The sequence below is a fragment of the Vibrio sp. 10N.261.51.F12 genome (assembly GCF_041471725.1).
In the GTDB taxonomy this organism is placed as follows: Bacteria; Pseudomonadota; Gammaproteobacteria; order Enterobacterales; family Vibrionaceae; genus Vibrio.
In genome coordinates, this window is the sequence record NZ_JBFROV010000014.1 from 424,789 (window position 1) to 540,131 (window position 115,343).

108 protein-coding genes, 1 riboswitch and 1 other annotated feature (1 of these 110 running past the window's edge) are annotated in these 115,343 nt (G+C 44.5%); of the genes, 32 read left to right on the plus strand and 76 right to left on the minus strand.

The window, feature by feature from the left end; translation table 11 throughout:
• Positions 1-11 precede the first annotated feature (11 nt).
• The 7 genes from hisA to AB4405_RS09225 form a co-directional block, all read right to left on the minus strand.
• The gene (gene hisA, locus AB4405_RS09195) at positions 12-749 is read right to left on the minus strand and encodes a 1-(5-phosphoribosyl)-5-[(5-phosphoribosylamino)methylideneamino]imidazole-4-carboxamide isomerase (protein WP_372060524.1); all 738 of its coding nucleotides are present in this window, start codon (positions 747-749) and stop codon (positions 12-14) included.
• 86 nt (positions 750-835) lie between these two features.
• On the minus strand, positions 836-1,459 hold the full coding sequence (hisH, locus tag AB4405_RS09200; RefSeq protein ID WP_372060525.1) for an imidazole glycerol phosphate synthase subunit HisH: 624 nt from the start codon (positions 1,457-1,459) through the stop codon (positions 836-838).
• On the minus strand, positions 1,459-2,532 hold the full coding sequence (gene hisB / locus AB4405_RS09205) for a bifunctional histidinol-phosphatase/imidazoleglycerol-phosphate dehydratase HisB (protein WP_372060526.1): 1,074 nt from the start codon (positions 2,530-2,532) through the stop codon (positions 1,459-1,461). Before hisB ends, hisH begins: the two co-directional genes overlap by 1 nt.
• A gap of 28 nt (positions 2,533-2,560) precedes the next feature.
• On the minus strand, positions 2,561-3,613 hold the full coding sequence (gene hisC, locus AB4405_RS09210) for a histidinol-phosphate transaminase (protein ID WP_372060527.1): 1,053 nt from the start codon (positions 3,611-3,613) through the stop codon (positions 2,561-2,563).
• Positions 3,613-4,911, minus strand: a complete 1,299-nt coding sequence (gene hisD / locus AB4405_RS09215) for a histidinol dehydrogenase (protein ID WP_372060528.1) — start codon at positions 4,909-4,911, stop codon at positions 3,613-3,615. Before hisD ends, hisC begins: the two co-directional genes overlap by 1 nt.
• Before the next feature lie 5 nt (positions 4,912-4,916).
• Positions 4,917-5,813, minus strand: coding sequence for an ATP phosphoribosyltransferase (hisG, locus tag AB4405_RS09220; protein WP_102471628.1), 897 nt, complete (start codon positions 5,811-5,813; stop codon positions 4,917-4,919).
• Positions 5,814-5,854: 41 nt separating this feature from the next.
• Positions 5,855-5,988 (minus strand) — a sequence feature (His leader region).
• A gap of 244 nt (positions 5,989-6,232) precedes the next feature.
• On the minus strand, positions 6,233-7,834 hold the full coding sequence (locus AB4405_RS09225; RefSeq protein ID WP_372060529.1) for a Na+/H+ antiporter NhaC family protein: 1,602 nt from the start codon (positions 7,832-7,834) through the stop codon (positions 6,233-6,235).
• Positions 7,835-7,948: 114 nt separating this feature from the next.
• Positions 7,949-8,131: riboswitch (Lysine riboswitch) on the minus strand.
• A 683-nt stretch (positions 8,132-8,814) separates the two neighbouring features.
• Between AB4405_RS09225 and AB4405_RS09230 the strand changes: the two genes are divergently transcribed.
• Positions 8,815-9,222: an H-NS family nucleoid-associated regulatory protein gene (locus AB4405_RS09230; RefSeq protein WP_102471911.1), complete on the plus strand. Its 408-nt coding sequence runs from the start codon at positions 8,815-8,817 to the stop codon at positions 9,220-9,222.
• A gap of 60 nt (positions 9,223-9,282) precedes the next feature.
• Here AB4405_RS09230 and AB4405_RS09235 read toward each other — a convergent pair whose 3' ends face one another.
• A complete protein-coding gene (locus AB4405_RS09235) occupies positions 9,283-10,587 on the minus strand; it encodes an inosine/guanosine kinase (protein WP_372060530.1) in 1,305 nt (434 codons plus the stop codon).
• Positions 10,588-10,826: 239 nt separating this feature from the next.
• Here AB4405_RS09235 and mnmA point away from each other — a divergent pair, with 239 nt between their 5' ends.
• The 3 genes from mnmA (at position 10,827) to purB (ending at position 14,082) form a co-directional block, all read left to right on the plus strand.
• Positions 10,827-11,936 carry a tRNA 2-thiouridine(34) synthase MnmA gene (gene mnmA / locus AB4405_RS09240; protein WP_102471631.1) on the plus strand — a complete coding sequence of 370 codons (1,110 nt, stop codon included), beginning with the start codon at positions 10,827-10,829 and terminating at the stop codon, positions 11,934-11,936.
• 17 nt (positions 11,937-11,953) lie between these two features.
• Positions 11,954-12,571 (plus strand): high frequency lysogenization protein HflD, encoded by a 618-nt coding sequence (hflD, locus tag AB4405_RS09245; protein WP_102471632.1) that lies wholly within the window; start codon positions 11,954-11,956, stop codon positions 12,569-12,571.
• A 140-nt stretch (positions 12,572-12,711) separates the two neighbouring features.
• The gene (gene purB / locus AB4405_RS09250; RefSeq protein WP_102471633.1) at positions 12,712-14,082 is read left to right on the plus strand and encodes an adenylosuccinate lyase; all 1,371 of its coding nucleotides are present in this window, start codon (positions 12,712-12,714) and stop codon (positions 14,080-14,082) included.
• A 149-nt stretch (positions 14,083-14,231) separates the two neighbouring features.
• On the opposite strand, the gene AB4405_RS09255 is transcribed toward purB, so the two are convergent.
• From AB4405_RS09255 to htpX, 9 genes are all read right to left on the minus strand, one after another.
• Positions 14,232-14,759: a DUF3833 domain-containing protein gene (locus AB4405_RS09255; RefSeq protein ID WP_372060531.1), complete on the minus strand. Its 528-nt coding sequence runs from the start codon at positions 14,757-14,759 to the stop codon at positions 14,232-14,234.
• Positions 14,759-15,310 carry a chalcone isomerase family protein gene (locus tag AB4405_RS09260; protein ID WP_102471635.1) on the minus strand — a complete coding sequence of 184 codons (552 nt, stop codon included), beginning with the start codon at positions 15,308-15,310 and terminating at the stop codon, positions 14,759-14,761. The genes AB4405_RS09255 and AB4405_RS09260 overlap by 1 nt, the downstream gene beginning before the upstream one ends.
• A complete protein-coding gene (locus AB4405_RS09265; RefSeq protein WP_372060532.1) occupies positions 15,300-15,815 on the minus strand; it encodes a DUF2878 domain-containing protein in 516 nt (171 codons plus the stop codon). Before AB4405_RS09265 ends, AB4405_RS09260 begins: the two co-directional genes overlap by 11 nt.
• A 97-nt stretch (positions 15,816-15,912) precedes the next feature.
• On the minus strand, positions 15,913-17,166 hold the full coding sequence (locus AB4405_RS09270; RefSeq protein ID WP_372060533.1) for a class I SAM-dependent methyltransferase: 1,254 nt from the start codon (positions 17,164-17,166) through the stop codon (positions 15,913-15,915).
• 11 nt (positions 17,167-17,177) lie between these two features.
• Positions 17,178-17,966, minus strand: coding sequence for a DUF1365 domain-containing protein (locus tag AB4405_RS09275; protein ID WP_372060534.1), 789 nt, complete (start codon positions 17,964-17,966; stop codon positions 17,178-17,180).
• On the minus strand, positions 17,963-19,243 hold the full coding sequence (locus AB4405_RS09280) for an NAD(P)/FAD-dependent oxidoreductase (RefSeq protein WP_372060695.1): 1,281 nt from the start codon (positions 19,241-19,243) through the stop codon (positions 17,963-17,965). Before AB4405_RS09280 ends, AB4405_RS09275 begins: the two co-directional genes overlap by 4 nt.
• A gap of 25 nt (positions 19,244-19,268) precedes the next feature.
• Positions 19,269-20,006, minus strand: a complete 738-nt coding sequence (locus tag AB4405_RS09285; RefSeq protein WP_102471640.1) for an SDR family NAD(P)-dependent oxidoreductase — start codon at positions 20,004-20,006, stop codon at positions 19,269-19,271.
• Positions 20,006-20,425: a nuclear transport factor 2 family protein gene (locus AB4405_RS09290; protein ID WP_372060535.1), complete on the minus strand. Its 420-nt coding sequence runs from the start codon at positions 20,423-20,425 to the stop codon at positions 20,006-20,008. Before AB4405_RS09290 ends, AB4405_RS09285 begins: the two co-directional genes overlap by 1 nt.
• 228 nt (positions 20,426-20,653) lie before the next feature.
• Positions 20,654-21,529 carry a protease HtpX gene (gene htpX / locus AB4405_RS09295; RefSeq protein ID WP_102471642.1) on the minus strand — a complete coding sequence of 292 codons (876 nt, stop codon included), beginning with the start codon at positions 21,527-21,529 and terminating at the stop codon, positions 20,654-20,656.
• A 396-nt stretch (positions 21,530-21,925) separates the two neighbouring features.
• Between htpX and AB4405_RS09300 the strand changes: the two genes are divergently transcribed.
• Positions 21,926-22,093: a hypothetical protein gene (locus AB4405_RS09300; protein WP_372060536.1), complete on the plus strand. Its 168-nt coding sequence runs from the start codon at positions 21,926-21,928 to the stop codon at positions 22,091-22,093.
• Positions 22,094-22,163: 70 nt separating this feature from the next.
• Here AB4405_RS09300 and bioD read toward each other — a convergent pair whose 3' ends face one another.
• From bioD to bioB, 4 genes are read right to left on the minus strand one after another with little or no spacing between them, the layout of a single operon-like run.
• Positions 22,164-22,847 carry a dethiobiotin synthase gene (bioD, locus tag AB4405_RS09305; RefSeq protein ID WP_372060537.1) on the minus strand — a complete coding sequence of 228 codons (684 nt, stop codon included), beginning with the start codon at positions 22,845-22,847 and terminating at the stop codon, positions 22,164-22,166.
• Entirely contained in the window at positions 22,844-23,644 is an 801-nt protein-coding gene (gene bioC / locus AB4405_RS09310; protein ID WP_372060538.1) for a malonyl-ACP O-methyltransferase BioC, read from the minus strand. Before bioC ends, bioD begins: the two co-directional genes overlap by 4 nt.
• A gap of 2 nt (positions 23,645-23,646) precedes the next feature.
• The gene (locus AB4405_RS09315; protein ID WP_372060696.1) at positions 23,647-24,795 is read right to left on the minus strand and encodes an 8-amino-7-oxononanoate synthase; all 1,149 of its coding nucleotides are present in this window, start codon (positions 24,793-24,795) and stop codon (positions 23,647-23,649) included.
• Entirely contained in the window at positions 24,782-25,834 is a 1,053-nt protein-coding gene (gene bioB, locus AB4405_RS09320) for a biotin synthase BioB (RefSeq protein ID WP_372060539.1), read from the minus strand. The genes AB4405_RS09315 and bioB overlap by 14 nt, the downstream gene beginning before the upstream one ends.
• A gap of 121 nt (positions 25,835-25,955) precedes the next feature.
• On the opposite strand from bioB, the gene bioA reads away from it, so the two are divergent.
• On the plus strand, positions 25,956-27,245 hold the full coding sequence (gene bioA, locus AB4405_RS09325) for an adenosylmethionine--8-amino-7-oxononanoate transaminase (protein ID WP_372060697.1): 1,290 nt from the start codon (positions 25,956-25,958) through the stop codon (positions 27,243-27,245).
• Positions 27,246-27,442: 197 nt separating this feature from the next.
• Here bioA and serS read toward each other — a convergent pair whose 3' ends face one another.
• From serS to lrp, 5 genes are all read right to left on the minus strand, one after another.
• On the minus strand, positions 27,443-28,750 hold the full coding sequence (gene serS, locus AB4405_RS09330; RefSeq protein WP_102471648.1) for a serine--tRNA ligase: 1,308 nt from the start codon (positions 28,748-28,750) through the stop codon (positions 27,443-27,445).
• A gap of 102 nt (positions 28,751-28,852) precedes the next feature.
• On the minus strand, positions 28,853-30,202 hold the full coding sequence (locus tag AB4405_RS09335) for a replication-associated recombination protein A (protein WP_372060540.1): 1,350 nt from the start codon (positions 30,200-30,202) through the stop codon (positions 28,853-28,855).
• An 8-nt stretch (positions 30,203-30,210) separates the two neighbouring features.
• On the minus strand, positions 30,211-30,822 hold the full coding sequence (gene lolA / locus AB4405_RS09340; RefSeq protein ID WP_102471650.1) for an outer membrane lipoprotein chaperone LolA: 612 nt from the start codon (positions 30,820-30,822) through the stop codon (positions 30,211-30,213).
• Positions 30,823-30,839: 17 nt separating this feature from the next.
• Entirely contained in the window at positions 30,840-34,127 is a 3,288-nt protein-coding gene (locus tag AB4405_RS09345; protein ID WP_372060541.1) for a DNA translocase FtsK 4TM domain-containing protein, read from the minus strand.
• Positions 34,128-34,278: 151 nt separating this feature from the next.
• Entirely contained in the window at positions 34,279-34,773 is a 495-nt protein-coding gene (gene lrp, locus AB4405_RS09350; protein WP_102471652.1) for a leucine-responsive transcriptional regulator Lrp, read from the minus strand.
• 156 nt (positions 34,774-34,929) lie between these two features.
• Between lrp and ald the strand changes: the two genes are divergently transcribed.
• Positions 34,930-36,054: an alanine dehydrogenase gene (gene ald / locus AB4405_RS09355; RefSeq protein WP_372060542.1), complete on the plus strand. Its 1,125-nt coding sequence runs from the start codon at positions 34,930-34,932 to the stop codon at positions 36,052-36,054.
• Between the two features lie 72 nt (positions 36,055-36,126).
• On the opposite strand, the gene AB4405_RS09360 is transcribed toward ald, so the two are convergent.
• Positions 36,127-37,347: a methyltransferase gene (locus tag AB4405_RS09360; RefSeq protein WP_372060543.1), complete on the minus strand. Its 1,221-nt coding sequence runs from the start codon at positions 37,345-37,347 to the stop codon at positions 36,127-36,129.
• 70 nt (positions 37,348-37,417) lie between these two features.
• Positions 37,418-38,392, minus strand: coding sequence for an HTH-type transcriptional regulator CysB (gene cysB / locus AB4405_RS09365; RefSeq protein ID WP_372060544.1), 975 nt, complete (start codon positions 38,390-38,392; stop codon positions 37,418-37,420).
• A 263-nt stretch (positions 38,393-38,655) separates the two neighbouring features.
• Here cysB and AB4405_RS09370 point away from each other — a divergent pair, with 263 nt between their 5' ends.
• Complete coding sequence (locus AB4405_RS09370; RefSeq protein WP_372060545.1) at positions 38,656-39,417, plus strand: DNA repair protein; 762 nt, start codon at positions 38,656-38,658, stop codon at positions 39,415-39,417.
• A gap of 100 nt (positions 39,418-39,517) precedes the next feature.
• On the plus strand, positions 39,518-40,285 hold the full coding sequence (miaE, locus tag AB4405_RS09375) for a tRNA isopentenyl-2-thiomethyl-A-37 hydroxylase MiaE (RefSeq protein WP_372060546.1): 768 nt from the start codon (positions 39,518-39,520) through the stop codon (positions 40,283-40,285).
• A 194-nt stretch (positions 40,286-40,479) separates the two neighbouring features.
• Here the strand turns inward: miaE and pyrF are convergent, their stop codons facing one another.
• The 6 genes from pyrF to cmk all read right to left on the minus strand — a co-directional run bounded on the left by pyrF (position 40,480) and on the right by cmk (position 45,885).
• Complete coding sequence (gene pyrF, locus AB4405_RS09380) at positions 40,480-41,175, minus strand: orotidine-5'-phosphate decarboxylase (RefSeq protein ID WP_102471658.1); 696 nt, start codon at positions 41,173-41,175, stop codon at positions 40,480-40,482.
• An 81-nt stretch (positions 41,176-41,256) separates the two neighbouring features.
• Positions 41,257-42,426 carry a lipopolysaccharide assembly protein LapB gene (lapB, locus tag AB4405_RS09385; protein ID WP_372060547.1) on the minus strand — a complete coding sequence of 390 codons (1,170 nt, stop codon included), beginning with the start codon at positions 42,424-42,426 and terminating at the stop codon, positions 41,257-41,259.
• A 24-nt stretch (positions 42,427-42,450) separates the two neighbouring features.
• Positions 42,451-42,738, minus strand: coding sequence for a LapA family protein (locus AB4405_RS09390; RefSeq protein ID WP_102471660.1), 288 nt, complete (start codon positions 42,736-42,738; stop codon positions 42,451-42,453).
• Between the two features lie 226 nt (positions 42,739-42,964).
• The gene (gene ihfB, locus AB4405_RS09395) at positions 42,965-43,249 is read right to left on the minus strand and encodes an integration host factor subunit beta (protein ID WP_102471661.1); all 285 of its coding nucleotides are present in this window, start codon (positions 43,247-43,249) and stop codon (positions 42,965-42,967) included.
• 164 nt (positions 43,250-43,413) lie between these two features.
• Positions 43,414-45,084: a 30S ribosomal protein S1 gene (gene rpsA / locus AB4405_RS09400; RefSeq protein ID WP_102471662.1), complete on the minus strand. Its 1,671-nt coding sequence runs from the start codon at positions 45,082-45,084 to the stop codon at positions 43,414-43,416.
• Positions 45,085-45,204: 120 nt separating this feature from the next.
• Positions 45,205-45,885, minus strand: coding sequence for a (d)CMP kinase (cmk, locus tag AB4405_RS09405; RefSeq protein WP_102471663.1), 681 nt, complete (start codon positions 45,883-45,885; stop codon positions 45,205-45,207).
• A 228-nt stretch (positions 45,886-46,113) separates the two neighbouring features.
• Here cmk and AB4405_RS09410 point away from each other — a divergent pair, with 228 nt between their 5' ends.
• Positions 46,114-47,157 (plus strand): polysaccharide lyase family 7 protein, encoded by a 1,044-nt coding sequence (locus AB4405_RS09410; RefSeq protein ID WP_372060548.1) that lies wholly within the window; start codon positions 46,114-46,116, stop codon positions 47,155-47,157.
• Between the two features lie 110 nt (positions 47,158-47,267).
• On the opposite strand, the gene sohB is transcribed toward AB4405_RS09410, so the two are convergent.
• Positions 47,268-48,329, minus strand: coding sequence for a protease SohB (gene sohB, locus AB4405_RS09415; RefSeq protein WP_102471665.1), 1,062 nt, complete (start codon positions 48,327-48,329; stop codon positions 47,268-47,270).
• Positions 48,330-48,415: 86 nt separating this feature from the next.
• Between sohB and AB4405_RS09420 the strand changes: the two genes are divergently transcribed.
• Complete coding sequence (locus AB4405_RS09420) at positions 48,416-49,159, plus strand: YciK family oxidoreductase (protein WP_372060549.1); 744 nt, start codon at positions 48,416-48,418, stop codon at positions 49,157-49,159.
• 86 nt (positions 49,160-49,245) lie between these two features.
• Here AB4405_RS09420 and AB4405_RS09425 read toward each other — a convergent pair whose 3' ends face one another.
• Positions 49,246-50,370 carry a patatin-like phospholipase family protein gene (locus AB4405_RS09425; protein WP_372060550.1) on the minus strand — a complete coding sequence of 375 codons (1,125 nt, stop codon included), beginning with the start codon at positions 50,368-50,370 and terminating at the stop codon, positions 49,246-49,248.
• A gap of 215 nt (positions 50,371-50,585) precedes the next feature.
• Between AB4405_RS09425 and imuA the strand changes: the two genes are divergently transcribed.
• From imuA to AB4405_RS09440, 3 genes are read left to right on the plus strand one after another with little or no spacing between them, the layout of a single operon-like run.
• The gene (gene imuA, locus AB4405_RS09430; protein WP_372060551.1) at positions 50,586-51,266 is read left to right on the plus strand and encodes a translesion DNA synthesis-associated protein ImuA; all 681 of its coding nucleotides are present in this window, start codon (positions 50,586-50,588) and stop codon (positions 51,264-51,266) included.
• An 8-nt stretch (positions 51,267-51,274) separates the two neighbouring features.
• Entirely contained in the window at positions 51,275-52,693 is a 1,419-nt protein-coding gene (locus AB4405_RS09435; RefSeq protein WP_372060552.1) for a DNA polymerase Y family protein, read from the plus strand.
• 8 nt (positions 52,694-52,701) lie between these two features.
• Positions 52,702-55,785: an error-prone DNA polymerase gene (locus AB4405_RS09440; RefSeq protein WP_372060553.1), complete on the plus strand. Its 3,084-nt coding sequence runs from the start codon at positions 52,702-52,704 to the stop codon at positions 55,783-55,785.
• A gap of 341 nt (positions 55,786-56,126) precedes the next feature.
• Here the strand turns inward: AB4405_RS09440 and AB4405_RS09445 are convergent, their stop codons facing one another.
• From AB4405_RS09445 to AB4405_RS09460, 4 genes are all read right to left on the minus strand, one after another.
• Positions 56,127-57,065, minus strand: a complete 939-nt coding sequence (locus AB4405_RS09445) for a chemotaxis protein CheV (protein ID WP_102471671.1) — start codon at positions 57,063-57,065, stop codon at positions 56,127-56,129.
• Between the two features lie 118 nt (positions 57,066-57,183).
• Positions 57,184-58,413 (minus strand): ROK family protein, encoded by a 1,230-nt coding sequence (locus tag AB4405_RS09450; RefSeq protein ID WP_372060554.1) that lies wholly within the window; start codon positions 58,411-58,413, stop codon positions 57,184-57,186.
• A gap of 249 nt (positions 58,414-58,662) precedes the next feature.
• The gene (locus AB4405_RS09455) at positions 58,663-59,835 is read right to left on the minus strand and encodes a patatin family protein (protein WP_372060555.1); all 1,173 of its coding nucleotides are present in this window, start codon (positions 59,833-59,835) and stop codon (positions 58,663-58,665) included.
• An 8-nt stretch (positions 59,836-59,843) separates the two neighbouring features.
• Positions 59,844-59,936, minus strand: coding sequence for a YnhF family membrane protein (locus AB4405_RS09460; RefSeq protein ID WP_102471674.1), 93 nt, complete (start codon positions 59,934-59,936; stop codon positions 59,844-59,846).
• 171 nt (positions 59,937-60,107) lie between these two features.
• Between AB4405_RS09460 and AB4405_RS09465 the strand changes: the two genes are divergently transcribed.
• The 3 genes from AB4405_RS09465 to AB4405_RS09475 all read left to right on the plus strand — a co-directional run bounded on the left by AB4405_RS09465 (position 60,108) and on the right by AB4405_RS09475 (position 62,751).
• Complete coding sequence (locus AB4405_RS09465; protein WP_372060556.1) at positions 60,108-60,701, plus strand: outer membrane protein; 594 nt, start codon at positions 60,108-60,110, stop codon at positions 60,699-60,701.
• A gap of 477 nt (positions 60,702-61,178) precedes the next feature.
• Complete coding sequence (locus AB4405_RS09470; RefSeq protein ID WP_372060557.1) at positions 61,179-62,648, plus strand: sodium-dependent transporter; 1,470 nt, start codon at positions 61,179-61,181, stop codon at positions 62,646-62,648.
• Position 62,649: 1 nt separating this feature from the next.
• On the plus strand, positions 62,650-62,751 hold the full coding sequence (locus tag AB4405_RS09475) for a MetS family NSS transporter small subunit (RefSeq protein WP_106427128.1): 102 nt from the start codon (positions 62,650-62,652) through the stop codon (positions 62,749-62,751).
• 78 nt (positions 62,752-62,829) lie between these two features.
• On the opposite strand, the gene AB4405_RS09480 is transcribed toward AB4405_RS09475, so the two are convergent.
• From AB4405_RS09480 to yceD, 15 genes are all read right to left on the minus strand, one after another.
• Positions 62,830-63,411 (minus strand): hypothetical protein, encoded by a 582-nt coding sequence (locus AB4405_RS09480; protein WP_372060558.1) that lies wholly within the window; start codon positions 63,409-63,411, stop codon positions 62,830-62,832.
• Positions 63,412-63,606: 195 nt separating this feature from the next.
• Positions 63,607-65,040: a PTS glucose transporter subunit IIBC gene (gene ptsG / locus AB4405_RS09485; protein ID WP_372060559.1), complete on the minus strand. Its 1,434-nt coding sequence runs from the start codon at positions 65,038-65,040 to the stop codon at positions 63,607-63,609.
• 455 nt (positions 65,041-65,495) lie between these two features.
• Positions 65,496-66,263 (minus strand): TatD family hydrolase, encoded by a 768-nt coding sequence (locus tag AB4405_RS09490; protein WP_372060560.1) that lies wholly within the window; start codon positions 66,261-66,263, stop codon positions 65,496-65,498.
• A gap of 305 nt (positions 66,264-66,568) precedes the next feature.
• Complete coding sequence (locus AB4405_RS09495) at positions 66,569-67,528, minus strand: DNA polymerase III subunit delta' C-terminal domain-containing protein (RefSeq protein ID WP_372060561.1); 960 nt, start codon at positions 67,526-67,528, stop codon at positions 66,569-66,571.
• A 3-nt stretch (positions 67,529-67,531) separates the two neighbouring features.
• Complete coding sequence (gene tmk / locus AB4405_RS09500) at positions 67,532-68,170, minus strand: dTMP kinase (RefSeq protein ID WP_372060562.1); 639 nt, start codon at positions 68,168-68,170, stop codon at positions 67,532-67,534.
• Entirely contained in the window at positions 68,167-69,183 is a 1,017-nt protein-coding gene (mltG, locus tag AB4405_RS09505) for an endolytic transglycosylase MltG (RefSeq protein ID WP_102471681.1), read from the minus strand. Before mltG ends, tmk begins: the two co-directional genes overlap by 4 nt.
• Positions 69,177-69,983, minus strand: coding sequence for an aminodeoxychorismate lyase (gene pabC, locus AB4405_RS09510; protein WP_102471682.1), 807 nt, complete (start codon positions 69,981-69,983; stop codon positions 69,177-69,179). The genes mltG and pabC overlap by 7 nt, the downstream gene beginning before the upstream one ends.
• 79 nt (positions 69,984-70,062) lie before the next feature.
• Entirely contained in the window at positions 70,063-71,304 is a 1,242-nt protein-coding gene (gene fabF / locus AB4405_RS09515) for a beta-ketoacyl-ACP synthase II (protein WP_102471683.1), read from the minus strand.
• A 95-nt stretch (positions 71,305-71,399) separates the two neighbouring features.
• Complete coding sequence (acpP, locus tag AB4405_RS09520) at positions 71,400-71,633, minus strand: acyl carrier protein (protein ID WP_027697107.1); 234 nt, start codon at positions 71,631-71,633, stop codon at positions 71,400-71,402.
• A 162-nt stretch (positions 71,634-71,795) separates the two neighbouring features.
• Positions 71,796-72,530 carry a 3-oxoacyl-ACP reductase FabG gene (gene fabG / locus AB4405_RS09525; RefSeq protein WP_372060698.1) on the minus strand — a complete coding sequence of 245 codons (735 nt, stop codon included), beginning with the start codon at positions 72,528-72,530 and terminating at the stop codon, positions 71,796-71,798.
• Between the two features lie 17 nt (positions 72,531-72,547).
• Complete coding sequence (gene fabD, locus AB4405_RS09530) at positions 72,548-73,471, minus strand: ACP S-malonyltransferase (RefSeq protein ID WP_372060563.1); 924 nt, start codon at positions 73,469-73,471, stop codon at positions 72,548-72,550.
• A gap of 56 nt (positions 73,472-73,527) precedes the next feature.
• Complete coding sequence (locus tag AB4405_RS09535) at positions 73,528-74,478, minus strand: beta-ketoacyl-ACP synthase III (protein ID WP_372060564.1); 951 nt, start codon at positions 74,476-74,478, stop codon at positions 73,528-73,530.
• A gap of 8 nt (positions 74,479-74,486) precedes the next feature.
• Positions 74,487-75,509, minus strand: a complete 1,023-nt coding sequence (plsX, locus tag AB4405_RS09540) for a phosphate acyltransferase PlsX (RefSeq protein ID WP_372060565.1) — start codon at positions 75,507-75,509, stop codon at positions 74,487-74,489.
• A gap of 9 nt (positions 75,510-75,518) precedes the next feature.
• Positions 75,519-75,689, minus strand: coding sequence for a 50S ribosomal protein L32 (gene rpmF / locus AB4405_RS09545; protein WP_017025198.1), 171 nt, complete (start codon positions 75,687-75,689; stop codon positions 75,519-75,521).
• A 30-nt stretch (positions 75,690-75,719) separates the two neighbouring features.
• Positions 75,720-76,247, minus strand: coding sequence for a 23S rRNA accumulation protein YceD (gene yceD, locus AB4405_RS09550; protein ID WP_102471688.1), 528 nt, complete (start codon positions 76,245-76,247; stop codon positions 75,720-75,722).
• Between the two features lie 135 nt (positions 76,248-76,382).
• Here yceD and AB4405_RS09555 point away from each other — a divergent pair, with 135 nt between their 5' ends.
• A complete protein-coding gene (locus AB4405_RS09555; RefSeq protein ID WP_372060566.1) occupies positions 76,383-76,967 on the plus strand; it encodes a nucleoside triphosphate pyrophosphatase in 585 nt (194 codons plus the stop codon).
• A gap of 189 nt (positions 76,968-77,156) precedes the next feature.
• On the opposite strand, the gene rluC is transcribed toward AB4405_RS09555, so the two are convergent.
• Positions 77,157-78,095 carry a 23S rRNA pseudouridine(955/2504/2580) synthase RluC gene (rluC, locus tag AB4405_RS09560; protein WP_102471690.1) on the minus strand — a complete coding sequence of 313 codons (939 nt, stop codon included), beginning with the start codon at positions 78,093-78,095 and terminating at the stop codon, positions 77,157-77,159.
• A 613-nt stretch (positions 78,096-78,708) separates the two neighbouring features.
• Here rluC and rne point away from each other — a divergent pair.
• On the plus strand, positions 78,709-81,825 hold the full coding sequence (gene rne, locus AB4405_RS09565) for a ribonuclease E (protein ID WP_372060567.1): 3,117 nt from the start codon (positions 78,709-78,711) through the stop codon (positions 81,823-81,825).
• A 297-nt stretch (positions 81,826-82,122) separates the two neighbouring features.
• Positions 82,123-83,682, plus strand: coding sequence for a SulP family inorganic anion transporter (locus AB4405_RS09570; RefSeq protein WP_102471692.1), 1,560 nt, complete (start codon positions 82,123-82,125; stop codon positions 83,680-83,682).
• 120 nt (positions 83,683-83,802) lie between these two features.
• Here AB4405_RS09570 and AB4405_RS09575 read toward each other — a convergent pair whose 3' ends face one another.
• Positions 83,803-84,087, minus strand: a complete 285-nt coding sequence (locus tag AB4405_RS09575) for a YeaC family protein (protein WP_372060568.1) — start codon at positions 84,085-84,087, stop codon at positions 83,803-83,805.
• Between the two features lie 141 nt (positions 84,088-84,228).
• Between AB4405_RS09575 and AB4405_RS09580 the strand changes: the two genes are divergently transcribed.
• Entirely contained in the window at positions 84,229-85,053 is an 825-nt protein-coding gene (locus tag AB4405_RS09580; RefSeq protein WP_372060569.1) for a DUF2989 domain-containing protein, read from the plus strand.
• 128 nt (positions 85,054-85,181) lie between these two features.
• Here AB4405_RS09580 and msrB read toward each other — a convergent pair whose 3' ends face one another.
• Positions 85,182-85,592, minus strand: coding sequence for a peptide-methionine (R)-S-oxide reductase MsrB (gene msrB / locus AB4405_RS09585; RefSeq protein WP_102471695.1), 411 nt, complete (start codon positions 85,590-85,592; stop codon positions 85,182-85,184).
• A 335-nt stretch (positions 85,593-85,927) separates the two neighbouring features.
• Between msrB and gap the strand changes: the two genes are divergently transcribed.
• From gap to AB4405_RS09615, 6 genes are all read left to right on the plus strand, one after another.
• Positions 85,928-86,923 carry a type I glyceraldehyde-3-phosphate dehydrogenase gene (gap, locus tag AB4405_RS09590; RefSeq protein ID WP_265673358.1) on the plus strand — a complete coding sequence of 332 codons (996 nt, stop codon included), beginning with the start codon at positions 85,928-85,930 and terminating at the stop codon, positions 86,921-86,923.
• Between the two features lie 95 nt (positions 86,924-87,018).
• Positions 87,019-87,903, plus strand: a complete 885-nt coding sequence (locus AB4405_RS09595; RefSeq protein WP_372060570.1) for a D-hexose-6-phosphate mutarotase — start codon at positions 87,019-87,021, stop codon at positions 87,901-87,903.
• 73 nt (positions 87,904-87,976) lie between these two features.
• Positions 87,977-88,825 (plus strand): 23S rRNA (guanine(745)-N(1))-methyltransferase, encoded by an 849-nt coding sequence (rlmA, locus tag AB4405_RS09600; RefSeq protein WP_372060571.1) that lies wholly within the window; start codon positions 87,977-87,979, stop codon positions 88,823-88,825.
• Between the two features lie 111 nt (positions 88,826-88,936).
• On the plus strand, positions 88,937-89,941 hold the full coding sequence (locus AB4405_RS09605; protein WP_372060572.1) for a ChaN family lipoprotein: 1,005 nt from the start codon (positions 88,937-88,939) through the stop codon (positions 89,939-89,941).
• Positions 89,942-90,103: 162 nt separating this feature from the next.
• The gene (locus AB4405_RS09610; RefSeq protein ID WP_372060573.1) at positions 90,104-90,451 is read left to right on the plus strand and encodes a hypothetical protein; all 348 of its coding nucleotides are present in this window, start codon (positions 90,104-90,106) and stop codon (positions 90,449-90,451) included.
• Between the two features lie 129 nt (positions 90,452-90,580).
• The gene (locus tag AB4405_RS09615) at positions 90,581-92,461 is read left to right on the plus strand and encodes a BCCT family transporter (protein ID WP_372060574.1); all 1,881 of its coding nucleotides are present in this window, start codon (positions 90,581-90,583) and stop codon (positions 92,459-92,461) included.
• Between the two features lie 108 nt (positions 92,462-92,569).
• Here the strand turns inward: AB4405_RS09615 and AB4405_RS09620 are convergent, their stop codons facing one another.
• Positions 92,570-93,007: a YcgN family cysteine cluster protein gene (locus tag AB4405_RS09620; RefSeq protein WP_372060575.1), complete on the minus strand. Its 438-nt coding sequence runs from the start codon at positions 93,005-93,007 to the stop codon at positions 92,570-92,572.
• Positions 93,008-93,154: 147 nt separating this feature from the next.
• Here AB4405_RS09620 and AB4405_RS09625 point away from each other — a divergent pair, with 147 nt between their 5' ends.
• On the plus strand, positions 93,155-93,403 hold the full coding sequence (locus AB4405_RS09625; protein WP_372060576.1) for a YkgJ family cysteine cluster protein: 249 nt from the start codon (positions 93,155-93,157) through the stop codon (positions 93,401-93,403).
• 59 nt (positions 93,404-93,462) lie between these two features.
• Here the strand turns inward: AB4405_RS09625 and AB4405_RS09630 are convergent, their stop codons facing one another.
• The 3 genes from AB4405_RS09630 to AB4405_RS09640 all read right to left on the minus strand — a co-directional run bounded on the left by AB4405_RS09630 (position 93,463) and on the right by AB4405_RS09640 (position 97,019).
• On the minus strand, positions 93,463-94,254 hold the full coding sequence (locus AB4405_RS09630; protein ID WP_372060577.1) for a hypothetical protein: 792 nt from the start codon (positions 94,252-94,254) through the stop codon (positions 93,463-93,465).
• 317 nt (positions 94,255-94,571) lie between these two features.
• Positions 94,572-95,465 carry a LysR family transcriptional regulator gene (locus tag AB4405_RS09635; RefSeq protein ID WP_372060578.1) on the minus strand — a complete coding sequence of 298 codons (894 nt, stop codon included), beginning with the start codon at positions 95,463-95,465 and terminating at the stop codon, positions 94,572-94,574.
• A gap of 183 nt (positions 95,466-95,648) precedes the next feature.
• Positions 95,649-97,019 carry a serine hydrolase domain-containing protein gene (locus AB4405_RS09640; RefSeq protein WP_372060579.1) on the minus strand — a complete coding sequence of 457 codons (1,371 nt, stop codon included), beginning with the start codon at positions 97,017-97,019 and terminating at the stop codon, positions 95,649-95,651.
• A 249-nt stretch (positions 97,020-97,268) separates the two neighbouring features.
• Here AB4405_RS09640 and AB4405_RS09645 point away from each other — a divergent pair, with 249 nt between their 5' ends.
• From AB4405_RS09645 to aqpZ, 3 genes are all read left to right on the plus strand, one after another.
• Positions 97,269-98,276 carry a helix-turn-helix domain-containing protein gene (locus tag AB4405_RS09645; protein ID WP_372060580.1) on the plus strand — a complete coding sequence of 336 codons (1,008 nt, stop codon included), beginning with the start codon at positions 97,269-97,271 and terminating at the stop codon, positions 98,274-98,276.
• 176 nt (positions 98,277-98,452) lie between these two features.
• Positions 98,453-100,474, plus strand: a complete 2,022-nt coding sequence (locus AB4405_RS09650; protein ID WP_372060581.1) for an FAD-dependent oxidoreductase — start codon at positions 98,453-98,455, stop codon at positions 100,472-100,474.
• 341 nt (positions 100,475-100,815) lie between these two features.
• Positions 100,816-101,511 carry an aquaporin Z gene (gene aqpZ, locus AB4405_RS09655; protein ID WP_372060582.1) on the plus strand — a complete coding sequence of 232 codons (696 nt, stop codon included), beginning with the start codon at positions 100,816-100,818 and terminating at the stop codon, positions 101,509-101,511.
• Positions 101,512-101,567: 56 nt separating this feature from the next.
• On the opposite strand, the gene recR is transcribed toward aqpZ, so the two are convergent.
• The 7 genes from recR to AB4405_RS09690 form a co-directional block, all read right to left on the minus strand.
• Entirely contained in the window at positions 101,568-102,167 is a 600-nt protein-coding gene (gene recR / locus AB4405_RS09660) for a recombination mediator RecR (RefSeq protein ID WP_102471710.1), read from the minus strand.
• Between the two features lie 22 nt (positions 102,168-102,189).
• Entirely contained in the window at positions 102,190-102,519 is a 330-nt protein-coding gene (locus AB4405_RS09665; RefSeq protein WP_102471711.1) for a YbaB/EbfC family nucleoid-associated protein, read from the minus strand.
• A gap of 86 nt (positions 102,520-102,605) precedes the next feature.
• Positions 102,606-104,819 (minus strand): DNA polymerase III subunit gamma/tau, encoded by a 2,214-nt coding sequence (gene dnaX / locus AB4405_RS09670; protein WP_372060583.1) that lies wholly within the window; start codon positions 104,817-104,819, stop codon positions 102,606-102,608.
• A gap of 13 nt (positions 104,820-104,832) precedes the next feature.
• Positions 104,833-105,378, minus strand: a complete 546-nt coding sequence (gene apt / locus AB4405_RS09675) for an adenine phosphoribosyltransferase (RefSeq protein ID WP_102471713.1) — start codon at positions 105,376-105,378, stop codon at positions 104,833-104,835.
• A 129-nt stretch (positions 105,379-105,507) separates the two neighbouring features.
• Positions 105,508-105,900 carry a YbaN family protein gene (locus AB4405_RS09680; RefSeq protein ID WP_372060584.1) on the minus strand — a complete coding sequence of 131 codons (393 nt, stop codon included), beginning with the start codon at positions 105,898-105,900 and terminating at the stop codon, positions 105,508-105,510.
• Between the two features lie 13 nt (positions 105,901-105,913).
• Positions 105,914-106,045: a hypothetical protein gene (locus tag AB4405_RS09685; protein ID WP_372060585.1), complete on the minus strand. Its 132-nt coding sequence runs from the start codon at positions 106,043-106,045 to the stop codon at positions 105,914-105,916.
• A 169-nt stretch (positions 106,046-106,214) separates the two neighbouring features.
• Entirely contained in the window at positions 106,215-107,318 is a 1,104-nt protein-coding gene (locus AB4405_RS09690; protein ID WP_372060586.1) for a response regulator, read from the minus strand.
• A gap of 355 nt (positions 107,319-107,673) precedes the next feature.
• Between AB4405_RS09690 and AB4405_RS09695 the strand changes: the two genes are divergently transcribed.
• On the plus strand, positions 107,674-108,549 hold the full coding sequence (locus AB4405_RS09695) for a LysR family transcriptional regulator (protein WP_102471716.1): 876 nt from the start codon (positions 107,674-107,676) through the stop codon (positions 108,547-108,549).
• A 56-nt stretch (positions 108,550-108,605) separates the two neighbouring features.
• On the opposite strand, the gene purF is transcribed toward AB4405_RS09695, so the two are convergent.
• The 7 genes from purF to AB4405_RS09730 form a co-directional block, all read right to left on the minus strand.
• Complete coding sequence (gene purF, locus AB4405_RS09700; protein ID WP_372060587.1) at positions 108,606-110,120, minus strand: amidophosphoribosyltransferase; 1,515 nt, start codon at positions 110,118-110,120, stop codon at positions 108,606-108,608.
• A gap of 36 nt (positions 110,121-110,156) precedes the next feature.
• Entirely contained in the window at positions 110,157-110,645 is a 489-nt protein-coding gene (locus tag AB4405_RS09705) for a CvpA family protein (RefSeq protein ID WP_102471718.1), read from the minus strand.
• Positions 110,646-110,706: 61 nt separating this feature from the next.
• Complete coding sequence (locus AB4405_RS09710; RefSeq protein ID WP_372060588.1) at positions 110,707-111,252, minus strand: SPOR domain-containing protein; 546 nt, start codon at positions 111,250-111,252, stop codon at positions 110,707-110,709.
• A gap of 16 nt (positions 111,253-111,268) precedes the next feature.
• Positions 111,269-112,552, minus strand: a complete 1,284-nt coding sequence (folC, locus tag AB4405_RS09715) for a bifunctional tetrahydrofolate synthase/dihydrofolate synthase (RefSeq protein ID WP_372060589.1) — start codon at positions 112,550-112,552, stop codon at positions 111,269-111,271.
• A gap of 39 nt (positions 112,553-112,591) precedes the next feature.
• The gene (gene accD, locus AB4405_RS09720) at positions 112,592-113,518 is read right to left on the minus strand and encodes an acetyl-CoA carboxylase, carboxyltransferase subunit beta (protein ID WP_102471721.1); all 927 of its coding nucleotides are present in this window, start codon (positions 113,516-113,518) and stop codon (positions 112,592-112,594) included.
• A 167-nt stretch (positions 113,519-113,685) separates the two neighbouring features.
• A complete protein-coding gene (truA, locus tag AB4405_RS09725; protein ID WP_102471722.1) occupies positions 113,686-114,489 on the minus strand; it encodes a tRNA pseudouridine(38-40) synthase TruA in 804 nt (267 codons plus the stop codon).
• Between the two features lie 189 nt (positions 114,490-114,678).
• Positions 114,679-115,343, minus strand: part of the annotated coding region (locus AB4405_RS09730) for a FimV/HubP family polar landmark protein (RefSeq protein WP_372060590.1) (this coding region is incomplete at its 5' end). Its footprint extends 1,838 nt past the window's final position; 665 of its 2,503 annotated nt are in view.

Sequence of the window (115,343 nt, forward strand, 5' to 3'; positions counted from 1 at the left end):
ACCATTAACCATTAACCATTGTTCCACAATTCAAACGCTTGGTCGGCGCTAAATTTACCATCTAACAAAGCTCGTCCTACAATAACGCCTGCAACACCTGAGCCTTTTAGCGCAGCAATGTCCTCTAAACTACCAATGCCACCCGATGATTGAAACTGCACTTGGGGATATTGGCGACATAAATCCACATACAGCTCCACATTACTTCCTTGTAGTGTGCCATCACGAGAAATATCAGTGCATAACACGTGCTTGAGTCCGACCGTTAAATAGTCGTCGATAAGTGCCTCAATCGTGACACCAGAATCCTCTTGCCAACCCGAGATCGCAACCTTTCTGACGCCCTGATCATCAATATTAATATCAAGGGCAAGTACGATTCTTTCAGGACCATACTTTTCCATCCACCCTTTAACTAAAGCTGGCTGTTTGACGGCTGTCGAACCGACCACCACTCGTTGAGCACCCGCTTCTAGCAAATCCACGACGTCTTGTTCCGTGCGTACTCCACCGCCGATCTGTATGCTTGCTGGCGTACTCGCTAGCAATGTTGCAATCAAATCGAGTTGACGAGCGGTAGTATCTTTCGCTCCCGTGAGATCCACAAGGTGCAACCAGTTAGCGCCAGCCTGATGGTATAGGTTAAACTGCTCCGCAGGGTCCACTTTGTATTCTGTAACTTGGCCATAATCTCCTTGGTAGAGTCTTACAACCTGTCCTTCTATTAAATCAAGTGCTGGAATGATCACTTTTCAATCCCTTTTAATATCTCTATTCACGGACTCAAGACAACGCCTTGTGTCTTTATTAAATCATCTGGTTTTGAACACGGCTGCTAAACCATTTCAAGGAAGTTTTGGATCAACTTCGAACCAGCTTTTGATGAGCGTTCAGGGTGAAATTGTACCCCGTAATAGTTTTCACTTTGGATAGCGGCGCTAAACGCTGTTCCATAGTCACATTGTGCAATGGTGTAATCACCAACCTGCATACCGAAACTGTGCACAAAGTAAAAATATTCTGAATCTTCAATACCTGAAAACAGCGGATGCCCAGAATTAGCTTTAACCGTATTCCACCCCATATGAGGCAAAGGAAGCGAGCCTGTTTCAAGCTTTTTCACTTCACCATCACATAAGCCAAGACATTCGACTTGTTGATCCGCTTTCTGACCTTTTTCTTGCGATAGCTTACCGAGAAGTTGCATACCTAAACAAATTCCTAATAAAGGTTGCTCGACCTGTTTCACCAACTCAATAAGGTTTCTCTGCTCAAGGTTTTTCATCGCTTCACTGGCCGTACCAACTCCCGGCAGAAACAGCTTGTCAGCGCCAAGTACAATATCCGCATCTTTTGAAATCGTGACGGCGTAACCAAGACGTTCAATAGCAAACTTCACTGACGAAACGTTAGCGCAACCAGTATCAATAATGACGACTTTTTGTTTTGTACGTTCCATTACAACACCCCTTTACTACTCGGGAGCTCATTACCTTCGACTTTTATCGCCTGACGCAGCGTGCGACCAAAGGCTTTAAACAGGCTTTCAATGATGTGGTGATCGTTGTGGCCTGATGAAGAAAGATGCAATGTACACGCTAGCGTATCCGTTAATGAACGGAAGAAATGCACCACCATTTCTGTCGATAGGTCGCCAACCTGCTCGCGAGAAAACTCTGCTTCAAATTTAAGATAAGGTCGACCGGACAAATCTAGTCCACATTGTGCAAGACACTCATCCATTGGTAGGCTAAAGCCAAAACGACCAATACCACGTTTATCACCCAGCGCTTCTTTTAAAGCTTGTCCGAGTGCAAGTGCCGTGTCTTCAATCGTATGGTGATCATCGATGTGCAAATCACCCTTCACATCGATTTTCATTTGGAAACCGCCATGGGTCGCGATCTGATCAAGCATGTGGTCGAAAAAGCCCATCCCCGTCGAAATCTCATTGCCACCCGCCTCGTCGAGATTGACGAAAACCTTAATATCCGTTTCTTTTGTCGTTCTGATGACCTCTGCTGTTCGAGCATTTACAGTGAGATCTTTTAAAATATCACGCCAACCCATTGTCTCAGGGTGATATTGAATACCACGTATTGCCATATTCTCTGCCAGTTGTAGATCGGTCGCACGGTCACCGATGACGACTGATGTTTTAAAGTCTACTTTTCCACTTTGCAGATACTCTTTCACCATGCCTAGTTTTGGCTTACGGCACGAACAGTTATCTTCGTCAAAGTGTGGGCAGATGAGTACATCATCAAACAGCACGCCTTGAGATTCGAAAATTTCCATCATCATATCTTGGGGCGCATCAAAATCTGCTTGCGGATAGCTGTCTGTACCCAGACCATCTTGATTGGTCACCATGACCAATCGATAACCGGCATTTTGAAGTGCTAACAAGCTTGGAATCACAAAAGGTTCAAGCTTCAGTTTGTCTAGGCGATCGACTTGAAAATCAATTGGTGGTTCAACGATCAGCGTGCCATCACGGTCGATAAATAAGATTTTTTGTTGGTTGCTCACTATAAAATTCCTTGTCTGTATGCGTCGTTTAGGCAGCGCTTTGATTTATTTTATTGCGGATAAATGCGAGCGTTTTTTCGCATTCATCCCGATTACCGACACTGATGCGGACACAGTTCTCTATTGGGGAGTTACGCAAGATAATGCCGTTATCCCACGTGGCTTTAAACAGCTCATCCCCATTAGTAAATTCAACTAATAGATAGTTACCCCACCCTTCATGAACCACAACACCCGGCAACATAGTCAACCCAGCCTGTAGATAAGCACGGTTGGCATTAAGATCGAGCACTTGGTACTTCGTTCGCGCTAAACCATGCTCGGATAACGCTTGAATAGCAATATCTGCTACGGGCACGGGTACTGGATATGGCGCAATCACCTTAAGCAGAACATTAATCAGCGGCTCGTTAGCAAGGGTAAAACCGCAACGTAAGCCAGCCAAAGCAAAGGCTTTGGATAATGTTCTCAGAATCGCGAGATTGTCGTACTCCGCTAATAAATCAACCGTAGAGGCTTCAGGACAAAAGTCGATGTATGCCTCATCCATAACCACAATGGCTTTATCTTTTGTCATTTCCAGCAAAGCAATAATGTCGTCACGATTGACTAAATTACCGGTTGGGTTGTTAGGGCTGCACACAAACACGAGTTTCACTGACTCTAAACTTGCTTCTATTGCAGGAAGATCCAATTGCCAGTCAGATGTCAAAGGCACGACTTTTCTTGCTACGCCAATCGTCTCAGCGCTGATGGCATACATACCGTAGGTAGGCGGGCAAAATAAAATACTGTCTTCACCAGGCTCACAAAAAGCACGAATCAGCAGTTCAATGCCTTCATCAGCGCCTCGAGATGTCAATGTTTGACCAGGTGCTATACCTGCGTAGGCAGCGTACGCTTCTATTAGTGCTTTCGGTTGACATTCGCTATAACGATTTAAACGAGAAAAGTCTGTTTTATATTCATTATCAAATGGGGATTCATTCGCATTCAGCCAAATGTCGCCAGAACCGCCGATACGTCGAGCCGACATATAAGGAGTAAGTGCTTGCACTTGCTTACGCGCTAATTTTTCCATTATTTTTGCTCCTGCGCTAGCTTCTCAACACGGATGGTAACCGCTCGCTTGTGCGCATCTAACCCTTCAGCTTCCGCCATTGTCACCACCGTTGGCGCCAGTAACTTTAAGCCATCTTTTGATAACTCTTGTACCGTCATTCTCTTTGAAAAATCAGCAAGGCCCAAGCTAGAGTGCGTTCTTGTATAACCGTAGGTAGGCAAGACGTGATTCGTGCCTGATGCATAATCCCCCACTGACTCCGGAGACCAATCTCCTAGAAAAATGGAGCCCGCGTTATCGAGCAATGGTAAGAGTTCCCGCGGATTCTTCGTCTGGACAATTAGGTGCTCAGGGCCATAGTAATTAGAAATCGAGACACATTGTGTCAACGACTCGGCAATTATCACAAGGCTCGAACCTAATGCTTTTTGCGCAATATCCGCTCGCGTCAGCACTTGAAGCTGTTTTTTAACCGCTTCTGTTACCTGATCGGCCACCACAGCCGACGGTGTCACCAATACAACCTGAGAGTCAGGACCGTGTTCTGCTTGGCTCAATAAGTCTGCTGCTACAAAATCAGGATCTGCACTGTCGTCGGCAATCACTAGCACTTCTGATGGGCCAGCGGGCATATCGATAGCCGCCCCGCGGAAATCGTTACTCACTTGACGTTTTGCTTCTGTTACGTACGCGTTGCCCGGCCCGAATATTTTATCGACCTTAGAGACGGTCTCGGTACCGTAAGCCATCGCAGCGATGGCTTGACCCCCTCCCACGTTGTATACCTCATCGATGTTACACAACTTTGCTACATACAAGATTTCATCAGCAATCGGTGGTGGTGAACACAAGACAACCTTACGGCACCCTGCGATTTGAGAAGGGACACCAAGCATGAGTACCGTAGACGGTAGCGGAGCGCTTCCCCCCGGTATATACAAACCAACATTATTGATTGGCCTAGTCACTTGTTCACACACGACACCGGGCTGAGTCTCAACTTTTAATGGCTGAGGGCGTTGCGCTTTATGAAACTTCGAAATATTCGCATACGCTTGCTCAAGGGCTTGCTTCATCTTATCCGTCAGGCGGTTAGACGCGGCTTCAATTTCTTCATTCGTCACCCGAATTGAATCCGGGCGCACGTTATCAAACTTTTCAGTCAACGCAAACAAAGCGCTGTCTCCGCCTTGGCGCACTTGTTCAATAACAGAGGACACAGCAGCGGTAATATTCGCACCATCTGCTATCGCTGGTCGTTCCAAGATTGACTCTTGTTGGGGTTGGCTCAGTGAGCGCCAAACAACGGTTCTCATAGTCTCTACCCCATCATTTTTTCAATTGGTAGCACAAGGATGGAACTCGCACCGAGTTCTTTTAAACCTTCCATCGTTTCCCAGAAAAGATTTTCTGTGCTCACCAGGTGAACCGCTACTCGTTCTTTATCTGTTGAAAGTGGCAGTACGGTAGGATCTTCAGCTCCTGGAAGTAGTGCTTTAATCTGTTCTAACTTCGCAATCGGCGCGTGTAACATGATGTACTTAGACTCTTTGGCTTGTTGTACACCTTGCATGCGAGTCAACAATTTCTCAATCAACGCTAACTTATCGGCATCAAATTCACCCTGACGCTGGATTAATGTCGCCTTAGAGCGGAAAATTACTTCGGCTTCTTTTAAACCATTGGCTTCTAAGGTCGCACCCGTTGACACCAAATCAGCAATCGCATCGGCAAGACCAGCACGAGGCGCAACCTCAACCGATCCTGTTAGCATACAAGCACTAAAGTCGACACCTTGCTCGTCCATGTAAGATTTTAACAACTGAGGATAAGTGGTAGCAATACGCTTACCAGCAAGATCTTGAGGTCCGTTGTACGTCACATCTTTATCAATAGCGATAGACAAACGACAGCCACCAAAATCTAAACGGCGCAACGTGTGGAATTCATTTGGCTCGCCCAAAGCAATACGATCTAAACGCACTTCTTCCAGTTCATTTTCACCGATGAACCCAAGGTCAACGACACCATCCATAATCAAACCAGGGATATCGTCATCACGCACGAGTAGTAAATCAATTGGCATGTTGAGTGAGTGAACGACGAGACGCTCACCCATCACATTAAATTTCACTCCACATTTCTTTAGGAGGTCTTGGCTATCTCGGCTGAGGCGGCCTTTCTTTTGGATTGCGATTCTTAGACGTTGTGTTTGCATTGCTGTATCCCTGTGCAAAAGATTAATTTCAAAATTATAAAACGAAAAAACCCTCGAGAGTTTTGGTCTCCCGAGGGTTAATTCTTAAATCTTGCTTCGAACCTCCGAGAGTTTAGTTAGCTCTCGGATATGCGCGCATCTCCCGAAAGACTAGATTGGGTGATGATGGTGATGATGAATGTTCATATCGTTTAAGCGCATAATTATTTGGCGATTCCTTTTAAGCTGTGACTTCACACTAACTAAGCTCAGCTAAATTTTCAACCACTAATTTACAGTTTTTCAAAAATAATCTTGCTGACAGAATAAGAATTCTGCTTTTAACCCCTGCGCGTCGGATTAGTATAAAAAATTCGCACAAAAAAGGAGCCATAAAGGCTCCTAATATTCACATAACGGTGCCAATAGGCACGGCGTGATTACGCTTTGATATCTTGTGACATTCGAGCACGTGATAACGCTGACAGCACGAAGCATACCAATACAAAGGTAACACTCGCAGCTGCGAATGAGATCCAAACTGAATTGGTCATGCCAAGCGCGATAAAGCCAACACAAGATACGACGGCTACCGACAATGCATAAGGCAACTGAGTGGATACGTGATCAATATGATTACAACGTGCTCCGGTTGATGACAGAATCGTTGTGTCGGAAATTGGTGAACAGTGGTCTCCAAATACAGAGCCCGCAAGCACTGCACCTAACATCGGTAGCATCATCGTGATATCCGTCGCACCAGCCATATCACCTGCGATAGGCAGCATAATGCCAAATGTGCCCCATGACGTTCCTGTCGAGAATGCCATCAAGCCAGCCAATAAGAACAAAATGACAGGTAACCAATGAACATCGATACTGCCTTGAACCGTTGATGACAGGTAAGCACCCGTTTTCATATCACCAATGACTGAACCAATGGACCAAGCAAAGAACAAAATGAGAATCGCACCGAACATCGATTTAGCACCGATCCACATGGTTATCGCGATATCTTTAAAGGCTAATTTTTGCTTAACCACAGTAAACACGGCTGTTGCAAGACCGGCACTGCCGCCATAAATCAACGACATGCCTACATCAGTGTTTTCAAACGCACCAAGTAAGTTAAATGGTAAACCATCAGAAGCGAGTGCTTGACTGCCGGTAAATAACATTGCACCTATCATGGCAAAGATTAAAACAAGGATAGGTAGCACAAGATCCGACACCGAACCAAAATCACTCTCTTTGATGTCGAGTTCTTCATTTAATTCATGTGCTTCTTTTGTGTCATTGTCTTTGTCGTGATCAAAGCCAATGCCCTGCTTCGCTCGTAACTCATGCTTACGCATTGGGCCAACGTCCAGTTGGAACCAGGCGACGGCGAATACCATTAACAGCGCAAAGACGGCATAAAAGTTCATCGGTATTAAACGAACATAAGCACCAATTGCGGAATACTCAGTAATACCATGACTAATTAAGATACCACTGACAATCGTCATGATGTATGCACCCCAACTTGAAGCGGGCATCAATACACACATTGGTGCGGCCGTTGAATCAAGAATGTACGCCAACTTAGCACGAGACACATAAAAGCGGTCTGTCACAGGGCGGGAGATAGCTCCCACCGCTAGACTATTAAAATAGTCATCGACAAAAATAAACACACCAAGGCAAGCGGCAAGCAGTTTTGAACCGCGTTTACTTTTAACTCGAGACTGAGCCCATTCGGCAAACGCTTTAGTTCCGCCGGATAAGGTTAATAGTGCAGTCATCATGCCCAACAGCAGCAAGAAACCAACAATACTCATATTCCAGATATTCAGGCTGCCGTCTTCTATTACGACACCAGAAACAGTATCAAAGACATAGCCTGCAGCATTGGCAACAGAGTAATCATTTAGAAGGAAGGCACCTAAAACAATACCTACTCCTAATGAGAGTAAAACACGACGTGTGATGATAGCCAAACTCAAAGCTACGAGCGGCGGTAGCAATGACAATGGTGAGGAAGCAAAATCGATTAAGTTCATGATCTTCAGAAACCAGTTTTAATTATGGTCAGAGATCTACTGCAGACATGCGTGTAACACATAGATTTCAACATAATGTTGAATAAGCGAAAGAAAAGCGATTGCTTTTCCAACCCCCACAGTAGCGCTCCATAGTTTAACAAATAATAGACTATGGCAGTGTTGTTCCTTTCAGAGACAACACCAGCAAGATAGTTTGATCTTCTATTCTCACTTCGGCGACCGCGCCTTTTGTTGTCGTTCATTGGCATCACCCCAACGACAAGTACTTTTCGCAGTCGCACCTCTACATCAAAAGCAAAATCATCGACTAACTTATAAGCTCACAGTTAGAGGAATGTTCTTACTTTTGCATTAGGTGCGCGCCATTGTACTTATCGAACTGTTAATTGCAACATCAATGTTGTGAAGAGGTTGTTACGCCTTATTACCTAGGCTAATTCAGGCATCATTCGCCTAGGTTGGAGGAAAGTTTTTCGCGGAATAAAAGACCGGCAATTGAGCAAAAGATAACAACGTTAATAACGATGTTGATGCCTCTTTATATGTCGATACCACTTTAATAGTGAACTTATAGCATGACTTAATCGCGCGAGCGCAGTTAGTATTGTGCTTTGGGCTATCAATATAATAGGTATTCCATTACATTTTCGATATCTGCGATGGACATTTGCGTTTCAAATAAGTTCCGTTAGCGACTTAGATTTATAAACTAAACTTTATAACTAAAGATTTTTTGCAATTAATATGCAACAAAACCAAACATCAATAACCCATTCTAATGAATGTCATACCGTGAACATCAGTCTCTAAATAAATTCATCTGTAATCATTAGTAACACTTAAAGTAATCTTTCTTAGTTTTATCAATTTTGTGTAAAGATTATTATATTTTCACTTTTGTTACACCTAATTCATTGTCAATATGGCCGATGAAGTTTATTATTAAAGCCGAACGAAACAAAATCATGGGAATTGTCATGTCTGAATTAACAAAAACATTGCTTAATATTCGTAGCCTACGTGCATTTGCTCGTGAACTAACGGTTGAGCAATTAGAAGAAGCACTAGAAAAACTTACTATTGTTGTCACTGAAAGACGAGAGTCTGATGAAGAAGAACGAGCAGAAAGAGAAGCTCGTGAAGCTAAACTGAGCGAATACGCACAGATGATTGCTAAAGATGGTATCGATGTTGAAGACCTAATCGCTGCATTATCTGGTGAATCTAAAGCGAAAAACAAAAGCAAACGTGCACCGCGTCCTGCTAAATACAAATACCTTGATGACAACGGCGCAGAAAAAACATGGACAGGCCAAGGCCGTACTCCATCAATAATCCAAGCCGCGTTAGATGCAGGTAAATCTCTAGAAGAATTTGAGCTTTAATCACGTATTCTATTGTGTTTAAAGACATATAAAAAAAAGCGCCTTTACGGCGCTTTTTTATTATCTTTCCCAGTATGCTTCTTCTAAGCTATCTTCTCTTTCCGGCAAACCTCGTGATAAGCGTGGTGAATGCTGAACCAATACTTCATAGCTTGCTCTATTAGAGTATTTGCATACCTGAGAAAAAGAAGAGTACGTTAAAAATTGATGCTGATGCTTGCTTGAATTAGGCACGTTTTCTTTATGGTGTTTATTTGCTGCCATGTCATGCAGTAGGGCTGAAAGCGCAGCATCACCCGCACCATTGGTATTTTTAATTTTCTCTGGTCCGCCCATATAAGGTGCAATATGAGAGTAAATTTTCGTTGGAGTGATGCATTCTTGCTTGATTGCTGGGCGGCTAAATTCATAGCGATTAAACTCTGCAATACTCCCTGGCAACAGTGGCAGTGACGTTTCGCGTTTCGCACTGTCTTCAGTGTAGCCAGCCATAAATAAACCGATAGGGCCTGCAGTACACAATACCAAATCCACCCAATCAAGCGCGATGTTTGATGCGGCCAAAGGATCACTTTCCCCTGTTAATGCTTCCGCTTCATCTTCATTCATGGCAACCACTGTCACGTGTTGCTGTAAAAAGTCCTGCCAGTATTTCGGATCACCTTGAATAACAAAACGTGTACCCAGGGTTAAAACGACTGGTACATCGTATTTCTTTGCGTATTCTATTGCTTGCATGGTTGCCGCCGGCATTGGATCACCAGGTTTGCAACGAACTAAATAAGCAGTCAGTACCAATGCCGATGCTTTCTTGAATATTTTTTCTGGGATACTTTCTGGCTGTAATTGATTCATTTTACCTTCACTAATAGCAAACGTACGTTCGCCATCTTCGGTAATTAAGGTAAAACAACGCCCAATCGCACCTTCAACACCTTGTAAGTAGTTGAGATCCATTCGACTCGACGTATTACACAGGTAACGGTAGCCGTAACTGCCAATTTTAATATCTGAGCTCATAACCCCCAGTAATACCGATTTATCGTCGGCTAATACCGAGAAGTTGTGCAACGTATTCCCAATCGTTCCACCAGCAAACTCGTTAGTGATGAGTTCTTTTTCCTTTAACTCGGTATATAACGCTTCCGCTGCTTTATCATCAATGACCAGTGAATGTCCCTTACTCAAGCCATATTTTTCAATCAAACTGCTGTCCACTTTCGCTTCAATATCAACCAAGGTTTGATCAATACCAACAATATGAGTTTTCGACATTTTTTTATTGGTTTGTGTTTGGCTCACCAATGGGTCACGAGCATGAACAGGAAAGTAATGCTTAGATTTTCTTTGGCCAGGGAATTTCATAACAGTATCTACGTAAGGAAAAAGACGTCGGCAATTCTAACTCTGTATAGATCATCAGAGCAACATGCGCAATTAAAGCAAACGATACCGTATTCGATTTTTTTATTATTGCCCTTGTAATCCTCCTCAATAGGACACACATAACGTCCTTAAGAAAGTGTGATTTGGTTCGCGGAACTGTATTGCACGTTTTGTTTCTGCTAAAATCTGCGTCCAATTACTATAGGTGGTATTTAAACATGTCTGATAACAGCCAAAAGAAAGTGATCGTCGGTATGTCCGGCGGTGTGGATTCCTCCGTTTCTGCCTATCTTCTCAAACAACAGGGCTATCAAGTAGAAGGCCTGTTTATGAAGAACTGGGAAGAAGATGACAATGAGGAATATTGTACGGCTGCTGAAGATCTTGCAGACGCACAAGCTGTTTGCGACAAGCTTGGTATCCACCTACATACCATAAACTTTGCGGCTGAATATTGGGATAATGTCTTTGAGTACTTCCTAGCCGAGTACAAAGCGGGTCGAACGCCCAACCCGGACATTCTTTGTAACAAAGAAATCAAGTTCAAAGCCTTCTTAGAGTTCGCTGATGAAGTACTAGATGCTGACTTTATTGCTATGGGTCACTATGTTGACCGAACCTTCCCGGAAAACGGCGGTAAACCACAAATGTTACGCGGTTTAGACGGTAATAAAGACCAGAGTTACTTCCTTTATACGCTAAGCCATGAACAAGTTGCTCGAAGCTTATTTCCTGTTGGTGAACTGGAAAAGCCTGAGGTTCGACGCATCGCTGAAGAACAAGACCTCATTACTGCCAAGAAAAAAGACTCAACGGGTATCTGTTTTATAGGCGAGCGCAAATTTACCGATTTCTTGTCTCGCTATTTGCCCGCTCAACCGGGTAAAATTGAAACACCTGAAGGCGATGTCATCGGTGAACATCAAGGGCTTATGTACCATACTCTTGGACAACGTAAAGGTCTTCACATCGGTGGTCAAAAAGGCGGCGGTGGTAACGAAGACCCATGGTATGTCGCAGAAAAAGACCTCAAGCGTAATGTATTGATCGCCGTACAAGGCGCAGACCATCCACTTCTTAAGTCGAATGGTTTACGTGCATCTCAATTGCATTGGGTTGATCGTGAAGTGGTGAAGGCACCATTCACATGCACGGTAAAAACACGTTATCGTCAGCAAGATATACCATGTACAATCATACCGATTGACGACAGCAATATAAAAGTGATCTTTGACGAACCACAAGTTGCTGTTACACCTGGACAATCGGCTGTCTTTTATCAAGACAACGTCTGCCTTGGTGGCGGTATCATTGAAGAGCGCATTTAATTTTTTAGGAGAACTACGTGGCTAATACACTTTATGACCGTACTGTTGCATTTGCTGGACTTTGCCAAGCAGTTGCACTCGTGCAAAACATGGCAAAAGACGGTTACTGTGATTCAGACGCGTTCGAAACTTCACTTAAAGCCATCACAAACACCAGTCCAGCCAACACCATTGGTGTATTTGGTAGCGAAGCCGATCTTAAGGTTGGACTCGAATGCCTAGTAAATGGCATCGATAGCACTCCAGCTGGAAGTGAAATCACGCGATACATTATCAGTTTAATGGCACTTGAGCGTAAACTTAGCAGCCGAAATGATGCGATGTCTCAGCTTGGTGACCGTATTCAAATGGTTGAGCGTCAACTCGAACATTATGAACTGCTCGACGAACAAATGATCAGTAATCTCGCCAGCGTTTACCTTGATGTCGTCAGTCCAATTGGCCCTAGAATTCAAGTCACAGGTACCCCTTCTGTGCTGCAACAAACCGGCACACAACATAAGGTTCGCGCCTTACTTCTATCGGGGATTCGCAGCGCAGTACTTTGGCGTCAAGTAGGCGGTAAGCGCCGTCATCTTGTCTTTGGCCGTAAGAAGATGATTGAACAAGCCAAGATCCTATTGGCAAGAATGTAACCCAATAGCTCGCGATAATACGCGAGCTATTTTTTAAGCAAAATAACTTTCGCGCAAACGTTTGCGCAATATTCGTGACAATTGCTTCGATTATTGGTATAAAGCTCACGAAATTTAGACACTCAATTCAGGAGAACACCATGGAACTGTCAGCACTGACGGCTGTTTCACCAGTAGACGGCCGTTACGGAAGTAAAACAGCGGCATTACGTAGCATCTTTAGTGAGTTTGGTTTACTAAAGTACCGCTCTATCGTTGAAATTCGTTGGTTACAAAAGCTTGCAGCAACGGATGCCATTACAGAAGTTCCAGCATTCAGTGCAGAAGCAAATCAGTTTTTAAATGAATTGGCGGCAAACTTCAGTGAAGCCGATGCACAACGTATTAAAGATATCGAGCGCACGACGAACCACGATGTTAAAGCGGTTGAGTATTTCCTGAAAGAAAAAGTAGCGGACATTCCAGAGCTTCACGCGGTCAACGAGTTTATCCACTTCGCTTGTACTTCTGAAGACATCAACAATACCTCTCACGCGCTAATGCTAAAAGAAGCGCGCGAGACGGTTATTCTTCCTGAACTTCGTAATATCATCGATGCTATCAGCAACCTAGCTGTCGAGTATCGCGATATTCCATTACTTTCTCGTACACACGGTCAACCTGCTTCCCCATCAACGATGGGTAAAGAAATGGCAAACGTGGCGTATCGTATGGAACGTCAATACAAGCAAATCGAAGCGGTTGAAATTCTTGGTAAAGTCAACGGCGCTGTGGGTAACTACAACGCTCACCTTTCTGCTTACCCTGACATCGATTGGCATCAGTTTAGTGAAGAATTTATCACTGAATCACTTGGCGTAACGTGGAACCCGTTCACGACTCAAATTGAACCACACGATTACATTGCAGAATTATTCGATGCGATTGCTCGTTTCAACACTATTCTTATCGACTTCGATCGTGACGTTTGGGGCTACATCGCACTCGGTCACTTCAAGCAAAGAACCATTGCTGGTGAAATCGGTTCCTCGACAATGCCACACAAAGTAAACCCAATTGACTTCGAAAACTCAGAAGGCAACCTTGGTCTTGCTAACGCGGTATTCTCGCACCTTGCACAAAAACTGCCTGTTTCTCGCTGGCAACGTGACCTAACGGACTCAACGGTTCTTCGTAACCTTGGCGTTGGTTGTGGCTACGCCATCATCGCTTACACGTCGACGCTAAAAGGCATCAGCAAGCTAGAAGTCAACCGTGAGGCACTATTGGCAGAGTTAGACAAGAACTGGGAAGTATTGGCGGAACCTGTTCAAACGGTCATGCGTCGTTACGGTATCGAAAAGCCGTACGAAAAGCTAAAAGAACTGACTCGCGGTAAGCGTATCGATGGTGACGCTATGCGTGCCTTCATCGATGGTCTAGAGCTACCAGAAGACGAGAAAGCTCGCCTTAAGCTAATGACACCAGCGAACTATATTGGTCAAGCTATTGAGCTCACAGACAAGCTGTAAGCTTTTCGTCTGATTGATTAATTTGGGCAAACGGCTCAGGTTCTCGACACGTAATAAGAAAGGGCTGCAGTAAATGCAGCCCTTTCTTTATTTACCTTGTTCCACCCTAAATAAGGTTGACACTTTAAGCCGCCCCGCTCACAACCGTCCTACTTTTTTTGGAAAAACAGGGTTATGGTCCCCACTTCTTTACCAAACTTCTGAATGCTCGTCAGGTTAAAAAGGTGCTTATCATCTTGCCGGTATAACCAGTCATCAAAAGCGACGGTGTACGTTGACCCGTCAACTTCTAACTCAAAGTCATACTGCCAACGCAGGGCGTTGCCTTCTGCTTGCCCGATCGCCTTCCCGATGATGTCATCAGCCGTTCCTTCGTAGGTACCATCGGCTAATCGCTTAATGGTCCAAACTCGTTGGTCAATTTCCCCATCGTCAAAGACGAAGTCTTCCGTCAGCGTCAGCGTATCCCCAACCACCACGCCAGCAATCTCCACTTCAAAGCGACGGGTTTGCTTGTCACTGTAATCCTGAACCATTCCCCACGCCGTTGAACGGCCATCAAAGTAGCCAAATAGATCAAATTCTGGAGTCGTTCCTTGATACTCACTTAAATCAGCACTGCACGCCGTGATGAATAATAAAAGAGAAGCAAATAGGGCTCTTACGCATTTCTTCATCAATTCATTCCTATCAGCTGGGCTCTTAATTTAGGGTACTGACTGTTAGAAGCTAGCCAAATCCCCAAGAATCCATCGTTTAACGATTCATCGGTAATTTTCCCAACACTTTGCAGCGGCGCGTCGTTGTTTAGATAATAAAAGGAACCTTGAGACCCATCGGTAACATAGATGAGTTGTTGACCCTCTTTTATGTCTGGGAACACGTCATATAATCTCGCGATCCACTCGCTTCTAGTGCTTTTCTCCACGCCCATTTTTTCCCATTGGTCCAGAGTCGCTTCGAGTAACTGCGATCGGCTGATGTCTCTTTGGTACTGTATTCGTAAAGCGACGGGATGCGGAGACACATCGTCCGACAATTGATACGTGCCTTGTGGCGCAAGCAACTCAGAACGATAGACATCAAAAAATAGCCAAGATAGTTGAGCCTCCCCCACGACTTTCCAATGTTTCCATGCTTCATAGCTAACGGTTTTGTCGCCCGCCGCACTCACAGGCAACGCCAGAGCCATAGACATTAACGCGGTTATTGCAATATTACGAATCATGCTTTAATACTCCTTCAACTAAGCGCTTGTAACGGACAACGAACCAAATGATCGCCCACCACTCAACAAACAAAATGGCTAATGTGAGGGGTATAGGGTAACCAATGTTGACCGCTTCTAGCTTAATACCCGCTAGATAACTCAGCGAACCACCGATACCCCCAATAGTAGATACGAGGAAAATCGGATATTGAATCAACGTTGATCGTAAAAAATTTGCGTACCAAGAAAAAGCTAACCAGAGCGTTACCAGCCAAACTGGTACGACTGGCACTGAAAATATTAAGACTCCACTAGCCACGTTGATGCTATCAATACTCAAACCCGCAAGGGTGATAAAGACAATATCCCTTAAGTTGATGCCTAACGGTTTGAAAGTAGCCAACACTGTCAGCACCGCAAGCGAAATGCCGAGCCACTGGAACGGCGCTTGGCCGACAACAGACAAGAACCAGAGGCATTGAAACCAAGTGCTAACACAAACTACTTTCCATCCATGTGACATCGTCTAGTTCTCGCTGGTGATTAATGGCAAAAATCCAACACTATTCTGTCTTTATCGTTATCGTTATCGTTATCGTTATCGTTATCTTCAACGATGACTAACTACGCTGAAACGTCATGTGCACAGTACTAGTACTTTTGGCCCGAAATCCGCCCTCGCAATAACAAAAATAATACCGCCACATCCGTATAAAGCGCTCGTCATAGCCAAGCTTTCTGACCGTTGGCAACGCTTGTTCAAAGCGCTCTCGCCAGTCGGATAGTGTTTCAGCGTAATCCAAACCGATATCAAATAAGTTTCTCGTTACCAAATCAGTGTGCTTGGTACACGCTGTTGTTAGCGCAGTGACTGAAGGGAGGAAACCACCTGGGAATATGTACTTTTGAATAAAATCGACGTTTTTCGAGTAGCTGTCATAACGTTGATCGGCGATCGTAATCGCTTGAATAGCCATTAACCCATTTGGTTTTAGTAACGACTGGCACTTTTGAAGATAAGACGTCAGAAACTGCTTGCCAACGGCTTCTATCATCTCAATAGATACTAATTTATCGTACTGCCCTTCCAATAATCGATAATCTTCCTTTAGGAGCGTGATCTTCTCGTTAAGCCCAAGTTGATTGATTCTGTTTTGTGCGTAGTCAAATTGCTCATCAGAAATCGTCGTCGTGGTCACCTGACAGCCATATTCCTGCGCCATGTATATGGCCATTGCCCCCCACCCTGTTCCGATCTCCACCACATGATCATCACTGGTCAGTTGAAGCTGTTGGCACAAGCGCTCCATTTTGTTTAGCTGAGCCGTCTCTAACGAGTCTGATGGACTGTTGTAGATGGCGGATGAATAAAGCATGCGTTCGTCTAAAAAGGTTTCATAGAGGGAATTACCCAGATCATAATGGGCATGGATATTCTCACGCGAGTTGTCCAATGTATTTCTTTTACCCCAATGCCCAAGCCAGTACAGGATACGAGTTAATGGTGTAGACTTCGCTTCAATGGTATCAAGAGCAGCCATATTTCGAGCCATTAACTCCATAACACAAGTCAAATCTGGACTTTCCCACCAGCCATCCATATATGCTTCACCTGCTGCTATACTTCCGCCTTTTAATAAACGACGATAAAAGTCTGGGTGTTTTACCTCAATGACTGCGTTTGGTTGGCCTCTCTGTGGGCTGCCGAAACGTTCACCTATCTGTTTAGAACCAAGCCCCTCTTTTTCGAAGCTCTCGATGATGGTCAAGCAACCGATATCAAGTTTGTACAGACAATTAAAAGCAATATTTCTCGCGGTTTTCTGCATGGTTGTTAGTGTCTGAGGACTGACCAGCGTGGTGGTTTCTAACATAATACGGCTCCCTATTTCTTTGATTTTTTTTGTGTTGGTGACGTTTCAAGCGAACGATTGTTTTCTGGATGGTCGTAAATGGGCATCCCTTTACACCAGAGCTTAAATGCATGCCAATAGATGCCAAACACTACCTTTATCGCCATGACTGGGGTTTTAACGAGTAGCCACAAAAGTTCTTGGCTACTGAATGGTTTACCCTGCATGTTGACAGTGGCATCAAACTCCTTGTGACCACGATGACACGCTAGGTGGACAAACAGTCTTTTCCCAAGCGGTTTGAGTTTCCATTTGTAGCGCTGTTCAATAGGGTTGAATGGAGAAACATGAAACGCCTTATCATGCTCCCAATTCTCTCCGTGATCCCCTTTGTTCGCTTTTAATGCATAGTAATGACGTTCATTCCAAGGCGTATTACTGACTTCCGCCAATAGATATCGCCACTCATCATTATCGTCATAAACGTAATAGAAATTGACTGGGCTAAAATACAGCCCCAGATATCGCAAATGGCAAACTGCAACGACCTTGCCTGTCAGCTTTTCATCCGTGAGTTCCAATATTTTGTCTTGCACTGCGGTCTTCAGATCACCGCTTCCGACGTAGTCTTCTCTGCGAAACCTCGCCCAGTGCCACCATCGGTCACCAAACCCCCAGACCTGATTTTTGAGTTGAACGAGTTCATCGAGATCAATCGCTGGCATAAATAATGGGTAGCGCAACTCGTGTTTTTTGGGCGTAAAACGTCGATGATCGACGATGCCAACCATCAATTGGCTATTCAAACACGAGGCACTCATGCTACCCCCTTAACAGGGGCCTTGGTTGCAACGTCCATTGCTTGAATACCCCTAACCACATCAAGCGCACTGCGTACTCCATCTTCATGAAAGCCGTTGTACCAATACGCCCCACAAAACCATGTTTCATTTGCTCCGAAGAGCTCTTCACGACGCTTCTGCGCCTCAATGGATTGGGACGTAAACATGGGATGGGTGTAATGGAAGGTACGCAGTATTTTGTCGCTATCGACTAAATGGGATGAGTTTAATGATACACACACTGTGCTTGATGACTGGAGATGCTGCAAAATGTTCATGTTATAAGTTAGCGTAGGTAACCCGCTTTCTGTGTCTTCGTTGAGCGCATAGTTCCAAGAAGCCCAGGCTTTTCGCTCATTGGGAAGTAAACGGGTGTCAGTATGAAGGACCACCTCATTGGACTGATATTTCATGTCCCCTAAAATCGCCTGTTCCGTATCAGACGGAGCATCAATCATGGCTAAGGCTTGGTCGCTGTGGCAAGCAAAAATAACTTGATCAAACCATGTCGACTCACCGTTAACAATAATTTCGACCGCTTGGTCATAGCGTTTTACTGCTGTCACTTTTGCCTTCAATTGAATCCTGTCTGCAAAACCGCGAGTTAATGGCTCAATGTAGGCCCGAGAACCCCCGTCAATAACGTACCATTGCGGTCGGTTGACAACGTCAAGTAACCCATGGTTGAGAAAGAACCTCAAAAAGAAACCTAGCGGGAATGCACGCATGTCGGCCAAGGTCGAAGACCAAATCGCCGCCCCCATAGGCAGGATGTAGTTGGTGCAGAAATAGTCACTGAACTCATGCTGAGTCAAAAACGAACCTAATGTCGTCTCCGATAAATGGTCTTGGTCAGCAAACTCTTTAGCCAGCTTGTTAAATCTCAAAATTTCGAATACGAAACGGTAAAATTGAGGGCTCAACCAATTACTTTTTTGGGCAAAAAGAGTCGCAATGGTATGGCCATTATATTCGAGCCCACTCGCTTTGTTTTTGACACTAAAGCTCATTTGAGTCGCCGTTCTTGCTACAACAATTTCGTCCATCATTTTGATAAAATTTGGGTAAGTCCGGTCATTGAATACGATAAACCCGGTATCAACGGCAAGCGTCTCTCCGTCAACATCAACATCGACCGTCGCAGTATGGCCACCAATATAATCGTTCGCCTCAAACAGGGTAATATCATGAGACTTGTGAAGATGGTATCCGCATGTTAGCCCTGATATCCCTGTCCCTATAATGGCAATTTTCATCATTGAATTCCTTTTTACTTATTTTTTAGCGGTTAACCATCTTATTCACCAGGTAGCGTTGCCACCGATAAGGTAGCAATGCTATGAGCCGAATAATGGAAACAAACTTAGTTGGGAAATAGATATGTGATTGCTTAGCCTCAATTCCCTTTCTAATGGAATTAGAAGCCTCTTCGACTTCAATCATCATTGGCATATCGAAATCATTTTTATCGGTAAGAGGGGTTCGAACAAAGCCTGGGTATACACATGTCACAAGTGCCCCGTTAGCTTGCCAATCCAACTGAAGTGTGCGGACTAGATAACTCACTGCCGCTTTAGACGCGCCGTAGGCTTCTGCTCTCGGTAATGCCAATTCACTCGCAATAGAACCAACAACAACGATGTGATGCTCTGGGGTAAGGTGCGATTGTATAGACTCTAAGACGTGAACCACGCCAAACACATTGACATCAAACACTCGCTTCAACACGTTAGAATCAAGTTGTCCGTCATCAACGTATTCACAATCCCCTGCGTTGATAATCCACAATGCAGGCATTGTTGGCAGGCTTCGAATCGCCAAATCAACGTCGTCTTTATTCGTCACATCAAATGACAACAAATGAATATTATCCCTACTCGCTTTAAGTTCTTCTAGTTTGAGTATAGAGCGCCCACAAGCGAACACATCATAACCTTGCGTCGCATAGTCTTCGGCTAGCTGCCTACCTATGCCAGACGAGGCACCAGTAATAAATACGGCTTTAGTGTTGGTTTCCATTAGCTTCCCAACCTTTGTTTGATGTGTTTAATCACAGGACCGAGTAAAACGACTTGTTCGTACAGCATCTGCCCCAAATCGAAATAATCTCTATGGTAAATGACAAGATCGTCTCGGAAGATTAGGTGACTGACTCCCTTCACCTCAACAGGCTGACCAGAATTGAGTTTGGGATGCTGTAGGCTCATGGTCCAGGTAATAAAGCCCTTGTCTGCGAGCTGTTGATGATGCTCAATGTTAAAATCACAACGAATGACATTCGCGTACAGCTCGCCAAAGTAAGCCAGCAGTGCGGCATAACCCTCGACCCGATGAGCTGGGTCCTCAAATACCACGTCTTGATGATACACAGCCTCCAAGAGATGGAGATTCTGCTTATCTAACTGCTGATAAACTTCGCTTACGGCTTTGGTATCCACATCCACTCCCTGCATTGTACAAAATCCTTTAATGTACAATTTAGTACACCCTAAAAGTTATACAATATTTTGTTTGTTAAGTTTTTGTATAAGTACTACGAACGCCAGTTAGAAAAGATCAAAAAAAAAAGCTTGGCGAATTCGCCAAGCTTTTTAATGAGTTATTAATCGATTATATGATAGTGAGTGTCGTCAGCGAGCTATGCTATTAACGAACACATTCCGCGCCTAGTAGTTTTCTTGGCGAAGAGCATCAATACGTTTGTCTAGTGGTGGGTGGCTCATTAACAGTTCTGTGATCGAACGCTTACCATTGATTCCAAATGCCATCATAGACCCTTCAAGCTGAGACTCTTGGCTCATTTTAAGGCGCTCTAACGCTGCTATCATCTTGTGTTTACCAACAAGCTTGGCGGCACCAGCATCAGCATAGAATTCGCGATGGCGGCTATACCACATCGTAATAAAGCTCGCCAAGAAACCAAAGACCAGCTCCAGAACCATCGAGACGCCGAAATACACCATCATATTCGAGCCGCCTTCCCCTTCATCGCTGTTATTATTCGATGCAACAATATTGGCAATAAAACGCGACAAGAAAATAACAAAGGTATTCACCACACCTTGCATTAGAGTCATGGTGACCATGTCACCGTTAGAGATATGGCTTACTTCATGAGCCAATACTGCTTCTGCTTCGTCTCGCGTCATATTGTGCAGTAAACCTGACGATACGGCGACCAAAGAGTCATCGCGTTTTGCTCCTGTAGCAAAAGCATTAATGTCTGCTGAATCATAGATAGCAACCGTCGGCATACCTATGCCCGCAGTTTGTGCCTGACGACTTACCGTCTCAAGCAACCAATGTTCGGTTTCATTACGTGGAGTTTCAATCGTCATCCCACCTACCGCACGTAAGGCCATCTTTTTCGACATCATTAATGAAATTAAAGACCCACCGAAACCAAATACGGCCGCCATCACTAACAAGCCAGAAAGACTTCCAGGCTGCATGCCTGTCACAGCGTAAACAATATTAAGTACAACGCTTAAGACTAAAACAACAGCCAAGTTAGTTGCTAAAAAGAGTAAGACACGCTTCATTCAAATTTCTCCAGAGTAAGAAGCTTTTATTATGACCAAAAGTTTTTGGTACTTTTATAATGACTCAAAGGGCTCTTGCCATCATGAGTACTTTGAGAGCAAGGTAACATTTTTCGACTTCACTATATACATAGTGTCTTAGATTTGAAAAACAAGGTTAAGCAGAAAATTGCAACAAACCGTTAATTTATTGATCATAAACAAAGCGATAAGTAATTGAAATACTTGTACACAGCCACAGGCGTGCCAAGGTGTGCAACTGGTTACTCATGATTTTTTTCCCCCATTTGGCACCTCAACTTTCACTTCACTTAGACTTTGGTCGTATTGAGTCTTCGTTTCCATATCGATAAAGTCTGCAGTGTCTAAATAACCCATGCCTAAAAAGGAAATCTCATGGTCGAAAACAACAACTTTCAAATGGCAATTGACTTGCTGTGTTGTCACCTAGGTATCACTGAAGATGAAGCAAGAGATCAATTGGGCATTGGTGAGGCCAGTGAACTTGATGCGCACATTTTAGAAACTCAATCGGCGCTCGTCGGTTTGTCTGGTGAAAAATAATACTTGGTCAGCTACTAATAAAATCGTTAACTAAAAAGAAGGGCCGCTCTCTTTGAGCGGCCCTTCTTTTTTAAATCAAGTTCAGAACATCGAGGTTGATATACTTCCCTATATTCTTCTTTTTACAACTAGGCACATAAGGGATTTCGCCAAGCTTGGGCGCCCCCATTTTTTGCTCCAGCATCTTAATAATATCGGAATAATGTTCAACCCCAGGGTTAATGCGGTTTGCCACCCAACCGACAAGCTCTAAACCATCGGCTTTTATTGCTTCTGCTGTCAGCATTGCATGACTTAAACATCCAAGCTTAATACCAACAACCAATACCACGGGCAACGCCTCTTGTTTGACCCATGTTGAGAGGCAATCACTTTCTGAAATAGGGACTCGCCAACCACCGGCACCTTCCACTAGAACAAAGTCACTATTGTCTTGATGTTGCTGTAACACCGAAGACAACGTTTCATAGTCAACCGTGACACCATCCGCCAAGGCGGCAATATGCGGGGAAGCAGGCAGAGACATTGCGTAAGGGTTAACGAGATCATAATCCACATCAACGGTGGCCGCCTCTTGCAGGTGCAAAGCATCCGAATTACGCCATCCTTCGGCTGTTTTCTCGCAGCCAGCCGCCACCGGTTTGTAACCGATGGTCGAATGCCCTTGCGATCCTACTGCACTTAATATCGCTTTCGATACAACCGTTTTTCCAACCTCGGTATCCGTACCGGCAATAAATAACGCTTTCATCATAATGTCACTGTCCCCAAACAAACTTGATAACTCGCTGGTAATAAACCCACTGGATTTGAGAACTTTCGGTATTCCATTTCTAACGCGTTCAACGTGTGCTTACCCGTAAAACCACGAGAGCGTCCCTTGACATGCGTCGCGCCTATCCCTTTCAAGTCCTTCATCAAATCGAGTGCGGTTTGATACCACATAACTATTTTTGGGCAGTCTAGTTGATACTCAACACAACCAGATTGCGCCAACGCAATTTTTATCTGATTTAGCGATACAAATTGATTTACATGTTGATATTCATCAATTTTACGCCAAGCGGTACTTAACTCTTCAAGCGAACCTTCGACAAGCGTCGAGAATACACATTGACCACGATGCTTTGTCACACGCTTCATCTCTTTCAAAGGCAGCGCTAAATCATCGCACCACTGCAAGGCTAAGCTAGAAACAACATAATCAAAACTTGCATCAGCAAAGGTCAGGGCCTCTGCATCCTCGAGATGATAGGTCACTTTTTTGTTCCCGCACCTCTCTCGGGCCTTATCTAGCATCGCCCTAGAGAGGTCTGCACAGACAAGCGTAGCACCTCTTAGCAACAACGCTTGTGCGCAATAACCTGTACCACATCCAAGATCTAATACTACCTTGCCATCTAAACGCTCAGGCAGAAGAGCTAAGAGTTGGTCAGCAACCTTGCGTTGAAATTCGGCATGGCGATCATAACGCTCTGCTGCTCGCCCAAAGGCAATGGAAATCGCCTCTTTATCATTCACGTTGTCAGATATTGATAATACTGCAGACATAATTATTCCTTTATTGATGCCTTTAAAGCATCCACCAAAGTCAGGACATCGTTGGAACTGTGGGTGGCTGACAAAGTCAGTCGCAATCGGGCGCTGCCTTTCGCAACGGTGGGCGGTCTGATGGCCGTTGTCCAGATACGCTTAGTTTTCAATTGCGAACACAGTGTTAATGTCTTCTGCTCTTCGCCAACAAGCCAAGGTTTTATCGGCGTGTTGGTGGCGACATAAGGTGGTAAATCACCTACATTTTCAGCAAACAGGCCATTCAATTCATTCAGCTTCTCTCGTCGCCAGTGTTGAGTCTGGATCATCGTTAAAGCGGTCAGTAACGCACTGGCGTGTGCGGCTGAAAATGAGGTGGAATAGACATAATGACGAGCAAATTGCGTTAAGTATTCCCCCATGGCTTTGGAGCACAAAACGGCCGCTCCATTCAACCCAAAGGCTTTACCAAACGTCACAACCAAAATATCTGGTTGTAAACGGGTTTCAGACATCGCCCCCTTTCCGTCTTCCCCTAGAACCCCAATCCCATGTGCATCGTCAATCATCGTCAACGCATCAGATTGCTGGCATCGCTGCAAAAACTCATCGAGAGGGGAGACATCGCCATCCATGCTAAACACGCTCTCCGTCACTGCCAATGTTGGTTGTGCAGTCGACAATTGTGCACTCAGGTGTGTCATGTCGGTATGGCGATAGCGCTTCATCGTTGCTGGACTTAATAGACCGGCCTCCATCAATGACGCATGGTTCAGACGATCTTGGAGCAACATGTCTCCTTTTTCCAACAGAGCAAACAACACAGCTTGATTGGCTGAAAACCCCGATGAAAAAAACAACGCGCTCTCAAAGCCTAACCACTGTGTTAACGCAGAGGCCAAGCTGGCATGAGCACTTGAGTACCCCGTCACTAATGGCGATGCACCACTTCCCACACCATGTTTCGCAATCGCTTGTTGGTAAGCAAAACCGAGTTCATCACTGGCGGCTAACCCAAGGTAGTCATTCGAAGAAAAATTAAGATAGCAGGTGCCATCCAACTCAAATCGGCGACGATTTCCCGAGAAGATGGCTTGTGTTTTTCTCAGTAAACCCTGACTGTCTCGCTGCGCAATAGCCTTTTCAATACGAGAATCAAACGCTGGCATCGTAAAAGATATCGTCTTTTTCTGGTCTTGCAGCGACACGCATAGCCACTTGATCCAACAAATCACTTTCTTGGATTTCATCGGGCTTTTGCGAGGTTTCTTGACGATTTATGCCCAGTTTTTGAAATAATTGTAAATCCGTATCTTCATCTGGATTAGGGGTAGTCAATAATTTACACCCATAGAAAATCGAATTCGCGCCAGCCATAAAGCACAGCGCTTGCATTTGTTCGTTCATATCCTCTCGCCCTGCCGACAAACGGACCGCCGACTTTGGCATCATGATTCGGGCAATGGCAATGAGTCGTATAAAATCGAATGGCTCAACATCATCCACTTCTTCAAGTGGCGTGCCTTTCACTTTGACCAGCATATTGATTGGCACACTTTCCGGCTGCACGGGTAGATTCGCCAACTCCATCAATAAACCCGCGCGATCGCTTGCGCTTTCACCCATACCGATAATGCCACCAGAGCAAATTTTCATTCCTGCATCACGGACATGACCCAACGTATCTAACCTATCTTGATAAGTTCGAGTCGTAATAATGTTGCCGTAAAATTCAGGCGAGGTATCCAGATTATGGTTGTAGTAATCAAGTCCAGCATCGGCCAAGTGATCGGCTTGGTCAGGCGTCAACATTCCCAATGTCATGCAAGTTTCTAAGCCCATGTCTTTGACACCTTTAATCATATCGGTCAACAACGGCATATCGCGCTCTTTTGGGTTCTTCCAAGCCGCTCCCATACAAAAACGTGTTGAGCCAGCCGCTTTCGCTTTTTGCGCGGCATCAAGCACTCGGTCAACTTCCATGAGGCGCTCTGCTTCTACATCCGTTCGGTAACGAGCACTCTGTGGGCAGTATTTACAATCTTCTGGACAGGCTCCTGTCTTAATAGACAGCAAGGTGCTCACTTGCACATGGTTCGTTTGCTGATGCTGCCTATGTAACGTTTGCGCATCAAAGAGTAAATCCATAAAAGGTTTATCCATTAAGGCGCTGACTTCGGTTAGAGTCCAGTTGTGTCTTACTTCCACTGAAAATTCCTTTGCTCACATTATTATTAGTCTTGGCTAGTGTACCCACAGCCGTTACACTGTCAACACCGACCACGCAAACATGTTTACATGTGATTAAAATATAACCAGAGAATTTATGATGGATCTCGAATTTGACCGCCAACATATCTGGCACCCTTATACTTCCACGTTAAACCCGCTCACTTGTTACCCTGTTGTTTCTGCATCTGGTGTAGAAATTGAACTGGAAAATGGCAAAAAACTCGTCGATGGTATGTCATCGTGGTGGTCAACGATTCATGGTTACAGCCATCCCGTATTGAACCGAGCACTGACCGAACAAGCCGACAAAATGGCACATGTGATGTTCGGCGGTATCACCCATGAACCGGCGATCAATGTCTGCAAGAAATTAGTGTCGCTGTCGCCTGCAAGTCTTGAGCACGTCTTTCTTGCTGATTCAGGGTCAGTTGCCGTTGAAGTCAGCTTAAAAATGGCACTGCAATACTGGCATGCAAAAGGCGAAAGTCGCCCTAAATTTCTCACATTAAGTCATGGCTACCACGGTGATACTTTTGCTGCGATGTCGGTCACCGACCCTAATAACTCAATGCACAATTTGTATAAGGGTTTTTTACCCGAACATATCTTTGCCCAGTCTCCAACCATCGGTTTTCACCAAGAGTGGAACGAAGACGATATTGAAGACTTCGCGAATAAACTCGACACACACCATAGAGAAGTGGCAGCCGTCATTCTCGAGCCTATTGTGCAAGGTGCGGGAGGAATGCGGATTTATCACCCAACGTTTCTCAAGCGGGTTCGCCAACTCTGTGATAAATATGGGGTGCTCTTAATCATTGATGAAATCGCAACAGGATTTGGCCGTACGGGCAAACTTTTTGCCTCTGAGCACGCCGATATCCAGCCTGACATCATGTGTGTCGGCAAGGCGTTAACAGGTGGCTATATGACGCTCTCTGCCACCTTAACCTCAAAACACGTGGCAGATACGGTTTGTGGAGGGGATGCAGGATGTTTCATGCATGGACCGACCTTTATGGGTAACCCATTGGCGTGTGCGGTCGCCTCAGCAAGCCTATCGTTGATTGAGTCTGGCGAATGGCAACAACAAGTGAGTCAAATTGAAGCGCTTTTTGCACGTACACTTCCTTCGCTACTATCCCATCAACGCGTTAAAGATGTACGTTGGCTAGGCGCCATTGGCGTTGTAGAAGTCGACCGCGCTGTCAATATGGAGGTCATTCAACAGCATTTTGTCGATTGTGGTGTATGGATTCGACCATTTGGACGGCTTATTTATATGATGCCACCATTTATTAGCCAACCAGAGCATATCGAAAAGTTAGTCAATGCGATATCGAGTGCCCTCAACACCGCGGCATGCTTCTTACAGACTGATAGTTAAATAATGACCGACCGCCAATCAGGGAGTCGTCGTTGATTGGGTGGCCGAGAAAATTGTCCGCGCTATCTGCTAGACGGCAATTCAACACGGATAAGACAAAACGACGGGTATAAAAAAGGCCCAGCATCATCATGCTGGGCCTTTATTATTTTTAGCGTACTGTTATTTTAACGTACGACTATTGAGGCATGCCAAGATTAACCAATATGGGTGGTGCCACGCATATATGGTTGCAGCACGGTTGGGATAGCGATTCGGCCATCGGCTTCTTGGTTGTTCTCAAGAATCGCCACCATAGTACGACCAACGGCTAAACCGGAACCATTAAGTGTGTGCACAAGTTCTGGCTTCTTTTCGCCTTTACGACGGAAGCGAGCTTGCATGCGTCGAGCTTGGAAATCCCACATGTTCGAGCAAGAAGAGATCTCACGATATGTTTCTTGAGCCGGAACCCAGACTTCAAGATCATAAGTTTTACGCGCGCCAAAGCCCATATCACCCGTACACAAAACCACTTTACGGTAAGGCAGTTCGAGTAACTGAAGAACTTTCTCAGCGTGACCAGTCAGAGCTTCAAGCGCTTCCATTGAATCTTCTGGTTTAGTGATCTGTACCAACTCGACTTTATCGAACTGGTGCATACGGATCAAACCACGCGTGTCACGACCGTAAGAACCGGCTTCTGAACGGAAACACGGTGTGTGCGCTGTCATTTTAAGCGGTAGATCGGCTTCATCAGTAATCGTGTCACGAACCATGTTCGTAACCGGCACTTCTGCTGTTGGGATAAGTGACAGTTTACGCGGCTCTTCATCGCTGACTTTTTCTACCAGTGGCTCGGTATGGAACAGGTCTTTACCAAACTTTGGTAGCTGACCAGTACCGTAAAGGCTGTCTGCATTAACCAAGTAAGGGACATACATCTCTGTATAACCATGCTCTTCAGTGTGCAGGTCAAGCATAAACTGCGCAATCGCACGATGAAGACGAGCAAATTGGCCTTTCATTACGATAAAACGTGCGCCCGTAATTTTGGTCGCGCTGGCAAAATCTAATCCGCCCGCGATCTCACCTAGATCAACGTGGTCTTTCACTTCAAAATCGTATGATTTAGGCTGACCCCAACGAGAAACCTCGACGTTGTCATCTTCGTCTTTACCATCAGGCACATCATCAGACGGAAGGTTTGGAACAGACAACGTAATGTCGTCAAGTTGGGTCATTAACGCCGCTAACTCAACTTTTTTTGCTTCTAAATCGCTACCTAAGGTACCGATTTGTTTTTTAATCTCTTCAGCGCCTTCTTTATCACCAGCCGCCATTTTCTGACCAATTTGCTTGGAGATGGAATTGCGCGTGGATTGTAAATTTTCTACTTCGACTTGAATCGACTTACGTTGCTCTTCAAGTTTACGAATAGTTTCTACGTCTAGCGTGAAGCCGCGACGTGCCAATTTTGCAGCTGTTTCATCCAGCTCTGTACGAAGTAATTTAGAATCCAGCATTGCCAATCCTATGCTTTAGGTTATGAAAACGTCTATCAGCGATTACTTTCTCACCACTGATAAATCTTGATAATTGAACCGGATAACGATAACGAAAAGCCACTACTTTTCATAGCGCTTTTGTGGGCTTTTTGCGTCTAAATCGGCCAGATAATCTAACTTTTCACCAATTTTGGTTTCAAGACCACGATTTGTTGGCTGGTAGTAGCGCGTGCCACTCATTTCTGGTGGCAAATATCGTTCACCGGCGGCGTACGCACCCGGCTCATCATGAGCATAACGATATTCCTCACCATAGCCCATGTCTTTCATCAAAGATGTTGGGGCGTTACGTAAATGATGGGGCACTTCATATTCCGGTAATTGGTGTGCATCGGTTAATGCCTGCTTCCAAGCGGTATAGACAGCGTTGCTTTTGGGCGCGCAAGCCAGGTACACAACAGCTTGAGCAATTGCTCGTTCCCCTTCTGCAGGACCAATTCGAGTGAAACAATCCCACGCGGACATGGCTACTTGCATTGCGCGAGGGTCAGCATTGCCAATATCTTCCGATGCGATCGCGAGTAACCGCCTAGCAATATACAATGGGTCACAACCTGCTGCGATCATTCGCGCCGACCAATACAGAGCGGCGTCCGGATTCGAACCCCGTATTGATTTATGTACCGCTGAAATTAAGTCGTACCAAATATCGCCCTTGTTATCAAAGCGATTCACTTTCTCGCCTGCAACTTCGGCTAATAATGGCAAGGTAATCTGTTTATTACCGTCCGAATCATCCTCAGCCATGTCATAGAGTAGCTCAAGGTAATTCAACGACATACGAGCGTCGCCATTCACCAGTTCAGCGAGCCTATCCAAGGCATTATCTTGAAACTGCGCCGCAATCTGCCCCAAACCTCGAGCGTCATCGTTTATTGCTTGTTCGAGTACCAATAAAATATCGGCTTTATCGAGAGAGGTGAGTTTGTAGACTCGAGCTCTCGATAGCAAAGCGTTATTGAGTTCGAAGGACGGATTCTCGGTGGTTGCGCCGATAAAGGTTACCGTGCCATCTTCTATGTGAGGCAAGAAGGCATCTTGTTGGCTTTTGTTGAAGCGATGCACCTCATCAACAAATAAAATAGTGCGCTTTCCTGCAAGCTTATTTTCTCGTGCGCGCTCAATGGCCGCACGAATATCTTTCACTCCGGAGGTCACCGCCGATACACGTTCGACCTCGGCGTCCGCGTAGTTTGCCGCCACTTCTGCAAGGGTCGTCTTCCCTGTACCCGGCGGTCCCCATAGTATCATCGAGTGAAGCTGACCCGCTTCTAGGGCACGACGAAGCGGCTTACCAACACCAAGAATATGTTGCTGGCCAATGTATTGCTCCACCGTTTCTGGGCGCATTCTAGCAGCCAGGGGACGAAAATCTTCATCCCCTGAAAAATCAAAACTAAAATTACTCACGTAATCCCCTAGTTTCTTTGATCATCAATTTCAACACCTTCAGGCACAACAAATGTGAATCTGTCCTCTGATGGTTTGCCAACTTTAACCGCATCAAAGACAAATCGACCTTGCTGACCATCTTGTTCAATCACATTGAAACCATGAACGATCCCTTTTGGGTCAATGTTAATTTGGAACTGACCTTGTGTAGAATCCACAGCCGTAGGTGTTAGGGTAAACATGTCACCACTTTGCTCAATACTGTAATGGTCCCAATCGGTGGCTCGATTACGTGTTAACAAAACAAAAGGTGTTTGTTCAGTCGCTTGCTCTTGGTTATAAATACTCACTTGTTCAATAAATGGGCTGTAGTACCAAAGATTGCTGCCGTCGGAAACCAATACGTTTTCATCCGGAAACGTGGTTACCCAACGAAACATGCTAGGGCGGGCGATTTCAACATTGCCCTCCCCTTCCATCACCACTTCACCGTCCGGGCTAGTAACGGTTTGTTTGAAACTTGCACTAAACCCGTCATTGAGTTGTAACCGTTCGCTGAGCTCTTGTTGTGGGGTCGCTAACGCCGAAAAACTCAATGTCGATAGCGTAATAAAAACGAGCGAGAACCATGTTTTCATGTTAATTCCTTACTGCATTATTCTTTAATAGGAGGTGGGGCTAGCACTTCACGATTGCCATTGTGGCCCGGTGCACTAACGATACCTTGAACCTCGAGTTGTTCGACGATACGAGCGGCTCGGTTGTAACCAATTTTAAATCGTCGTTGCACCCCTGAAACGGAACCACGACGAGAGTGCACTACATGCTCTACTACTTGATCAAACAAGGGATCCATTTCCTCGTCCCCTTCCATTTTTTCGCCGGGTAACAAGGTCTCTGGGCTTTGATCGCCATTGGTGATCTCTTCAATGTAATTTGGTTTTCCTCTGGCCTTCCAGTTGTTTACAACCGCATGCACATCATCATCGGAAGCAAACGCACCATGGACTCGCGTCGTATGACTAGAGCCGGGAGGGAGATACAACATATCACCCATGCCAAGTAACGACTCAGCGCCACCTTGGTCCAATATCGTTCTAGAATCCGTTTTAGTTGATACAGTAAATGCCACACGAGTTGGAATATTGGCTTTAATAAGACCGGTAATAACATCAACAGATGGTCGCTGCGTCGCAAGAATCAGATGAACACCGGCGGCACGCGCTTTTTGTGCCAAACGCGCAATCAATTCTTCGACCTTCTTACCCACGACCATGATCAAGTCAGCGAACTCATCAACGACCACAACGATGTACGGTAGGTTCTCAAGCAGTGGAGCTTCTGGCTCCATGCTGTCCCCTTCTTTCCACAAAGGATCATGGATAGGGTGTCCAGCCGCAGCCGCCATCTTCAGCTTGTCATTAAAGCCCTTAATATTACGAACACCCAACGCGGACATAAGTTTATAACGACGCTCCATCTCTCCAACACACCATCGTAGCGCGTTAGAGGCATCCTTCATGTCAGTCACTACTTCCGATAGTAGATGCGGGATCCCTTCGTAAATTGAAAGCTCCAACATTTTAGGGTCAATCATGATAAAGCGGACTTCTTCCGGCGTTGCTTTGTAGAGCATACTCAGAATCATGACGTTAACGCCAACCGATTTACCGGAGCCCGTTGTACCCGCTACCAGTACATGCGGCATTTTAGACAAGTCCGCGACAACCGCTTCACCCGCTATATCTTGACCCAACACGACTGTAGTTGGTGATTTAGACTCAGTAAAGGCAGGGCTGCCAATGACATCTGAAAAGTACACGGTCTGGCGCGTCATATTAGGAAGCTCTAAACCCACATAAGGCTTACCGGGGATCACTTCCACAACACGAACCGCCATTGCCGAAAGCGACCGAGCTAAATCCATCGACAATCCAGAAATCCGGCTGACCTTAACACCGGGTGCAAGGTCGAGTTCAAAGCGAGTAATCACAGGCCCAGGGAAAATATCGACCACTTCAGCCTTAATTTTGTAATCTGCTAACTTAGATTCAACCAATCGAGCAATATTTTCTAACGCTTCCTTATCAATAAAGTTTTCACGTTTTTCTGGATGATACAGGAGTTCTAATGTTGGCATCGGCTCTGTCGGTTTTGGCAGATTCGCATCTTTTTGCACCAAGAACGGGTTCATTTGCGCCACAGCGGTTTTCTGAGCTTCCGCAACAAGAGATTGAAAGGCCTCTGAGTCCGCATCTACATACTCGGCATCAGCGTGTTCTACCTTCTCAGGCTGCCCTAACTGCGGCCTATCAGATGGTATTTCTTGTGGCGGTACGCTTGACTCTTGAACCCCAGTAGGCTCCTGAGTCCAAATAGCCTCTTGATTCCAAGCCGCCTCTTCAATGTGTTGGCTCGCCACAGGTGAGTCACTATTGCCTACCACTGATTGGAGAGTAGAGTCAGGTTCACTTAAATGTTCTGGAGTATGAGTGTGACTCCGATCGGTTCCGTCACTACTGCTATCCATCCATGATTCACTTTCTGGCAGTGGTTGAGGTGCGTCTATATTCCATGGAGTATCGTTGAGTTGAGTCGCCTCAGATGGTGCAGATACCGCCGATGCGGCGGTCGTTGCAACGGCAGCCGTCGCTCCTGAAAGGTTGATTGATTCGCTTGCTTGGTATTTTTCAGGCACAGACTCTTGTGGTGACTGGTCAGCAAAATCATCAGACGTTCTGGCTGCCATTTCAAGATCCTCGATCGTCGCGCCTAACTGATGCGTTCGATCATCTGCCGTACTTAGCTGCTCATCTAAGGCATCCATTACATTGAAATGCTCATGAGGCGATGATGCTTCCTGCAATTCAATAAACGATTCACCGATGACAGGCTCAGTACGCGCGGCAGGCTCTGACATGTTCGCAGTAGGTTCTGTTGAGTATGCGCTAGATTCTGACGCGTAGACTGTAGGCTCAGCATTAAACGTTGCTTCTGGTGCAGAGGTCGTCTCTATATCAGGCTGAATCGTCGTTTCATTCAATGTCGGAGAAGGTGCTGCCTTGGCAAACAATGGGTCATACTCTTCTGACTGACGATCCACAGATTCTGCGTTAGCGTCTGGCATATGAATATTGTAATGACGACGCTTTGACGATGTCGGTGAGAGATCGATTGAATCAGTAGACGGCTCGCTAAGTGACAACGGCGCTTGCTTTGCAGAAAAATGCGGCAACCTTTCATCTTCATCCATTCTCTCTGGCTGAGACAGAACCGGTTCGTAAACCTGCTCTTTACTGCCACGAACTTTATTCGTCATTGCCGCCAGCATAGTAAGAACGCCGTTACCAAGCCACTCAACAATACTGAGCCAAGAGACACCAGTTAATAGGGTAAAGCCTGCCCCCCACAAAAACAGCAAGACGATGGTGGTGCCCAGCACATTCAATGTCGGCAATGCTAAGCTCGTTAATACATCACCAATCACGCCGCCTGATGAAAAATACCAAATATCATCAAAGTTAATGTCGGCAAGCCCGCAGCTAGTGAGGATAATAATGGTGAGACCAAGCGTACGAGTCCCCCAGATCATCAAATCTATTTCATCATCTTTGTCTCGGGTTCTGAAGAAGACCCAAGCGCTGAATGCAACAACAAACGGGATGGGGTATGCCAAAGAGCCAAAAACGAAAAATAGTGTATCGGCAAGCCAGGCTCCAACGATGCCACCTGCGTTTTGAATGTCGCCACCCCAAGAAGTTTGCGACCAAGACGGGTCGGCGGGGTTGAACGTAAATAATGCAACGGCCAAGATAATTGACGTCAGCACAGCCAAGATAAAGCAGCACTCCCTCAATCGCTGAAATCCATTGAGGCGAGAAGCTTCTTGCTCTTCGCTCGTCTTAATGATCGTTTCGACTCTTTTTTTGTCCTGTTTGAACATATCCAACATCTAACTTAGTAGAAACAGCCCGAGCGGCATAAGCCGCTCGGAGTATTTATTAATTTAACCACATCAGGGATAAAAACCCAATCGAGGAGATGAATAAAGCATGGATTTTCATGGCATTAGTCAACTCCTTGTTAGAATAGACTTATCTGGTCTTAATCACCAATTGGTTAGATTGCTTAACTTCTTCCATTACAACGTAAGTTCGTGTGTCATTGACACCCGGTAAACGCAGTAAAGTATCCCCAAGCAATTTACGATAAGCACCCATATCCGACACCCTTGTTTTCAAAAGATAGTCGAAATCTCCAGAAACGAGGTGACATTCTTGGATGTCATCCAATCGTTGCACTGCTGAGTTAAATTGCTCAAACACATCTGGTGCACCACGATTTAGCGTAATTTCCACAAATACTAGTAATGACGCATCTAAGTATTGCGGATTAAGTAGAGCTGTATAGCCCGTAATATATCCCTGACGCTCAAGTCGACGAACACGTTCTAAACACGGTGTAGGCGAAAGACCTACGCGTTTTGACAATTCGACATTTGAGATCCTACCGTCTTTCTGCAATTCATTAAGAATGTTGCGATCAATACGGTCTAGTTCCTTGGACGGCTTCTTATAGTTGTCTGCCATTTTTTATTCCACCTTGTTACTTCCTTGCAAAAAAATATACTACAACTCTGTAATATTCAGTATCAAATTTTGTTAATTAGCTTCTATACTAGTCAGTAATTCGACAATAACACCCTACAAACAGTTAATACAACCATATAATAATGAGGAGTCAGGATGATCATTGGCGTACCTAAAGAGATAAAAAACCATGAATACCGTGTTGGTATGATCCCAGCAAGCGTGCGAGAACTAGTCTCACACGGCCATCAAGTTTTCGTTGAAACTAATGCTGGCACTGGTGTTGGTTTTTCAGACGATGATTACATCGCTGTAGGCGCATCCATTCTTCCTACCGCCGCTAACGTTTTTGCGCAAGCAGAGATGATTGTAAAGGTCAAAGAACCCCAAGCTGTCGAGCGTGCTATGTTACGTGAAGGCCAAGTATTATTTACTTATCTTCACCTAGCACCAGATTTTCCACAAACTGAAGAGCTAATTAAAAGCAAAGCTGTCTGCATTGCCTATGAGACTGTAACAGATAATATGGGTCGCTTACCACTATTAGCACCAATGTCAGAAGTTGCTGGGCGAATGTCTATACAAGCTGGTGCTCAAACACTCGAAAAGTCGAACGGCGGACGTGGTCTGCTACTCGGTGGCGTTCCTGGAGTAGAACCTGCTAAAGTTGTCGTCATTGGCGGCGGTGTTGTTGGTTCAAACGCTGCTCGTATGGCGGTGGGTATGCGTGCTGATGTCACAATCTTAGACCGTAGTATTGATACACTACGTGCTTTAGATGAAGAATTCCAGGGCCGCGCAAAAGTGGTTTATTCTACAGAAGATGCGTTAGAGAAGCATATTCTAGATGCTGACCTTGTGATTGGTGCAGTGTTGATCCCAGGCGCGGCAGCACCGAAGCTGGTCACAAAAGAGCACATTGCGAAAATGAAACCTGGCGCGGCTGTTGTTGATGTGGCCATTGACCAAGGTGGCTGCTTCGAAACATCACATGCGACTACACACGCCGATCCAACATACATTGTTGATGATGTGGTCCACTACTGTGTGGCAAACATGCCTGGTGCCGTTGCGCGTACGTCTACCTTCGCGCTCAATAACGCCACTTTGCCGTATATCATCAAGCTCGCAAACAAAGGTTATCAACAAGCACTCACTGAAGATAAAGGCTTTTTGGATGGACTTAATGTTATCCACGGTAAAGTGACATGCAAAGAAGTTGCCGAGAGCTTCGATTTAGAATTCGTTGACCCTATTGCCGCGATGGCAATGTTCAACTAATTTACGCTGTCGTATGACGATAAGTGACGAGTCACATCGTCATTGTAGAAACGGGCGAATTCGCCCGTTTTTTTATGTGTTTTTTATGGATATATCTTCTTTCACCCCATGTATGACAAGATTTCTAGGGGTTGTTGTTACTTCACAAAATGTAAAAACCTCCGCTTGATAGCCATGCTCTTCAAGGTACAACGCTTTATCCAACGCTAACCACAGTTCAAGCGGTCGACGGAAAATACCTTGAATCAAACTCAATGCTTCCATTTTCCAATAACGCTCATGCCCAATTTGTTCAAAATGTTCGTAATTGACACTTGGTAGTTGTAAGGACTTTTGATTTGCAGCCCATAAACAAAACGCTCCAAATCCCTCTGCTAACATGGATTTTTTAATACTAGGGATGGAGATATAGCCTTCGCTGAGTGCAAGCTCTCGACACAGGGCATCAAACCCTAAACGAAACGTCATTTCTTGCTCACGATGGCGTCTCACGCGTTCTCCACCCGTAATGGTTTCTTGAAGTGGGATGCGAAGCTCTTGTTTACTAAGCTGCAACGTATCGTGGCGAGCTTGCTGAGACATAGGTCGATAGTGCTCATCGCGAATAAGGTGATAGCAACACGGTGACAACGTGACAGCAGGAAGGTGATGTCGAACGGCATGTTCAATCAAAGTGACATGTAAATCACCACAGGCATGCAACGCGACGGCATGTTGCTTACCATCAAACACTTTATCTGAGTCTGGATGGAAGGCATCCCCTTGCACAAACGTCATTGGCAATGCCAATTTATTCGCCTCATCTTGGCCCAGTTCACACAGTACACTTTGAAACTCAAAGCTAGTGACCGTTTGGCGAGATTGTGAAGCCAGCAATCGGCCTAAATATCCTTTTCCAGAGCACCATTCTAGCCACTGAGAACCATGATGATCCGCTAAACAGACCTGGCTCAAAGAGGTGATTTGGTCAAGCTTTCTTCCTGGAATCCCAACCTCTAAACCTCTTGGCAAATTGGTACACCGAGCATGGGTCAAACGATGAGGCACGGTCAGTCCGCTCAGCTTATGAGCATCAGGAAGCCATGGAATAAGTGCAGCGGTAAGCCGTAAAGGGTCGCTTTTGTATTCAGCAATTTGTTGATGACTCAGTGACAAAAGCCAAGTAAGAAGATCGGCGTTGTTGTCTTGCCAAGAAACGTGGTCATCGATGACTTGATAGAATGGATCGGTACGCCAATAGCATTGGTGCTGTTTCAGCAGTTGCGTGACCAATTCGAATTGTTGCTGATTCACGATAATATGCTCCCCCTAACTATCTGGTGCGATTGTAGGGGGAAGCGTGAAACAACGGAAGTGTTTTGTGTTAGCGAACCGGCAAATCGATGTCTTTAAACATTTCTTCAATTTCCACGTTGGATTTTAAAGAAATGGCTTGCTCGACCACTGGCTTAGTCAGGTGGGGGGCGAAACGCTCCATGAAATCGTACATGTATGTCCGTAAGAACGTGCCACGACGGAAACCGATGCTGGTTGTACTCGCTTCAAATATATGACTCGCGTCAATCGCGACTAAGTCGGTGTCTTGGCTATTATCCATTGCCATACTGGCAATAACCCCGACGCCAATACCCATGCGTACGTAAGTTTTAATCACATCGGCATCGGTTGCAGTAAAGACGACTTTAGGTGTCAGGCCAACTTTATTAAATGCGGTGTCTAACTCAGAACGGCCAGTAAAGCCAAATACATAAGTCACCAGTGAGTACGCGGCAAGGTCTTCGATCGTCACTCGTGCTTTTTGTGCCAGCGGGTGATCTTTACGTACCACTATCGAGCGATTCCAATGGTAACAAGGCAGCATGATCGCGTCTTGATAAAGATGAAGCGCTTCGGTGGCGATTGCAAAGTTTGCCGTCCCTTTCGCGATGGCTTCCGACATTTGTGACGGCGTACCTTGGTGCATGTGCAGCGAGACTTTGGGATAACGAGTCGTAAAGCCTTTAATCACTTCTGGCAAAGCGTAACGAGCTTGCGTATGTGTCGTTGATATATTTAGCGTGCCCATTTCAGGGTGAGTATGCTCACCGGCTACCGCTTTTATGCTTTCAACACGCGACAGTATCTCTTGCGAAATACGGATGATATCTTTACCCGCTGGTGTCACTTGCGTTAGATGTTTTCCGCTTCGCTCAAATATTTGAATGCCAAGCTCATCTTCCAGTAACCGAACCTGCTTACTAATACCAGGTTGGGATGTGTATAAGCTTTCTGCAGTCGCCGAAACATTTAGATTATGGTTCAATACTTCAACGATATATCTCAACTGCTGTAACTTCATTGCGCCCTCGTCATCCTTGTCATTTGATGCTGTTCATCCGATAAATCCCAACAGCAAAGCATATAATTATTAGTTATAACGAATTACTAGAAAGATTAACAGTATTTTGCACATCTATTGCTCACATTTCTAAAAGTGAGTGAATAATCAACTATTTTGTTCGGTTTATGACCCAAACGACAACTTAGCGGTGTTGATGACTTTCGCTTTGGTGTATTCTGATTTTCTTGTTGTAGGGAAACTCACTGTAGATACAAAACGTTATGAATATTGGTTTGATCATCGCGCTTGTCGCACTCTTGCTTGTCCTCGTTCTCGGTTACAACACCATGTTGCAGTACAAACTGAAAGCTGAGGCGACGCGCAGACAAGAGTCTGCTCGCTATGTCGCGCTTATTGACGCCACTGAAGAGCTTATCGGTGGTGCGAGCTACCTACCGTACAGCAAAGAGCTCATGACTTGCTTACACAATCGAATTTTAGATGCCTTGAAAAATATGCATGAACTCGACCCGAAAAACAAACACCTCGCTCAACGTGTCGAATCGGCGCAGGTTCAGATTCAACAATTAAATGAAAACTACGAGGGCAACGAGGCAACGGCATTTAAGGTTCCTACCAGTGATAAACAAGCCATTGTTATGTTGAAACTTGTCAAGCGCCTTCGTGATACCATTCGAACCGAACACAACAAGGGCCGAATCGATACTCAATCCTATATGGTTGAAAACGGCCGCTTAGAAACCATTCAGATTAGAATCAATATCGAAAACGTGGTTAAACGCGCCCATGAGTCCATAGCAAAAGGACAACCCGGAACGGCAATACAGCTGTTGAAGAAAGGCATCGATGCCTTAAGTTCAAAAAATGATAATTACTCTATTCAGGCAAAGCAAAAACTGACCGATATACTGGATCAGCTGCAAAACTCAAGACAAGCAAAAGCCGATGAGCAACAGCAACAAGCTAGCCGCGAAAGAGATGACGATATTGACGCCCTGTTTGGTGAAAAGAAAAAGTGGTAGCATCATTCTTTAGCTACATTTGTTAGCGTGTCAATAATAGTATTCAAACCAAAGGTCGCTAAGGCGACCTTTTTCAATCGATCAACGAAGTCATACCATAATGAATCCAACTCAAATTGAACAAATTTTAGCGCCTATCAATACGTTTCTTCATTGTGCCACCCCCGACGAGTGGGTAACCGAAGCGAAGAAACCAGAGAACTTATCTGTTATTCTTATCGACCACTTATTATGTGAATTGAAAGCTGGGCAGTCAGCCATGTATTTGCTTCGTAAGTATGCGGTAGACTCTGCGAGTACGGCGTTATTGCAGGAGTGGTTCAAGCCTTATGAAGAGTTTGCCTATCGCAAGCAAGGGGATATGGCTTCATTACGCGGTAAAAGTAATATCTCCAAATCCATTATGGCGAAATCGGTCTCACCCTATAGCCAAGATTTGATCGATAAGATGGTGTTATTGATCAAAGAAGAGTTGCATCATTTTTATCAGGTATTAGAGATCCTGGAAGATAGGAAGATCCCCTACCATCCAATCCCAGCAGGTCGATATGCGAAGGGCTTATTGTCTAACGCAACAACGCATGAGCCAAATACCTTGATCGATAAATTGATCATTGGCGCTTATATCGAAGCCAGATCTTGTGAACGCTTTGCCAAGTTAGTCCCGCATCTAGATGAAGACATTGCTAAGTTTTATGTGTCTTTACTGCGCTCTGAAGCTCGACATTATCAAGATTACCTGACACTTGCTGAGCAAGTCGCTGGCGGTGATATTAGTGAAAGAGTGGAGTTTTTTGGAAAAATAGAAGCGAATTTAATTACCGCACCTGACAGTGACTTCAAGTTTCATAGTGGTGCTCCTGCATAGTACCACGCTGTTATTCAGGCTCTCTTACATCTTTATAACCCGTTTATTTGCCCTCCAACCCTGTTAATTAGGCGCTCAGTGCTCCTTAACTAAATAACGAATAAAAAGGCACTACCTCAATTTGAGACAGTGCCTTGTCAATTCAACTCTTAGCGGGCGATGTAAAGCCCATGTCACGCTAGACCAATGTCGGGTTAGATCAATGTCGCGTTAATCTCAGCTAAAACCTGAGATGGGTTAGAGGCTTGTGTTATGGGACGGCCAATCACCAAGTAATCAGACCCAGCTTGAATAGCCATGTCTGGGGTCATAATGCGTTTTTGATCGCCCACCGCGGCGCCCGCTGGACGAATACCAGGGGTGATGAGCTTAAACTCTTTACCCAATTCCGCCTTAAGCATACTTGACTCTTGAGCAGAGCATACCACGCCATCCAATCCAGAGCGTTTGGTTAGGTTTGCTAAGCGCAAGACCTGCTCTTGAGGCGTGACATCAATGCCAATACCCGCCAAATCAGATTGCTCCATACTTGTCAGTACAGTCACACCAATGAGTAACGGGCGATCCTTTCCGTATGGTTCCAATATTTCACGCGATGCCGTCATCATGCGTTCGCCACCGCCGGCGTGTACATTAACCATCCATACACCCAGTTCCGCGGCTGCACGCACAGCTTTCGAGCATGTATTAGGGATATCATGAAACTTTAAATCTAGAAACACTGAGAAGCCACGTTTATGCAGCTCACGAACAAAGTCAGGACCAAATAGTGTAAACATCTCCTTACCGACTTTCAGGCGGCAAGAGCTTGGGTCAATTCTATCAACAAAAGCTAGCGCATCGGCTTGGTTGTCATAATCCAGTGCAACTATCACTTTTTGGTCAATCATTCTTGCTCCTTACAAATATACTGATTTCTTACTCAAAAAAAGCAGCACCTCAAGTGCTGCATCTAAATATCGAACAACGAATTACTCGCCGTCTAACCCTCGAATTGGTTTGATCGTACCCCATCCTTTACAAGAAGGGCAGTGCCAATATAGTGAGTGGGTTGAAAAACCACATTTTCGGCAGCGATAATGAGGTTTAACTTTTAATTGCTCGCCAACCAAAGATTGCAAAGTCGTTAAACTCTCTTTCGCTCTGCCCTCTTCTGCATTAGCAAGGTGATAATCCATCAATCGATAGAACCCTTTCATTGTTGGGCTCTTGACTAACTGACGAGTCAGCAATGCTTGCGCTGACGCCGTCCCTTCATGATGTGCTACCAATTGAGCAAGCATTAACTCAGCAGAAACACCCGCACCTTTTTCAATACTCGCGCGCAAAAACTCGACTAAATCCTGCTCTTGCCCTAAATGGTGGTAACACTCTGCCAGTGTCGGTAGCACTTCACTGACAAAGTCTTTGTCTTGTTCCAGTACCGCTTCAAGATGCTCTATCGTTTTTAGGTAGTCTTCATTTTCAAGGTACAGGCGACCTAGTGCAATATTGGCACGTGCACACCTAGGATCAACCGCTAACGCTTTACGAAAATGTTGAATCGCTTTTTGTGTGTTGCTGTCTGACTGCTCAACCATTGCAAGTTCACACCAAAAATGAGCGATGTTATTTCTAACTCTCTTTTTACCCATTTTTAATAAGGCTGATGCATACTCAATGGCTTTATGCCACTCTTGAGTTTGCTCATAGATAGAGACTAATTGAACCAGCGCCCCTTCTCGGTGTTCTGGTTCTTCAACAAGTTGGACGAATATTTTTTCCGCACGGTCGAGAAAGCCCGACACCATATAGTCTTTAGCAAGCTGCTGTAAGGCAAGGTTTTTTTGCTCAATGGTGAGGCCAGAGCGAGAGATTAGATTTTGGTGGATGCGTATCGCACGGTCGACTTCGCCCCGGGAACGAAACAAATTACCTAATGCTAGGTGGGTATCTATCGTTTCATCATCGACTTGAAGCAACTCAATAAAATGGTCTACCGCTTTGTCTGACTGTTCGGAAAGCAACAGGTTAAGACCCGTCATATACTGACGAGATATTTGATGTGACTGCTCTTGTCTGTCATGTTTTACACTTCGCTGCCCCATATACCAACCATAGGCAGCAGCGATAGGTAAAAGTAGAAATAGTAGCTCAAGCATGTACTAAATAGGCCCTAGTCGTAATCAGCTGCTAGGACTGGTCGTCGCCACGTCTTTTGACTGGGATGGCGTTTGCTTTGCTAGTTTTTTTCTTAGTTTCCGAACCGTTAATTGGGACTTAAGATGAAGACTTCCGAAGATAATCCATGAAATGACGAAACCAACAACAAAAACCACACCAAGTAGCGTAGATAAATGAAACTCTCCTTGCGCTAGCAAGTAGTTAAATGTCACGACTTCTTGGTTCTGTGAACCAAGTGCCAGAGTAACTAAGAAAAGTACAATTAGTAAAATTATTTTTATAATCTTCATGTGTTTTCACCGCAGTCATTGGATAGCTAAGATTATGCAGCAAATAGCGTTCGCACACCATGTTTGTTCATCATAATCTTAATAATCTTCTTCATAATTAGCCTTGTATAACGCACAACCCACACGTTTCTAGATTGGCGTAAACGAAACGCTTTAATTAAATTCAGGAATGTAAAAACGGCACACTATCTGTATGCCGTTCCGTTGACCGAACTAAAGAGAAGACTTATAGACTTTCGTTTACTCGTTCACGTAATTCTTTGCCTGGCTTAAAGTGAGGGACATACTTGCCTTCTAATTCCACTTTGTCACCTGTTTTAGGGTTACGTCCTACACGTGGCTCACGGAAATGAAGTGAGAAGCTACCAAACCCACGAATTTCAATACGGTCACCGCTTTCAAGCGTGTTCGCCATATGTTCTAAAATGTCTTTTACCGCATCTTCAATTTCTTTTGCTGATAAGTGAGTTTGCTCTGCGCAGAGTCTTTCAATTAATTCAGACTTAGTCATAGGTGGTTATCCTCATTACTCTTCATGTTCAGTTGAAACTGGTTTTTATCATTATATAACATCAGTTCACTAACTGCCTGTATAAACAGATAATAGTCTATAATTCGCAAAGTTAAAAACAAAAAAAAGGAGCCTTTCGGCTCCTTTTCTCTTAGCAGAGTATATTACTCGCCTTTAGCAGCTTTAAATGCGTCTGCCATAGCACTACCGAACCCGCCGTCTTCTTGCTTGTTCAGTGAAGCCATTGCTTCTTGCTCATCAGCTTCATCTTTAGCTTTGATAGATAGGTTGATTACGCGGTTCTTACGGTCTACACCAGTGAACTTCGTTTCAACGCTGTCGCCAACGCTTAGGATTAGAGATGCGTCTTCAATACGGTCACGTGAAACTTCAGATGCGCGGATGTAACCTTCTACGCCTTCTTCAAGTTCAATAGTAGCGCCTTTCGCGTCTACTGCAGTAACAGTACCGTTAACTAGCGTGCCTTTCTTGTTATCAGCAACGTAAGCATTGAATGGGTCATTTTCCATTTGCTTAACGCCTAGAGAGATACGCTCGCGCTCTGCATCTACAGCTAGAACTACAGCTGAGATCTCGTCACCTTTCTTGTATTCACGAACAGCATCTTCGCCAGTTGCGTTCCAAGAAATATCAGATAGGTGTACTAGACCGTCGATGCCGCCTTCTAGACCGATGAAGATACCAAAGTCAGTAATAGACTTGATCTTACCAGTAACTTTGTCGCCCTTAGCTTGCATTTCTGCAAATGACTGCCATGGGTTCGCTTTACACTGTTTCAGACCTAGAGAGATACGACGACGTTCTTCGTCGATATCAAGAACCATAACCTCAACTTCGTCGCCAACATTAACAACTTTAGAAGGGTGGATGTTCTTGTTAGTCCAATCCATTTCTGAAACGTGTACTAGACCTTCAACGCCTTCTTCGATTTCAACGAAGCAGCCGTAGTCAGTTAGGTTAGTAACACGACCAGTTAGCTTGTGACCTTCTGGGTAACGCTTAGCGATTGCTACCCATGGATCTTCGCCTAGTTGCTTAAGACCTAGTGAAACGCGAGTGCGGTCACGATCGAACTTAAGAACTTTAACTAGGATTTCGTCACCAACGTTAACGATCTCAGATGGGTGCTTAACACGCTTCCAAGCCATATCAGTGATGTGTAGAAGACCGTCAACACCGCCAAGATCAACGAATGCACCGTAGTCAGTAAGGTTCTTAACGATACCTTTAACTTCAGTACCTTCTTGTAGAGTTTCAAGAAGTTCGTCACGCTCAACACTGTTTTCAGATTCGATAACAGCACGACGAGAAACAACAACGTTGTTACGCTTCTGGTCTAGCTTGATAACTTTGAACTCTAGCTCTTTGTTTTCTAGGTGAGCAGTGTCACGGATTGGACGTACGTCAACAAGAGAACCAGGAAGGAAAGCACGGATACCGTTAAGTTCAACAGTGAAACCGCCTTTAACTTTACCGTTGATGATACCAACAACAGTTTCAGCTTCTTCGTAAGCTTTCTCAAGAACGATCCAAGCTTCATGACGCTTCGCTTTCTCACGAGAAAGTTGAGTTTCACCGAAACCATCTTCAACAGCGTCTAGAGCAACGTCTACTTCAGCACCAACTTCAACTTCAAGTTCGCCAGCAGCATTCTTGAATTGTTCAGCAGGGATAGCAGACTCAGACTTAAGGCCAGCATCAACAAGAACGAAACCGTTCTCGATAGCTACTACAGTACCTTTAACGATACTACCTTGTTGGAATTCAGTTTCATTCAGAAACTCTTCAAAGAGTTGAGCAAAAGATTCAGTCATTATTTAATCTTCAATTAGTAAACGTCCACGGGTATCCTACCGCATGGGGTTGATAATTTCGCCAGTCATCATCCTTGCGACCAACGTTCGAAACCCACCAAGCCTAGTACTAATGTACTTCTACTTAGTGAGATTAGATTCGATATATTTTAGCGCTTTTTCGACAACCTGCGTAATATTTAACGAGGTAGAATCAAGCACTAGAGCGTCATCAGCTGGACGTAGAGGGGCAACCGCTCGGTTGCGATCTCTGAAGTCTCGCTCTTCGATCTCGCTCAAAAGGTCGTCAAATTTAACATCTAAACCCTTTAGTTGCAACTGCTTAAAGCGGCGATGCGCCCTTTCTTCTGCACTTGCATCTAAGAAAATTTTCACAGGCGCTTGTGGGAAAACAACCGTACCCATGTCACGGCCATCGGCAACTAAGCCTGGTGCGATATTAAAAGCACGTTGACGGCGTAATAATGCTTCTCGCACTCGAGGTAGAGCCGCTATTTTTGATGCCGCATTGCCCGTTTCTTCTTTACGAAGTTCACCAGACACATCTTCACCTTCCAGAATCACCTTAACAAGATCGCCTTCCGCAATGAATTGAACGTCAAGATGGACAGCAATGGGTACCAATACGTCTTCTGATTCGAGGTCAACGCCATGATGAATAGCCGCCAATGCTAATACGCGATAAATAGCACCTGAATCGAGTAAATGAAAGCCTAGTTTATCAGCCAGTAACATACACAGCGTGCCTTTACCTGCGCCACTTGGTCCATCTACGGTAATTACGGGTGTCATTGAGGACATGTTTTACTCCACGTTGTTTAATTTGGCTAAATATCTTTATTATTCTTCATTTTTACGGCGCAAAATTATATACCCAATCCATTCAACATACCATTTTCTTTGGGATTCATTTCTGACGTGCTTTTGTTCTATCTTTACTTCATTTTTTAGAATGGGTCACATTATTGTCATACAATAATATTGTAAGGTAATGTTATCTCCAGAACATCGACACCAAGGAAAATAACAATGAAAAAGGTTCAATTAAGTTTACTTACGCTTAGCATCATTGCAGGGTCAGCCATCGCTGCGTCTTCTGACACTCTAGATATGACATCGTTTAATCTTGACCCTCAAAAAGCACCAGCACAAAACTTTGATTTAACCAATTGGAAAATCACCCTTCCAGAGTTAACAACAGAAGGGTCTCGTAAAGGGAAAGCATTAGAAATTGCTAAAGATGAACTTGGCAATACCACAACACCTTATGTCCACCCAGAGTGGTTCTATACAAACAAAGAAACTGGTGCCCTTGTATTTGTTGCACCAAATGAAGCACCAACCACACCAAACAGCAAAAATACCCGTAGTGAGCTGCGTGGCATGCTAGCGAAAACTTATGGTGAACCAAAGAATAACTTCGTTATAGCCTCACACCCAAATGCATCCGAATATGGCGCTATCGGTGGCACACTGAAAGCAACATTATCAGTGGATCAAGTGAGTGAAAGCGGTAACTACAAAAAAAATGGCGCTTTCGCCGTTGTCATTGGTCAGATCCATGGTTCTAAAAACGAACCATTAAAGATTTCTTATCGTAAACTTCCCGATCATGAACACGGCTCATTGGCTTGGAACTACGAATTGAATCCGACTAAGGATTTACAAAACGCCAAAGATGAAAACGGCAAAAAACTTCGTAAGGATATTCGTCACGACGTCTTTGGTAAGCACAACCTGCGTAAAGGGGCTGCTGATCCGCAAGATGGCATTAAACTCGGAGAGATTTTTTCTTACGAAGTTAACGTCGATGGCGACATCATGCACCTAACGTTTACTAAGAATCCAGGTACGTCTGATGCGATTGTGAAAACATTTGATGTCGACCTAGCAAAAGGAAATTACCAAGGTAACGAGGTCGACCAGGGTTACGGTAGTGACTGGATGTATTACAAAGCCGGCGTATACAACCAGTGCAATACCAAAAAGAGCAGCTCCGATTGTCAATGGCGTGGTATGGAAGCCGGCGACTATACACAAGCGAGCTTCTACCAGTTAGAGCTGGATCAATAACCGTTAGGTGTTAATTGAGCCCAAATTTAAAAGGACCCAACACTTTGTGTTGAGTCCTTTTTTATCAAATGCATTGTCATGATTCGAAGTACTTTAACAATATAAAATACTTACACTATTGGCCGCTGACCACGGCTAATCCATTTCATCAATACGTTATCAGCCGCTTGCCCAGCCGCACCTGAAAATTTATCCGCAAGCTTCTTCTTTTGAACATAGTGAATCGCAAGTACGGTTTTTTCTTTGCAAGCCGCCGTCACCACATCATCTGATGTTTGAATTGCATCAACTAAGCCGAGGGTTTTGGCTTGTGTTCCAAACCAATGTTCACCCGTTGCCACTTTTTCCAGATCAAGTGCAGGACGGTGCTCCCTAATAAAGTCTTTGAACAAGCCGTGGGTCTCTTCCAGCTCTTCTTTGAATTTATCACGTGCTTTATCGGTATTTTCACCAAACATCGTCAGCGTACGTTTGTATTCACCTGCCGTGAGCTGTTCAAATTCGATATCATTCTTTTTCAGCAGCTTATGGAAGTTTGGCAACTGTGCAATAACACCAATAGAACCAACGACAGCAAAAGGTGCCGACACGATCTTATCTGCAATGCATGCCATCATGTAACCACCACTCGCTGCTACCTTGTCAACCGAGATAGTGAGTGGCAGGTTTGCCCCTTTGATTCTGTCGAGTTGTGAAGAAGCAAGGCCGTAAGCATGTACCATACCGCCGCCCGATTCCAAGCGCACTAACACCTCATCGCCAACACGTGCGACAGCTAAAATAGCACTCACTTCTTCTCTTAATGACGCGACTTCTTTAGCGTCAATGCTACCGTTAAAATCTAAAACAAAAAGATGTGGCTCACGCTTACTATCAAGGTCACCATTTTTTGAGGCTTTCTTAATTTCTTTTTCACGTGATTTACTTTTTTCTTTTTCCGCTTTTTTCTCAGCCTTATCTCGTGCTTTTATGAATGACTCATCATGTAAATGGTGCTCTAACTGCTCAACCGTTTGTTTTCTTTGTTCAGTCAAGTTAGTCACTTCAAGCGCACCTTTAGCACCACCTGAACGACCACCTACTGATTTCGCCACCACAATGAGTGCCAAGATGGCCGCCAATACCGTCACGATTTTAGCTAGAAAAAGCCCGTAATCTAATAAAAATTCCAATGTCTTATCCCCAATCCTACGAATTAGTGTATTGTAACCAACTTGTCACGATTACCAAGAATTATTCAAAACTAAGGAAGTGTTCTGTGGAATATTCAACCGCTCCTGAGGCGCTAAAAGGTAAAGTTATCCTCATTACTGGCGCTGGGGCTGGCATCGGCCGTCAAGCGGCACTTAGCTACGCCAAACATGGCGCTACTGTCATTTTACTCGGCCGTAATGTGGCGAACTTAGAGCTAATTTACGATGAAATTGAAAAAGCTGGTTACCCGCAACCTGCTATCATCCCACTCGACCTCAAGGGCGCGACAAAACAGAATTACATTGATATGGCCGAGACTATCGAAGGTCAATTTGGACACCTAGATGGGCTGGTTCATAATGCAGGCGTCTTAGGCACGCTAAGCCCATTCGATCAAATTGATGAAGAAACGTTTGATGATGTTATGCAGATCAATGTCAAAGCTGAGTTTCTTATGACACAAGCCTTATTGCCTATTTTGAAAAAATCACAAGCAGGTCGAATTATTTTTACTTCTTCAACTGTTGGGCATATCGGCCGCACATTCTGGGGAACGTACGCGATCTCCAAGTTTGCGACTGAAGGTATGATGCAAATCTTAGCCGATGAACTCAGTGATTCTGCCATCCGTGTCAATGCGATAAACCCAGGAGCAACGCGTACACGTATGCGTGCAAAAGCTTATCCTGGTGAAGATGCGAATGCCTTGAAAACGCCAAGTGACCTCATGCCTTTATACCTGCACCTAATGGACCCTTCAGTATCTGATATCAACGGGCAATGTATAGACGCTCAACCTAAGCGTTAGCAACGCCTAGTTATTCACAGATCAATGGCTAACCGCTTTAAGCTTTAACGATAAGTGAGTGCCAAAGCACTCACTTATTTAGCCCACTACCCTAAGTGTTGCCTCAAAAACTCCCCAGCCACTGCGCTGCCATGCTGGTAGTCCTCTAAAATCTGATCCTTATGGCTCATTAATCCTTTGGACGTCAACTCATGTTTCGGCTGTATATGCCACAATTTCACCTCTTCCGGAGGGGATAGTAGAAATTGCTCAACCTGACTATGGTTATTGTAATGCGCCACCAGCATGTCTAAATGGCTCGTACCATTTCGGCTAAAAGGCACACGCTTGTTCTGAATATCAATCAAGCGAGATAGCTTTTCATTGTCGTTAATCCAAGTCGACAGCTTACTTTTTTCACTCTGAGGGATTTTGTACAATTCGGCTTGGTTTGCAGTAAATTGCTTATAATCCATTTTGATACTGTGAAGCTTTTCTGAAAATTGCTTATGGAATTCGGTCAACTTTTCTTTCGTACCCGAAACTTTGAGATGATTTAAATGCGTATCTAGCCCCGCTTCCAATTCTTTTTTCCAGCGCTCCAACGACTCCATGGCAGGAGACGGCGTTAGCTCTTTTCGATTGCCTTCTGGGATAGTGCTGATCACCACCATATTGTTAATACCTCGACGACAAGACTCCTGCACAGGGATCGTTGCAGACACCCCTCCATCTACCCATTTTTTGCCATCAAACTCAATATCATGATAATAAAGCATCGGGATCGCACAGGTTGCCCTAAGTACATCAAACCAATTATCCGCAAAAATCGGATAGTAATAATCTTGTAGATCTTCTACATCAGTAATACAGGCCAGCGCCACCTTGTTGTCACCGAGTTGAATCTTTCCTTTAGGGATATTTAGTGGGAACTCGCCTGTATTCACAAACTCAAAAGCCCAGTCTAGATCCATAGGCTGCTGCTTTTGAAGCAGTTTATTGACGTCAAAAAAACGTCCTCGCGTCGTATAATTGAGAATAAAATCTAACCCGAGCCCTTTTTGCTGAGTGACAAAAGAAGACACATTGAGCGCCCCAGCTGAGGTACCAATATATAAGGAAAACGGATCGAATTTAGCATCAATAAATTTATCTAAAACACCCGCGGCAAACGCCCCTTTTTGTCCGCCACCTTGGACGATCAAAGAATATTGTTGATCCTTCGTGAACACACAGCTCTCCTCACATTTTTTTATTCTTTCTTGAGATTAAAATAATTACTCTAGCCTGAACATCATTTTTCAAGATAATGCATCAAAACTGGTGACACCTTCTCACTAACTTCTTGATTATCAGCTTGACCCATAATTTTAGTCCCATTCACATTGAATACCATTTGCAGTCAGTCGATTCTCATTTATACTGTATGAATATACAGGTATTCATTATGCATGATTTAATCACTGAACTACAACATAAGCAATTGATCTGGAAAGGAAGTCACCCCTTAACCGCTTCAAACAACCATCATTCCACTGGTTTTAGCAAACTGGATCAATCACTCAATGGTGGGTTCCCTAGCCACGGGGTCATTGACATTCAATCCGCCACTGGCATTGGTGAACTAAGACTTCTCAGCCCTTACATAGCAACTCACACAGAAGAACGGCTTTTGGTATTAATCAACCCACCTGGTTATGTCTGTGCTGAGTACCTCTTAAACCAAAATATTAGCCCTTCACAGGTGTTGTTGATTTATCCAACATCAACAGCAGACGCCCTATGGGCCGCGGAGCAAAGCTTAAAAAGTGGCGCGAGTAGTTGTGTGTGTTTGTGGCAAAGTGACATTGAGATTCATCATGCAAAGCGTCTTCAAGTCGCGAGTGAAACCGGCCAGTGCCTGCAAGTTTTATTTAGACCAATGCAGTCACATCGCTTCTCTCTCCCTGTGTCATTAGGTTTACTTTTAGCCCCTCATGAGTCAGGGCTTGAAGTGACTATTACTAAACAAAAAGGTGATTTTCCTCGAGCACCTTTTATTATCAATATGGCATCGTATTGGCCTGAGCTAACCATCAAAACACCTCTTGTTATCGTCCCATCAATTCGACAGCAACAGCAAGGGTAAAAAGTATTATGTTATTGTGGTTATATCTGCACTTCCCTACCTTGCAACTGGACACCTTATTCCGTCAAGATGATGACGATGTCGCTTTAGCGATCGTTGATGGGCATCAACACGATATTATCCAACTTAACACCGAGGCACAAAAACAAGGCTTACAGTTAGGGATGGGACTTGGTAGCGCCGCTGCGCTTTGTCAAGACTTACAAGTTCACCCTTATGATGCCAAGTTAGAAAATCAGCGACTCGCGGACATCGCTCAATGGCTTTACCTGATTACGTCAGATATCACCTTGTTCCCGCCTAATGGCATTCTTATTAAGGTCACAAATATGTTGTCCCTATATGACAACATCGAAAACTACTGGCGCGCACTGTCACAGCATCTAGCACATTTGCATATCAACACATATTACTCTACAGGCCAATCTCCTTACGCGGCGATGATCATGGCAAAGCAAAAGTGCAACTGGATAGAAACGAATCCGCAGCAGCTTAAAAAGAGGATGAGTGGTTACTCACTTTCCTTAACTGAGTTGGAGACAAAACAAGTAGAGAAATTGCAGCGAGTAGGAATCCAAAATCTTTCCGATTTATTGGCACTTTCTTTACCTGAAGTCGCCAAACGATTTGATATCGAGTTAGTTAATTACGTCGGTAGGCTCACTGGGCAATTCAAGCATCCTATCAATTTTTATCATCCACCTGAGCAGTTCTCTCATTACCTAGAGCTGTTGTTTGATATTGAGAATGTTGCATGGCTGCACAACCCACTTACGCGCTTATTCCAGCAGCTGGAAGTATTTTTGAGATTACGTGACAAAGTTGCCTACGAGCTTAATCTAACCCTCCACCAGCGAGATCATGATGATAGTCATATCCAACTTCATTCCGCTCAAGGCGATTATCTAGTGGCTAAATGGCAGTCTTTATCAACACTGACACTCGAAAACCTGCAAATAGACGCGGCCATTAATGGGCTCACGCTCTCTGTGATCAGAATGGGAGAGCATCAAATCAATGAATATGACTTATTCGAAGGCATAACGAGTAATCAAACGCCACTAGAACTCGTTTCTATTTTGCAAGCAAAGCTCGGCAAACAGGCCGTGACATCTTTACATTTTACGGATGATCCTAGGCCCGAAATGGCCACCCAGCCTATCGCCTTTTCTCAGACTACACATGGGCCAAAAGCACCTTTTAGCAAGACCTGTCAAAAATTAAGACCCAGCTTGTTATACCCCCACCCCTTCCCGTTAACCGACAAAGTATCCATCACATTAGGCCCAGAACGCGTCATTAGTGGTTGGTGGGATGGTTATCAAGTAAAACGAGACTATTTCATTGCGCGCAACGCTTTTGGTCAATGGTTGTGGATCTTTAGAACCGAGGACTATCACTGGTTCGTACACGGCCAATTCAGTTAAGGAATAATATGAAGTACGCTGAATTATTTTGTCAAAGCAACTTTTCGTTTCTCACTGGGGCTTCGCATGCAGAAGAACTGATGTTACAAGCCGATTTTCTGCAATATGCTGCGCTGGCCATCACCGATGAATGCTCCGTCGCCGGGGTGGTGCGCGCTCACACAGCCATCAAACAGCATAATCTCACGATTCAACAAATCGTTGGCAGCATGTTTTGGCTCAATGCTGAATGTCAATTCATTCTCATTAGCCCAAATCGCGACGCCTATGCAGAACTATGTCGAGTCATTACCAACGCAAGGCGCCGCTGTAAAAAGGGGGATTATCAACTATCAGAATGGGACATTATGTCATTACGCCATTGCTTTATTATTTGGCTACCCACCGGTGACGAACATGATCGGAAATGGGGACAATGGTTATGTAAGCACCATAAGCAAAGGGTTTGGATTGGCCTCCAGCGACATCTGACGTCTCATGAGCATCGTTATTTGCAACATTGCCAGTCACTATCAAAATATCTCGACATCACGATTACGGCTTGTGGCGGGGTACTCATGCACACCGCAACTCGCCTTCCTCTCCAGCACACATTAACGGCCATACGCTTAAACACTTCTATTGATAACGTCTGTGGCCAACTGCTCGTCAATGCTGAGCGTTGCTTACGGTCAAAAACTAAGCTCGAAAAGCTCTACTCTCAAGAGTGGATAGACGAAAGTGTTCATATCGCGCAACGATGTAAGTTTTCCCTCGGAGAGCTTCGCTACGAATACCCAAGTGAATTAGTCCCAAACGGCGAAACGCCAATGACGTATTTACGAAAGTTGGTTGAGCATGGTAAACACACTCGCTTTCCTGAAGGAATATCTAATGAAATTGAAGACATCATAGAGAAGGAATTAAGGTTAATTGATGAACTCAACTACCCCTTTTTCTTTCTCACCATTCATGACGTTGTTATGTTTGCCAAGCGACAAGGCATCCTCTATCAAGGCCGGGGCTCCGCCGCGAATTCCATCGTCTGCTATTGCTTGTATATTACCTCCGTGGATCCTCGACAGATTTCAGTTTTATTTGAACGCTTCATTAGTAAAGAACGTAATGAGCCACCAGATATCGATGTTGACTTTGAGCATGAGAGACGTGAAGAAGTCATTCAATACCTTTACCAAAAATATGGCAGAGAACGTGCTGCACTGGCGGCAACGGTCATTTCTTATCGATTTAAAAGCGCAGTAAGAGACGTAGGAAAGGCGCTTGGCGTCAGGGAGGTTCAGCTTGATTACTTTATCAAAAATATCAATCGTCGCGACCATAGTACAGGATGGCAGGCCCAGATCATCGAACTTGGGCTACAACCTGATTCCTTAAAAGGCCAACACTTTATTGAGCTAGTCAATGATATCATGGGGTTTCCGAGGCACCTCTCTCAACACGTCGGTGGGTTTATTATCTCATCCGGGCCGTTGTATGAACTCGTACCGATTGAAAATGCTGCGATGAATGAACGAACGGTTATTCAATGGGATAAGGATGATTTAGAAAGCTTAGGGTTACTCAAAGTGGATGTACTTGCCCTTGGCATGCTGACCGCCATTCGAAAGTGCTTTCAATTAGTCAAACAACATTATGGCCATGACCTTAGTATTGCCAGCATCACTCGACGAAAAGATGATGCGAATGTCTATCGCATGTTACAACAAGCCGATACTGTCGGCGTATTCCAGATTGAATCGAGAGCACAGATGAGTATGTTGCCGCGCCTAAAACCAGCGACGTATTACGACCTCGTGATCCAAATTGCCATTGTTCGTCCTGGTCCTATCCAGGGGGATATGGTGCACCCTTTTCTAAAGCGTAGAAACGGTGAAGAAGCCATCTCTTATCCCTCAAAGGAAGTCGAAGAGGTATTATCTCGCACACTTGGTGTGCCCATTTTCCAAGAACAAGTCATCAAACTCGCCATGGTTGCCGCAGGCTTTAGCGGCGGGGAAGCCGATAAACTGCGCCGAGCAATGGCGGCTTGGAAAAAAAACGGTAGCATCTTTACGTTTCGTTCCAAGCTCATCAACGGCATGCTAGAAAGAGGCTATGAACGTGATTTTGCGGAACGCTTATTTGAACAGATTTGTGGCTTTGGTGAGTACGGATTCCCTGAAAGCCACTCCGCCTCATTTGCCGTATTAGCGTATTGTTCTGCTTGGCTGAAATACTACTACCCTGAAGTCTTTTATACCTCCTTGCTCAATAGTTTACCGATGGGTTTCTACAGTGCTTCTCAACTACTACAAGACGCCAAGCGTCATGGTGTCAGCATTTTGCCGATATGCATCAACCATTCGCAATACCACCACTATTTAGTCGAAAACGTTCACCATCAAGACACCGTCTTGTCAATCCGCCTTGGCTTCACACAGATTAAGGGATTGAGCCAAGAAAGCGTAAAGAGAATTCTTCAACATCGTCCTAAAGAAGGATTCACTACACCAACACAAATTAAGCAATTGGGACTCAACAAGAAAGAGCTGGAACAATTGGCATCAGCGGACGCTTTACAATCGATTTCAGGCGATCGTTATTCGACACGCTGGGCCATGATGGACAATGCACATGATCTCCCGCTATTTCAATCGCTCCCTTACGAATCCAAAGCGCTTCCCAATACGCCAACAGAAATAGATAACGTTCTTGAAGATTTTTCATCGACAAACGTCTCATTACGACAACACCCAATTACGTTACTTGATAGAGCAGGTACGCTAGGCCGCTTTACACGTATGCAGGAACTGCATCAGCACGCGCATAAATCGATGGTCAATGTCGTTGGACTAGTGACGGGGAAGCAATCGCCTGGCACGGCTGCTGGGGCCACATTCATTACCTTGGAAGATGATACTGGCAATATTAATATTGTGGTTTGGAGCGCTACCGCGAAAGCACAAAAAAAGGCTTACTTAACGGCTAAGATTTTAAAAATAAGTGGGATTTTAGAAAGAGAGGGAGACGTCACACATATCATTGCTGGTAGGCTCACCGACATGACACATGAACTGTCCAAACTCACCATTCAATCGCGGCAGTTTCACTAGCCTTAAACTAGACTGGACGTAAACTAGAAACAATAAAAAAGGGAGCAAATGCTCCCTTTTCAATCCAAGCTATCACTACGCTTCAAGCATTGAATTATCGATCTATTTCAACTGCCGCTTCCGTACGTCTTTTCTTCCATTCCTTGAAGACCAGTAAACTTAAAGTCATGATGACTTTTGAAGTTAGCCAAATCATTCTGATGGAACAACCTTAGTCAGTAGTTTTATAATCTGCGGTACTTATCGTAATAGCACAATTCGCAATAGCACAATAAATACACAAGAATGATAACATGACATTAATTCATCCGTAACAAAGCAAATAGAGCAAAAAGTCTAAATTATAATATTTGACCCATCCGCTGCTGTACAACGTCGACTAACAGATCAGGCTGGAATTTCGAAATAAACCGGTCACAACCAACTTTCTCAACCATTGCGTCATTGAAGCTACCGCTAAGAGAAGTATTGAGCGTAATATACAACTGACTCATTCTCGGGTCGCTTCGAACTTCGTGAGTAAGTTTATATCCGTCCATTTCCGGCATTTCTGCATCCGTGATCATCATTAACAGTTCGGAGCAAACATCAATACCTTCGTCGCACCACTGTTTAAGTAATCTAAGGGCCATCGCGCCATCAAAACACTCGATAATTTCGACACCGAGTTGAGATAAAGTGCCTTTTACTTGGCTCCTAGCAGTTGATGAATCATCAACAATTAATATTTTTTTCCCAGCAAGATGAGGCAAGAGGGCCTTATCCAGTGTCTCTTCTGAGATACTCACATCATAATCAATGATCTCAGCAAGTACTTTCTCGACATCAATAATTTCAACCAATTCGATTAATTGGTCTTGTTCAACTTTGGTAATCGCTGTGAGATAATTGGCACGTCCAACCGTACGAGGCGGTGGTTGAATTTCCGTCCAAGTTGTATTAACAATGTTTCGAACCTCACCGACAAGAAACCCCTGAACCGTACGATTATACTCAGTAATAATAAGATTATGGTCCCCCCCTTCCGCAGGTCTAGGAAAACCCACAGCTCGACGAAGGTCAATAACTGGCACAGAGACACCACGTAGTGATGCCACACCACAGATACTAGGGTGAGAGCCGGGAAGTTGAGTAAGCACAGGAAGCTTAATCACTTCCTTTACCTTGAATACATTTATAGCAAAAGTCTGACGGCTGTTCAGGTTGAACAATAAAAGTTCTAACCTGTTTTCTCCCACCAATTGCGTTCTTTGATCAACTGAACTTAATACGCTCGACATGAGACTTCCTTGGCAAAACACATACGAAGATTCTTATCTCATGTAATTGGCACCATGGACAAGAAGTTTAGCGACGAAAGGTAGAAAACTATGATGCATCGCAAAGACGGTAAAGTGGTTAGCCTTCAATAACTTTCATAAGTAGTACACCGTCATAAAGCGCTTGTTTGACAAGTGCAGCTCCAGGCATGGTAGCTTGTTTATAAAAACGAGATTCCACTATTTTGAGATTCTTAGTGTAAGCAGGAAGGCTTTGCTGCTCAATACAGCGCTGAATCGCAGGATACAAGATGTCTTTAGCCTGGTTAATCACGCCACCAATCAATACTTTTTCAGGGTTAAACAGATTGATCACAATAGCAATCGCCGATCCGAGGTGATCGCCTAATTTTTCAATAACATTAACCGCTAAAGGGTCACCATTTGCGGCCGCTTCACAGATTGCTTCAACACTCACATCTTCATCATCATTTAACGCCTCAACCAAACTCGACGCTTCTCCATTGGCAATTCTTTGTATCACTTCACGGCGAATAGCTTGAGAACTTGCCACCGTTTCCAGGCATCCTTTGTTGCCGCAATGGCATTCCATTCCATTACGATCAACCTGAATATGTCCCAGCTCACCAATATTACCATGTCTTCCTTGCAGCACCCGGCCATCGAGAATAATCCCTGCGCCAACACCATGGTGAATAGAAATGAGTACCGAGTTATCACAATCTTGAGAATGACCGAAGAGATTTTCAGCTAACGCCCAGGCACGCGTATCGTTGGCTACGAAGACAGGCAATCCTGTAGCGTTAAATATCTCAGAGCCAATCGGAAAGTTAGCAACGTTATAATGCGGCATCTGCAAAACAATGCCTTGCTCAGTGTTCACTAATCCCGGGAGCGTCAACGCGATACTGGTGACTCTATCGAGTTGATCGTTATAAGTTTCAAAAAACTCCTCAATTTCATACAGAAGGCGAGCAGCGACATCTTCTTGATCAACTTCATGAATTTCTATTTTGGTATCGATAAGCACATCTCCTCCTAACTCATGAAGAGCAATCGAGAGGTACCCACGTCCGAGACGCATCGATAAAAATTGCCAACCTTGATTATTGGTCTGTAAACCAACAGCAGGGCGACCACGACTGATCGCTTCCTGAACCACGGTTTCATGAATGAGGTGTGCAGCGATAAGTTCTCGCGTAATTTTCGTAATACTTGCCGGCGCTAAACCGCTTAGCTTCGACAAATCGATACGCGAAATAGGCCCATATTGGTCTATTAATTTATACACACGACCAGCATTGACCTGCTTGATATGGTCGATATGCCCAGGTTGAGCCATGTACATTTTGCACTCCAAAAAACAACAACCTAGCAATTTTTTTACTTTGCGAAGTAATTGTGAAGTAGTTTAATGAATCGCCGTGACAAACATCACGCATATAGGGTGAACTTTGGGGTGCAAGTCATGTTACACGCCATCATTGGGACTAGAAACATGAAAGTTTACTACATTTCACAAGGTCAAAACGAGGAGAATTGCAATTGATGAACCACTTTTTTTACTTCGATTAATAAGCGCAATGCACGCTTAGTATTATATTCGATCATCACTGAATAAATCAGAGGCTTTCTTACCTTTAGTCACACCTTGATACTGCTCAATAAATCGAAAACCCGCTTTTAAACCCAGCTGATAATCATGCAAAATATCATCTTTATCACTCATTAGCGACGATGTTTTTAACGGTTGACTTGGTGCAATCTGAACAATAAAGCAGTCATCCGGTGGAAGTGACAAGAACGTGTTGGTAAGTGAATAAGTTTGATAGTGCACCATCAACATATCAGCCAAGCCTGCATCAAATTTTTCACCAAAGAGATGACTTAACCGATAAATATCAGCGCCACCAAACAACCAGCGCCCACCATTGATCATATTTAGATGCTGAGAATGTTTCTGAGCCACTGCTTTACTCAATTGAAGGTCAAAAAAACCATTCCAATCTTTAGACCACTGCTCAAGTTTATCCTGCCATTGAAGTTGCACACTGTTTAAAGACTCGCGAAACCAAGCGGGTGACTCAGTGATGCGCTCTTCGTCAACGATAGTCGGTTCAACGCCACTATCACTTTCCTCTGTTCGAATCACAACGATCATTCGGTTTTCTTGCCGCCATGCCTCTTGCACTGGGATCGATGCCGATACTCCCCCATCAATAAACTCTTGTCCATCAATCGCCACGGTGCCTTCAAAGAGATTAGGGATAGCGCTCGTTGCCATCATGACGGAATACCAGTCTTGCTTCAGCATAGGCAAATAATGGTCTTTAAGCGTAGAGGCATCGGTGACCGCGGCATAAGCACGCCGCTCACCAATGACTCTGCGTCCCATATCAATATCGAGTTTGTAGGGATACTCACATAACTGATCGAGTGCCCACTCCAAATTGAGAGACTGCTTTTTCCGAATGAAACTAAATACATTAAAAAATTTTGGATCCGTAGTCAGATCCAGAAGAAATGATCGGCCTAATCCAGGTTGACGAGACAGGTATGCACACAAGTTTAAGGCACCTGCGGAAGTACCATAAAATTCATCAAAGGGATCAAAATTAGACAATAAAAAAGAGTCGAGCACCCCTGAGGTAAAGATCCCACGCTGTCCACCACCTTGCGCAACCAGCGCTGTTTTTCCTGCTACATATTGGGCAAGACGCGCGACATCGCAAGCAGCATGGGTATCCGTTACCACACCGGTATTCTTCATCGTTATAATTAAGCGGCCAGAATTGCAGTAAAACCAAAGGCAAAAATAATGCCTAATGCGACCGTAACAATCCCCAGCGCCATTTTCATATCAAATTCCATACAACCTCCAGAATGTAACATTACATTTACTATTGTGACACACTATGGCATTGCAGAAATAACAACTTCAAAATTATGATGTTAGTGTCACACTATGTTTAAACGTTAGTACAATTTGATTCATACAGCTAGCCAATCAAGCTCCAATAGCAGCAACGGTAAGGACATGTCATGGTATCGCTCATTCTGCAATCATTTCGGTTTATTTTTGTTTTAATTCTTCCTTATCCTGTATTTGCTAGTGTCATTTTAACTCCGTTTATTGGAACCAGTGTTGGGGGGACCGCTGAGGACGAAAATAACAATAAATATGATATATCAGCTTCAACTCACCTCGCTTTAGCGATCGAATTTCCGGTAAAAAATGGTCGAATGGGACTATTTTATTCTCACCAAAATTCGTCACTTGATACCCTAAATCTTGAGACAACAATACAATACCTTCAATTTCAGAGTAGCGCTGAATACCTTGTTGCAAACAAAACCATCACTTATATCGGCGCTGGGATCGGCGCCTCTCATATATCAGCACAATGGACTCGCTCTCAAACAGGTTTTGCAGCCAGTATTTACGGTGGCGTGGAATATCAACTCACTCAGCGTTTATTTATCAATGGACAAGCACGCTGGCAAGGCACTGTTGTCGACAACGAAACGGTATCCGTATGCAACTTACCGACAACAGAGGCCAGCTGCCTCATCGGTTTCAATACCCAGTGGATGAACCAATTCCAAACAAATATTGGCATTTCAGCAAAATTTTAGTGCCAACCTCTATCCACGACTTCCTCCCGGAATTTATATTGGTGAGTAGCACATTATTTAGTGACTCCATCTAAAAAACCTAAAAGTTGTTTAGACTAACTTTAAACTCTACCTCATCACTTATAATTGCAACACACCTCACATTAAGTTAATTAAACCATAAATTAGATAAAAATGAGTGTTTACCGCCAAACAGCAAGTAAGCCTACCCAGACGTAATCTATTGCTAATCAACTATAAGATGGGTAACCTTATTTTAATGCATAGTCGAAAGTTTCAGTATTGACCACTGGTGGTTTAATAATTCAGGTGGAATCGGCGTGCTTTACAACTTAAAACAGAATTAAAAACCATAAATTTCACATTACACAATCGAACATTATGCTTACCAAGTAAATAGTCATTCAATTATTGGTATAGCACTCTATTCATTGAATAGCATTTTATGTCGCAGACAATGTATAAAAGGAGTTAACTATGAAGCGCGAACAATGGGGATCTCGAGCTGGATTCATTCTAGCCGCAGTAGGATCAGCAATCGGACTTGGTAACATCTGGCGATTCCCTTACATGGCTTATGAGAATGGCGGCGGAGCTTTCTTTATTCCTTATCTATTCGCCATGATTACCGCTGGTATCCCTTTCATGATTCTTGAATTCAGTATGGGACAAAAATATCGCGGCTCAGCGCCTAAAACACTGAGTAAAATAAATTCTAAATTTGAATGGCTTGGTTGGTTTCAGGTAGGGGTAGCGGCCACAATCGCTGTCTATTATGTCGCGGTAATCGGTTGGGCTATCTCTTATTTCGGCATGTCATTCACCCAAAGCTGGGGCACAGACACTAATGCATTTTTCTTCAGCGAATACCTACAACTTGGTGACAATTCACCGACTAGTCTAGGGTCGATTCAGTGGAAAATCGCCGGAGCGATGCTTCTTGCTTGGGGTATCACCTATTCAGCCATTGCCGGTGGTGTAAAAGCAGGTATAGAACGCGCAGCAAAAATCATGATGCCTGTGCTATTTGTCATGGTTTTGCTACTTATCGGACGCATGGTATTCCTTCCAGGTGCTCTTAACGGAATCAACTATCTATTCGAACCTGATTTCTCCAAGATATTAGATATGAAAGTGTGGGCGGCAGCTTACGGTCAGATCTTTTTCACTCTAAGTATTGGTTTCGCTATCATGCTAGCTTACTCGAGCTACCTACCTGAGAAATCGGATATTACCAATAACGCCTTCATGACCGTATTGATTAACTGTGGTTTTTCAATTCTTGCCGGTATTATGATTTTCTCTGTTCTGGGTTACATGGCTCAGGAACAAGGCAAACCCCTTACCGAAGTCGTCACGGCGGGCGTAGGTTTAGCATTTGTAACGCTGCCAGCGGCAATCAACTTGCTGCCAGCGCCTTACATTTTGGGACCACTATTTTTCTTCGCACTTGTGATTGCAGGTCTAAGCTCACACATTTCCATTATGGAAGCAGTGACTTCAGCCGTGATTGATAAGCTGAACTGGACACGTAAGAAAGCCGCGACCATTATTTGCGGATCGGGTCTAGTGATTTCGATGGCGTTCGCAACTAATGGCGGTCTACTCTTGCTTGATCTTGTTGACCACTTCGCCAACAACGTCGGTATCGTTGTCAGTTGCTTCATTGAGATTATTCTGATGGCTTGGTTGCTAAAAATTGCTGATGTGCGCGATTACGTCAATAAAGTGTCTGATTTCACTATCGGCGCTTGGTTCGATATCTGCTTACGCTTTATCACACCGATTATCCTCGCGGTTATCGTCGCCACTAAATTCCAAACACTGATCACCGAAGGCTATGGCGGTTACGCTCAGTTTGATTTGATGCTGCTAGGCTGGGGACTAATGGGTCTACTCGTCGTCGTTGGTGTTGCGATAAATATAACAAGTAAAAAGGACGCTTAATATGACAACAAGTGCGATTATAATGATGGTTTTGGGTTTAGGCATTACATGGGGCGGCGCGTCTTACTGTATCAAAAAAGCCATGGACAAGAACCACAAGTAAAAACAACTAAAATAGAAAAAGCCAGCATTTGATGCTGGCTTTTTTCTTGGGACTAATTCGTCAGAAAAAGTGAGGTGCTTAAAAGCTGTAACGAATACCGATACCCGCGCCGATGCCCAATTTCAGGTCGCTTTTGTGGAACATCATGTTTGGCGTAAGTTGCGCGTACGCATCCCAACCATTCGAGATATCCAATTCCACCCCAAGAGCAATCCTTGGGCCAAAATTATCAGAGCGCTTAATCTGACCACCAACACCAGCAAACCACGTAAACGGAACATCCCCACCAAAACGCCCACGATTAAAAATGTAATCTGCCGCAATACCGTCATTCCCTATTGCAAAGTTAACCGTGTTATTAATCTGGCCAACCACACTCAATCCTTGATCTAAACCCATACCGATTTTAAAACCGCCAGAGCTATTGCCACTACTGCGGCTCGAACTGCGTGGCTTATTCGCCGATTGAGTATTATTCGATGAACGAGTACTCGTTGATGCCTTAGCCGGCGCTGGGGCGGCTGCCGAGCTTGTTGTGCTACCTTCTTCTACAATCTGCCACTCTTCTTCACCACCTGCAGTATTAGCCGCCGCTAGCGTCACTGAAGAAAAGAGCATCAAACTTAAAAAAGTGATGCATTGAATAGTATTTGATTTCATGTATAGGTTCCCTGCATGGTTCATGACTCTTCTATATAACGAGCGCTAATATTGGATACGACAAAATTGCAGAGATTTTAGTGAATGGCGTGGTTGTTATGTCATGGAAAGGAAAGAGACAAGAAAGCTTTCAAGCGAGATCAAAAAAGGGAAGCATCCGCTTCCCTTTTAGATTATGAGTTAACTCATCAGATATTAACCGTGGTTACGAATCCACTCATCCATATCTGTTTTAAGGTTATCAGATTTTGTACCGAAGATAGCTTGTACACCACCAGCAACAACAACAACACCTGCTGCGCCTAGCTTTTTAAGTTTATCTTGGTCTACTTTTTCTACATCTGCTACTGCAACACGTAGACGAGTAATACAAGCGTCTAAACCCGTGATGTTTGCTTTGCCGCCAAATGCTGCAACCAACTCACCCGCCATTTCTGTACCAGACTGAACTGTTACTTCATCTTCTGACTCGTCTTCACGGCCTGGAGTTTTAAGGTCCATCGCTGTGATAACAGTGCGGAATACAAAGTAGTAGATAGCTGCGTAACAAAGACCAACACCTACCATCAGCCCCATCTTCTGAGCATTACCAGAAAGTACTAGGAAGTCGATTAGGCCGTGTGAGAACGATGTACCGTGTACAAAACCAAGCATGTTAGCAACAACGTATGCAGAACCCGCTAGAAGAGCGTGAATTGCGTACAATACTGGAGCAACGAATAGGAAAGAGAATTCGATTGGTTCAGTGATACCCGTCAGGAATGAAGTCAATGCTGCAGAAGCCATGATACCCATTACTTTCGCACGGTTTTCAGGCTTAGCACAATGTGCAATAGCAATCGCCGCTGCTGGTAGACCGAACATCTTGAACATGTAACCGCCAGCTAGCTGACCAAAGCCGTTGCCTGCTGCACGAGAAGCGTCATCCGCAACTAGGTAACAAGTCAGAACACCGTTTTGAGTTTCGCCAGCTGCATTGATACAAGTACCTGCTTCGAAGAAGAATGGTACGTTCCAAACGTGGTGAAGACCGAATGGAATCAGAGAACGCTCAACGATACCGTAGATACCAAATGCTACTGTTGGGTTTTGATGTGCAGCCCAGTCAGAGAATGCGCTGATTGCGCCGCCAATTGGTGGCCAGATGATAGAAAGTACGATACCAAGACCAATGGCTGCAAAACCAGTAATAATTGGCACAGCACGCTTACCAGCGAAGAACCCAAGGTACTCTGGAAGCTGAATTTTGAAGAAACGGTTGAATGCCCAAGCTGCAACACCACCTACAAGGATGCCACCTAGAACACCAGTATCGATGCCTTCAACGCCCATGATTTCAGCCATAACGCTCAGCGTAGCTGTCATGATGCCGTAACCAACGATAGCCGCAAGACCCGCAACACCGTCATTGTTCGTAAAGCCTAGTGCAACACCAACGGCAAATAGCAATGCCATCTGACCGAAGACTGAGCCACCCGCTTGTTCCATTAGGTTTGAAACAACACCTGGAATAAAGCTAAGGTCGGCAGCGCCCACCCCTAATAGAATACCTGCAACTGGTAAAACTGATACTGGTAGCATCAGCGACTTACCAACTTTTTGCAGGTTAGCAAAAAGGTTCTTAAACATGTTTATGCTCCTGATAAAGTTATTAGATTAATGGGTACTAACGGCACACCCCCGCAGCCTTAAATGTTAGCACCCAATGAAAATGTAACCACATTATGATTTGTATTTTCTGCCAACAAATATAGCTCGTTGCCCCTAATAGTTTCTACAGTGTAACGATATTAAGTTGCAAAACTATGAGTAGATCACAGTCAAAAACGTCGTAAATAAAGGTCAAAAACACAAATAACTCATTGAATAAAAAGAGTTAAACAATACTATCAATTAATTTTACTGGGTGAATAAAATAGGCGTGTAAGTTATTTTACGTAACGTAATAACAGTGTGTGTTGCAGATCGGACTTTCATTCAAAACCCATAGTTAACCTTAACTTATTGTTAACCATTAAACTTGCAAAAACAAAAAAAGGTGCGTCGAGCACCTTTTTTAATCAAAATTCGAGCAAACTTGATTATCACCGTAAAAAAAGAGTGGTGTAGTTTTCTGACGTTCTATTCCCTACTTCACTAAGCGAAATGCCTTTTAATTGTGCAATATACGCTGCTACCTCAACCACATACGCAGGTTGGTTCTCTTTTCCTCTATGGGGCACTGGCGCTAAATAAGGCGAATCAGTCTCAATAAGTAACCGCTCTATCGGTAGATGCCTAACAACGTCTTTTAACTCCTTGGCCTGCTTGAACGTAACAATGCCTGAGATTGAAATATAGAACCCTAAATCCATCGCGGCTTCTGCAAAAGGAAGGTCTTCGGTAAAACAGTGAATCACCCCACCACAACGTTCAGCATGACCGTTGCGCAATATCGATAGCGTGTCTTCTCTCGCATCACGAGTATGAATGATCAATGGTTTATCAACCGCGACGGCCACTTCGACTTGTTGTTCAAAGCGTTGCTTTTGTAAATCAGCCGTTTCCGGCATGTAGTGATAATCTAAGCCTGTCTCACCCACGGCTACCACTCTAGGGTGATTGACGTATTCTTTGAAGGTAGCGAGTGAAAAATCACTTTCTACATCAAGAGGATGAACACCACAAGAAGCCATCACCTCCGGATACGGTTCAATTAGCTTCATCATCCCTGGAAATGCCCCCAATGTAACCCCTACGGACAACAGCTTATGAACGTTAGCCGCCTTAGCATTGTTAATGATGTCTTGAAGACCCTGAGGGTGTGCTTCTAAATTGAGTTTATCGAGGTGACAATGAGAATCTACAAACATAGGAATAGTACTTACTGTTGAGAATAGAAATAACGACGAGATGATAACGTCTAATGAACGGCCATTAAAGACAACAACGGATCATACTGTCTAAACAAAAAATCCGATCACCGCGGCAACCAGTTTGTGCCTGACACGGTACCGCTAAACCACTATAGCTTACAAAGGTTGCCGCTGACACAGGTGAAAAATGTCACGTGACAATCGTCAATTGATGACGACCATCAACAGCTGCCCTGCGCTTGACCTCTATCTCGATAAACCACGAGGTAGAGACATACAAAAAATAACATCAGCGAAGAAAGTTACGAATCGAACTGATACAACCAACTTGCGAAAAGAACTTCGCCGTTAAGGCCAGGACTCATGCGTAATTGCTCTCTCAATGCTTGAATTCGACTCCCTTGTTGAAATAAACACTCATAGCTAAATAGTTGACTCAATACTTTTGCTTCTCGAAGCTTCGACACACCATCGACGCCTAGTGATTGTTTTTGAGCTGCACACAATAGATGCCAATACCATCCTAGGACTACCGAAAAGTCTATCTTACTTTTTGCTATCTCACTCCACACAATAGAGGTGTCAAGTCGACTACCCTGCAAAAAAGTAAGGAATGACGCCATGATTTGATCGTAAGACTTATCCTGTTTATCTTTTAAAAAGTTAAGAACCGTTAGAGGTTCATAACTGCATAGATAACCCGCAGACTCAGGCACTGGCTTACCCCATTGTTCACTAACCCAATCCAAGCACGTTTGCGCATTAGGTAAAGCGATATGCCATACTTCGCAACGGCTCCGAATGGTAGGAAGCAATAACCGTGCATTCTCTGCCGACAACAAAAACATGCAGTTCTTGGGAGGCTCTTCCAATGTTTTGAGCAAAGCATTCGAAGAGGCAATATTCATGGTTTCTGCATTTGGAATGATGATGACACGGGTTCGGCCAAACGCAGAAGATTCGTAAGCCCACTTGTTTGCTTGACGAATCTGGTCAACCGATAAGGCCTTTTTATCTTTTTCTGGAAGCAAGTAATGAACATCAGGATGTGATTCGCTTTTTAATAAATCACATGAATGGCAAAAACCACACGCTTCTGAATTATCGTTCTGACACATAACACCAGCAACGTACTTCGCTATTAAAGCATCCGAAGCTAGGCCATTTTGTGCTTGAATCAATAAGGCACCAGGCATTCTCTCATTATCGAGGTTCTGTTTAAGCTGAAGCCATAGACTTTGAAGCCAAGGATAGCTTTCCACTACTTACTCCTTCTGCTCTATTAGCCACGCTTGCACCGCCTCTTTGATACTGCTCTGCACACCGTCAATCGATTGGCTCGCATCGATAATAGCCACACTGTCGTCAGACTCCGCCATCGTAAGATAAGAAGCACGAGTACGTTCAAAAAAACCAATATCCATTTTTTCAATACGGTCCAGTTCGCCACGCCCACGCGCACGCTCAAGCCCCAGCCTTGGGTCAATGTCCAGATACAGCGTAAAGTCTGGTTTGAAATCTCCTAGGGCAATCTTCTTGAGAGACTGCATGGTCCCCTGATCTATCTGACGACCACCACCTTGATAAGCCTGAGATGACATATCATGACGATCACCAATGACCCATGTTCCCTGTGCTAATGCAGGCTTAATTACCGTTTCTACTAGTTGAATTCGAGCAGCGTACATAAGTAGTAGCTCTGAACGGTCTTGCAGCGCTTCATCAGCCTGTTCTTCTTTGACCAATGCCCGCATTTTTTCCGCGAGGGTTGTCCCTCCCGGCTCACGGGTATTAGTAATATGGCTGATACCTGCTTTTTCTAGTTCTGAACGAAGTGTTGCAATCGCAGTACTCTTACCTGCGCCTTCTAATCCTTCGATGACAATAAATTTGGCTTGACTCATTTTTGGCTTCTTATCGTTCTTAAATACTGTTGCACGGCGCGATTGTGATCTCTGAGGTTCTTGGAGAACACGTGCCCTCCTTTACCACTCGCCACAAAATAGAGATAGTTACTTTTCTCTGGATTGAGCGCAGCATGAATAGAGGCTTCTCCAGGCATAGCGATCGGTGTTGGCGGCAAGCCATCGATCACATAGGTATTGTAAGGCGTTTTCTCACGCAGGTCTTTCTTACGAATATTACCGTCATATCTATCACCCATGCCGTAAATAACCGTAGGATCAGTTTGTAAGCGCATTGGTCGATTCAAGCGATTGACAAACACAGACGCCACACGCTCTCGTTCAGAAGCAACTGCCGTCTCTTTCTCAATAATCGACGCCAAGATGAGTGCTTCATATTGATTATTTAGCGGCAGGTTTGCCTGCTTCTCATCCCAGTTTTTATTTAACACTCGATTCAATTTAGTATGAGCGCGACGAAGAATATCAAGGTCAGTATCACCAACAGAATAATGGTAAGTTTCCGCTAGAAATAAGCCTTCAAGTTTATGTTGCGAAATATCAAGCGCTTTCGCAATGTCAGCCTCAGACATTTCGCTGGTAATTTTGTTTAAATGGTCCGCTTCAATGAGCTGCTCACGCCATTCTTTAAACGTAGAGCCTTCAATAAAGGTAATCGCAAGCTGAAATTCCGTACCTTCGTTTAACACGTCAATGGCCTGAGTGAGATCAATACCTGGCTTGAGCTGGAAAGTTCCAACTTTAAGTTGAGAAAGCTCAGGATGAAAACGACGAACTAATTGGGTAAATGGGCTTGCTTCTATCCAACCATTATCCTCAAATTGAGAAAATACTGTATTGAGGTTGTTTCCACGTTTAACCGTGACCAACTGAGGTGATTCAATACGAAGCGTCTGACCGAGAAAAGCATCAACACCTTTCTGAGCGTAAAATAGAGCACCAAGTGCCACTGCACTTAACACAATAATTAACATTAATAGCTTTTTTAACACTGACCTAGATTCTCCTGAATACGTCTTGTAATGCTGCCTATTGGCAACGAAGCTTCCTGAATTCTGTTCACAGGTGCAACCCCTAGAATACAATTCGACACAAATATTTCTTCTGCTGTCATTATCGAAGTCACAGGAAACTCTCCAATGTGCAGCGTGATCCCTAAGACCTCGAGTGCTTTAATTATCTGCTCTCTCATGACACCGGCTACGCCAGAATAAACGAGTGAAGGTGTATAAACCGCACCGCGGTGGACCCAGAATACATTTGCCATGCTCGTTTCTATAACATTGCCATTGAGATCAAGAGCAAGGCCATCATCAAAATTTGTTTTCTCTATTTCCGCTTTGACCAGCACCTGCTCCAATCGATTGTTGTGTTTAATCCCGGCTAACAATGGATTAAGTCCGAGTCGAGTATCACATAACATCAACGATAGTCCGCGTGATTTAAGCAAACCATAATGGGAAGGGTAATCGAATCGACTTATAGTGGTAATCGGTCCATCACCCACCAATGTACTATACCCTCGTCCGCCTTCACCTCGACTCACATGAACTTTCAGTCCAGCAAGTGGTGCCTTGAGTGCAATAGATGACAAATTGTCATGAACAGCAGACCAATCAGGGTGCGGTATTTGTAATGTGTCGAGCGCCGTGTTCATTCTAGCAATATGTTGAGGCCACAATTCTAGATTGCCACATTTTGTCAGTATCGTTGTAAAGCAACCGTCACCGTACTGAAAACTTCTGTCCCGTACTGATACGTTGTCGATGAGCTGTCCATCTCGCCAGAACATGTTTCTTCCTTAAATAAACAAACGGCTTAATGCTAAAGCATCAAGCCGTTTGAATACAAGTGACTTTTTAACGCGGTGATTAGATCTTCTTAAAGATAAGCGATCCGTTTGTACCACCAAAGCCAAAAGAGTTACATAGTGCATATTCCATATCAACTTTACGAGCCGTGTGAGGCACTAAGTCGATATCGATTTCTGGATCTGGGTTGTCTAGGTTGATTGTCGGCGGGACAATTTGATCAACAAGAGACATCACCGTAATAATTGCTTCAGCCGAACCAGCAGCACCTAAAAGGTGACCCGTCATTGACTTAGTAGAAGACACTAAAACTTGCTTAGAACCGGCTTCACCTAGTGCGCGCTTGATACCGTTGATTTCTGCAACGTCACCCGCTGGTGTTGATGTTCCGTGAGCATTAACATAACCGATCTGTTCACCAGTTACGCCCGCATCACGCATCGCCGCTTCCATTGCTAACGCACCACCTGAACCATCTGCGCTTGGCGATGTCATGTGGTAGGCATCGCCACTCATTCCGAAACCAACGATTTCAGCATAAATTTTAGCGCCACGAGCTTTCGCATGTTCGTATTCTTCAACAACCATTACACCTGCGCCGTCTCCTAATACAAAGCCATCGCGATCAACATCCCAAGGACGTGAGGCTTTTTGAGGCTCGTCATTACGAGTCGACAAGGCTTTAGCAGCACCGAAACCCGCCATGCCTAAAGGCGTAGACGCTTTTTCAGAACCACCAGCAACCATCGCATCAGCATCGCCATAAGCGATCATACGAGCGGCGTGGCCGATATTGTGCAAACCAGTGGTACACGCTGTAGAAATAGCTATGTTAGGGCCACGTAAGCCTGCGAAGATAGATAGCTGTCCAGCAACCATGTTAACGATGGTTGATGGTACAAAGAAAGGACTTACACGACGAGGGCCTTTACCTACCAACGCATTATATCCCGCTTCGATTAAGTCTAGACCGCCAATACCAGAGCCGATTGCCACACCGTAACGGTGAGCATTGTCTGGATTAACTTCAAGGCCTGAGTCTTTAATAGCTTGCATGCCTGCCACGATGCCATATTGGATAAATAAATCCATTTTACGTGCATCTTTTTTAGTCAGGTATTCACTGTAATCAAAGTCTTTGACTAAGCCAGCGAAGCGAGTGGAGTATTCAGTTGCATCAAAGTGCTCGATATTAACGATACCACTTTGACCTTCTAATAGGGCTTTCCATGAAGATTCTACGGTGTTGCCTACCGGTGACAACATACCCATGCCAGTGACAACAACACGACGCTTGGACATGATTTTATTCTCCGGGGGATTGAAATGATTCTATTTGAAAGGATAGAAGATGGTTAAAAAAACACAGGCGGCCAGAAGGCCGCCTGGGAGAGATATTACTGAGCGCTATTTACGTAGTCGATAGCCGCTTGAACAGTAGTGATTTTCTCTGCTTCTTCGTCAGGAATCTCAGTATCGAATTCCTCTTCTAGAGCCATTACTAGCTCAACTGTGTCTAGAGAGTCTGCACCTAGATCGTCAACAAATGAAGCTTCGTTTTTAACTTCTGCTTCGTCTACACCTAGCTGTTCTACAATGATTTTTCTTACGCGTTCTTCAATGTTGCTCATTTTTCTTTTCCTTTACAGATTTCGCTCAATGCGATGTTTCCGTAGTTTATTCGAACTGTTGAAAGTTGCAAGGGGGTCCTTGCTGGTCAAACCACAATTTTCGCGAATTTAACCGAAATTCAGTACATTTTTGACTTAAATCATGCACAAAAGTTGCGCAGATCAAACCATATACATGCCGCCGTTCACATGAAGAGTCTCACCCGTGATATAAGCCGCTTCTGGAGATGCAAGAAATACAACTGCTGAAGCAATCTCACGAGGGTCACCTAAACGACCTGCAGGTACGTTCGCTAGTGTAGCAGCTCGTTGCTCATCATTCAGCGCTTTTGTCATATCAGTTTCAATAAAACCTGGTGCAACTGTGTTCACCGTCACACCACGAGAAGCCACTTCACGTGCCAAAGACTTAGTAAACCCAATGACACCCGCCTTCGCAGCTGCATAGTTCGCTTGACCTGCGTTGCCCATCGTGCCAACAACAGAACCTACATTAATGATACGGCCTTGACGTTTTTTCATCATGCCACGCATCACTGCCTTAGAAAGACGGAAGATCGAAGTCAAGTTGGTGTCCATGATATCTGTCCATTCGTCATCTTTCATACGCATTAACAAATTATCGCGAGTAATACCTGCGTTGTTCACCAGAATATCAATAGGACCAAATTCGCTGGTCATTTGCTTTAGCGACGCTTCGATCGATGCAGTATCAGTTACGTTCAACGCAAAGCCTTTACCGTTCTCACCAAGATATTCACTAATAGCAGCAGCGCCATTGTCCGTGGTAGCAGTACCAATAACCGTTGCGCCGCGTTCTACAAGCAGTTCTGCTATAGAACGGCCAATACCACGACTTGCACCCGTTACTAAGGCAATCTTGCCTTCTAGGTTCATCATTTTACTTTTCCTTATTATTTCGCTGCTTCAAGTGATGCAGAGTCATTGACTGCTGCCGCACTTAGCGTTTTAACAATGCGTTTCGTTAAACCTGTTAGTACTTTGCCAGGGCCGAGTTCAAATAACTTCTCAACGCCCTCTTCACTCATTTTTTGCACGCCTTCGGTCCAACGAACCGGGCTATGCAGCTGCGCAACTAACGCGGCTTTAATCTTCTCAGGATCCGTTTCTGCAATCACAGCAACATTGTTGATGACAGGCAATGTTGGAGCACTGAATTCAATGTCTTGTAACGCGACAGCAAGCTTATCGGCTGCAGGCTTCATCAAAGCACAGTGAGATGGTACCGATACCGGTAATGGCAGCGCACGTTTGGCACCCGCTTCTTTACACAGTACACCCGCTCGCTCAACCGCTGCTTTATTACCCGCAATAACGACTTGACCTGGTGAGTTGAAATTGACAGGCGAAACGACTTCACCTTGCGAGGCTTCTTCACAAGCATTGGCAATGGCTGCGTCATCTAAACCGATGATGGCATACATTGCTCCAACGCCTGCAGGGACGGCTTCTTGCATTAATTGTCCACGCAATTGAACCAATTTGATCGCTTCTTTGAAATCAATAACGCCTGCACACACTAGCGCAGAGTATTCACCAAGGCTATGTCCCGCAATCATACTTGGTTGCTCAAGACCTTGTTGCTGCCAAACACGCCAAATAGCGACAGAAGATGCTAGCAATGCCGGTTGAGTTCGGTGCGTTTGATTAAGGTCTTCTGCTGGGCCATTTTGGACAAGTGCCCACAAATCATAACCTAAAGCGTCGGACGCCTCAGCGAAGGTTTCCTTAACAATGTCAAACTGCTCACCAAGTTCAGCAAGCATACCAACTGTTTGTGAACCCTGACCAGGGAACACGATTGCAAAATTACTCATTGATATTTCCTTAAACAACGCAATCAATATAAATAGGGATAACTCAATACTCGGAGTTAGAAACGGACCAAAGCCGCACCCCAAGTAAATCCGCCGCCAAAGGCTTCGAGCAATAAATTCTGTCCACGTTTAATTCGTCCATCACGCACCGCTTCATCAAGGGCAGTCGGTACGGTAGCGGCGGAAGTATTACCGTGACGATCCAGAGTGATAACCACTTGATCCATCGGCATACCTAACTTTTTCGCTGTGGCGGAAATAATACGATAGTTCGCTTGATGCGGTACTAACCAATCAAGATCAGATTTATCCATGTCGTTTGCTGCCAAAGTATCTTTCACTAGCTTAGACAATTGCGTCACCGCGACTTTAAAGACTTCGTTACCTGACATACTGAGCCACTTATCAAGCTCTCCGCCTCGAACTGGCATCTCAAGACTAAGTAGATCGCCAAATCGACCATCCGCATAGGTATGTGTTGATAGAATGCCGGGCTCTTCACTGGCGCTAAGAACAACCGCTCCAGCGGCATCACCAAACAAAATGACCGTTGAACGATCAATTTCTTCAATTGTCTTTGATAAGCAATCAGAGCCAATCACTAGAACGTTTTTACACATACCCGTTTTAATATGTTGATCAGCAACAGATAAAGCGTAGACAAACCCAGTACATGCTGCTGCCATGTCAAAGGCGGGGCAGCCTTGAATACCTAGCTTAGCTTGAATTTGACAGGCCGATGAAGGAAAGGCATGACTGCTGCTCGTGGTGGCAACAATGATCATATCGATATCATTTTTATCGATGCCTGCCATCTCAATAGCATTTACAGAGGCGTGATACCCCATATCAGCAACGGTTTCATCTTCAGCGGCGATACGGCGTTCTTTAATGCCAGTACGCGTCACGATCCACTCATCTGTAGTCTCTACCATTTTCTCTAAGTCTGCGTTTGAACGCACCTGAGACGGCAAGTAGCTGCCTGTACCTAATATTTTGCTATACATGAAGACTATTATTGCCTCTCGAGTAACACTGCTTCTAGACGATCACTTATCTGGTTAGGCACTTGACGTCTAACCTCGTGGACTGCTTCGCCTATAGCATTAACAAGTGCTGGGACATCAGCACTTCCATGGCTTTTAATGACAATGCCGCGCAATCCTAACAAACTTGCCCCGTTATACTGGTCGGGGTTCAGTGTTTTCACCTCACTTATAAGATCGGAGAACAATATTCGCGCTATCCATCCTTTAAGCGTTGAGGCGGACAAGCGAGCTTTCAACTTATCAACAAAAAGTTGAGCTGTTCCCTCACATGCCTTTAGTACTGTATTTCCTACAAAACCATCACACACAACCACATCCGCCGCATCATGAAGTAACTCATTACCTTCAATATAACCAATATAATGGATAGAATGTGTTTGCGACAACATTTCAGAGCAACGTTTTACTAAATCATTGCCTTTAATCTCTTCAGCGCCAATATTGAGTATCGCGACTCTTGGTTTTCTCCCCAAGTGCTGCTCCGCAAGTGCGCTGCCCATCACCGCAAACTGAAACAATGAATCGGCGTCAACAGATGCGTTTGCACCGAGGTCCAGCATCCATGTTTTATTACCCAGTGCAGTAGGAAGAGCAGAAACTAATGCTGGTCTATCAATGCCAGATAGAAGCTTGAGACGAAAACGTGAAAGCGCCATCAATGCGCCCGTATTACCGCTGCTCACACAGGCATCAGCTTGTTCTGATTCAACGAGATCAATCGTGACGCGCATTGACGTATCGTGGCTATGACGAAGGGCTAAAGAAGGTTTTTCTGAATTCGATATGACACGGTCACTGTGCACGACCGTAAGACGGTTGTGACATTGGTAACCGAGTTCGGTAAGTTGGTTTTGTATCGCCACTTGATCGCCGACGATAATAACTTTCAGCTCTGGGAAATGCGACAATGCCTGCACGGCGGCAGGCACTGTTACGGAAGGACCGAAGTCCCCGCCCATTGCATCAAGTGCAACGGTTATATTATGCAAAGGTCAACCTTACTTGTTGATAACCTTTTTGCCACGGTAGTAACCGTCAGCAGTCACATTGTGACGTAGGTGAGTTTCACCTGAAGTTGCGTCTACAGATAGAGCACTAGTAGTTAGCGCATCATGTGAACGACGCATGCCACGCATTGAACGTGACTTTTTGCTTTTTTGTACGGCCATTGACCCTACTCCTATGTAAATGCTTAAAAATTATTTCTTTAAGCTTTTCAAAACATCGAATGGATTCGGTTTCTCTTCCACAATAGCTTCTTCTGGAAGTTCACCAAACACCATATTATTTGAGTTAACGCTACAATCTGCGTCGTCATGCATTGCTATTTGAGGCAGGTTTAAGATGAACTCGTCTTCAACTAGTCGTATCAAATCTACTTCACCGTATTCATTAAGATCTACCAAATCATAATCTTCAGGTGCTTCCTCTTCACTTTTCTCACTAAAATAAGGAGTATAAGTAAATTGGACTTCGCACTCATGTGCGAAAGATTCGTTACAACGTTGACACTCTAAGTCGACTTCGATGTTAGCTTTACCAGAGATAACAACTAATCGCTGTTCATCATGCCCAAAGGACAATGATACGTTCGCATCGCGTTTTACGCTTTCAACTGACTCGTGAAGACGCTTGAATAAACTCACTTGGATGATGCCATCTAAATCGAGTCTTTTCTGTGCTGTCTTGGACGGATCAACCGTTCGCGGTATTTTTACCTTCTGCATAGGGCGCGAATATTATCTTCCAAATCAAATTTAGTCAAAGAAAAAGGCAAAAAAGTTGTACTTTTTTCACCTTACGTTTAAGAATCTCCAGATTACTCTAAAAACCACTTAAATGATAAAAAAATGATAGCAAAAATGGAACCAATTCAATTGATCCTCGCCTCAACATCGCCTTATCGAGCTGAGTTACTTGCCAAGTTAGGGCTGCCGTTTATTGCAAAGTCACCCAACTTTGATGAAACTGCGCACCCTAGTGAGTCACCACACGACTTAGTGAAGCGATTAGCACTAGGAAAAGCCGAAGCCCTATCACATGAACCTAACTCACTCGTCATTGGTAGCGACCAAGTATGTGTGATTGATGGCAGCATAATAGGTAAGCCGTTAACTCGCGAAAATGCGATTAAACAACTCTCAGCACAAAGTGGGAAAACCATCCGTTTCTATACCGGCTTAGCACTCTACGATACCGTTCGTCATCAATCTCAAGTATGCGTCGACACGTTTGATGTCACATTCAGGCAATTGAACCTGCAGCAGATCACCCGATATGTCGATATAGAACAACCACTGCAATGCGCTGGCAGTTTTATGAGTGAAGGTTTAGGCATCAGTTTGTTCGCATCCATGAATGGTAAAGATCCCAACACACTCGTTGGTTTACCAATAATTGAGCTTGTCTCGATGCTAGAAAAACATGGGGTATCGCCATTAAGTTAGGCGTATCGTTCGATTACGCGCAACCATTGATTAGGCAAAACATTGATTAGGCTAGGCATTGACAATAGTCACTGTCAGTTAGACAAGCCGACAGGGTTCGAACTGACAACGCTAAAGCGTGTCAGCAATTGACTGTCTTAACGATGCGAGCAATACCACTAAGGTCATATTGCTCGAATCATCAACGTGTTATTTTAAACGAGAAAGAGCTTGGGTTAGTTTAGGCTCCATCTCTGCATGTATCTCCATACGCTCTTCAGTCGCAGGGTGCACAAATATAATATTTGCGGCATGCAAGAACAGACGATTAAGACCCACCTTTGCGGTGTAAGCATCAAAACGGCGGTCACCGTAACGATCATCCCAAGCAATCGGATGACCCGTATATTGAGCGTGCACACGAATTTGGTGAGTGCGTCCGGTAATCGGACTCGCCTGAACCAGCGTCGCGTCTTCAAATGCTTGAAGCACTTTAAAACGAGTTTCTGACGCTTTGCCATTCGGGTTGACTCGGACAATGCTGTTTACTTCGTTTTTCAACAGCGGCGCTTTCACCACTTTGCAGCTTGGCTTCCAATTTCCCATGACAAGTGCAAAATAATATTTCTGTACGGTTTTCTCTCTAAACTGCGCTTGCAAATGTCTCAATGCAGACCGTTTTTTTGCCACCAAAAGAATACCAGAAGTATCCCGGTCAATACGATGAACTAATTCGAGAAAGCGAGCTTGAGGACGCAACGCCCTAAGCGCCTCAATGGCCCCAAACTTCAAACCACTGCCGCCGTGGACTGCCGTACCGGATGGCTTGTTTAGAATCAATAGATGATCGTCTTCATGGATAATAAACGATTCCAACTCTGCGACTTTATTCAACTTAGTGCTCACTGGCGCCTCGTCGTCTTTTTCCTCAATCGTCACAGGTGGAATTCGAACGATATCCCCCGCTTGAAGCTTGTATTCCGCTTTAACTCTTTTTTTGTTAACGCGAACTTCTCCCTTGCGGACAATTCGATACACCACACTTTTCGGTACACTTTTTAATTGGTTGCGCAAAAAGTTATCAATGCGCTGACCAGCCATATCGTCGTCTATATCGACAAATTGGACTTTAGTTCTTATTTCACTCATTTGGCGATTATAACACCCAAAGCGTCAAGAAAATAACGCTTTCTTCTACCTAACCCCGCCTGATTACCCACGCACCAATTCATCGCAAGCTCGTTTAACGTAGCATGGACAAGCTGTGGATAAATTTCATCCAATTTGCACAAAGAAAAATGAGCATTAGCAAAATAAGACGAAAATTCAGGCAATTAGTCGACTTTGAAACACTTTAAAGCTGTTTTTTTCTGTGGTTTGTCGTAAAGCTGATTGCCGATAAATCCTTGCACTGCTATAGTTCACAGCTGCGTAGGATGATTAGATTTTATTTTACTATTTATCAGCATTATCCATACGTAATCTACACCATGAGTAGAGCCCTTAATATTGAGACGCTGCGTACGGCATAAGACGTTGATAATTAAGGCAGCCTTGTCATCTACTCACGTATTCGTGTTTTGAGTATTACCGCCATATGCGGATCACCCAAGTAGAACTTGTGTGATGACTGTAGTGCCCCAGAGCATCCCCTCCAGCCGGGAGGCTGCATTTATTAGCCATGGGATCAGGCACCACGAGGTACGACCTCTGTGACAAGAGCAACGATGAAAACAAAGAAAATAAAACGAGAATTTCCGTAATGAAAAGAATGTTAATCAACGCAACTCAAAAAGAAGAGTTGCGTGTCGCTCTGGTTGATGGCCAGCGACTATTTGACCTTGATATTGAAAGTCCTGGTCACGAATCAAAAAAAGCAAATATCTATAAAGGTCGTATCACACGAGTTGAGCCTAGCTTAGAGGCCGCATTCGTTGACTATGGCGCTGACCGCCACGGCTTCCTCCCTCTTAAAGAAATTGCACGCGAATACTTCCCAGCTGGTTATACCTACCAGGGTCGCCCAAGCATCAAAGATGTCTTGAAGGAAGGCCAAGAAGTTATCGTGCAAGTTGAAAAAGAAGAGCGTGGTAGCAAAGGCGCGGCACTCACAACCTTTATTTCACTCGCAGGTAGCTACCTAGTATTGATGCCAAATAACCCAAGAGCTGGCGGAATTTCTCGTCGCATCGAAGGTGATGAACGCACAGAACTTAAGGCAGCACTAAGCACGCTTGAACTACCACAAGGTATGGGGTTAATTGTCCGTACTGCAGGTGTAGGCAAAAGTGCCGAAGAGCTAGAGTGGGATTTAAAATTCCTTCTCAATAACTGGGGCAACATTAAAAATGCTTCAGACGCTAACCCTGCACCTTTCCTCATTCACCAAGAAAGTAACGTCATTGTCCGTGCTTTACGTGACTACCTACGTCGCGATATTGGTGAGATCCTAATTGATAGCAACACAATCTACGAACGTGCAAAACAACACATTGAGCACGTCCGTCCAGATTTTGTCAGCCGCGTTAAAAAATACGACGGTGAAGTGCCACTGTTTAGTCATTATCAAATCGAAAGCCAAATCGAGTCTGCGTTCCAGCGTGAAGTTCGACTCCCATCTGGTGGTTCAATTGTTATCGACCCAACAGAAGCATTGACCTCTATCGATATTAACTCAGCTCGTGCAACAAAGGGCAGCGATATCGAAGAAACAGCACTTAACACCAACCTAGAAGCTGCTGACGAAATTGCTCGTCAACTTCGTCTACGTGACCTAGGTGGTTTGGTGGTTATCGACTTTATCGATATGACACCAGTGCGTCACCAAAGAGAAGTAGAGAACCGCCTGCGTGAAGCCGTCCGTATCGATCGTGCTCGCGTTCAAATCGGTCGTATCTCACGCTTTGGTTTACTTGAGATGTCTCGCCAACGTTTAAGCCCATCATTGGCTGAAGCGAGTCACCACATTTGTCCTCGCTGTACGGGTACCGGTGTGGTTCGTGACAACGAATCCCTAGCACTTTCTGTCCTTCGTTTAATCGAAGAAGAAGCGCTAAAAGACAATACGTGCCAAGTCCTAGCGATTGTACCGGTACCAATTGCCTCTTACCTTCTTAATGAAAAACGCCGTTCTGTCAATCACATCGAACGCGTGCAAGAAGTTAAGATTACTATTGTTCCAGACTCTGATATGGAAACGCCTCATTTCGAGGTAATTCGTGTCCGTGATGGCGAAGAGCATGACCTTCTTTCTTACCTACTTCCTAAGAAGATCGACGCGCTTAAAGAAGCCGAGAGCAAAGAAGTTCCTGAAACTGAAATCAAGCCACGTAAGATCGAGCAACCTGCTGTTCAAGGTTTTGCAACGCCGGCACCAACACCAACGGCACCAAAGCCTGCCCCTAAAGCAAAAGCGGAAGTAGCAAAAGACAGCAATGAACCTGGCTTAGTGTCGCGTTTCTTCTCGGCTATCAGTGCTTTCTTCTCTTCGACTGAAGAACCGAAGAAAGAAACCGAAGAACCAGAGAAAAAAGACACTCAACGTAACGACAAGCCACGTCGTAACAACCGTAACGACCAACGCCGTCGTAATAACCGTGATTCTCGCGACAATCGCGATTCTCGTGACAATGACCGCAACAGGAATCGTCGTAAGCCGACTCAAGAAAATGACACTGCGAAAGAGCAAGCGGATACGGCTCAAGAGCCTCGCAAGCCACAAAATCGCCGCAATAAGCCTCAAAATCGTCGCAATAAGCCACAACGCGAAGATGTAGCGAATAAGTCAAAGGTCGAAGAGCAAGGTCAGCAAATCGCAGCCGAGGTTCAAGCTGAAAAAGCCGCCCCTCGCGCGGAAGAGAAAGCACCTCGTACCGAAGAGAAAACTGCGAAGATCAAAGAGCGCCGTCAACGTCGTAAGTTGACCAAGCAAATTCGCACCAAAGATCAAAACGCTCAGCAAGAAGTTGAACCTGCAGTTCAAGCCGTTGAGAGCGCAAAAGCACAAGACGATAAAGTAGTACAGACGACTCAAGCTGTTGAAGCCGTTGTTGACGCTGCTCAAACAGATGCACCTGCAAAAGAAGAAGGCAAACAGCGCCGAAACCGCCGTTCACCTCGTCATTTGCGAGCAAGCGGACAACGTCGTCGTCGTGGTCGTGACCGTCGTCCAAATCCGTTTAGACTAAGAAAAGGTGGCGTTGCCTCTCCTGAGATGGCAATGGGTAAAGTAATGCCAAGCTACGGTATTATCAAACCAGCACCAAAAGCCAAAGCACAAAAAGAGCAAGTGAATGACGTAACCATTCCAATGATCACTTCAGGTGTATCTCGCCCTGAAATGGCAATGGGTAAGGTGATCATCCTAAGCTCTGCAGTTGTCGCTGATGCGAACGTTGCTAAAGCAACAGCGCTACAAGCCGCTGTGGTTGAGCCTAAGGTTACAGAAGCGGCAGTTGCCGAAGTGAAAGCAGTTGAGACAGCTCAGGTTCTCGACACACCAGCTGTCGAAGCGCCGAGTGTTGAAACCGCTATCGTTGAAACCCCAGTAACTGAAGTGCCTGCTGTTGACGTTCCGGTTGTTGAAAAGCACATCGTTGAAGAACCAACTGTTGAAGCGCCAGTTGCTGAAACCGTCACACCAACTGTAGAAGCGAAAGCTGAGCCGGTTAAAAAAGCGGTAGCGAAAGCGAAACCAACAAAGATCACAGCCAAAGGGCACGCAAGTGCAGGAATGGCGAAGGCTCCAGGTCAAGCTGAGCTAGGTCAAATTGAAATTAAAGCTGCTGCACTTAAAACCGAACGCTACACACCAAAAGGTGCAGGTAGCCAAGTTGCAAGAAGTAGTGCTGGTGCAGGAATGACTAAACCTAACTATTAATTAAGTTAAGTCATTAGCAATGTAAGATGGGCTGCCTTTGGGTAGCCCTTTTTTTATGCTAATTTAACTCGACACATTTCGTTTCATTATTGAACTTCTCCTCACATTTCTGTAGCATGCGCAACCTTGTCCTTTTCATTACCAATACGCCATATCTTTGTCACATGATAAGTAGATAATGACAGTAATTAGCTTTGAATTGCCGCAAATTTTGCAGCAACACCCCTTTTTAATAATGTCGTCGCTTGCGCTGTTTGGAATGGATTTTTATCCAACACAACTATTGAATTGAATCCTATGTTTGAGTTTCCACAATTTTCTAAGCACTCCGTTAAAAACGATGTGTTATCAGGGCTAACCGTAGCCTTAGCGTTAGTACCCGAAGCGGTAGCTTTTGCCTTCGTCGCAGGGGTTGACCCGATGGTAGGCCTTTATGCGGCCTTTATCGTGGGCCTAATCACCTCTATTTTTGGTGGTCGCCCGGGTATGATATCTGGTGCAACGGGTGCAATGGCAGTAGTAATGGTGAGCTTAGTGGCCACCCATGGGGTGCAATATCTATTTGCGGCTGTTATGTTCGCTGGCTTTTTGCAGATTACCGCCGGACTATTTAAGCTGGGTAAATTCATTCGCATGGTGCCACACCCCGTCATGATTGGTTTTGTTAACGGCCTAGCGATTGTTATTTTCCTTGCTCAAATGGGACAATTTAAAGCCCCCGATATCAATGGTGTTATGACCTGGTTGCCACAAGGGCAGATGATCATCATGTTAGGCCTAGTCGCTTTAACTATGGCTATCATTCATTTCTTACCAAAACTTACCACTGCCGTCCCTTCATCACTTGTTGCAATAGTCGGTGTTACTGCTCTAGTGCACTTGTTAGGGTTAGAAACCCGTACGGTCGTTGATTTCCTTAGAACGATGTCTGGTGACGTCTCAGCCACGCTAGCAGGCTCGCTGCCGACTTTCTCCATCCCAGCGGTTCCGTTCACGCTTGAAACCTTTAACATCATTCTTCCATACGCCATCATCTTAGCCGCTATCGGTTTGATTGAATCATTACTGACTCTAACGGTACTTGATGAAATGACCAATACTCGTGGACAATCAAACCGTGAGTGTGTTGGTCAAGGTCTTGCGAACGTTACCTGCTCCGTATTCGGTGCTATGGGTGGTTGCGCGATGATTGGACAGTCAATGATTAACGTCAATTCCGGTGGTCGTGGTCGTTTATCTGGAATTGTTGCAGCTGGTGCTCTACTGTTCTTCATTTTATTTGCTTCCGCAATGATTGAAATGATCCCTCTAGCTGCACTGGTTGGTGTCATGTTTATGGTGGTTATCGGTACATTCGAATGGGCGACGTTCAAGCTTGCTCGTCGTGTACCAAAACAAGATTTCTTCGTCATCGTCCTAGTCACGGTTGTTACCGTTCTAACAGACCTTGCTGTTGCCGTTGCGATTGGCGTTGTTGTCTCTGCGCTGATGTTTGCTTGGCAACACGCGAAGCATATCTATGCAAGTAGCCACACCAATGAGGAAGGCTCAAAAGAATATAAGGTGAATGGCCCTATCTTTTTCGGTTCTGCCGCTAACTTCCTAGAGTTGTTTGATGCGCCTAACGACCCGCAAGATGTGATTGTTGATTTCGCTCAATCACGCGTCGCTGACCACTCAGCTATTGAAGCTATTGAGACTTTGGCAGAGCGTTATAATGCGGTAGGTAAAACCTTACACCTAAGGCACCTTAGTCCTGATTGCCGTGCGCTGCTGCAAAAAGCAGGAAGCCTAGTTGAGATTAACGTTAAAGAAGACCCAAGCTACAAAGTGGCTACGGACATTCTTGCAGGTTAATGAACGGCGGTTAGCGAGGATTAAAAATCTCGTGTAATACAAAAATAATAAGGGACCACGAGGTCCCTTATTATTTGATGGCTACATAGTAAGATTCTTTGGAAGCAAACCATCAAGCGCTTAACTATCCGCAACCTTCATTCTTACAATATCAGCTTGATCCGCTGAAAATTGTTTTTTCAATTCTGATTTAGATTTGAAGGATATTTCCCCTCCTGCGGCCACTGACATGTGTTGCGGGTCAACATTATGCTTCGACTGATACAACATCACTGCCTGCATACAGGAATCTTTCTGTTCTTGTGACAAAGCTGCACCCTCTGGCCATCTGCCAGTCTCACATGCATAAATAAGGCGGTCATAGACATCAGGTGTCATTGCGTTTAAGAGTTGCTCTACATCCATTCTGAACCTTCTTTTTCTCAAAATTACAGTGGCGCAAAAACTGAGTTCTGCGAGGTTAATTCCTTACTGGAACCATAACCTGATGATACACTGAGTCAAGTTGAGCTCCATCATTCAGTGTTTCTGATCACAAGTAAATCAATGAAAATACATTACGCCGTACTCTTACTCGCTTCCTCTTCTCTTTTAACAGGTTGCTTTGAATCTAGAAAAAACACCGACCAAGTATGTTCGTCAGAACCTGGGCTTGAATGTTCATCACTTAATGTCAACGATGGACAATGTCGAATCGCGCGCACCGACTTGATCTGGCATCGTTACGAGACATTAGATACTTTTACTGAGCCCTCTCAGATCGAAGAATTTTATTTACTTCGAGAATATCGGAAATGCTTAGAGCTTGCGTCGCAAATACAGCCTATTGAGCAAGCCGCATTAAAAGAAAAGCGCTTTAATGCTCTTGTTTACGCCATAGATGAGCAAATGCGAATACAAACCAAACTGATGTCATCGACTAAGCCCGAGACATTATATTTTTTATGGAGTGAGACGGGCAATACCATGGCAAAGAGGCGCTTTCTTGCAATGGAAGGCGATGCTGCATTGGAAACAGCAGCAATGCAGTACGCATTAGCCACTTACTACATCTCACGAGACAAGTTGAAAACACACGAATTATTAGTCCATTCATTGGAGCTATCTTCCGATGGAAATATCAATACTGATGCACTTAAATCTTTGGCGAGTGTTAATTACACGTTATCACGTTCACGCGAATCCTATCTTTGGACCATGGTCGGCAAGCAATTCAATATCCCTATTGTTTCTGACAATGAATTAAAGCGGTTGTTTGCTCTAAATCATGACGAATATCGTCAACTTGATGAACAAGCTGAGGCGATTGTGTCGTCTCTGGAATCAGGAGCGTTTAATCGCAACCAATCACTCATTACTTTTTCACATTAAATCCATTCACCGTAGGGATCACTACCCTTTATAATCATTAGCCTCTAAAACGAAAAACGCGCGCCTGCGCGTTATCTTAATCAATACTGATTTGTAATAATGATACAATCGGCCGATTAAAATCTGTTTTAACTTTCACTTTTGTTGAAAATTAACGACACAGAGTTAACGCAATAACGTTCCCCTGTTGTTTTTGGACCGTCTTCAAATACATGCCCTAAATGACTATCACATGTGCTACAACGTATTTCTACTCTCACCATACCGTGACTCGTATCATCAATATAACGAATAGCATCGCTGCGTAGCGGCGCATCAAAACTCGGCCAACCACAGCCAGAGTCATACTTGTTGTTTGATTCAAACAGTGCAACACCACAACAAGTGCAGCGATAAAGGCCGCTATCTTTATTGTGTAACAAGGTACCACTGAATGGTGCTTCAGTGCCCTGTTGTCGACAGACTCTATACTGTTCTTCCGTCAGCTCATCACGCCAGTCTGCATCAGTCTTAGTCACCGTTTTTTTTTCATCACTCATGACCTTTACACTCCCTTTTTTATTGACTACATTTTACTCACTCTGAGATTGTTCAAAGAGTAAACTTTGCTGTAGCACGCTGTTTAACTATATGACACCGTCTGTTTCAAATATGTTAACCCAGCTAACCACAAAGGTTAAACACATAATTTTAACATTACAGAAATACAACTAAAGTTCAAAAAACAGTCACTTATTACTAAACGTTAAGAAATCCGACACTTTTTTTTGACTTTAAACAAATTAATTTCGATTATCTATTGAAGTTAGTGACTGGATTCTGTAATTTTACTACCAGTTATCTTAAAACAGAAATTAAGTTGTGGAGCAACATAATGACTATCAAAGTAGGTATTAACGGTTTTGGCCGTATCGGTCGTTTCGTATTTCGTGCAGCGCAAGAGCGCAACGATATCGAAGTAGTAGGTATTAACGATCTAATCGACGTTGAGTACATGGCATACATGCTTAAGTACGATTCAACACACGGCCGTTTCAACGGTACTGTTGAAGTTGAAGGTGGAAACCTTATCGTTAACGGTAAAACTGTACGTGTTACAGCAGAGCGCAACCCAGAAGATCTTAAGTGGGATGCAATCGGTGTTGACGTAGTTGCTGAAGCAACTGGTCTTTTCCTAACTGATGAGACTGCACGTAAGCACATCACTGCTGGTGCTAAGAAAGTTGTTCTAACTGGCCCTTCTAAAGACGCAACTCCAATGTTCGTTATGGGTGTGAACGATTCAACTTACGCTGGTCAAGACATCGTTTCTAACGCTTCTTGTACTACTAACTGTCTAGCACCTGTTGCTAAAGTTCTTAACGACAAGTTCGGTATCGAATCTGGTCTTATGACAACAGTTCACGCAACTACAGCAACTCAAAAAACTGTAGATGGTCCTTCAGCGAAAGACTGGCGCGGTGGCCGTGGTGCTTCTCAAAACATCATCCCATCTTCAACTGGTGCAGCTAAAGCAGTAGGCGTTGTTCTTCCAGAACTAAACGGCCTTCTAACTGGTATGGCTTTCCGTGTACCAACTGCTAACGTATCTGTAGTTGACCTAACTGTTAACCTTAAGACTGCTGCATCTTACGAAGCAATCTGTGCTGCTATGAAAGAAGCATCTGAAGGCGAGCTTAAAGGTGTTCTAGGTTACACTGAAGACCAAGTAGTATCACAAGATTTCATCGGTGAAGTTCAAACTTCAGTATTCGATGCTAAAGCTGGTGTTGCTCTAACTGACAAATTCGTTAAAGTTGTATCTTGGTACGACAACGAAATCGGTTACTCAAACAAAGTTCTAGACCTAGTAGCTCACATCTCTAAGTAATGTAAGCATCTAGCTCCAACTTTAAAAAAGGCGACTCTTAGGGTCGCCTTTTTTGTACCCAAAAAGTGTGTATTCCTATTCTGAGGTGTCAAAATATGGACTTTAATGCCCTACCCGCATCAACAGTACTTTCCGATTTCGTGACTATCACCCAATACGGCGACAATAAAATTGTTCGCGTTATTCACCCTAAAGCGTCGGCTGCAATCTCCCTTCATGGCGGACACGTTCTTTCTTATCAACCAACAGGTCAAGACGACTTAATCTGGATGAGCAAAGACGCTATCTACGACAATACAACCGCATTGCGTGGTGGTATTCCGATATGTTGGCCTTGGTTTGGACGTATCGCGGCCCCTGCTCATGGTTTTGCTCGCACGACTGAATGGGCGCTACTTGAGCACCGTGAAAATGATGACGGTGTGATTATTAGCCTAGGTCTTAGCGACTCTGAAGCCACACGAAGCATTTGGCCTCACCAGTTCTCGTTGGTATTAAATGTCGAGATTAACGATGAATTACGAGTGACACTCAGCGCGACGAATACTGATAATGCGCCATGGGTTTTCTCCGGAGCACTTCATACTTACCTCAGCGTTGGTGATATTACTGCAACGGAAGTCACTGGAATGGGACCAGATTATATTGACAGCCTGCTTGAGGCAAAACGCTGTGAAGGCGGCTCTTCCTTAACGCTTACCGATACTATCGACCGTGTATACACCAGCCCTGAAACTGAAATACTGGTTAATGATCGCGCAATGAAACGATGCCTGTCAGTGAAGAACCAAGGTCACAATTCAGCCGTATTATGGAACCCATGGGCGGCAGGAGCTCAAGCGATGGGCGACATGAATGATGATGGTTATCAGTCGTTCTTATGTGTTGAGTCAACATTGCATGCCCCTTCACTACAACAAGGCCAACAAGTTGCTCCCGGTGAAACTTACCAGCTATCCACGGTGATCGGAAAGCAATAAAATCACACACGCATAATTGCGAACCATTAACGATATGGTTAGACTTAGCAAAATTTTTCATGAGTCTAACCGTATGTCTTACCAATGCCCTCTTTGTCATCTTCCATTGTTACAGCACGAGTGCTATTTCGCTTGTGAAAACCGTCATCAATTTGATATGGCAAAAGAAGGTTACGTGAACTTGATGCCCGTTCAGCACAAACAATCAAAAGACCCCGGTGACAACAAAGAGATGATGCAAGCAAGACGCACCTTTCTCGCTCATGGTTTTTATGCGCCAATGCGTGATGCCGTCGCGCAATCTTTGCTAACTCACACTCCATCAGGTCCATTAAATGTCCTCGATATTGGATGTGGAGAAGGGTATTACACCCATTATTTTGCTCAACATCTCACCGATCATCTAGTCACAGGACGAGGAATCGCTGAGCAATCCACTGAGGTAAATGTCTACGGCTTAGATATCTCCAAGATAGCAATCCGGTACGCCGCAAAGCGATATTCTAATGTGGACTTTTCTGTCGCTTCAAGCCATCGTTTACCGTTTGCCGATGAGACTCTCTCTGCCATTATTCGAATCTACGCGCCATGTAAGCAAGAAGAACTGGCACGTTGCCTTAAAGATAATGGCATCGTGGTCACAGTGACACCAGGCGCCCATCACCTGTATGAATTACGAGAACTGATTTATACCGATGTCCGCCTGCATGATGAAGAAGTCGAGGACCTTTCTCAGTTCAACCTTATTTCCGAAGATAAGCTAAACTACGTAATGGGCCTTTCCGGTGAACAAGCCTATGATTTACTCCAAATGACGCCATTTGCTTGGAAAGCCACAGACGAACTTCGAGCGACATTAAAAGATACTAATCAGTTTGCATGCCAAGCGGACTTCATCGTCAGGGTATTCAAAAAAGCATAATGCAAATAGTTATCAATTAGATTGAATCAAGTCTCTATCTCGATTATCATCTTTCTTCCCTAATAGCCGGCGATATCGTTGGCTATTTTTGTTTAGGAATTCGCTAATATTATGAAACTATTATCTCTTGCTATCATAGCTTCACTCCTTACAGGTTGTGCGACATCAGCAAAGACGCCGGTGACGTCGACCATCGCTACAACGCCAATGGGAGCCGTACCAGTAGAAGCAACATCAATTGAGACATTCTACGACTACCAACTTTACACCGAGCATGGTGACCCTATCTCAGTAAACGCGCTCCCAATAGCATTAGCGAATGCTGATGTTATATTAGTTGGGGAATGGCACACGCACCCAGGTATCCACCGCTTTCAAACAGACCTACTAGGTGCGTTATCGAAATCCAATCGCAGTGTAGCGTTATCAATGGAGCAATTTTCAAGACCATCACAAACCATCATCAACGAGTATTTGGCCAATGAAATCGGTGAACAAACCTTAATGTCCCAAGCGAACGCATGGCCTAATTACGAAAGCGATTATCGACCGCTTGTCGAGTTAGCTAAGCATAATCAATTGGATATTATCGCAAGCAACGCACCAAAACCCACGGTACGCTGTATCGGTCGCGAGGGTTTAGACTACCTTAACAAGCTCGATGCTAACGAGCGTAGCTATATTGCAAAAAACATCGATACTTCTGATACGCCATATAAAGATAAGTTTATGCGCTCAATGCATCATGGCAGCGCTGAGCAAACCAATAAACAGTATGCCGCTCAGCTTACTTGGGATGCGACTATGGCGGAAAGTATTGTCGATTACTTAGAGAGCCACCCAAACTCTCAGGTAATGCATATCGCTGGGAAGTTTCACATTGAAAATGGACTCGGTACCGCCGATCAGATACGCAAGCTGAACCCTAATTTAACTATCGCTGTCATTAGCCCTGCTTCCGAATTAATGACGGCAGATGCCAATAAGTCCGATATGCAGCTATTAGTCCTTTCTCCTCCCGTCAGATATGTAAAAAAAGAGAATAGAATGAATGCGTACAAAAACCTAAAGGTAAGAAATGACGACTTGCAGTGCCAAACGGACACCATTAAATAACCATTATGGTTAAGTAGTTAGGTCGTCAAAATGGTCGAATAAATGGCTTAAAATTTGCTTGCGTTTAATTCAGGGTGAACCATTCACGCCATTGATGGAAAAGATTAAAGTTTTTCCTATCAATGGCGATACAGTAATTGATAGCGGTGAGGGAGTACCAGCATGCAAGGCATCAATTCTAATCTGAATCAAACGACACATATTCCAAGCTCCAACGTCAATAAGTCGGCATTAGTATCAGGTCCTATTGAAAACGGCAAACCTTTGCCGACATCAGAATCGGAAACCGTCCACTTTTCTTCGCAGGCAAAGCTCGCTTTAGAAGAAGACAACAAATCCAGCAAAGACAAAGAAGAGACCATGGGTAGCACAATGCAATCATTCGCTCATGGTGCATTAGGCATGGATCACCCTGACGACTTGGAAGAACAAAAAGACGAATCTTATTCCGCCGGTCAATACGTCTCTGCAGCCGTTACGGTTGGCGCATTACTGCTCGCTATCGTCTAACGTCTAACGTCTAACATCTCGCAAACAGCTTCACGTCTCCTACTTATCATCACGACAAACAATCGTGTTTGTCGTCACGGTGTGTTCGACTAGATAATCAACAGTCATTTACTTACATGACTGTTGATTATGGACCGCTATTTTAGGCTTATTGATAAGCCAACCTTTTTTGGTGCTATTGCACTGCTTTTCTCCGTTATTATTCCTTTAATACTCTTCCCACAACAAGGCGCTGAAATCATTTCGCAAGCCAAACTTGTGATGACTGACAAATTTGGGTTCTTATACTTATCACTTGGTCTCGCCGCCCTTTTCTTCATGATTTTCATCATTTTTAGCGATATTGGCCAAATCAAACTTGGCGATACTGATGAACAGCCTGAGTTTAAAACATCGTCGTGGGCCGCGATGTTATTTTGCGGTGGTATCGGCGCTAGTATTTTATACTGGGGCTGTATTGAATGGGCTTATTACTACCAATCCCCTCCTTTCCAGTTAGAGTCAGGCAGTGAAGAAGCCGTGCGCTGGGCCGCCACTTACGGCATATTTCATTGGGGACCGATAGCGTGGTCCATTTACCTTATCCCTGCGATTCCCATTGCGTATTTTTTCTATGTTCGTAAAAAGCCGGCCCTAAAAGTATCCAGCGCTCTCATTCCTGTTCTCGGTGAAAAACACAGCGATGGTGCATTAGGTAAACTGATAGACGTCTTGTTTATCTTTGGACTACTTGGTGGTGCCGCCACCACCCTCGGTTTGGCCGCCCCGCTGATTAGCGAAGGGTTAAATGTTCTCTTTGGTTTACCACAAAATACCTACTCTCAGATCGGCGTGCTGGCAGTGTGTACGGCTATTTTCGCCTATTCTTCTTTTGCTGGTATGGAAAAAGGCATCAAAATCCTCAGCAATATCAATTTCTGGGGTGCCATGCTACTGCTCGCCCTTGTACTCATTTTAGGCCCGACGATATTCATACTCGAAACGGGGTTAGATTCCATCGGTCGCATGATGTCCAACTTCTTTGTCATGGCAACATGGGCAGAGCCATTTGGTGGATATGGCACATTCGACGATACGCACTTCCCACAAGACTGGACCATTTTTTATTGGGCGTGGTGGCTAGTATTCGCCCCAAGTATGGGTCTGTTTGTCGCGAGGATTTCGAGAGGGAGAACCATCAAGCAAATGGTGGCTGGCGCTTTATTTTTCGGCTCGTGCGGTTGCTTCTTATTCTTTATTATCCTCGGTAATTACGGATTGTCTCTGCAACTGTCTGGACAGCTTGACATTGTCAACATTTTAAACACCTATGGCCCGACAAAAGCGATCTTCTCAATGCTTTCAGAGCTGCCATTTTCGTGGTTTATCATCTTATTATTTACCTTGTTGTGCATTATCTTTACCGCAACTACGTTTGATTCCATTTCCTATATCCTAGCGTCCGTCGTGCAGAAAGATGTCACCCAGGAGCCAATGCGATGGAACCGCTTATTTTGGGCATTTACACTGAGCTTTATGCCTGCCGTACTCATGTTTTTAGGTGGCTTGGATACACTACAAACCGCGGCTATTGTTGGTGGTTTACCGCTGTTGGTTATCGCAGTAATGCTAATGATGTCGGCGGTTAAAGCCGCAACATTGGATATTCGTCATCAAGAAGACTACGTCGAACCAACCATCAACATAGAAGAACTACCAGAGTTTGATCCTTGGTCGACCGAAGGCGTTGCCCTGGCGCATTTTGAGAAATGCCGCGATCTTGCACAAAACGCGGCTGATGAGGAACGTGTTGCGATGCAAGACTTATTTAAAGTCAAGAAAACTATTCGAGCCTACGCATTAGAGCATGCAGCGGATGCCGCCGATGAACATGCCATCCCTCAAGAGCTTCTCGATGAGCTAGAGCTTAAACTAAAAGCATTGTCTGATGCGACTTCGTTAAAAGCACAGTCTTCTCAATCGGCACAAGAAGCTCGCGTACAATTTAGCGAAGCCTGCTCCGCTAACTAGTCTCACCTATGAATGGGGTAATCCCAAATAGTAAAGCCCACAGGCTAGTAAGTCTGTGGGCTTTAAAATTCAAATCAACTTTGTAGTGCTAAGAATCGAACGTAGTAATTAACGATTTGGATGGTTGAGAATGTGGTCCTCCCAATCAACAACATCAATTTCATACACCACTTTATTTCTCACACTTTCGCCTGCAGCGTGCATTGCTGTTTTGGAACCCGTAATAAGCGGATGCCATTGTGGCAGATTGTCACCTTGTGATAAAAGGCGATAAGCACACGTCTCAGGTAACCAGTTAAACTCCGAAATCTTATCGCGAGTCAACTTAAGACACTCTTCACCAGATTCAAAACGATTCATGTAATCTTTGCAAGAGCAGGTATCACTGTTTAACCAACTGCACGCCACGTTAGTGTAATAGACATCGTCAGAGTCTTCATCCATGAGCTTATGGAGACAACATTTTCCGCATCCGTCACAAAGCGATTCCCATTGCTCTTCGGACATGTTCTCCAGCGGTATTGTTTCCCAAAATGGTTTGCTCATGCTTACTACCTTATCGTTCTGTGGAGGCGTTTTATACCGTTAGTTAAGACAAACATCAAGTCATTCTCGATCACCTTAATGATTCAATTGTGTACAAGTGACGATGTTTTGGTACACTCTGCGCCCCATTACTTTTAGGTTATTAAGATGGATTGTCGATTAGGCTGCGGCGCCTGCTGTATTGCACCAAGTATTTCTTCTGCTATTCCAGGTATGCCAGATGGCAAGCCGTCGGGTGTGCGCTGTATTCAGCTCAATGAAGACAATCTTTGCAAACTCTTTGGCAAACCAGAGCGCCCTAAAGTCTGCCATGATTTTAAACCCTGCCCAGACGTATGTGGAAGTTCGAATCAAATAGCAGTCAGTAACCTATTAGAGTTGGATAGGTTAACGTAGCAACAAAGTCGCGATTAACGCCAAAGCTTTATCGCGACATTACACTCACATCACATTGTTTAAAAAAACCATTTCATTCCTAACTCAATACGAAGTTCATCATCCGCTTTATCTTCATGACCATTGGGTAAGATGACATCTGCGCTGCCATATTCAAATCTCGTCATTAACCATGTTTTTCGATCAGTGTTAATAGGAGCATTAATGAATAGACTGTATTTTAGAGACTCCATCTCAACCACGTCACCCGTCGTTTTAAAATATTCCGGCGAGAACTGGATAAACGCCCCACTGTCTCCAATCGCTTGAGTCAAGTACAGGTTCAGCATCAAGCCATCGGCTTTCTCACCGAAAACCTCACCTACCGTATAAGCAATATTGGGAAAGATCATTGCCCCACCGGTATAGGAGGGGTTTATCAAACCAATCACCCCGAGAGAAAACAGCGTGGTATCGTCAAGCCCTGAGTCCATTTGCCCACCAGCTTCACCGTCTATATGTATGATATCGGTCGACACACCGATACGAGGCATCAACAGATTGTTCATTGCATGAACTTGAAAATACTGTGCACGACCTTTTTGGTAGTTAGTACCTAATTTATGTTGTTCTTGCTGTTTAGCATCGTTGTTCCCAAACGTACCTTCAACAAAACCCGCAAATTGAATATCTTCATTCCACGATCCCGTCATCATGCCTGACATTCTAATATCAGCATTTGAATCAAGAAACACTGCCGCTTGTGTATAGACACGAGTAAGATCTGATGGGTCAATCACTTCATTTTCTTTCGCAATAGTGGTAACAGAGCACGTAGAGAGTAAAGCGGTCGTTAAGAATATTTTTTTCATTATTATCGCCTAATAGTCAGGATGAGGACTCTCTTGCAAGGCTTCCATGCAATTGAGAGTCAATTAATTCCTTTTCTGACTAGAGAATAAAAATGACTCGCTTATGTTAATACTTAAGTTTGTAGGGGGAAACCAACCAAAGCATGTAGTGCGCGTCAATTAGCTCAATTAACAGGCATTTAAATGGTAGGCCTTCATGAATACTTACAAAGTTGGAATATGAGGGATCAGGTGACATTCGAATGAATAACAGTTAAACGGTATTAGGCAGAATTAAGCGTCTGTTAAACATCATCACAAACGCCAGCCATGCACAATCAGGTTTGAATATACGGTTTCGCTGATTTTATCAAGGCCTGAATAGTGATATCAATTTCTTGCTGATATCTATTAGCCAGTCCATAGAAGATACAAATACCTTGTTGATAGTCATAAACTGCATCTTCAACCGACAAAGCTACGAGCTCACCTCGTTTAACCCATGGCTCACCGACAGCAGCCGACATAACCATCCAGCCCCCATTTTTTAAGCGACTTATAGCCAGCTCCATGCTACCAACTCTCTCAATGATATTGGCAACGGAGAAGCTAGCAAAGTCACCCTCTTGCGTCGCTTGGAGACGCAATTGAGGCTCTAGACGCAAATCATTTAAGGACAACCCCTGTCGACGTACTAAGGGGTTCGTAACATGACAGTAGCACTTTATTGGTAGAGTACTGATGAAGTGAGATGCAAGGCGAGCCTTTGTTCTTGGGGCATTTTCAGTCGCCATAAGTGCTACTTGACAGCTTCCCTTCTCAATACTTTCGTAAGCCTCAGCTCGAGAGGCTGATAGACAGTGTACTGGCAATCGAGGATAAGCTCGTTGTATTATCGGCAAGGCATCCGAGAGCATAGCGGTCGGGAGCATAGCATCATACATGATCACTAACTCATCCAATGGTTCTTCGTATAATGAATATGCTGCTAATGAAAAATCGTCCGCCTGTTTACTTAAGTTTGTTGCTCTCGCTATCAACTTATGAGCGGCTGCCGTTGGGGTTGCTGTTCGACCTTTTATTTCAAACAATGAAACCCCAATTGCATCCTCAAGAGTAACAACGTGCTCCCGAATGGTACTGCGTTCTTTGGTCGCGATTCGAGCGGCTGCGCTATAGGAGCCATGTTGGTACACAAGAGTGAAGGAATGGACTTGTTCAATGGTTATCATGCTGTATCTCTTAACAAAAATCGAACGACCTACGTCGTAATCGCTTCAATATCTACAAGGTTCACGTCAATATTTCGACTGGCAAGGCGACTATTTATACCCAAACAAAAGCAGGCTTTAAGTATATCACTCAAGCCTGTAAACATTTGTCCAAAAACTCTGACCGCTAAAAGCAGTTCGTCATCACTGAGATAGATTCAATCTTTCCGCTACTTTTCTGAAATATGCCGGCGCTTTGATTTCTCCGTAAGGTGCAACATAAGGTGTCGCGGAGAAATACACGGCTGCGAAATCTCGATTTGGGTCAACATAGATCCCTTGGCCTGTGTTTCCATGTTTATACATCGCGCCATCATCGAAAATGAAATCAAACTGATACCCCCCCTTCAACGGCTTCTCTCCGAATAGGCTCACTGCCTGCCCTTCTTTGGCACTGCCAATAAATGTCGCTGGGTCACCAGCATCTCTCAGGGCATCAAGGAGTGCTGGAGTCACGACTTGCTCATGAGCCACTTTATGCCAGCTCGGAGTATATAATGTTGCGTATTTCGCAAAATCTTCAAGTGTCGATGATACCATAGCCATATTCAAAGGTGTGCCATCTGGTGTAAGGTGAACTTGCAGCGGCATACGTGCTCCCAGTTTACCCCAGACACGCTCTTCCACAACATCGGACCAACGTTTACCCGTCACATCTTCAATCACCATCCCCAGCACTTGTGTATTGAGCGACGAATAACGGAATCGATCCCCTGGTTTCTCATTGTTGAGCGGTTGTACCTCTTTGAGCACATCACGCCAACTTTCCAAACTGTTTCCTTTAGTCGTCCCTAAAGCTGCACTTACAAACCGAACAAACACTCCGTTGGGATCCAAAATTGATTGATTACTTTCTTCGTGATCCAAGCTTGCCGTATGATTTGCAAGGTGGCGTACTGTCACCCCATCCCACGCCGTGCCCTTCAATTCTTTTGCATAGGTCGTTACTGGTGCATCTAAGTTCAATAACTTATCTTCATCCAGCATAGCAACAATCAAACCAGTGAGTGATTTTGATGACGACATCCAAATATGGTTATCAGTCGGCGTCATGCCAGGGTAAGCTTCATACACAACTTGCCCTTTATGAATCATCATGACACCTTGATGGCGAAAGGTTGAATGAAAAAAGTAATCATCCATTGCCACATCACCCTCGCTGTCTGTAGTGACCACTATATCGCCGATATCAGCATTTAAATTTCGCTCTAAATTGATTTGTTCTGAATGAGGATTAACCGTGTCCGTACGCATGAACGTTGACCAATTCGTTAAATAGTAAAGAGTATGGTCGCCTCCCATTTGAGCATGAAAACTCTCGAAACTATCGTAGGCAACGTTAACAAATTCTGCAGAGAATGGCTGTTTTGCTGCACTAACAGGCAAAGTGACACTTGCACCGGGAGCTGCCAAATATTGCGCTAATGGGTGTTCATCTGCTGCAATAACTGGTGATGTCACTGTGACCAAAGATGAAATCGCAAAAGCTAAAGTTTTTATCGTAATGTTTTTCATATGAGTACCATTATTAAAATGGCTCCTATCACGGAGCAGAAAGCTTCATTTCACTTTAACAATCAGTTCGCGTTGTAAAACTCATATTTGTAGGGGAAACCAACTCAAATGACACCCTGTACATTGACTTAACTGCGTCTCCACTACCATCTTAATAGATCCTAATTTGCCTCTATACCAACAAACTCAAACCTAGTATCTTGCTTGACAACATCTATTGGCACATCCTTTTTAAATAATAGGGTTAACATGACTGAAAAATACGAATTCCCGTCAACATTGTCAGTACATCAAGGATGGCAAAAAATACTTTCCGAATGCAATAACATACATCATTCTGCCTTCCTTAGAACAACTTCAAACGGACGCCTCCATTTACACGATTTGAGAAGATTGCTAACTAATTTGTGTCACCAAACGAAAGACAACATTATACCGATGAGAGTCGCGCAACACGTCACCCCTCTGACGTTTGGGTGTTACTCGCTCGCATTATGGACAGCACCCAACCTCAAATCTTTGCTAAAAAATGCGGCAGATTATTGCATTGTCGTGGCATCGCCCATCCGTCTTCAGTACAAGGAAGACAAACAAGGAAACGCTGAATTATGGGTTCTAGATAGCGAACCATTTAATCAGGAAAGTCGCGTCACCTACCTTGGCATCACTTTATTGATTTGTACCCTTGTCTCTATCATTCGACAGGTGACAAAAAACGAAACACTCCCAATCACCATTAAGCTCAACGAACCCATACAATCAGACGCTTACACGGAACAACTTAAATTATTGACACAAACCACCATCTTTAACGGTACGCCCGTTAGAAAGATTTGTGTCGACAAAAGCTATTTGAACGACCCAATTCCGACCCATGATAAAGCGCTTTATTTTGCTACGCTAACCTTAGTCAGAAAGGAATCAGAAGCGCTAGAAACCGGTGATTTAATTCTTCGAATTTACAATGCGTTAAACAACATCGAACGCTTGGAAAACCTATCAGGGTCAGGCTTAGCCAGTGCTCTCAATATGAACATTCGCACTTTGAATAGAAAGCTCTATGGCCTCAATACTAGTTATCGCGGCGTACTTGAGAAATACAAACTGGAGAAATCACTACACTTGCTCGAAGATGCTAATAACAATCTAACCGAAATTGCCTATCAATTAGGTTTCTCAGACCTTAGTACTTTTTCTCGCGCTTTCAAAAGATGGACAGGACAAAGCCCCATAAAATTTAGGCAGCAGAACATTTAATAGAAAGTACCTATTTGAAGATCAAGTAGTTACTGATCTATATCAACGTTCAGTTCGAATGCACTTTCAGTCAAACGTTTGTCCTAAAATGCAAAGTTAGAACACATCTCCCTTGCTCTAATACCGATAGCTTATTTTTCTGGTTAATCCAGAGGTTAAAGATATTGGAGATTCAGATGTTAGAACAAAAACACAAAGTACTGTTTGAACCGATGAAAATTGGCTCATTAACCCTTAAAAATCGCTATTCGATGGCTCCAATGGGAACGTTAGGGTGTGTTGATGCCGATGGTGCTTATAACCACCGTGGTATTGAGTATTATGCGGCGAGAGCTCGGGGGGGTGTCGGACTCATCATCACTGGCGTTCAAATGGTTGAGAATGAACTTGAACAATTTCCGATGCCATCACTTCCTTGCCCCACTCATCACCCTACCGCCTATATTCGCAGTGCGAAGGAGATGACGGAGCGGGTCCATACCTACGGTACGAAAATTTTTGCTCAACTGACTGCGGGTTGGGGCCGTTCCTGTATACCAGGCTTTACCCCCATCGATAAGTCTATCGCTCCTTCCGAAGCACCAAATAGGTTCGACCCGTCCATAAAGCATCGTGAACTCACGACCAAAGAAGTCAAATATTTCATTTCTAAATTTATAGAGTCAGCCGTTATTGCCCAAAAGTCAGGATATGATGGGGTCGAAATACACGCTGTACATGAAGGCTATTTACTCGACCAATTTACCATGGAGTTCTTCAACCAACGAACGGATCAGTACGGTGGAACTTTCGAAAATCGGTATCGATTTGCGACCGAAATTGTACAAGGAATTAAAGCCGTATGTGGTCAGCAATTTCCAGTCTCACTCCGTTATTCCGTTAAAGGCAACATGAAAGGCTTTGGTCAAGGCATTCTGCCAGGAGAATACGCAGAAGAGGTGGGACGTGATTTAGAAGAGGGACTTCAAGCCGCAAAATATTTGCAGGACGCCGGTTTTGATGCGCTCAACGTTGACGCAGGCACTTATGATTCTTGGTATTGGAATCACCCACCAAATTACTTCCAACCTGGAATGTACAAGCCTTATTGTAAGGCAGTTTCGGAAGTCGTTGATATTCCGATTCTTATGGCTGGCCGCATGGAAGATCCAGACTTAGCTGCTCACGCTGTCACTACTAACATAGCTACAGGCATTTCGTTAGGCCGTCCTCTACTCGCCGATCCCGATGTTGTAAATAAGATTCGCCGCGGACGTTTTAATGAGGTTCGCCCTTGTTTATCATGTCACCTTGGTTGCTTGGGCCGCATGGCAGAAGTGGGCAACCTATCATGCGCAGTCAACCCTAGCTGTGGGCGAGAAGATGAGTTCAAGTTGCTACCAACGCACAAAAAGAAGAAAGTCGTCGTCGTCGGTGGTGGCGTAGCGGGAATGGAGGCTGCTAGGACCGCAGCAGAGCGAGGCCATGATGTCGTATTGTTTGAAAAGTCATCAGCATTGGGTGGCAATGTCATCCCTGGTAGCCAACCACCTTTCAAGCATGACGATAAAAGACTCATTGCATGGTTTACCGGCGAAATGGATCGCAAGCACGTAGAAGTTCGACTCAATACAACCGCCTGTCAAAGCTCTATTGAAGCTGAAACACCTAATAGTGTCATCTTCGCAACGGGGTCTCGCCCGACAAGCGCGGCGTGGCTTGAAGGAAGCGACAAGCCAAATGTACTACTCGCCGAAGACATGTTAATGAATCCGAGCTTAATAACAGGCAATAGTGTAATTGTCATAGGTGCAGGTCTAGTCGGCGCCGAGGCAGCACTGTGGATGGCACAGCAGGGAAAGAAGACCACGCTTGTCGAGATCTCAAGTGACATAATTGGGGGGCCACATGGGACGTGCTTTGCTAACTACCAGATGCTTAAAGAGTTACTGGTCAAGGAAAATGTCACCGTCATGACACAAACTGCATTGCATAGTATCAGTAACACGGGCGTTTCATTGCGCCAAGAGCAGAAAAAACTCGAAGTTGAGGCCGACCACGTAGTACTGGCTCTAGGTTATAAAGCACAAGACGAGATATATAACACGCTCGCCAATCAATTAGATATTGATGATGTCTTCAATATTGGTGACAGCCAACTGGCACGAACAATTATGACTGCAATTTGGGATGGTTTTGAAGTGGGGCGTCACCTATAGCCCTTATCTATTTATAAATAACGCCAAAGAAATATTAAACAAGGACGTTTAATGTTTCATTTCATCCGACTAGTCTTATGTGCCAACGGCAGTGCTCTTTTCAACTCCATATAATGTGTTTTGCCGCCACACATTATATGTGCAAATGCATTGTTTATACTTTGACACCATTCACTATCGCATTTAATTACCAGTATCCAACTAATCCTTAATTGGGTTCTAATTTATGCATATTACGGCCTAATAACGTACTTTCAACTCTTCTTATTAAACCAAACTGGCAGTCTCAGCAAAATCAGCTATGTTTCAAAAGAGCCACAATAATAGGAGTGGGATTTCTTATGAATCGTTATTTAGCAGAGGTATTTGGTACATTTTGGCTAGTGCTAGGAGGATGTGGATCCGCCGTTATTGCTGCCGCATTCCCTGATGTTGGAATTGGATTACTCGGCGTCGCACTTGCGTTTGGTCTCACTGTACTGACGATGGCATTTGCCATTGGACATATCTCAGGCTGTCACCTCAACCCTGCCGTCAGTATTGGGCTTTGGGCCGGAGGTCGTTTTGATGCCAAAGATTTATTGCCTTATATTATTGCGCAGGTGATCGGTGGTGTCCTTGCCGGCGGCATCCTTTATATTATTGCCTCTGGTCAGCCCGGATTTGATGCTGTTGCTTCTGGGTTTGCAGCCAACGGATATGGCGAGCATTCTCCTGGCCAATACTCCCTAACCTCTGCACTAGTGTGCGAGATCGTGATGACAGCGATGTTCTTGATCGTCATTATGGGCGCCACCGATTCAAGAGCCCCCCAAGGATTTGCACCCATTGCAATTGGGCTGTGTTTGACACTTATCCACCTTGTCAGTATTCCAGTCACTAATACATCGGTGAACCCGGCTCGAAGTACGGGTGTCGCTTTATATGTCGGTGACTGGGCAACCTCACAGCTGTGGCTATTTTGGCTAGCGCCTATCGTTGGAGCCGTGATCGGCGCCTGGATATACCGTTCACTCCTTGGTAGTAATAGCCACTAAGACAGCTAAGATCATTTCTTCAGGATCAAAAAAGGCGCGATAGCATCGCGCCTTTTTTATATCTTGTGTCGTCCAAGTAATGAATGAGACAAGGTCGTACCATCAACAAGCTCCAGTTCTCCACCAACAGGAACCCCATGGGCGATCCTACTTGCGGTGACTTCATGCTCATGACAAAGCTCAGCAATATAGTGAGCGGTTGCCTCCCCTTCGACCGTTGGATTTGTCGCGAGGATCACTTCACTAATATCACCACGCCGTAAACGATAATCTAAAGTATCAAGGCCAATGTCACTAGGTCCAATACCGTCTAATGGTGATAGATGACCCATTAATACAAAATAACGACCAGAATACTGCCCTGTTGCCTCCACCGCTGCAATATCTGCAGGGCTTTCCACAACACACAATTGGCCGTTTTCTTTGCGCTTAGGGTTGGTACAAATATGACAGGTTTCTTCTTCCGTAAACGTCCGACATTCCTGACAATGACCGATATCGGTCATGGCTTGAGCCAGAAGTTCAGCAAGCTGTAGCCCACCTTTTCTGTCTCGCTGTAACAAATGAAAGGCCATGCGTTGTGCTGACTTGGGGCCAACCCCAGGTAGACATCGCAAGGCCTCCATCAAATGCTCCAGCATTTGGCTAGTTCGCATTTATTGTTCTCTAATTTTACAATTAGAACGGCATTTTCATACCTGGTGGTAGTTGCATACCGCCAGTGACTGATGCCATTTTTTCTTTCTGTGTTTCTTCAACTCGACGAGCAGCGTCGTTAAACGCAGCGGCAATCAAGTCTTCTAGCATTTCTTTGTCGTCTTCCATTAAGCTCTCGTCGATCTCAACACGACGTGTGCTGTGGCTGCCAGTGATGGTGACTTTAACAAGACCCGCACCAGATTCACCAGTTACTTCCATGTTTGCAATTTCTTCTTGAAGCTTTTGCATACGCTCTTGCATTTGCTGGGCTTGCTTCATCATATTGCCCATTCCGCCTTTACCAAACATAGCTTTCTCTCGGTTGATTCAGATTATTAATAACATGGGGGCAAGTGCAAAAAATGCAACCCCCGAACATACTTTGCATTCTAGAGTTATAACGGACGAATGCTCTCTTCGTCTAGCTCTGCAGAAAATCTTGTAACAATAAACTGCACGTTGGCATCAGATTGTAAACTTTTGGCTGCTTCTGCAAGCTTATTTTGATAGATACTTTCTCTTCGCTCTAGCGGTGTCACACCCTGCTCTGAGACTTCGACAGAAAGGTGGCATTGCTCACCCAACGCCATATTTAAGCCAGCCAGCAGTTCAGACTGATTCCTATCTGTATTTAGGTGCGCATGGGTTGCGCGAAGACCAAGTACAACAGATGCACCATCTTTCGTGTAGGTCGAATTTAACGCAAGCTGTTGAACTAACTTACTCGTATCGAGGGTCTCAATCAATGCCGCCCATGTATCTTGCTGAGCAGCCTCAACGGTAAGTCGTTGTGCCATTTCTGGTGTTTTTACATGCTCAAGCGCTTTTCTTAACGTTGAGGGTTTAATCGATGTTGATGCTTTCTTATCAACCACCACTTCTTTAGTCGCGCGCCATCGATAAGGTTCATTTTCATCAACATGTTGAGCAACATGAGAGCGATTCGCGTCACCAGCACCAGAAGGCATCGCGGGTTGAGCCGCAGTTCGCTGAGCGACCCTCTCCATTACTGATTTAGGCTCGGGTGACGCGTCAACCTTTTTTGCTGGTGACGTTCCAGGTTTTGGGCTCGTGGAAGCTGCATTTTGTCTTTTGGAGCGAAGTTGATGACGCAGGCCAGCAACAGGAGAAGCCTTAGGTTGGGTCGCATCATGTGACGATTGGCCAACTTGATGCGCAGGCAACGGTTCTACAGCTTGCCGTTGCATAGGCGGCTGCTGAACCACCGGTTGCTGAGCCGCCGGTTGGCCTTCATAAGGTAATCCAGCTGAACTTGGTGGTAGGTTACCCATATCAGGCATAGGGGTGGACATAGGCTCAGCGTAATACGCTGGCGGTGCCGAGTCATAAGGCCTTGCCATTTCTTGAGAGGCTGGTACCTCGTTACCGCTAGGCTGAGCCTGTACTTGCGAAGTCGCCGCTGCTGCTACCTGATTCGGTGCCGATGTGACGCCTTGATTGACTGCTGGTGTCAAAGGGTTAAGCGCCGACGTTCCCACAATAATGTCATTGCTACCGAGTTGCGCGGTGGGTCTAAACGCCAACATTCTCAATAACGTCATCTCTACAGCGACGCGTTGAGATGGCGAAGCCACAAGATCTTGACGACCTTTTAGCGCGATTTGGTAGTACAGCTGTACATCGGTGGCGGGTAATATTTTACCAAGTGTCGCAATTTTTTCGTTATCAGGAATTGTCGTGTCAACGCTTCCAGGCAATGCCTGATACATAGCAATACGGTGTAACTGAGATGCAATTTCCGACAGTAATGAATCCCAATCTACGCCATTTTCAGCAAGTTGATTGACGGTCTGCATAACCTGCTCGGCATCGCCACTGCATATCGCATGGATGATCTTGACCGCAAGAGAGGTATCCAATGTCCCTAACATTAGACTCACTGTTTGCTTAGTGATATGACCGCTACCAAGCGCGATAGCTTGGTCTGTCAGGCTCAGTGCATCCCTCATACTGCCATCCGCGGCATGAGATATTAAAGCAAGGGCCTGCTGCTCTGCGTCGACTTGCTCATGACCCAATATATCAACCAGTTGCTGTTGAATTGTATCAACCGTAATCGGCTTTAAATGGAACTGTAAACAGCGGGATAAAATCGTCACTGGCAGTTTTTGAGGATCCGTCGTCGCCAACAAAAACTTCACATATTCGGGTGGCTCTTCTAGCGTTTTAAGTAACGCATTAAAGCTGTGCCGCGACAACATATGAACTTCATCAATCAAATAAACCTTAAAGCGATTACGAGCGGGCTTGTATTGGACGTTATCCAGAAGCTCTCGAGTATCCTCGACCTTAGTCCGCGATGCCGCATCAATTTCCAGCAGATCAACACTTCGCCCTTCGTCTATTTCGACGCAGGTTGCGCATTTCCCGCAAGGTGTGGATGTGATACCCGTTTCGCAATTCAACCCTTTAGCAAAAAGACGTCCTATCGAAGTCTTTCCAACACCACGTGTGCCACTGAACAAGTAAGCATGGTGCAATCGATTTTGGCTCAATGCATTCTCGAGTGCGGTAAGAACATGGCGCTGGCCGACAACTTCAGAAAATTTCTTAGGGCGCCATTTTCGGGCTAAAGCCAAATAACTCATTCAAACATCCCGATTAGTGGCCTTCAAATTCACAAATGCTATAGACATCTAAATCTAAAGCTTTAAGACGTTTTTCACCGCCGATTTCAGGTAAATTGATCACAAACGCCGCATCCGAAACCGAACCACCAAGACGACGAATCAATTTAGTGGTCGCTTCAATTGTCCCACCAGTCGCCAGTAAATCGTCGACCATTAGGACCTTATCACCTTCAGTAATCGCATCGGTGTGGATTTCTAATGTGTCAGTGCCATACTCCAACTCGTACGATTGTGACACCGTCTCGCGCGGTAATTTCCCTGGCTTACGCACGGGCACAAACCCAACACCAAGCTCTAATGCCAACGGAGCACCAAACAAGAAGCCACGAGCTTCCGTACCAACGATCTTTGTAAAGCCTTGTCCCTGGTATTTTTCAACCAACAATGCAATGGTAGCTCGATAGGCTTCAGGGTCTTCCATCAAACTCGTCACGTCACGAAAAAGGATTCCTGGCTTTGGGTAATCTGGGATGCTTTTAATGCTGGATTTGATCTGTGAAATTTTGTCGGTGGTCATAATTCGTTCTCTGGAGAAGTCAATCAGTGCCCAATGATTTAAGTGTCAATTGCTTGCAGCAAAACACACCTTAATGCTGTTGGCCTAAAAACAAACACTCGCCAAAAGCGAGCGTACAATCCCCTAATTTTAGTGACTTTCACTGTTATCAGCAACCGACTCTTTCACAGGAATCTGCAAAAAGAAGCCTAAAACAATCACACAAAGGAAAAAGAGCATAACCTTTAACCAAAAAAGTGGCACTAAGGTAATCGACAGCAGGAAGCTGATTAAAATGAAAACAACGGCTTTTTTACGTGTCGCGAGCGTCACCGCGCGCTCATGCTCCCACATCAATATGACCGAGCCAAGCTTGGGGTGAGCGAGCAATCGACGATGGAGCTCAGGGCTTCCTTTCAAAAAACAAGCACTGGCTAATAGTAAAAAGGGCGTGGTGGGTAGTAATGGAAGGATAATTCCTATTACCCCAAGAATGACCGACAATACTCCTGCGACACTCCATAAGAGTTGTCGCAGAGTCATAATAATTCTATTTTCAAAAGGTGGCATACCCATTCATGATACGAAGCCATGTTAGAGTAGCGGGAAGCGTAGGGATAAGCAATACGGCAATAAAGCCTAAAAAATAGTAGAGATTGTAAGGCTCTTTGAATTCTGTATCAGACATAACTTTGCTCTTAATGAATTGGTTCTTAATATGGCGTAACACGCGGTCACCGCGCGTTTAAAAAGCAATGAAACTGGAAGACCACCTCCATTTCATTAACATACGCACTATATATTAATTACAATCCTTCAAAAACAGACTAACTGTACGGTTATTCGTTGAAATAATTTCAATCAGTTTGAGATAAGCGAATATCCCAACTAAAGCTTGATGTACCAACTTGGTTCATTGAAAGTTTACTTGAGGTATGGACTGGAAGATCTTTGGTCATAAAGTTCCTTACGCAGTTTTCGCCTAATCGTTGTCCACCCGCCACTTGAAAATGCGCCTCTTCATTTTGCCATCGACAATCTAAGCCTGCAGGTAAGATTGACAAGGTTCTTTCCGACAAACTAATCACACCAAACAGCGCATCCACCGGAAAAGCCCCTGCTGAGCATTCCAGTCCTTTTTCAATGTTAGTCGCTAAGTCTTTTAGATCGACACTATTATGCTGAACACGCCTGATGTAGTCATCAAACAATGCTCTAACAAGCAAAGTACTGGCGATTCCACCTTCCTCGCTCGAAGAGGCATCCACCAAATAAAACGCCAACTGACCACTCATTAGCCAAGAAAAATCAAACACCAATGGCAATGTGTTAGCTGACTGCAACATTCTATAGCTACTACGCCATGCCCCCAAAGAGCAATCTTTTTCTGGTAACAAAGCCGTCAGTAATTCACGGGCTGCGTTAGGGTTTTCTTGCAAAAACTGTAGATGCCAATGTAACTCTTGCTCATCTTGCGAGTTTGGCTTCTCTCCTTCTTCTAAGCGAAACCAGCGACTCAAAAAATCGCCCTGCTCATCAACAGTGGAGTTATCTTGCAACACGTTATCAATGGCATCATTGAGGTGATGATAGTCGACGATAGGTTTAGTCAAAAAATCCTTCACACCAAAGCGCAATGCTTTCGCTACGTCGGCCATGTCTCCCGTGGCAGAGATGACGATTACTGGAAGAGACGGATACTCCATACGCACTTCTTCTGCAAACTCCATCCCCGTAAGTAATGGCATAGACAGGTCACATAACACTAAATCAGGGCGTGACGAATTGAGAAGTTTTAATGCTTCTAAGCCATCTTGCGCCTCACTGACTCCATGTCCAATGGCTTCCAAATAATTTCGAGTCACACGACGAAAGACAGGATCATCATCGACCACCATGATATGCGCATGGCTCTGCTGGTGGGTGCAGACTTCTGCCACTTGACTGTTCGTTTTAGACATAAAATTACGCCTCACAAATTTTCATTGAGCGTTAGTTATAGTTTTTATTAGTTTGCATCAAACTTCATATCGCAAAGAAACGCTATAATAATGCATTTAGTTGATTACTGCCCTCCAAGCCCTTAGGCTTCTGAGTATCTTAACTGTAGGCAAAAATAGTCTTTTATACAAATGTACCCCTTTGTCTAAATATCTAATACAATAGCTAGGTGTCTGTGAATTAACCAACTCGTTGATATTACGTCATTCTCAGCCGCTCATTGCGCTATTGATAGCCTTTGATGTGCGACTGTCTCTAAGTTAAGCCTGTTAGGCTGAGCAATAATAAAACTAATTAATACAAATAGTTGACAATATGAAACTTGATGATTTAAACCTATTCCGACTTGTTGTTGAAAATGGAAGTTATACTGCAACTTCACGAAAAACCATGATCCCTGTTGCGACTATAACTCGACGTATTCAAGCATTAGAGGAATCTCTCAACCTACGATTACTCAATCGTCACGCTCGCAAACTATCATTAACAGAAGCAGGTGAGCGCTTTTACAATGAATGCTCGCCGTTGTTACATCGATTGACCTCGACGACAGAAGAAATTGCCGATGAGTGTAAGGGAGCGTCAGGCAAGCTTAAGATTTCATCGCCGTCGAACTTGACCAAGCGTATGATTATGCCGATGTTTAACGATTTTATGCAGCAGTATCCAGACATCAGCTTAGAACTAACAACAAGCAATCATGCCGACCAACTTGATCCTACCGAATGGGATGTCATCTTTCGCGTCGGTCCACAACGCGATTCAAGCCTCATTGCACGCAAACTTAGCACAGTGAAAGATATCTTGATTGCCACACCTGGTTATTTGACAAAAAATGGTGAACCGGCTCACGCAGAAGAGTTGAGCGCTCATCGACTTTTGAAGGGTGCACCGCTCATTAAGTGGCAGTTAATAAACAGCAGTGGCGAGTCAGTGATCAATAACGCGAAGGGCCGCTTTGAAGCAAACAGCCTTAATGTAGTCAGAAGAGCTTGTTCCGCTGGCCTAGGCATTACGTTAATGCCAGACGTGATGATTCAAGAGTATATTGATAACGGCGAATTGGTACGTGTCTTACCAGATTGGAGCGCCAACCCACGTGACATCTATATGCTTTATAACCACAAAGATCATCTACCCGAAAAGGTGCGATTGTTCATCGACTTTGTCATCGATTACTCAATTCATTAAATAAAAAAACCAGAGTTTAACTCTGGTTTTTTTTGATTTGTCATATTGAAGTTGCGTTACGCGCCTTCGTTATGTAGCTCCAAGTTCGCTAAGTCTTGTTGAATCTCTCTTTGCACCTTAGAGTCATCGTTACGCAGTGAGTCTAAAAATTCCAGATACTCTTGGTCAATGTCACCCGTGACGTATTCGCCGTTAAATACTGAGGTATCGAATCGCTTAATATCTGGGTTACCTAGGCCAACCGCTTCTATCAAATCTGGTAACGTTTGGAAGATAAGCGCGTCAGCACCAATTGCTTGGCAAATTGCGTCATTGTCACGACCGTGTGCAATCAACTCATTGGCACTCGGCATATCAATACCATAAACATTAGGGAAACGAACTTCAGGCGCCGCTGACACCATAAATACTTTGTTTGCTCCTGAGTCGCGTGCCATTTCGATAATCTGCTCAGATGTCGTCCCACGAACAATTGAATCATCGACAAGCAACACGTTTTTGCCTTTGAACTCAGAACGAATAGCATTGAGTTTACGACGCACTGATTTTTTACGCTGCTGCTGACCTGGCATGATAAAGGTACGGCCAACATAACGGTTTTTAACAAACCCTTGGCGATACGGCTTATCAATCGCCTGTGCGATTTGCAGTGCAATATCACACGACGTTTCTGGGATTGGAATGACAACATCGATATCAAGGTCGGCATATTCTTGTTTAATGCGCTCACCCAGCTTTTTGCCCATTTCTACACGAGCGCTGTAAACCGATACTTTATCGATGAATGAGTCAGGACGTGCAAAGTAGACAAATTCAAAGATACAAGGATTAAGCGCAGGGTTGTCCGCACATTGACGAGTATGCAACTCACCATCAAATGTGGCATATATCGCCTCTCCCGGCGCAACATCACGAATAAAATCAAAACCGACTGCATCAAGTGCAACGGATTCTGAAGCCACCATATACTCGGTTTTACCATCAATCTCACGCTTGCCTAGGCATAGCGGGCGGATGCCATGTGGGTCACGAAATGCAACCATACCGTGGCCAATGATCATTGCCGCTACCGCATATGCGCCTTTAATTGCGCGATGAACGTTCGTTACGGCACGGAATACATCATCAGAGGTTACATTCCCTTTAACGGTGTCGATCTCATGTGCCAACACGTTTAATAGAACTTCTGAGTCAGAGGTAGTATTGACATGGCGGCGGTCTTTCTCAAACAACTTTTCGCGTACCTCATGGGCATTCGTCAAGTTACCATTGTGCGCCAGAGTGATACCAAAAGGAGAGTTTACGTAGAAAGGCTGAGCCTCCGATGCACTTGAACTACCTGCTGTTGGGTAGCGTACGTGACCGATTCCCACACAACCTTGCAGGCGTTGCATGTGTTTCGCTTCAAAAACATCTTTTACGAGACCATTCGCCTTACGCAGACGAAAACGATTGCTTTCTATGGTAACAATACCAGCGGCATCTTGGCCACGATGCTGTAAAACGGTCAAAGCGTCATAGATAGACTGATTCACAGGCGTAGAGCCAACGATTCCAACAATACCACACATGTCCTAATCCTCGATTTGCGACATTAGCTGGCGCAATTATGCGCCAGACAGGAAACTAGAAGTTGCTTCGATGTGTTCAAAAAACGGTTGGATGACCAGTTCAAAGTGCGGTACAAGTTGTGAACTTTCCCACCACTCGCTGTTGTTCAATGCGGTAAAGGTATCCACAAAAAACAGCACTGCTGATACGATTAGCACGCCTCGCAACGCACCAAATACCACACCCAAGACTCGGTCTGTACCCGACAAACCCGTTTTCTGAACCAACTGCCCTAGTACATAATTAATTAACGCCCCAACAACCAGTGTTGCGACAAACAGAGCAGCAATTGCGGCACCGCTCCGAATCATATCGTCTTCAATGTTGGTAAAGTACACCGCAAGTTTAGCGTGATACTGACTGGCGATAAAAAATGCGCCAAACCAAATAACTAACGACATGGCTTCTTTAGCGAAACCGCGAACTAAGCTGATTAGAGCAGAAAGCCCAATCACACCCAAAATGACAAAATCTAACCAATTCATGAATTCTTCATCTCAAGTTGGCGCGCATTTTAACAGAAAAAAACGCGACGCAAACGTTTTCTTATGGATTTAGTGGTTTAAATTTAAGCAATTGACCTTTCGAACCAGTAATTTTCTCCAATTCAACCAATTGCGTCTCCAATTTACTTTTAGAAACATCGGGACCGATGATCACTCGAGTAAAATTCGATTCTTGTTTTACATGCGCTTGGTAGCCACGTTTTTGTAAATCGGCCACAAGACCACGTGCATTTTCCGCATTTTTAAGGGCCATCAACTGAATAATCCATGCGCTATCCGCATAGTCGTTACGCTCTGGTATGTCTTTGACGACCACATCGACAACCGACTCAGTGTCATTTTTTTCATCAAAAGCCTCATCTACTGTCGCCATTACCGGTGAGTCTGGCAAGACAGCTGATGCATCCTCAGGTTCAAGAATTTCAAAACTTTCTACGTCTGAGTTTAATTCAGGCTTTAATGGAATGCTGGCGAATTCTTCTTTGTAATGCTGTTTTTTACCATCTAACAGATCTGGTAAAATAATGACCCCAACCGCAACCAACACAATGGTTCCAATCAAGCGACTTTGAAATTTACTGGCCATCTCTACTCCTTATGATTTAGCGGTGATGCGCTTGGTCCAAATTTTCGCAATCCTCAAGGATTTCTCCGACCGTATGGAAAGAACCTAATACCAAGACGATATCATCTGGATTAGCGTCATTGAACGCACAACGATATGCCGCTTTAGGGTTCTCAAATTGTGATGACACAACCGAGTCATCCAAGCAGTCTCTAAGCTCTTGTGCACTCGCCGCACGAGGCCCTGACAATGATGCTAAATACCATTTTTTAGCTAATGGCTTAAGTACATGCATTGTTTGTTGAACATCTTTGTCATGTAGCATACCAATCACAACTCGGAAAGTCTGAGATGGGTGCTGCTTAGTTAATTGCTCAACGAGGTATTCGGCTGAATGTGGATTATGTGCAACATCTAAAATCGTAGTCGGATTGCCGGCTAATACCTGCATACGTCCAGGTAACGTGGCAGAGTTAAGACCATTGACAATGTTAACATCCGAAATATTAAGTTCCGCTGCGCCCAAAGCCATTATAGCGGTATTAGCATTCATCAACGGCAAAGCTGGTATTGGTAGGTCTTCGAGTGAGAACGTACCATGTTGCCAAGACCAGGTGGTGTCAGATGTCTCTTTATAGTTAAACTGAATTCCAGTTTGATAAAAATTTGCACCAATATCATCAGCATGAGCGGGAACCGTTGAAGGCGGTTTTGGTTGACCACAAATAGCAGGCTTACCTGAGCGGAAAATGCCGGCCTTTTCATAACCAATAACATTAATGTCATCACCGAGCCAATCGACATGGTCGACAGCAAGACTGGTAATCACCGATACGTCATGGTCCACAACATTCGTGGCGTCCAAGCGGCCACCAAGGCCGACTTCTAGGAGGAGCACTTCAACACCTTGGTCCTTGAATTGCTTTAAGGCGCCTAGTGTCGCGTACTCAAAAAAGCTCAAGCTCACATCACCACGAAGTGTCTCAATATAATCAAAAGCGGCAACATGGGAGGCATCGGGAAGTTCATTGCCATTGATACGAACACGTTCGTTGTAGCGAATAAGATGAGGAGAACTATAAACGCCAACAGAATAACCAGCGTCTAGTAAAATCGCCTCCATCAATGCACAGGTCGAGCCTTTGCCATTGGTTCCAGCGACAGTAATAACAACAGGAGCAGGTTTAGTTAACTTGCCCTTTTCAGCAACAACAGCCACACGTTCCAGACCAAGGTCAATGGCACTAGTGTGAATGCTTTGCAAATAATCAAGCCACACCTGTAATGAAGATGTGGCTTGTGGAATGGATTGTGAACTCATTTAGCAGTCAATATCTACAATGATAACTTAATGAGTACTTTACCCTTTTTCGTCCGCTTCGGGTACTTCATATGTTGCTTCTTCTGGAGAATCTTCAACAGAAACAACCAAAGGAGAAGCTGTGCGTGTCATTTTGGCTAACATGCTACCGACACGTTGACGCATTTCACGACGATCGATGATCATATCGATGGCGCCGTGCTCGAGCAAGAACTCACTGCGCTGGAAGCCTTCAGGTAAGTCTTCTCGCACGGTTTGCTCGATAACGCGGCGACCTGCAAAACCAATCAGCGCTTTAGGCTCACCGATATTGATATCGCCTAGCATCGCTAAACTTGCAGAAACCCCACCCATCGTTGGATCAGTCATCACTGAGATATACGGTAACCCTTTTTGCGATAGGCGTTCAAGCGCAGCACTGGTTTTAGCCATTTGCATCAAAGACATTAATGCCTCTTGCATACGCGCACCACCACTCGCCGAGAAGCAAACTAAACCACAGTTGTTTTCAATCGCTGCATCGACCGCTTTCACAAAGCGAGCACCGACTACCGAGCCCATAGACCCGCCCATAAAGGAGAATTCAAAAGCACAAGCCACAACAGGCATACCAAGTAATTCGCCCTGCATAACAACAAGTGCGTCTTTCTCGCCACTGTTCTTCTGCGCAGTAGAAATACGTTCTTTGTAACGCTTTGAATCTTTAAATTTCAGCTTGTCTTGCGGCTCAAACTCAGTCGCAAGTTCAACGCGATTCTCTTTGTCGAGAAAGGTTTCTAAGCGGCGACGTGATTTCATACGCATATGATGGTCGCACTTAGGACAGACTTCGAGGTTACGCTCTAGCTCTGCGTGATACAGGACTTGCTCACAAGATGAACATTTCGTCCATACACCTTCAGGAATCGATGCTTTACGTGAGGTAACTATGTTGCTTTTTTCTAATATCTTTTCAAGCCAACTCATGGAAGACCTTTTCTTTTGTGACCCCCGCTGTCATAGCGCGAGTATTGAATTCAAATATGCATGAGGATTAAACCACATTACAACGCCACTGTAGATAAAAAACTGGTTGTACCTTACTGGTAGTACCTTCTAGAGGGCTCCAGCTTAACTCTTTCATTTGAGTCAATTTACCAACCAGAGTTCAAATCATCTGGAAAAAACAAAGGCCCAATGGGTACATTTGGGAGCGCGTACTCATCAGGATAGTCTACGTCGACTAGATACAAGCCTTCCGCTTTTGCGGTTGCCCCGGCAAGCTTTCTATCTTTTTGTTCCAAAAGCCATTTAATCCAATCGGGCGACTGCTCACCTCGCCCAACAACAATGAGGCTACCGGTAATGTTTCGTACCATATGGTGAACAAATGCATTCGCTTTAATGTCGATAACCACATAAGGTCCATGGCGACTAACATTAAGGTGCATAATATTGCGCCACGGGCTTCGTGATTGGCAATGAATCGCTCTAAACGAGGTGAAATCGTTTTCGCCTAACAAAAACTGTCCAGCTTGTTGCATTTTTTCAACGTCTAGCTGGCCATGATAGTGGCTAACACCATTAGATAAAATACCAGGTCGCAATGTGTGGTTGAAGATCACATATCGATAACGACGAGCGGTAGCCGAGAAACGCGCATGGAATGTATCAGAGACCTCTGTCGCCCAACGGACCGTGATATCTTTAGGCAGATTAGCATTCACACCCATTGTCCATGCCGCTGACTTGCGTACCACTGGCGAATCAAAATGCACGACTTGCCCTGTGCCATGAACGCCAGCGTCTGTTCGCCCTGCACACATCACGTCGATCGGTTGATTGGCCACAACAGATAGGGCTTTTTCCAACTCAGCTTGAACGCTATTCACGTCACGCTGTCTTTGCCAGCCATAGTAATTAGCACCGTTATATTCGATACCTAATGCAACTCTCATACTTATCTCTGAACACTCGTCATTCTTACCGGGTGGCAAAGTATATACATAAATACCTAGATTACCAATTGGACCCGGCCAGTCAACTCAAGTTTAACGACACACTAACAAACCCTTTTAGCTGGCTCACTGAAGGGAAAGCAATATCTTATTTGCAAGAAAGAGCGACGTCTTCGTCGCTTTTTCTTATCAATACGCTGACATTTTATCGAGAACGTTTTGGGCTTCTTGCTTCAATACATCAGAGCCATCATCTAACACTTTCTCAAGCAGCTTTTTCGCGCCTTCAAAATCATTCATCTCAATATAAATCTTCGCTAAATCTAGATTACCTGCTGCTTCAGAATCGTCATCCACATCAATTTCGGTCACATTACCGATAACGTCTGGGAATTCATCCAGACCGACGTCAAGCTGTAATTCTTCCTCTTCTTCTGGCATCGGATCTTCATTAACTTGTGCCATTAATTCATCAATGGTCATGAACTGCGCTTGCTTGTCGGCAAAGTTTTCTAACGGGTCTTGAGATGACCAATCTTCATTCTTGGCCGCTTTCAGTGAACCGGCATCCTTATTCCATATCGCTTGCTCTTCAGCAGGAATGGTTTCATCAATCGCATTTTTTTGGTCGTCGGTCAGCGAAAATCCATTCCAGTCCTCACCATCGTCCGCCGATCCGCTCTCTTCTAGCATTGCGGCAAGGTCCAGCCCAGCACTGTCAGCGGTTGTCTGGTCAACAGGATTGATGTTACTGAAGGTACGCTGATTGTCAGTGAGCAGTTCACCTAATTGACCCTCTTGTTCTAAGGCATGTGTATCTACCATAGAGAATGCATCAGCTAACGCATCGATTT

Excerpts from the sequence above, each read along its gene's own strand:
- AB4405_RS09455 (WP_372060555.1), bottom strand. The coding sequence starts at position 59,835 with ATGAAGAATACCGGTGTGGTAACGGATACCCATGCTGCTTGCGATGTC.
- AB4405_RS09480 (WP_372060558.1), bottom strand. The coding sequence starts at position 63,411 with ATGAAATCAAATACTATTCAATGCATCACTTTTTTAAGTTTGATGCTC.
- AB4405_RS09390 (WP_102471660.1), bottom strand. The coding sequence starts at position 42,738 with ATGAAGATTATAAAAATAATTTTACTAATTGTACTTTTCTTAGTTACT.
- AB4405_RS09595 (WP_372060570.1), top strand. The coding sequence starts at position 87,019 with ATGGACTTTAATGCCCTACCCGCATCAACAGTACTTTCCGATTTCGTG.
- AB4405_RS09620 (WP_372060575.1), bottom strand. The coding sequence starts at position 93,007 with ATGAGCAAACCATTTTGGGAAACAATACCGCTGGAGAACATGTCCGAA.
- AB4405_RS09580 (WP_372060569.1), top strand. The coding sequence starts at position 84,229 with ATGAAAATACATTACGCCGTACTCTTACTCGCTTCCTCTTCTCTTTTA.
- AB4405_RS09535 (WP_372060564.1), bottom strand. The coding sequence starts at position 74,478 with ATGTATAGCAAAATATTAGGTACAGGCAGCTACTTGCCGTCTCAGGTG.
- recR (WP_102471710.1), bottom strand. The coding sequence starts at position 102,167 with ATGCGAACTAGCCAAATGCTGGAGCATTTGATGGAGGCCTTGCGATGT.
- AB4405_RS09285 (WP_102471640.1), bottom strand. The coding sequence starts at position 20,006 with ATGGAAACCAACACTAAAGCCGTATTTATTACTGGTGCCTCGTCTGGC.
- AB4405_RS09475 (WP_106427128.1), top strand. The coding sequence starts at position 62,650 with ATGACAACAAGTGCGATTATAATGATGGTTTTGGGTTTAGGCATTACA.
- ihfB (WP_102471661.1), bottom strand. The coding sequence starts at position 43,249 with ATGACTAAGTCTGAATTAATTGAAAGACTCTGCGCAGAGCAAACTCAC.
- AB4405_RS09255 (WP_372060531.1), bottom strand. The coding sequence starts at position 14,759 with ATGAAGAAATGCGTAAGAGCCCTATTTGCTTCTCTTTTATTATTCATC.
- AB4405_RS09300 (WP_372060536.1), top strand. The coding sequence starts at position 21,926 with ATGGTCGAAAACAACAACTTTCAAATGGCAATTGACTTGCTGTGTTGT.
- AB4405_RS09690 (WP_372060586.1), bottom strand. The coding sequence starts at position 107,318 with ATGTCTAAAACGAACAGTCAAGTGGCAGAAGTCTGCACCCACCAGCAG.
- AB4405_RS09280 (WP_372060695.1), bottom strand. The coding sequence starts at position 19,243 with ATGAAAATTGCCATTATAGGGACAGGGATATCAGGGCTAACATGCGGA.
- pabC (WP_102471682.1), bottom strand. The coding sequence starts at position 69,983 with ATGTTCTGGCGAGATGGACAGCTCATCGACAACGTATCAGTACGGGAC.
- AB4405_RS09570 (WP_102471692.1), top strand. The coding sequence starts at position 82,123 with ATGTTTGAGTTTCCACAATTTTCTAAGCACTCCGTTAAAAACGATGTG.
- folC (WP_372060589.1), bottom strand. The coding sequence starts at position 112,552 with ATGAGTTCACAATCCATTCCACAAGCCACATCTTCATTACAGGTGTGG.
- fabG (WP_372060698.1), bottom strand. The coding sequence starts at position 72,530 with ATGAACCTAGAAGGCAAGATTGCCTTAGTAACGGGTGCAAGTCGTGGT.
- hisG (WP_102471628.1), bottom strand. The coding sequence starts at position 5,813 with ATGCAAACACAACGTCTAAGAATCGCAATCCAAAAGAAAGGCCGCCTC.
- AB4405_RS09445 (WP_102471671.1), bottom strand. The coding sequence starts at position 57,065 with ATGTCGAGCGTATTAAGTTCAGTTGATCAAAGAACGCAATTGGTGGGA.
- lrp (WP_102471652.1), bottom strand. The coding sequence starts at position 34,773 with ATGGCAGACAACTATAAGAAGCCGTCCAAGGAACTAGACCGTATTGAT.
- purB (WP_102471633.1), top strand. The coding sequence starts at position 12,712 with ATGGAACTGTCAGCACTGACGGCTGTTTCACCAGTAGACGGCCGTTAC.
- lolA (WP_102471650.1), bottom strand. The coding sequence starts at position 30,822 with ATGAAAACATGGTTCTCGCTCGTTTTTATTACGCTATCGACATTGAGT.
- AB4405_RS09645 (WP_372060580.1), top strand. The coding sequence starts at position 97,269 with ATGACTGAAAAATACGAATTCCCGTCAACATTGTCAGTACATCAAGGA.
- AB4405_RS09650 (WP_372060581.1), top strand. The coding sequence starts at position 98,453 with ATGTTAGAACAAAAACACAAAGTACTGTTTGAACCGATGAAAATTGGC.
- accD (WP_102471721.1), bottom strand. The coding sequence starts at position 113,518 with ATGAGTTGGCTTGAAAAGATATTAGAAAAAAGCAACATAGTTACCTCA.
- msrB (WP_102471695.1), bottom strand. The coding sequence starts at position 85,592 with ATGAGTGATGAAAAAAAAACGGTGACTAAGACTGATGCAGACTGGCGT.
- imuA (WP_372060551.1), top strand. The coding sequence starts at position 50,586 with ATGCATGATTTAATCACTGAACTACAACATAAGCAATTGATCTGGAAA.
- AB4405_RS09705 (WP_102471718.1), bottom strand. The coding sequence starts at position 110,645 with ATGAATTGGTTAGATTTTGTCATTTTGGGTGTGATTGGGCTTTCTGCT.
- AB4405_RS09435 (WP_372060552.1), top strand. The coding sequence starts at position 51,275 with ATGTTATTGTGGTTATATCTGCACTTCCCTACCTTGCAACTGGACACC.
- pyrF (WP_102471658.1), bottom strand. The coding sequence starts at position 41,175 with ATGATTGACCAAAAAGTGATAGTTGCACTGGATTATGACAACCAAGCC.
- aqpZ (WP_372060582.1), top strand. The coding sequence starts at position 100,816 with ATGAATCGTTATTTAGCAGAGGTATTTGGTACATTTTGGCTAGTGCTA.
- ptsG (WP_372060559.1), bottom strand. The coding sequence starts at position 65,040 with ATGTTTAAGAACCTTTTTGCTAACCTGCAAAAAGTTGGTAAGTCGCTG.
- hisD (WP_372060528.1), bottom strand. The coding sequence starts at position 4,911 with ATGAGAACCGTTGTTTGGCGCTCACTGAGCCAACCCCAACAAGAGTCA.
- acpP (WP_027697107.1), bottom strand. The coding sequence starts at position 71,633 with ATGAGCAACATTGAAGAACGCGTAAGAAAAATCATTGTAGAACAGCTA.
- bioD (WP_372060537.1), bottom strand. The coding sequence starts at position 22,847 with ATGATGAAAGCGTTATTTATTGCCGGTACGGATACCGAGGTTGGAAAA.
- cmk (WP_102471663.1), bottom strand. The coding sequence starts at position 45,885 with ATGTCCTCAATGACACCCGTAATTACCGTAGATGGACCAAGTGGCGCA.
- AB4405_RS09695 (WP_102471716.1), top strand. The coding sequence starts at position 107,674 with ATGAAACTTGATGATTTAAACCTATTCCGACTTGTTGTTGAAAATGGA.
- AB4405_RS09470 (WP_372060557.1), top strand. The coding sequence starts at position 61,179 with ATGAAGCGCGAACAATGGGGATCTCGAGCTGGATTCATTCTAGCCGCA.
- AB4405_RS09275 (WP_372060534.1), bottom strand. The coding sequence starts at position 17,966 with ATGAGTGCCTCGTGTTTGAATAGCCAATTGATGGTTGGCATCGTCGAT.
- AB4405_RS09680 (WP_372060584.1), bottom strand. The coding sequence starts at position 105,900 with ATGACTCTGCGACAACTCTTATGGAGTGTCGCAGGAGTATTGTCGGTC.
- AB4405_RS09270 (WP_372060533.1), bottom strand. The coding sequence starts at position 17,166 with ATGTTAGAAACCACCACGCTGGTCAGTCCTCAGACACTAACAACCATG.
- rpsA (WP_102471662.1), bottom strand. The coding sequence starts at position 45,084 with ATGACTGAATCTTTTGCTCAACTCTTTGAAGAGTTTCTGAATGAAACT.
- hisC (WP_372060527.1), bottom strand. The coding sequence starts at position 3,613 with ATGGAAAAATTAGCGCGTAAGCAAGTGCAAGCACTTACTCCTTATATG.
- AB4405_RS09315 (WP_372060696.1), bottom strand. The coding sequence starts at position 24,795 with ATGCCAGCGTTTGATTCTCGTATTGAAAAGGCTATTGCGCAGCGAGAC.
- AB4405_RS09265 (WP_372060532.1), bottom strand. The coding sequence starts at position 15,815 with ATGTCACATGGATGGAAAGTAGTTTGTGTTAGCACTTGGTTTCAATGC.
- htpX (WP_102471642.1), bottom strand. The coding sequence starts at position 21,529 with ATGAAGCGTGTCTTACTCTTTTTAGCAACTAACTTGGCTGTTGTTTTA.
- apt (WP_102471713.1), bottom strand. The coding sequence starts at position 105,378 with ATGACCACCGACAAAATTTCACAGATCAAATCCAGCATTAAAAGCATC.
- AB4405_RS09605 (WP_372060572.1), top strand. The coding sequence starts at position 88,937 with ATGAAACTATTATCTCTTGCTATCATAGCTTCACTCCTTACAGGTTGT.
- truA (WP_102471722.1), bottom strand. The coding sequence starts at position 114,489 with ATGAGAGTTGCATTAGGTATCGAATATAACGGTGCTAATTACTATGGC.
- miaE (WP_372060546.1), top strand. The coding sequence starts at position 39,518 with ATGAATCCAACTCAAATTGAACAAATTTTAGCGCCTATCAATACGTTT.
- AB4405_RS09615 (WP_372060574.1), top strand. The coding sequence starts at position 90,581 with ATGGACCGCTATTTTAGGCTTATTGATAAGCCAACCTTTTTTGGTGCT.
- AB4405_RS09230 (WP_102471911.1), top strand. The coding sequence starts at position 8,815 with ATGTCTGAATTAACAAAAACATTGCTTAATATTCGTAGCCTACGTGCA.
- rpmF (WP_017025198.1), bottom strand. The coding sequence starts at position 75,689 with ATGGCCGTACAAAAAAGCAAAAAGTCACGTTCAATGCGTGGCATGCGT.
- dnaX (WP_372060583.1), bottom strand. The coding sequence starts at position 104,819 with ATGAGTTATTTGGCTTTAGCCCGAAAATGGCGCCCTAAGAAATTTTCT.
- ald (WP_372060542.1), top strand. The coding sequence starts at position 34,930 with ATGATCATTGGCGTACCTAAAGAGATAAAAAACCATGAATACCGTGTT.
- purF (WP_372060587.1), bottom strand. The coding sequence starts at position 110,120 with ATGTGTGGTATTGTTGGAATCGTTGGCTCTACGCCTGTGAATCAGTCT.
- AB4405_RS09460 (WP_102471674.1), bottom strand. The coding sequence starts at position 59,936 with ATGGAATTTGATATGAAAATGGCGCTGGGGATTGTTACGGTCGCATTA.
- serS (WP_102471648.1), bottom strand. The coding sequence starts at position 28,750 with ATGCTGGATTCTAAATTACTTCGTACAGAGCTGGATGAAACAGCTGCA.
- AB4405_RS09575 (WP_372060568.1), bottom strand. The coding sequence starts at position 84,087 with ATGGATGTAGAGCAACTCTTAAACGCAATGACACCTGATGTCTATGAC.
- AB4405_RS09235 (WP_372060530.1), bottom strand. The coding sequence starts at position 10,587 with ATGAAATTCCCTGGCCAAAGAAAATCTAAGCATTACTTTCCTGTTCAT.
- rne (WP_372060567.1), top strand. The coding sequence starts at position 78,709 with ATGAAAAGAATGTTAATCAACGCAACTCAAAAAGAAGAGTTGCGTGTC.
- lapB (WP_372060547.1), bottom strand. The coding sequence starts at position 42,426 with ATGCTTGAGCTACTATTTCTACTTTTACCTATCGCTGCTGCCTATGGT.
- rluC (WP_102471690.1), bottom strand. The coding sequence starts at position 78,095 with ATGAGTGAAATAAGAACTAAAGTCCAATTTGTCGATATAGACGACGAT.
- mnmA (WP_102471631.1), top strand. The coding sequence starts at position 10,827 with ATGTCTGATAACAGCCAAAAGAAAGTGATCGTCGGTATGTCCGGCGGT.
- gap (WP_265673358.1), top strand. The coding sequence starts at position 85,928 with ATGACTATCAAAGTAGGTATTAACGGTTTTGGCCGTATCGGTCGTTTC.
- AB4405_RS09465 (WP_372060556.1), top strand. The coding sequence starts at position 60,108 with ATGGTATCGCTCATTCTGCAATCATTTCGGTTTATTTTTGTTTTAATT.
- AB4405_RS09225 (WP_372060529.1), bottom strand. The coding sequence starts at position 7,834 with ATGAACTTAATCGATTTTGCTTCCTCACCATTGTCATTGCTACCGCCG.
- AB4405_RS09440 (WP_372060553.1), top strand. The coding sequence starts at position 52,702 with ATGAAGTACGCTGAATTATTTTGTCAAAGCAACTTTTCGTTTCTCACT.
- AB4405_RS09710 (WP_372060588.1), bottom strand. The coding sequence starts at position 111,252 with ATGGCCAGTAAATTTCAAAGTCGCTTGATTGGAACCATTGTGTTGGTT.
- rlmA (WP_372060571.1), top strand. The coding sequence starts at position 87,977 with ATGTCTTACCAATGCCCTCTTTGTCATCTTCCATTGTTACAGCACGAG.
- AB4405_RS09610 (WP_372060573.1), top strand. The coding sequence starts at position 90,104 with ATGCAAGGCATCAATTCTAATCTGAATCAAACGACACATATTCCAAGC.
- AB4405_RS09370 (WP_372060545.1), top strand. The coding sequence starts at position 38,656 with ATGAATATTGGTTTGATCATCGCGCTTGTCGCACTCTTGCTTGTCCTC.
- cysB (WP_372060544.1), bottom strand. The coding sequence starts at position 38,392 with ATGAAGTTACAGCAGTTGAGATATATCGTTGAAGTATTGAACCATAAT.
- hisH (WP_372060525.1), bottom strand. The coding sequence starts at position 1,459 with ATGGAACGTACAAAACAAAAAGTCGTCATTATTGATACTGGTTGCGCT.
- AB4405_RS09685 (WP_372060585.1), bottom strand. The coding sequence starts at position 106,045 with ATGTCTGATACAGAATTCAAAGAGCCTTACAATCTCTACTATTTTTTA.
- AB4405_RS09490 (WP_372060560.1), bottom strand. The coding sequence starts at position 66,263 with ATGTTTGTAGATTCTCATTGTCACCTCGATAAACTCAATTTAGAAGCA.
- AB4405_RS09665 (WP_102471711.1), bottom strand. The coding sequence starts at position 102,519 with ATGTTTGGTAAAGGCGGAATGGGCAATATGATGAAGCAAGCCCAGCAA.
- AB4405_RS09630 (WP_372060577.1), bottom strand. The coding sequence starts at position 94,254 with ATGAAAAAAATATTCTTAACGACCGCTTTACTCTCTACGTGCTCTGTT.
- AB4405_RS09625 (WP_372060576.1), top strand. The coding sequence starts at position 93,155 with ATGGATTGTCGATTAGGCTGCGGCGCCTGCTGTATTGCACCAAGTATT.
- fabD (WP_372060563.1), bottom strand. The coding sequence starts at position 73,471 with ATGAGTAATTTTGCAATCGTGTTCCCTGGTCAGGGTTCACAAACAGTT.
- AB4405_RS09410 (WP_372060548.1), top strand. The coding sequence starts at position 46,114 with ATGAAAAAGGTTCAATTAAGTTTACTTACGCTTAGCATCATTGCAGGG.
- AB4405_RS09260 (WP_102471635.1), bottom strand. The coding sequence starts at position 15,310 with ATGATTCGTAATATTGCAATAACCGCGTTAATGTCTATGGCTCTGGCG.
- AB4405_RS09345 (WP_372060541.1), bottom strand. The coding sequence starts at position 34,127 with ATGTTCAAACAGGACAAAAAAAGAGTCGAAACGATCATTAAGACGAGC.
- yceD (WP_102471688.1), bottom strand. The coding sequence starts at position 76,247 with ATGCAGAAGGTAAAAATACCGCGAACGGTTGATCCGTCCAAGACAGCA.
- tmk (WP_372060562.1), bottom strand. The coding sequence starts at position 68,170 with ATGAGTCAAGCCAAATTTATTGTCATCGAAGGATTAGAAGGCGCAGGT.
- AB4405_RS09555 (WP_372060566.1), top strand. The coding sequence starts at position 76,383 with ATGGAACCAATTCAATTGATCCTCGCCTCAACATCGCCTTATCGAGCT.
- AB4405_RS09450 (WP_372060554.1), bottom strand. The coding sequence starts at position 58,413 with ATGTACATGGCTCAACCTGGGCATATCGACCATATCAAGCAGGTCAAT.
- AB4405_RS09635 (WP_372060578.1), bottom strand. The coding sequence starts at position 95,465 with ATGATAACCATTGAACAAGTCCATTCCTTCACTCTTGTGTACCAACAT.
- AB4405_RS09640 (WP_372060579.1), bottom strand. The coding sequence starts at position 97,019 with ATGAAAAACATTACGATAAAAACTTTAGCTTTTGCGATTTCATCTTTG.
- bioC (WP_372060538.1), bottom strand. The coding sequence starts at position 23,644 with ATGTCTGCAGTATTATCAATATCTGACAACGTGAATGATAAAGAGGCG.
- bioA (WP_372060697.1), top strand. The coding sequence starts at position 25,956 with ATGGATCTCGAATTTGACCGCCAACATATCTGGCACCCTTATACTTCC.
- fabF (WP_102471683.1), bottom strand. The coding sequence starts at position 71,304 with ATGTCCAAGCGTCGTGTTGTTGTCACTGGCATGGGTATGTTGTCACCG.